This is a genomic window from Arthrobacter sp. NPDC057013 (assembly GCF_042674585.1).
In the GTDB taxonomy this organism is placed as follows: Bacteria; Actinomycetota; Actinomycetes; order Actinomycetales; family Micrococcaceae; genus Arthrobacter.
Genome location: NZ_JBHUSE010000017.1, coordinates 1 through 93755, shown reverse-complemented (window position 1 = coordinate 93755; position 93755 = coordinate 1). Strand labels below are relative to the sequence as shown.

Annotated in this window: 88 protein-coding genes, 1 tRNA gene and 1 pseudogene; 35 read left to right on the top strand and 55 right to left on the bottom strand. The window is 67.4% G+C overall.

What is annotated here, in order from left to right; genetic code table 11:
* Window positions 1-135: 135 nt before the first annotated feature.
* Window positions 136-1038: a carbohydrate kinase gene (locus tag ACFTSA_RS18695; RefSeq protein WP_377953186.1), complete on the top strand. Its 903-nt coding sequence runs from the start codon at window positions 136-138 to the stop codon at window positions 1036-1038.
* Window positions 1039-1181: 143 nt separating this feature from the next.
* A complete protein-coding gene (locus ACFTSA_RS18690; RefSeq protein WP_377953169.1) occupies window positions 1182-1568 on the top strand; it encodes a VOC family protein in 387 nt (128 codons plus the stop codon).
* On the opposite strand, the gene ACFTSA_RS18685 is transcribed toward ACFTSA_RS18690, so the two are convergent.
* Window positions 1565-3211 (bottom strand): amidohydrolase, encoded by a 1647-nt coding sequence (locus ACFTSA_RS18685; protein ID WP_377953168.1) that lies wholly within the window; start codon window positions 3209-3211, stop codon window positions 1565-1567. The genes ACFTSA_RS18690 and ACFTSA_RS18685 overlap by 4 nt on opposite strands.
* The gene (locus ACFTSA_RS18680) at window positions 3201-4658 is read right to left on the bottom strand and encodes an APC family permease (RefSeq protein ID WP_377953166.1); all 1458 of its coding nucleotides are present in this window, start codon (window positions 4656-4658) and stop codon (window positions 3201-3203) included. The genes ACFTSA_RS18685 and ACFTSA_RS18680 overlap by 11 nt, the downstream gene beginning before the upstream one ends.
* Window positions 4659-4816: 158 nt before the next feature.
* Between ACFTSA_RS18680 and ACFTSA_RS18675 the strand changes: the two genes are divergently transcribed.
* On the top strand, window positions 4817-5440 hold the full coding sequence (locus ACFTSA_RS18675; RefSeq protein WP_377953165.1) for a TetR/AcrR family transcriptional regulator: 624 nt from the start codon (window positions 4817-4819) through the stop codon (window positions 5438-5440).
* Here ACFTSA_RS18675 and ACFTSA_RS18670 read toward each other — a convergent pair.
* The 10 genes from ACFTSA_RS18670 to ACFTSA_RS18625 form a co-directional block, all read right to left on the bottom strand.
* The gene (locus ACFTSA_RS18670; RefSeq protein WP_377953164.1) at window positions 5437-6480 is read right to left on the bottom strand and encodes a HoxN/HupN/NixA family nickel/cobalt transporter; all 1044 of its coding nucleotides are present in this window, start codon (window positions 6478-6480) and stop codon (window positions 5437-5439) included. The genes ACFTSA_RS18675 and ACFTSA_RS18670 overlap by 4 nt on opposite strands.
* Entirely contained in the window at window positions 6480-7373 is an 894-nt protein-coding gene (locus tag ACFTSA_RS18665) for an urease accessory protein UreD (protein WP_377953184.1), read from the bottom strand. The genes ACFTSA_RS18670 and ACFTSA_RS18665 overlap by 1 nt, the downstream gene beginning before the upstream one ends.
* Window positions 7374-7378: 5 nt before the next feature.
* Window positions 7379-7996: an urease accessory protein UreG gene (ureG, locus tag ACFTSA_RS18660; protein WP_377953163.1), complete on the bottom strand. Its 618-nt coding sequence runs from the start codon at window positions 7994-7996 to the stop codon at window positions 7379-7381.
* Between the two features lie 29 nt (window positions 7997-8025).
* Window positions 8026-8709, bottom strand: a complete 684-nt coding sequence (locus ACFTSA_RS18655) for an urease accessory protein UreF (RefSeq protein ID WP_377953162.1) — start codon at window positions 8707-8709, stop codon at window positions 8026-8028.
* The gene (ureE, locus tag ACFTSA_RS18650; protein WP_377953161.1) at window positions 8690-9166 is read right to left on the bottom strand and encodes an urease accessory protein UreE; all 477 of its coding nucleotides are present in this window, start codon (window positions 9164-9166) and stop codon (window positions 8690-8692) included. The genes ACFTSA_RS18655 and ureE overlap by 20 nt, the downstream gene beginning before the upstream one ends.
* A 9-nt stretch (window positions 9167-9175) precedes the next feature.
* On the bottom strand, window positions 9176-10933 hold the full coding sequence (ureC, locus tag ACFTSA_RS18645; protein WP_377953160.1) for an urease subunit alpha: 1758 nt from the start codon (window positions 10931-10933) through the stop codon (window positions 9176-9178).
* Window positions 10930-11277, bottom strand: coding sequence for an urease subunit beta (locus tag ACFTSA_RS18640; RefSeq protein WP_377953159.1), 348 nt, complete (start codon window positions 11275-11277; stop codon window positions 10930-10932). The genes ureC and ACFTSA_RS18640 overlap by 4 nt, the downstream gene beginning before the upstream one ends.
* 7 nt (window positions 11278-11284) lie before the next feature.
* Entirely contained in the window at window positions 11285-11587 is a 303-nt protein-coding gene (locus ACFTSA_RS18635; protein WP_331575130.1) for an urease subunit gamma, read from the bottom strand.
* Window positions 11588-11665: 78 nt separating this feature from the next.
* A complete protein-coding gene (locus ACFTSA_RS18630) occupies window positions 11666-12247 on the bottom strand; it encodes a cysteine hydrolase family protein (RefSeq protein WP_377953158.1) in 582 nt (193 codons plus the stop codon).
* A gap of 27 nt (window positions 12248-12274) precedes the next feature.
* Entirely contained in the window at window positions 12275-13282 is a 1008-nt protein-coding gene (locus ACFTSA_RS18625) for a LacI family DNA-binding transcriptional regulator (protein WP_377953157.1), read from the bottom strand.
* Between the two features lie 369 nt (window positions 13283-13651).
* On the opposite strand from ACFTSA_RS18625, the gene ACFTSA_RS18620 reads away from it, so the two are divergent.
* Entirely contained in the window at window positions 13652-15097 is a 1446-nt protein-coding gene (locus ACFTSA_RS18620; protein ID WP_377953156.1) for a glutamyl-tRNA reductase, read from the top strand.
* A gap of 110 nt (window positions 15098-15207) precedes the next feature.
* On the opposite strand, the gene ACFTSA_RS18615 is transcribed toward ACFTSA_RS18620, so the two are convergent.
* A tRNA-Lys gene (locus ACFTSA_RS18615) sits at window positions 15208-15280 on the bottom strand.
* 233 nt (window positions 15281-15513) lie between these two features.
* Between ACFTSA_RS18615 and ACFTSA_RS18610 the strand changes: the two genes are divergently transcribed.
* The 3 genes from ACFTSA_RS18610 to ACFTSA_RS18600 all read left to right on the top strand — a co-directional run bounded on the left by ACFTSA_RS18610 (window position 15514) and on the right by ACFTSA_RS18600 (window position 18063).
* On the top strand, window positions 15514-16173 hold the full coding sequence (locus ACFTSA_RS18610) for a hypothetical protein (RefSeq protein WP_377953155.1): 660 nt from the start codon (window positions 15514-15516) through the stop codon (window positions 16171-16173).
* 254 nt (window positions 16174-16427) lie between these two features.
* The gene (locus ACFTSA_RS18605; RefSeq protein WP_377953153.1) at window positions 16428-17045 is read left to right on the top strand and encodes a DUF47 domain-containing protein; all 618 of its coding nucleotides are present in this window, start codon (window positions 16428-16430) and stop codon (window positions 17043-17045) included.
* A gap of 1 nt (window position 17046) precedes the next feature.
* Window positions 17047-18063, top strand: a complete 1017-nt coding sequence (locus ACFTSA_RS18600; RefSeq protein WP_377953151.1) for an anion permease — start codon at window positions 17047-17049, stop codon at window positions 18061-18063.
* Window positions 18064-18135: 72 nt separating this feature from the next.
* Here ACFTSA_RS18600 and pstB read toward each other — a convergent pair whose 3' ends face one another.
* The 4 genes from pstB to pstS all read right to left on the bottom strand — a co-directional run bounded on the left by pstB (window position 18136) and on the right by pstS (window position 22272).
* Window positions 18136-18915, bottom strand: coding sequence for a phosphate ABC transporter ATP-binding protein PstB (gene pstB, locus ACFTSA_RS18595; RefSeq protein WP_003799400.1), 780 nt, complete (start codon window positions 18913-18915; stop codon window positions 18136-18138).
* A gap of 71 nt (window positions 18916-18986) precedes the next feature.
* Complete coding sequence (pstA, locus tag ACFTSA_RS18590) at window positions 18987-20096, bottom strand: phosphate ABC transporter permease PstA (RefSeq protein ID WP_377953150.1); 1110 nt, start codon at window positions 20094-20096, stop codon at window positions 18987-18989.
* Entirely contained in the window at window positions 20097-21029 is a 933-nt protein-coding gene (gene pstC, locus ACFTSA_RS18585) for a phosphate ABC transporter permease subunit PstC (protein WP_377953148.1), read from the bottom strand.
* A gap of 121 nt (window positions 21030-21150) precedes the next feature.
* Window positions 21151-22272, bottom strand: coding sequence for a phosphate ABC transporter substrate-binding protein PstS (pstS, locus tag ACFTSA_RS18580; protein WP_377953145.1), 1122 nt, complete (start codon window positions 22270-22272; stop codon window positions 21151-21153).
* A 260-nt stretch (window positions 22273-22532) separates the two neighbouring features.
* Between pstS and ACFTSA_RS18575 the strand changes: the two genes are divergently transcribed.
* A complete protein-coding gene (locus ACFTSA_RS18575) occupies window positions 22533-23084 on the top strand; it encodes a flavin reductase family protein (RefSeq protein WP_377953143.1) in 552 nt (183 codons plus the stop codon).
* A gap of 127 nt (window positions 23085-23211) precedes the next feature.
* Here the strand turns inward: ACFTSA_RS18575 and ACFTSA_RS18570 are convergent, their stop codons facing one another.
* On the bottom strand, window positions 23212-23955 hold the full coding sequence (locus ACFTSA_RS18570; RefSeq protein ID WP_377953141.1) for a hypothetical protein: 744 nt from the start codon (window positions 23953-23955) through the stop codon (window positions 23212-23214).
* A 114-nt stretch (window positions 23956-24069) separates the two neighbouring features.
* A complete protein-coding gene (locus ACFTSA_RS18565) occupies window positions 24070-24804 on the bottom strand; it encodes a DUF5058 family protein (RefSeq protein ID WP_377953139.1) in 735 nt (244 codons plus the stop codon).
* 283 nt (window positions 24805-25087) lie between these two features.
* Here ACFTSA_RS18565 and ACFTSA_RS18560 point away from each other — a divergent pair, with 283 nt between their 5' ends.
* The gene (locus ACFTSA_RS18560; RefSeq protein WP_377953137.1) at window positions 25088-26569 is read left to right on the top strand and encodes an amidase; all 1482 of its coding nucleotides are present in this window, start codon (window positions 25088-25090) and stop codon (window positions 26567-26569) included.
* On the opposite strand, the gene ACFTSA_RS18555 is transcribed toward ACFTSA_RS18560, so the two are convergent.
* The 3 genes from ACFTSA_RS18555 to ACFTSA_RS18545 are packed head-to-tail and all read right to left on the bottom strand — an operon-like array spanning window position 26541 to window position 30086.
* Entirely contained in the window at window positions 26541-27506 is a 966-nt protein-coding gene (locus ACFTSA_RS18555) for an Lrp/AsnC family transcriptional regulator (protein ID WP_377953136.1), read from the bottom strand. The two genes, ACFTSA_RS18560 and ACFTSA_RS18555, sit on opposite strands and share 29 nt — an antisense overlap.
* 45 nt (window positions 27507-27551) lie before the next feature.
* Window positions 27552-28076 carry a hypothetical protein gene (locus ACFTSA_RS18550; protein ID WP_377953134.1) on the bottom strand — a complete coding sequence of 175 codons (525 nt, stop codon included), beginning with the start codon at window positions 28074-28076 and terminating at the stop codon, window positions 27552-27554.
* Between the two features lie 9 nt (window positions 28077-28085).
* Window positions 28086-30086: a primary-amine oxidase gene (locus ACFTSA_RS18545; protein ID WP_377953132.1), complete on the bottom strand. Its 2001-nt coding sequence runs from the start codon at window positions 30084-30086 to the stop codon at window positions 28086-28088.
* 121 nt (window positions 30087-30207) lie between these two features.
* On the opposite strand from ACFTSA_RS18545, the gene ACFTSA_RS18540 reads away from it, so the two are divergent.
* The 3 genes from ACFTSA_RS18540 to ACFTSA_RS18530 all read left to right on the top strand — a co-directional run bounded on the left by ACFTSA_RS18540 (window position 30208) and on the right by ACFTSA_RS18530 (window position 33041).
* Complete coding sequence (locus ACFTSA_RS18540; protein WP_377953130.1) at window positions 30208-30804, top strand: TetR/AcrR family transcriptional regulator; 597 nt, start codon at window positions 30208-30210, stop codon at window positions 30802-30804.
* Between the two features lie 26 nt (window positions 30805-30830).
* Window positions 30831-31928 (top strand): D-TA family PLP-dependent enzyme, encoded by a 1098-nt coding sequence (locus tag ACFTSA_RS18535; protein WP_377953128.1) that lies wholly within the window; start codon window positions 30831-30833, stop codon window positions 31926-31928.
* 153 nt (window positions 31929-32081) lie between these two features.
* Window positions 32082-33041, top strand: a complete 960-nt coding sequence (locus ACFTSA_RS18530) for a helix-turn-helix domain-containing protein (protein WP_377953127.1) — start codon at window positions 32082-32084, stop codon at window positions 33039-33041.
* Between the two features lie 27 nt (window positions 33042-33068).
* Here the strand turns inward: ACFTSA_RS18530 and gdhA are convergent, their stop codons facing one another.
* On the bottom strand, window positions 33069-34406 hold the full coding sequence (gene gdhA / locus ACFTSA_RS18525; RefSeq protein WP_377953126.1) for an NADP-specific glutamate dehydrogenase: 1338 nt from the start codon (window positions 34404-34406) through the stop codon (window positions 33069-33071).
* A gap of 193 nt (window positions 34407-34599) precedes the next feature.
* On the opposite strand from gdhA, the gene ACFTSA_RS18520 reads away from it, so the two are divergent.
* Window positions 34600-35361 carry an AmiS/UreI family transporter gene (locus tag ACFTSA_RS18520; protein WP_377953125.1) on the top strand — a complete coding sequence of 254 codons (762 nt, stop codon included), beginning with the start codon at window positions 34600-34602 and terminating at the stop codon, window positions 35359-35361.
* Here ACFTSA_RS18520 and ACFTSA_RS18515 read toward each other — a convergent pair.
* A complete protein-coding gene (locus ACFTSA_RS18515; protein WP_377953124.1) occupies window positions 35358-36854 on the bottom strand; it encodes an APC family permease in 1497 nt (498 codons plus the stop codon). The two genes, ACFTSA_RS18520 and ACFTSA_RS18515, sit on opposite strands and share 4 nt — an antisense overlap.
* A gap of 340 nt (window positions 36855-37194) precedes the next feature.
* Window positions 37195-39177, bottom strand: a complete 1983-nt coding sequence (locus ACFTSA_RS18510) for an FAD-binding monooxygenase (protein WP_377953123.1) — start codon at window positions 39175-39177, stop codon at window positions 37195-37197.
* A 224-nt stretch (window positions 39178-39401) separates the two neighbouring features.
* On the opposite strand from ACFTSA_RS18510, the gene ACFTSA_RS18505 reads away from it, so the two are divergent.
* The 11 genes and pseudogenes from ACFTSA_RS18505 (at window position 39402) to radA (ending at window position 52018) form a co-directional block, all read left to right on the top strand.
* Window positions 39402-40868, top strand: a complete 1467-nt coding sequence (locus ACFTSA_RS18505) for a fumarylacetoacetate hydrolase family protein (RefSeq protein WP_377953122.1) — start codon at window positions 39402-39404, stop codon at window positions 40866-40868.
* A complete protein-coding gene (locus ACFTSA_RS18500; RefSeq protein ID WP_377953121.1) occupies window positions 40861-41553 on the top strand; it encodes a GntR family transcriptional regulator in 693 nt (230 codons plus the stop codon). The genes ACFTSA_RS18505 and ACFTSA_RS18500 overlap by 8 nt, the downstream gene beginning before the upstream one ends.
* A 10-nt stretch (window positions 41554-41563) precedes the next feature.
* Entirely contained in the window at window positions 41564-43078 is a 1515-nt protein-coding gene (hpaE, locus tag ACFTSA_RS18495; protein WP_377953120.1) for a 5-carboxymethyl-2-hydroxymuconate semialdehyde dehydrogenase, read from the top strand.
* 61 nt (window positions 43079-43139) lie between these two features.
* A complete protein-coding gene (hpaD, locus tag ACFTSA_RS18490; RefSeq protein WP_377953118.1) occupies window positions 43140-44225 on the top strand; it encodes a 3,4-dihydroxyphenylacetate 2,3-dioxygenase in 1086 nt (361 codons plus the stop codon).
* Between the two features lie 3 nt (window positions 44226-44228).
* The gene (gene hpaH, locus ACFTSA_RS18485) at window positions 44229-45014 is read left to right on the top strand and encodes a 2-oxo-hept-4-ene-1,7-dioate hydratase (RefSeq protein WP_377953111.1); all 786 of its coding nucleotides are present in this window, start codon (window positions 44229-44231) and stop codon (window positions 45012-45014) included.
* The gene (locus ACFTSA_RS18480) at window positions 44999-45802 is read left to right on the top strand and encodes an HpcH/HpaI aldolase/citrate lyase family protein (RefSeq protein ID WP_377953110.1); all 804 of its coding nucleotides are present in this window, start codon (window positions 44999-45001) and stop codon (window positions 45800-45802) included. The genes hpaH and ACFTSA_RS18480 overlap by 16 nt, the downstream gene beginning before the upstream one ends.
* A 40-nt stretch (window positions 45803-45842) precedes the next feature.
* Window positions 45843-47347, top strand: a pseudogene (locus ACFTSA_RS18475) (NAD-dependent succinate-semialdehyde dehydrogenase).
* 124 nt (window positions 47348-47471) lie between these two features.
* Entirely contained in the window at window positions 47472-47993 is a 522-nt protein-coding gene (locus ACFTSA_RS18470; protein WP_377953108.1) for a hypothetical protein, read from the top strand.
* Window positions 47885-49267, top strand: coding sequence for an aldehyde dehydrogenase family protein (locus ACFTSA_RS18465; protein WP_377953182.1), 1383 nt, complete (start codon window positions 47885-47887; stop codon window positions 49265-49267). Before ACFTSA_RS18470 ends, ACFTSA_RS18465 begins: the two co-directional genes overlap by 109 nt.
* 158 nt (window positions 49268-49425) lie before the next feature.
* Entirely contained in the window at window positions 49426-50550 is a 1125-nt protein-coding gene (locus ACFTSA_RS18460) for an aromatic acid exporter family protein (RefSeq protein ID WP_377953107.1), read from the top strand.
* Between the two features lie 88 nt (window positions 50551-50638).
* Window positions 50639-52018: a DNA repair protein RadA gene (gene radA, locus ACFTSA_RS18455; protein WP_377953106.1), complete on the top strand. Its 1380-nt coding sequence runs from the start codon at window positions 50639-50641 to the stop codon at window positions 52016-52018.
* 83 nt (window positions 52019-52101) lie between these two features.
* Here radA and ACFTSA_RS18450 read toward each other — a convergent pair whose 3' ends face one another.
* Both ACFTSA_RS18450 and ACFTSA_RS18445 read right to left on the bottom strand, forming a co-directional pair.
* Window positions 52102-52896, bottom strand: coding sequence for a YcnI family protein (locus ACFTSA_RS18450; protein ID WP_377953104.1), 795 nt, complete (start codon window positions 52894-52896; stop codon window positions 52102-52104).
* A gap of 155 nt (window positions 52897-53051) precedes the next feature.
* The gene (locus tag ACFTSA_RS18445) at window positions 53052-53669 is read right to left on the bottom strand and encodes a hypothetical protein (protein ID WP_377953102.1); all 618 of its coding nucleotides are present in this window, start codon (window positions 53667-53669) and stop codon (window positions 53052-53054) included.
* Between the two features lie 213 nt (window positions 53670-53882).
* Here ACFTSA_RS18445 and ACFTSA_RS18440 point away from each other — a divergent pair, with 213 nt between their 5' ends.
* Together ACFTSA_RS18440 and ACFTSA_RS18435 are read left to right on the top strand one after the other, a co-directional pair.
* Complete coding sequence (locus ACFTSA_RS18440) at window positions 53883-54521, top strand: hypothetical protein (protein ID WP_377953100.1); 639 nt, start codon at window positions 53883-53885, stop codon at window positions 54519-54521.
* Between the two features lie 145 nt (window positions 54522-54666).
* The gene (locus ACFTSA_RS18435; protein ID WP_377953099.1) at window positions 54667-55488 is read left to right on the top strand and encodes a YcnI family protein; all 822 of its coding nucleotides are present in this window, start codon (window positions 54667-54669) and stop codon (window positions 55486-55488) included.
* Between the two features lie 2 nt (window positions 55489-55490).
* Here ACFTSA_RS18435 and ACFTSA_RS18430 read toward each other — a convergent pair whose 3' ends face one another.
* Together ACFTSA_RS18430 and ACFTSA_RS18425 are read right to left on the bottom strand one after the other, a co-directional pair.
* The gene (locus ACFTSA_RS18430) at window positions 55491-56747 is read right to left on the bottom strand and encodes a beta-ketoacyl-[acyl-carrier-protein] synthase family protein (RefSeq protein WP_377953098.1); all 1257 of its coding nucleotides are present in this window, start codon (window positions 56745-56747) and stop codon (window positions 55491-55493) included.
* A gap of 61 nt (window positions 56748-56808) precedes the next feature.
* Complete coding sequence (locus ACFTSA_RS18425; protein WP_377953096.1) at window positions 56809-58422, bottom strand: peptide chain release factor 3; 1614 nt, start codon at window positions 58420-58422, stop codon at window positions 56809-56811.
* 328 nt (window positions 58423-58750) lie between these two features.
* Here ACFTSA_RS18425 and disA point away from each other — a divergent pair, with 328 nt between their 5' ends.
* Window positions 58751-59827 carry a DNA integrity scanning diadenylate cyclase DisA gene (gene disA, locus ACFTSA_RS18420; protein ID WP_331572493.1) on the top strand — a complete coding sequence of 359 codons (1077 nt, stop codon included), beginning with the start codon at window positions 58751-58753 and terminating at the stop codon, window positions 59825-59827.
* Between the two features lie 79 nt (window positions 59828-59906).
* Here the strand turns inward: disA and ACFTSA_RS18415 are convergent, their stop codons facing one another.
* Window positions 59907-60632: a hypothetical protein gene (locus tag ACFTSA_RS18415; RefSeq protein WP_377953095.1), complete on the bottom strand. Its 726-nt coding sequence runs from the start codon at window positions 60630-60632 to the stop codon at window positions 59907-59909.
* Between the two features lie 173 nt (window positions 60633-60805).
* On the opposite strand from ACFTSA_RS18415, the gene ACFTSA_RS18410 reads away from it, so the two are divergent.
* Window positions 60806-61240: a hypothetical protein gene (locus tag ACFTSA_RS18410; protein ID WP_377953094.1), complete on the top strand. Its 435-nt coding sequence runs from the start codon at window positions 60806-60808 to the stop codon at window positions 61238-61240.
* 66 nt (window positions 61241-61306) lie between these two features.
* Here the strand turns inward: ACFTSA_RS18410 and ACFTSA_RS18405 are convergent, their stop codons facing one another.
* Entirely contained in the window at window positions 61307-61456 is a 150-nt protein-coding gene (locus ACFTSA_RS18405) for a hypothetical protein (protein WP_377953093.1), read from the bottom strand.
* On the opposite strand from ACFTSA_RS18405, the gene ACFTSA_RS18400 reads away from it, so the two are divergent.
* Both ACFTSA_RS18400 and ACFTSA_RS18395 read left to right on the top strand, forming a co-directional pair.
* A complete protein-coding gene (locus ACFTSA_RS18400; protein WP_377953092.1) occupies window positions 61455-62273 on the top strand; it encodes an A/G-specific adenine glycosylase in 819 nt (272 codons plus the stop codon). The two genes, ACFTSA_RS18405 and ACFTSA_RS18400, sit on opposite strands and share 2 nt — an antisense overlap.
* Before the next feature lie 132 nt (window positions 62274-62405).
* Entirely contained in the window at window positions 62406-62903 is a 498-nt protein-coding gene (locus ACFTSA_RS18395; protein ID WP_377953091.1) for a hypothetical protein, read from the top strand.
* Between the two features lie 30 nt (window positions 62904-62933).
* Here ACFTSA_RS18395 and dhaM read toward each other — a convergent pair whose 3' ends face one another.
* Genes dhaM through dhaK form a run of 3 tightly spaced genes read right to left on the bottom strand, consistent with a single transcriptional unit; the run spans window position 62934 to window position 65298 of the window.
* Window positions 62934-63671, bottom strand: a complete 738-nt coding sequence (gene dhaM, locus ACFTSA_RS18390) for a dihydroxyacetone kinase phosphoryl donor subunit DhaM (RefSeq protein WP_377953090.1) — start codon at window positions 63669-63671, stop codon at window positions 62934-62936.
* Window positions 63668-64294, bottom strand: coding sequence for a dihydroxyacetone kinase subunit DhaL (dhaL, locus tag ACFTSA_RS18385; protein ID WP_377953181.1), 627 nt, complete (start codon window positions 64292-64294; stop codon window positions 63668-63670). Before dhaL ends, dhaM begins: the two co-directional genes overlap by 4 nt.
* Before the next feature lie 2 nt (window positions 64295-64296).
* The gene (gene dhaK, locus ACFTSA_RS18380) at window positions 64297-65298 is read right to left on the bottom strand and encodes a dihydroxyacetone kinase subunit DhaK (protein ID WP_377953089.1); all 1002 of its coding nucleotides are present in this window, start codon (window positions 65296-65298) and stop codon (window positions 64297-64299) included.
* A 288-nt stretch (window positions 65299-65586) separates the two neighbouring features.
* On the opposite strand from dhaK, the gene ACFTSA_RS18375 reads away from it, so the two are divergent.
* Window positions 65587-67005, top strand: coding sequence for a glycosyltransferase (locus tag ACFTSA_RS18375; RefSeq protein ID WP_377953088.1), 1419 nt, complete (start codon window positions 65587-65589; stop codon window positions 67003-67005).
* Entirely contained in the window at window positions 67002-67286 is a 285-nt protein-coding gene (locus ACFTSA_RS18370) for a hypothetical protein (protein WP_377953087.1), read from the top strand. The genes ACFTSA_RS18375 and ACFTSA_RS18370 overlap by 4 nt, the downstream gene beginning before the upstream one ends.
* On the opposite strand, the gene ACFTSA_RS18365 is transcribed toward ACFTSA_RS18370, so the two are convergent.
* The 6 genes from ACFTSA_RS18365 to lysS all read right to left on the bottom strand — a co-directional run bounded on the left by ACFTSA_RS18365 (window position 67273) and on the right by lysS (window position 75257).
* Complete coding sequence (locus ACFTSA_RS18365; protein WP_377953085.1) at window positions 67273-67782, bottom strand: amino-acid N-acetyltransferase; 510 nt, start codon at window positions 67780-67782, stop codon at window positions 67273-67275. The two genes, ACFTSA_RS18370 and ACFTSA_RS18365, sit on opposite strands and share 14 nt — an antisense overlap.
* 58 nt (window positions 67783-67840) lie before the next feature.
* On the bottom strand, window positions 67841-69961 hold the full coding sequence (locus ACFTSA_RS18360) for a prolyl oligopeptidase family serine peptidase (RefSeq protein ID WP_377953084.1): 2121 nt from the start codon (window positions 69959-69961) through the stop codon (window positions 67841-67843).
* A gap of 200 nt (window positions 69962-70161) precedes the next feature.
* Entirely contained in the window at window positions 70162-72654 is a 2493-nt protein-coding gene (locus ACFTSA_RS18355) for an ATP-dependent Clp protease ATP-binding subunit (RefSeq protein WP_331570872.1), read from the bottom strand.
* Between the two features lie 412 nt (window positions 72655-73066).
* On the bottom strand, window positions 73067-73393 hold the full coding sequence (locus ACFTSA_RS18350; RefSeq protein WP_307099115.1) for an Lsr2 family protein: 327 nt from the start codon (window positions 73391-73393) through the stop codon (window positions 73067-73069).
* 137 nt (window positions 73394-73530) lie between these two features.
* Window positions 73531-73716 (bottom strand): hypothetical protein, encoded by a 186-nt coding sequence (locus tag ACFTSA_RS18345; protein WP_377953179.1) that lies wholly within the window; start codon window positions 73714-73716, stop codon window positions 73531-73533.
* A 2-nt stretch (window positions 73717-73718) separates the two neighbouring features.
* Window positions 73719-75257, bottom strand: coding sequence for a lysine--tRNA ligase (lysS, locus tag ACFTSA_RS18340; RefSeq protein ID WP_377953082.1), 1539 nt, complete (start codon window positions 75255-75257; stop codon window positions 73719-73721).
* A 148-nt stretch (window positions 75258-75405) separates the two neighbouring features.
* Here lysS and ACFTSA_RS18335 point away from each other — a divergent pair, with 148 nt between their 5' ends.
* Both ACFTSA_RS18335 and ACFTSA_RS18330 read left to right on the top strand, forming a co-directional pair.
* Entirely contained in the window at window positions 75406-76314 is a 909-nt protein-coding gene (locus ACFTSA_RS18335) for an alpha/beta fold hydrolase (protein ID WP_377953081.1), read from the top strand.
* A 43-nt stretch (window positions 76315-76357) separates the two neighbouring features.
* Complete coding sequence (locus ACFTSA_RS18330; RefSeq protein ID WP_377953079.1) at window positions 76358-77194, top strand: alpha/beta fold hydrolase; 837 nt, start codon at window positions 76358-76360, stop codon at window positions 77192-77194.
* 20 nt (window positions 77195-77214) lie between these two features.
* On the opposite strand, the gene ACFTSA_RS18325 is transcribed toward ACFTSA_RS18330, so the two are convergent.
* The 15 genes from ACFTSA_RS18325 to dacB form a co-directional block, all read right to left on the bottom strand.
* Entirely contained in the window at window positions 77215-78729 is a 1515-nt protein-coding gene (locus ACFTSA_RS18325) for an MDR family MFS transporter (RefSeq protein WP_377953078.1), read from the bottom strand.
* A 105-nt stretch (window positions 78730-78834) separates the two neighbouring features.
* Window positions 78835-79764: a 4-phosphopantoate--beta-alanine ligase gene (locus ACFTSA_RS18320; protein WP_377953076.1), complete on the bottom strand. Its 930-nt coding sequence runs from the start codon at window positions 79762-79764 to the stop codon at window positions 78835-78837.
* A gap of 35 nt (window positions 79765-79799) precedes the next feature.
* On the bottom strand, window positions 79800-80729 hold the full coding sequence (locus ACFTSA_RS18315) for a Rossmann-like and DUF2520 domain-containing protein (RefSeq protein WP_377953074.1): 930 nt from the start codon (window positions 80727-80729) through the stop codon (window positions 79800-79802).
* Window positions 80722-82272, bottom strand: a complete 1551-nt coding sequence (locus ACFTSA_RS18310) for a PH domain-containing protein (protein WP_377953072.1) — start codon at window positions 82270-82272, stop codon at window positions 80722-80724. The genes ACFTSA_RS18315 and ACFTSA_RS18310 overlap by 8 nt, the downstream gene beginning before the upstream one ends.
* Window positions 82269-82781 carry a PH domain-containing protein gene (locus tag ACFTSA_RS18305; protein WP_377953071.1) on the bottom strand — a complete coding sequence of 171 codons (513 nt, stop codon included), beginning with the start codon at window positions 82779-82781 and terminating at the stop codon, window positions 82269-82271. The genes ACFTSA_RS18310 and ACFTSA_RS18305 overlap by 4 nt, the downstream gene beginning before the upstream one ends.
* Window positions 82762-83289 carry a DUF3180 domain-containing protein gene (locus ACFTSA_RS18300; protein WP_377953070.1) on the bottom strand — a complete coding sequence of 176 codons (528 nt, stop codon included), beginning with the start codon at window positions 83287-83289 and terminating at the stop codon, window positions 82762-82764. Before ACFTSA_RS18300 ends, ACFTSA_RS18305 begins: the two co-directional genes overlap by 20 nt.
* The gene (folK, locus tag ACFTSA_RS18295; protein ID WP_377953069.1) at window positions 83286-83870 is read right to left on the bottom strand and encodes a 2-amino-4-hydroxy-6-hydroxymethyldihydropteridine diphosphokinase; all 585 of its coding nucleotides are present in this window, start codon (window positions 83868-83870) and stop codon (window positions 83286-83288) included. The genes ACFTSA_RS18300 and folK overlap by 4 nt, the downstream gene beginning before the upstream one ends.
* Window positions 83867-84226 (bottom strand): dihydroneopterin aldolase, encoded by a 360-nt coding sequence (folB, locus tag ACFTSA_RS18290; protein ID WP_377953067.1) that lies wholly within the window; start codon window positions 84224-84226, stop codon window positions 83867-83869. The genes folK and folB overlap by 4 nt, the downstream gene beginning before the upstream one ends.
* 24 nt (window positions 84227-84250) lie before the next feature.
* Window positions 84251-85171, bottom strand: a complete 921-nt coding sequence (gene folP / locus ACFTSA_RS18285; protein WP_377953065.1) for a dihydropteroate synthase — start codon at window positions 85169-85171, stop codon at window positions 84251-84253.
* Between the two features lie 10 nt (window positions 85172-85181).
* Window positions 85182-85820: a GTP cyclohydrolase I FolE gene (folE, locus tag ACFTSA_RS18280; protein ID WP_377953063.1), complete on the bottom strand. Its 639-nt coding sequence runs from the start codon at window positions 85818-85820 to the stop codon at window positions 85182-85184.
* 10 nt (window positions 85821-85830) lie between these two features.
* On the bottom strand, window positions 85831-87897 hold the full coding sequence (gene ftsH / locus ACFTSA_RS18275; protein ID WP_377953061.1) for an ATP-dependent zinc metalloprotease FtsH: 2067 nt from the start codon (window positions 87895-87897) through the stop codon (window positions 85831-85833).
* A gap of 588 nt (window positions 87898-88485) precedes the next feature.
* Window positions 88486-89037 carry a hypoxanthine phosphoribosyltransferase gene (hpt, locus tag ACFTSA_RS18270; RefSeq protein WP_377953060.1) on the bottom strand — a complete coding sequence of 184 codons (552 nt, stop codon included), beginning with the start codon at window positions 89035-89037 and terminating at the stop codon, window positions 88486-88488.
* Between the two features lie 29 nt (window positions 89038-89066).
* A complete protein-coding gene (tilS, locus tag ACFTSA_RS18265) occupies window positions 89067-90113 on the bottom strand; it encodes a tRNA lysidine(34) synthetase TilS (RefSeq protein WP_377953058.1) in 1047 nt (348 codons plus the stop codon).
* Between the two features lie 149 nt (window positions 90114-90262).
* Window positions 90263-91381: a zinc-dependent metalloprotease gene (locus ACFTSA_RS18260; protein ID WP_377953057.1), complete on the bottom strand. Its 1119-nt coding sequence runs from the start codon at window positions 91379-91381 to the stop codon at window positions 90263-90265.
* Between the two features lie 57 nt (window positions 91382-91438).
* Window positions 91439-92944, bottom strand: coding sequence for a D-alanyl-D-alanine carboxypeptidase/D-alanyl-D-alanine-endopeptidase (gene dacB / locus ACFTSA_RS18255; protein WP_377953056.1), 1506 nt, complete (start codon window positions 92942-92944; stop codon window positions 91439-91441).
* 154 nt (window positions 92945-93098) lie between these two features.
* Between dacB and ACFTSA_RS18250 the strand changes: the two genes are divergently transcribed.
* Window positions 93099-93587 (top strand): inorganic diphosphatase, encoded by a 489-nt coding sequence (locus tag ACFTSA_RS18250; protein WP_003799714.1) that lies wholly within the window; start codon window positions 93099-93101, stop codon window positions 93585-93587.
* The last annotated feature ends 168 nt before the right edge of the window (window positions 93588-93755 follow it).

Genomic DNA, 93755 nt, shown 5'->3' with positions numbered 1-93755 from the left:
TCGGCCGGGGGGCCGCCCGGGCCCGGCGCACGGCTCCATGAAAGGCCCACCGTGATCCCAACCTCCAACCCCGGAACCGCCACCGCGGGAACTGCCGACTCTGCGGCCCGCGCAGCAACGTCGGAAGTCGTCGTCATCGGTGAAGCGCTGGTGGACGTCGTCGCCTCCGCTGAAGGTGCCGTTGAGCACCCGGGCGGATCGCCGTCGAACGTTGCCTACGGGCTGGGCCTGCTCGGCATCCGAACCGCACTGCTCACCTCCATCGGCGACGACGACCGCGGGCGGGCCATTGAGGCGCACCTGCAGCGCGCGGGCGTCACGCTCCTGCCCGGCTCCAGGACACCGGGCAGGACGGCCAGCGCCACCGCGACGCTCGCCGCAGACGGCTCCGCAACCTATGACTTCGATATCCGCTGGGAATTGCCGCCGGTAGCCCCGCCGTCCCTTCCAAAGGTGCTTCACACCGGCTCGATTGCAACCTTCCTGGCTCCGGGCGCGGCAGCGGTGAGGACCCTGCTGGAGCAGTCGCACCGCGAATGCGTGGTCACCTACGATCCCAACATCCGCCCGGCACTCCTCGGCAGCCAGGCTGAGGCCCGGACCATCTTCGAGGAGCTGGTCCCGCTCACCGACGTGGTCAAGCTGAGCGACGAGGATGCCCGCTGGCTGTACCCCGACCTGCAACTCGAGGACACCGCGGCACGGATCCTGGGGCTTGGTGCTGGGCTGGCGGTCGTCACCCGCGGTTCCGAGGGGTCGCTGCTTGCCACTGCCGAACTGCAGCTGGTGGTGCCGGCCGTCCGGTCCACAGTGGCCGACACCATCGGCGCCGGCGACTCGTACATGTCCGCGCTGATCTACGGGCTGCTGGCGCGCGGGTCGGACGGCCTGGCACCGGCCGTCCTGGAAACGCTGGGTCGCACCGCCTCGAAGGCCGCCGCGATCACCGTGCGCCGCCCCGGAGCCAATCCGCCCACGGCGGCGGAGCTGCTGGCGGACCTGCCTGAAGACGCGTCGGAGCCCGCCGCAGTCGGCTAAGGAAGCCGTCGCCTAAGAAACCGGGCAGGCAGGTCAGTGCCTCCTGGAATGTCCTCGCCGCCGGGCTGCCCCAGTCCAGCACCGCCACACGCGGGTCCAGAAATTACCGCATCCGCGCCGGGCGTCTCCGTACACTGGGGTTCATGGCTTGCCGTATCAGCGAACTTGTCCTCAACTGCGCCGACCCGGAGCTGCTCGCGCGGTTCTGGAGTGAGGTCCTCGGCTACGTCGAGCTCGACCGGGAGGACGGTGCGATCGAAATCGGCCCGCCCGGCGCCGGGTTCGGCGGCCTGCAGCCCACCATCATCCTGAGCCCCAGCAGCGACCCGCGGACCGGAAAGCTGCCCCTGCACATCGACGTCAACCCCGTCGACCGGGACCAGGACGCCGAGCTGGCAAGGTTGCTGGCCCTGGGCGCCCGCCCCGCCGACGTCGGGCAGACCGGCGACGAGCAGTGGCACGTCCTGGCCGACCCGGAGGGTAACGAGTTCTGCCTCCTGCGCAGGCGGCTTGAGCCCGTCACAACCTAAGCCGGATGCCGCACTACGGAGTGCTGCACCTGCCCGTCAACGAAGGTCGCCAGGACCCGGGCCGCTGCAAGGTCATCCGGAGCAGCCGCCAGCGGATCCAGGTCGAACACCGTGAAGTCCGCGCGCTTGCCCACTGAGATGGAGCCGGAAACCTGCCACTCCCCCGCAGCCCGGGCCGCGTGCGAGGTGTACCCTTCGAGCGCCTGCCGGGCCGTGAGGGCCTGGCCGGGAGCAATCGGCTGTTCGCCCGGGCGGCCCGACCGCCGTCGTAATTGCGCGTCCGCCAGGATGGGCAGCGGTTCGAACGGGGCGATCGGCCAGTCGGAGCCAAGCCCCAGCGTGGCTCCCGCGGCACGGAGGTCCGCGCAGCGCCAGGCGTTGTTGGCCCGTTCGGTGCCGAGCCGGGTGGACCAGTTGTCCGTGTGGTCGGCGCGGGAGTAGTGCGTGCAGTGGGTGGGCTGCATGCTGGCGATGAGGCCGGACCGGGAAAACCTCCCGACCAGCTCGTCCGGTACGGTTTCGAGGTGTTCAATCCGGTGCACTCCCGGCAACGCCGGAGTATCCCCCGTGCCCGGAGGCAGGGACTCGAAGGCGTCCAGGACCGCGGCCACCCCGGCGTCGCCGATCGCGTGCGTGGCGGTGGGAATACCGCGCCCGGCGAAGTACCGCACAGCCTCGGCGTACTCCTCGGGCCGGGGCCAGAACGGGGCCGCCGACTCGCCATAGGCATCAGGTTCAAACAGCCAGGCAGTTCCGTTGTCCACCGTGCCGTCGACGAACAGCTTGATGCCGGCCACCTCCCAGCGCCGCCCGCCGGTGCCGATCTGCCCGGCCAGCGCGCGCCATTCCGGTTCACCGGTGCCGGGCATGCACCACGGCGAGATCCGCAGGCGCAGCGGCAGACCGCCGTCGGCCTCTTCCTCCAGCGCCCGGTAAAGCTCCAGCGAATCGTCGCTGCAGTCCATCACGTGCGCCCCCGTCAGCCCGGACCGTGAAAACTGGGTCAGCAGTTCAGCCAGCCGTGCCTTCCGCTCTCCGAAGGATTCGGCGGGCATCAGCCGGGCAACGAGTTCGACGGCGGCCGCCTCCAGCAGGAGCCCCGTCGGCCTGCCGCCTCCGTCGCAGACCACCTCGGCGGCCTGGTCGAAGGAACGCGGACCGGTGACCCCCGCGATCTCAAGGGCCCGGGAACTCGCGAGCGCGGAATGCCCGTCGAACAGGCGGATGAGGCACGGCCGTCCGGAGACGGCGTCCTCAATCAGCTCCCGGTGGGCGGCAGCGGATCCGAACACATTGGGGTCCAGCCCCCAGCCGCGCACCCACTCGTCCGGTGCTGTTGCGGCCGCCTCGGCACGCAGGAGCGCGCGCACCGCAGCCAGGTCCGCGGCACCGGACAGGTCGCACCCCCGGGTCAGTTCCACGCCAAGCACAGGATGCATGTGGCAGTCCACCAGGCCTGGGGTCAGCACGGCGTCACCGAAGTCGATGACCTCCGCGGCCTGCCAGCCGGCCGCCTCCGCACGGCTTCCGACGGCGGCGATCACGCCGTCCCGGACGGCAACGGCCTGCGGCGCTGCGCTGCCTGACGGCGGGCCGTCCATGGTGTGGACGGTACCGGCGAGGATGATCACATCAGGATTCATGGGTTTCGAAGCTTCCAATCTGGGCGTAGGTTTCCGGCCGGCGGCGGCGCACCCAGCGGGCGGCCAGGAGTCCGGCGATAAAGACGAGCGGGGTCACCAGGATGAGGATGGTGTTGGTCAGGGCGTCGGCGAAGGTGAGCAGTTCGATGTTGAACCCGATCAACAGCACCACCCCGAAGAGCAGGATGGCCGACGCCAAACTGAGCGGGACCATCAGCCGGTGCGTGACGGCGTCGGGATTCCGGCGCAGGTAGAGGAAGGCGGCCACCGACACCAGGCCCTGCAGTCCGACGATGCCGAAGATCCCGGGCGTGTTCACCCAGATCAGCAGCTGCTGGTACGGATCGGCGTTCAGGGCTGCGCACACGGTGATGACTGCAGCGGCGAGGAGCGTCTGCACCTGTCCTGCCCGGTGCGGCGACTTGAACTTGGGGTGGGTCTGCCCCAGGAAGGCCGGCAGCACGCCGTCGCGCGCCAGCATGTAGACGTAGCGGTTGATCGCGTTGTGGAAGGCCAGCTGTGAGGCGTAGACGCTGGTGACGATCAGCATGTACATCGCTACCTCGGCCCAGGGGCCCACATAGTGGTTGATCGTCTGGAAGAACATCCCGCCGGCGAGCTCCCCGGCGGCTTCCGCGGCATGGTCTTCGCCGTAGGCCTGCACAACTGCCCAAACGATGAAGGCATAGAACACGGACATGAAGCCGACGGCGATGTACGTGGCGCGCGGCACCGACCTGTCCGGGTCGCGGGCCTCCGAGCGGTACAGCACGGTGGATTCGAAGCCCATGAAGGCGGCGAAGCAGATGCCAAGGATGGCCAGGACGCCCGGCCCGAACGCGTTCTCGGGGCTGAAGGAGCCCGCGCTGATGCCGTGCGCGCCGCCGCTGCCGAGGATGCCCACCCCCATCAGGGCCAGGATGCCGGTCTCGGCAACGAGGAGCACGCCGAGCACCTTCGCGCCGACGTCGATGCCCCGGTAGCCGAGGAACCAGACGGCGGCCACCGCGGCCAGGGCAATGGCAGGCCACGGCACCTCGAGCCCGAAGAGCACCTTGATCATGTCGTGGGTCTGGACGGCAAAAAGGCCGTATACGCCGATCTGCAGGCAGTTGTAGGAGACGATCGCCAGGATGGCTGAGGCGAGTCCCGCCGTCTTGCCCATGGCCAGTGAAATGTAGGTGTAGAAGCCGCCGGCCGCCTTCACGTGCCGGGTCATTGCCATGAAGCCGACGGCGAAGAGCGTGAGCACGAGGCCTGCCAGCAGGTAACCGGCCGGGGCGCCGATGCCGCCGACGTTGATGGCCACCGGGGCAACGCCCGCCATGACGGTCAGCGGCGCTGCCGCCGAAATGACGAGGAAGGCAATGCCGCCCGTGCCCAGGGCATTGCGCTTGAGGGCGCCGTCCGCAGACGACGCCGGAGGTCTGGTTTGGATATCCGGCACTGGTCCGTCCTTTCTGGGAAGCCCGACTAAACGAAAGGCTTTCGTTTTAGTATGCGGATGTGTGGTGCGGAGCACAATACCTTTCGCAAAAGCTGCTCCGGCAGGAGGCGGAGACTAGGCTGGGTTCCGATGTTCCAGAGCTGCAGACAGGAGATTCCATGGGGCGCCCGCTCCTCCCGCTGATATCGGTGGAGGCCCTGACGACGGCCGCGCTGGAGCTGGTCGATGAAAGCGGCGACTTCAGCTTTCCGAAGCTGGCGAAAAAGATCGGCGTCAGCCAGTCCTCCATCTACAACCACGTCAGCGGCCGGGACGAGATCCTGGAACTGCTGCGGCACCGGATCATCACCGAGGAGCCGTACCCTCCGGTGGACCACAACGACTGGGAGGGCGCGCTGCGCGTCCTGATCCGCGCATACCGGGACGCCTTTGCCCGCCATCCACGGATGGCTCCGCTGTTGGTGCTGCAGTCCATCACGGATCCGGCAGTCATCGGCATGTACGAGGACCTGGCCCTGGCCCTGGAGAGCGCGGGCTTCCGCGGACGTGACGTGGTTGCCGGCATCTCCACGATCGACAGCTTTGCCCTCGGCGCGGCCCTGGACCTGGCGGCGCCGGAAGTGGTGTGGGACCCGCCGGCGGAGGGCTATCCCACGCTGAAGCGTGCGCTCGGAAATGCGGGACCGTCAGAGGAACGGGGCGGGCACGCCTTCGATTTCGGCCTGGACGTGGTCATCGGCGGGCTCCGGGCGAAGCTGGGCGGCCAGGCGACGCGCGCCTAGGAAACAGCCCTCCGGCGCGCCCTCAGGGTGGCCGCTCCCCACAGCGTCAGGAATGCAGCCACAAGCAGCAGCCCGGCGTCGCCCAGATCGAGGCCGGCCAGCCAGGCGGTGAGCGGGTCCGTCAGCGCGAAGGCCTCGCTGAAGAAGCCGCCAAGGGTTATCACGGCGACGAAAAGCGCGGATACCGCCGAGAGCCCGGTGATGACGGCGTTGAACCCCAGTTTGCGCACGGGATCGTGGATGGCTGACCTGTACATCCGCATCATGGCCACGCCGTTCGTCGTGTCGCACAGGGTCATGGCTGCGGTGAACGCGAGCGGCAGCGCCAGCAGCGCCGCGGGTGAAACGCCCGCCAGGGAAGCCGCCGTCGTCATCACCAGGAGCCCGATGGTGGTGGCGGTGTCAAAACCCAGCCCGAACAGGAACCCGATCACATACACGTTCCTGGGCCGCCGCACCCTGGACAGCGGCTTGGCCATAAGGCGGGCCACAAAGCCCTTCGCTTCCAGCTCGCCGGGCAGCACCGTTCCGCCGCCGCGGACCCTGCGGTAGGACCTGGCGGCGCCGAGGAACGCCGACCCGTTGAAGATCCCCATGGCCAGCAGGAACAGGCCGGAAACGCCGCTGCCGACCAGCCCCAGGACCAGGTTCCCGGTGCTGCCCTCCGTCATGAACCTGCCCACCAGCGAGACTCCGGAAACCACGAGCACCCCGGCCAGGATCACCACGGAACTGTGCCCCAGGCTGAAGGCGAACCCCACGCTCGTGGGGTCCTGACGCTGGGCCACGAACTTCCGGGTGGAGTTGTCGATGGCGGCGATATGGTCCCAGTCGTAGCTGTGCTTGATGCCGGCAAGATACGCCGTGAGCACCAGTCCGAACGCCAGCGGCTGACCCGACGCAGCGGTACCGGCAACCAGGAGCACGACGGCGGCAAGATGGAGGATGCCCACCGCACCAAAGGTGGCCAGCAGGCGCGTCCGGAGCGGCAACTGCTCACGCTCGCGGTACATGGTGGCGAACTGGGTCAAGGCAGTCATCAGTACTTCCTCAGATTCAGGGGCGCCTGGCCGTACCAGCGTTGGCGGAGAAGGCCGCTGCAGCCCCCTAATAGCCTATTGAGTTTTTCGGTGCTGCTGGACAGGGACCTGAGCACCAGTGCCGTGATGCCGTCCATTGTGGCACTGAGCGAGACGCCTGTGTAGGCGTCGAACTTTTCGGCCAGCCGGTGCAGTTCGTCGGCGAGCGCCTGGTCGACGCGGGCGTCCACCACCACCAGCGAGCCCAGGTGGCTGTGGCCCTCCATGAAGCCCGTGCCGGTGACGTCGTCGAGCGGCGGGCGGATCAGCAGATTGTCCAGGGCGAGCAGCCGGGTGCCGTCCTCGGTCTCCACGTGGATCTCGTTGCGGAGCCGCAGTTCCTCGTACCGGAAAGACGCCCCGTCCGGGGACCAGCCCGGCGTGATCACCTCCGCCATCACCAGGCTCGACGTCGGCCGGACCGTGATGTGGGTGTTCTGCCGGTAGCTGGCCTGCCGGTAGGCGATGACTTGGTCCGGCGCCAGCTCCAGCCGCGCCCCTTCCCCCAGCCGGACAGTCATCCGCTGCTCGGCAAACGATCCCGGGGTCCGGTAGATCTTCGTCGCAGACTGCGTGGTGAGCAGCAGGTCGGCCCCGTCCCCCACCTCCACATCCATGACGTAAAGATCGGCCCCCAAGTAAGCCCCGCCAGGGTTGACGACGACGTAGCAAACCTGCCCAGACTCATCGAGATAATGAGGCCGCAGCACACGAAGTGCCCCTTCGTGAAATTGCCGGGACGCAATGGAGCGGCCTCCACGTTCGCTGATGACGAGCTCAAGCACACCGTGCGGCGACCCCACAGCAGAGGCGGCGGAGCCGGGTGAAGCCGCCGGTGGCGTTCCCGCCGTCATCGTGCTCATTGGGACAGGTCGAGCATCAGGACGTCTCGCCGGATCCATTCGATGACGTGCTCGAGGCCTTCGTCCGTTTTTAGGTTGGTGAAGCAGAACGGCTTGGCGCCGCGGAATTCCTTGGAGTCGCGTTCCATGACGGCGAGGTCGGCTCCGACGTGCGGGGCCAGGTCTGTCTTGTTGATGATGAAGAGGTCGGATTTGATCATGCCCTGGCCGGCCTTGCGCGGGATCTTCTCGCCCTGCGCGACGTCGATGATGTAGATCGAGAAGTCCACCAGCTCGGGGCTGAAGGTGGCGGAGAGGTTGTCGCCGCCGGACTCCACGAAGATCACCTGCAGGTCCGGGTGCCGCTGCTTGAGCTCCTCGATCGCCGCGGTGTTCATGGACGTGTCCTCGCGGATGGCGGTGTGCGGGCAGCCGCCGGTTTCGACGCCGATGATGCGGTCCTCGGGCAGGATGCCGTTGGCGGCCAGGATCTTGGCGTCCTCGATGGTGTAGATGTCGTTGGTGATGGCGGCCATCGAGATCTCCGCGCTCATGTGCCGCGTCAGCCGCTCCACCAGCTGGGTCTTCCCGGCGCCGACGGGCCCGCCGACGCCGATCTTTATGGGTTCAGTCATGTTGTCCTCCTCAGTCAAAAAAAGCACAGTTAGCTCATGAACATGCGGGCACGCTGGCGTTCGTGCCTCATCTGCGAAATCTCCAGTCCGGGGCTGACCGCCCCGAAGTCGTCCGGCGTCAGGCGGGCGGCCCGCTCGGCGGCGGCAGCAACGGCGCCGTGCGCGTTCCGCAGCAGCCGCTGGCCTGCGGCCTGCCCGAGGGGGATGGCCCGGACGGCGTTTTGCGTCAGGGACGTGACGGCGGCGAAAAGGTACGCGGCAATCGCCTCCTCCTGCGGAACCCCCAGGGAACGGGCGACGACGGCGAACGCCAGCGGCTGATGGCCCGCAACCCGGCCCCCGCTCACCAGCGCCCGGTACTCGTCCAGTTCCTCGGACGGAAAGACCTCAGCACCAATCTCAATCAGCCGCCCACCCATCTTGACGCTCGCCTCCCGCACCTGCCGAGGCAAAAGCTGGGCAGTAAGCAACCCATCCAGTTCAAGGACGGAAACCCCCTCATACAAAAAACGAATGGCCAAAGCGTCCGAATAGGTCAGCTGCTGCGAGAGGAAAGCAGCCAGCCACACCCCGAAGGACCCCTCATCAAAAACGATCCCCCGCTCGATATAGGTCTCAAACCCCAACGAGTGCGCAAAAGCCCCAGTAGGAAGCGAAGAATCAGTAAGCTGCCGCAGGGCGATCTGGTAGGAATCAGTGCGTGTTGTCGGCATGGCGGAAAGGCACGGGCATCACGCGTTCCTGGCGGTCGTAGGGCACTCCGACGTGTTTGAGGTAGTCCTCGACGGTGTGGTCATAGGCGCACACCATGACCTCGGCGCCGTACTCGGAGGCAGCGTCGAAGAACTGTGCCTGCAGGTGCCGGTTGCCGAGGGAATGCGCCACGACGCCCATCTCGTGGATGGTCCGTGGTGCGATGACCAGGACATCGGTGGGCAGCACGGACACCACGATCAGGTTGGTTTCGGCCACGTGCAGGACATCGCCGTCGCGGAGGTCGGCAGAACCGGCAGGAAGCCTGATGCCGATCTCGTTGCCGTGGTCAGTGGTGACCCGCTGAATCCGCTTGACCAGCTGGGCGCTGGGCAGCACCACTTTCTCCCGGTGCAGGCCGAAGTAGGACTCCGCAGGCAAGTCGTGAACGTTGCCGAGGACTTTCTCGATGATCATCTAAAGCTCCTAGAAGAGGAAGTACCGCTGCGCCATGGGCAGTACGTCCGACGGTTCGCAGGTGACCTCTTCGCCGTCCACAGTCACCGAATACGTCTCCGGGTCCACCTCGATATCGGGCGTGGCGTCGTTGTACTTCAGGTCCGCCTTGGTCAGCGTCCGGATGCCGGAGACCGGCCGGATGACCTTCTCCAGTCCGAGTTCCGCCGGCACGCCGGCGTCGATGGCTGCCTGGGAAAGGAAGGTGATGGACGACTTCTGCAGGGCCTTGCCGTGCGTGCCGAACATCGGCCGCATGGTGCGCGGCTGGGGTGTCGGGATGGACGCGTTGGCGTCGCCCATCAGGGCGTAGGCAATCTGGCCGCCTTTGAGCACCAGCTCGGGCTTCACGCCGAAGAACGCCGGATCCCACAGCACCAGGTCGGCAAACTTGCCCTCCTCGACGGAGCCGATGGAATCAGCCATGCCCTGGGCGATGGCCGGGTTGATGGTGTACTTCGCCACATAGCGCTTGAGCCGGAAGTTGTCGCTCTCCGACCCCAAACCCGCAGCGGAACCGTGCGCCCCGCCGTCGGGATCCTTCAAAACGCCGCGCTGCTTCTTCATCTTGTCCGCCACCTGCCAGGTACGGGTGACCACCTCGCCCACGCGCCCCATGGCCTGGGAGTCCGACGACGTGATCGCGAAAATCCCCATGTCCTGGAGCACGTCCTCGGCGGCGATGGTTTCGGCACGGATGCGGGAATCGGCGAAGGCCACGTCCTCGGGGATGTCCGGGTTGAGGTGGTGGCACACCACGAGCATGTCCAGGTGCTCTTCGATGGTGTTGCGGGTGTAGGGCAGCGTGGGGTTCGTGGAGGCGGGAAGCACGTTCGGCAGGCCGGCGATTTTGATGATGTCCGGCGCGTGGCCGCCGCCGGCGCCTTCGGTGTGGAACGTGTGGATGACGCGCCCGTTGATGGCCCGGATGGTGTCCTCCACGAAGCCGCATTCGTTGAGCGTGTCCGTGTGGATGGCGACCTGGACGTCGTACTCGTCCGCCACCTTCAGCGAGGTGTCGATTGAGGACGTGGTGGAACCCCAGTCCTCGTGGACCTTCAGGCCCACCGCGCCGGCGCGGATCTGCTCCGCCAGCGGTTCGACGGCGGAAGCGTGCCCCTTGCCGAGCAGGCCGATGTTGACGGGAAGCCCTTCGGCGGCCTGCAGCATGCGCTGGATATGCCATTTGCCGGGGGTGACTGTGGTGGCCTTGGTGCCTTCGGCAGGTCCCGTGCCGCCGCCCACCATGGTGGTCACGCCGCTGCAGAGGGCGGTGGCCACCTGGTCCGCGGAAATGAAGTGGATGTGTGTGTCCACACCGCCGGCGGTGAGGATCTTGCGTTCCCCCGCGATGATCTCCGTGCTGGCTCCGATGACGATGTCCACGCCGTCGGCGATCTGCGGATTTCCCGCCTTACCGATCCGGAAGATGTGGCCGTCCCTCAGCGCAACGTCCGCCTTGTAGATGCCGGTGTAGTCCAGCACCACCACGTTCGTGATGACCGTATCCGGCACGTCGCCGTCAGGGCCTCCGTCCCGGGTGGACTGGCCGTTCTGGCCCATGCCGTCCCGGATGACCTTGCCGCCGCCGAACACCACTTCCTCGCCGTAGTTGGTGAGGTCCTTCTCGATCTCGAGGAACAGGCCGGTGTCCGCCAGGCGGATGGCGTCGCCCGTCGTCGGGCCGTAAAGGTCCGCATACTGCCTGCGGGACAGTTCAAAACTCATCGGCGTTCCCCTGTCTGCCCACTGCCATCCCGGCCGCCGTCGAGCCTGCCGTTCACCGCGTTGCTGAGGCCGAAGACCTCCCGGCTGCCGGCCAGCCGAATCAGGCGGACAGTCTTCCGGTCGCCGGGTTCGAACCGGGCGGCGGTGCCGGCGGGGATGTCCAGGCGCCGCCCATAGGCGACGCCGCGGTCGAACTCCAGCGCCGGGTTCGCCTCCGCGAAGTGGTAATGCGAGCCCACCTGCACGGGCCGGTCACCGGTGTTAAGGACGACGACGTCGATCGCCTCCCGGCCCGCGTTGATGACCAGCGGTTCAGGTCGCAGGACGTACTCTCCGGGAATCATGGCGCCCCTATCGGATGGGATTGTGGACGGTGACGAGCTTGGTGCCATCGGGGAAGGTGGCCTCGATCTGGACGTCGTGGATCATCTCCGGCACGCCCTCCATGACGTCCTCCCGGCTGAGCAGCGTGGTGCCGTAGCTCATGAGTTCGGCAACGGTGCGGCCATCCCGGGCACCCTCGATCAGCTCGTAGCTGATGATGGCCACGGCTTCCGGGTAGTTAAGTTTGAGTCCGCGCGCCTGGCGCCTGCGGGCGAGGTCGGCGGCGACCACGATCATGAGCTTTTCCTGCTCACGAGGCAGCAGATGCATGAGAATCCCTTCAACGGCCTGCGGGTCGGCGTGGGACCCAGACTAAGCCCCGTTCGTTTCAACCACGTTTCAGGAGTGTCAGGTCCGGCCCCCAGCGGGGCCGTTCCGCCCTCCGCTGAGCCGGGCGAGGATCTTATCGCTCGACTCGACCGGCTGGCGGTATGTGCTGGACAGGATGCGCAGCATGTCCGCAGCGTCCTGGCTGTCCTCCGACGCCATGGCGTCCTGCGCGTACGTGACCCGGATGTTGTGGGCGAAGGCGTCTGCTCCGGTCTGGGCGATGCAGTTGTGCGTAGAGACGCCGGCCAGCACCACTTCATCGGCGCCCCAGTTCCGCAGCCGGGACAGCAGGTTGGTGCCCACGAAGGCACTGTCCCGCGTTTTGGTCAGCTGTGGCAGGCCATCGGTGGCGAGTCCGGGCACAGCCTCCGCCTGCTCGCTGCCGCGGAAAATGAAGCCCTGGTCGTCGTCGAGCATGTTCAGCGTCCACGTGGATTTGTCCCGCTCGTGCTCGGTGCCAACCAGCAGCGCCTTGTGTCCGTTGGACGTGAATCCCTCCAGCAGCCTGTTGCAGGAAGCGACCAGCCGCTCCTGCTTGGCTGCCAGTTCCGGCGCTTCGAAGTACGCGTTCTGCATGTCGATGATGAGCAGGGCAATCATGGACGCACCTTTCGTGGGCTAACAAGTCTATGGGGCAGAGGCACGTATCTGCAGTCCGAATTCCGCTTTTACGTGCACGCCCCCGGCGGCCTCCTCAGTGCCCTCGATCCGGTCGATCAGCAGCTGCACGGACCGTTCAGCAATCTCGTCCATTCCAGGAGCAACAGTGGTCAGCGAGGGGGAGGAGAAGCGCGCCTCATCGATGTCGTCGAACCCGGCCACGGCTGCGTCCCCGGGCACCCTGACCCCGCGGAGCAGCAGTTCGTGCATCGCGCCCAGAGCCAGCGCATCATTCAATCCAAAGACGGCGTCGAAGGGCCGGCCACTGTCCAGGAGCCGTGCGACGGCCGTTGAACCGCCGTCACGGCGCCATTCCGCAGGCACAATCAGGGCCGGATCAAACTCCACTCCCGCCTCGGCCAACGCCTCCCGGTGTCCGGCCAGCCGCAGTCCGGGCGAACCGGCCCTGTCCCCCGGGGAGGCACCAATCACTGCAATACGACGCCGGCCTCCCGCCAGCAGGTGGGCCGTCATGGCTTTGGCCGCGCCCACATTCTTCATGGTGACGAGGTCGAACCGTGGGTCGTCGATGTGCTCGCCGAGCATGACAAGCGGTTTGGTTCCCCGCCGGGCGGCGGCCACGGCGTCCGCATCGAGCACCAGCGGAGTGAACAGGAGCCCGTCCGTCAACTGGCTCAGGGATCCCTGCAGGGCGGTAAGCTCGTTGGCCCGGGTTGCCGCAGACTGCTCCACCAGGACGCGGTAATTCCGGGCGGCTGCTGCCGTCATGAGCTTGGAGGCGAGCTCCGCGTAATACGGCACAGAGAGATCGGACACCACCAGCCCCAGCATGCGGGACTTTCCGGACCGCAGACTCCTGGCCGTCAGGTTGGCCTCGTACCCGAGTTCGGCGATGGCGTCCAGCACCTTCTGCCGGGTGGCCGGCCTGATGAACTCATAGTTGTTGAGCACATTCGACACGGTTTTCAGGGAGACGCCGGCCGCGCGGGCAACATCGTTCATTGTCACGGCCATGCAGGTTCCCTTTCGCGGCAAACGTACCTCTCAGGTACATCGTTGCAGAATGCAGGCCGCCCCGCCCGCCAAGAATTTTCCAAGGTGGTTCCCGCACCCTTTCTGCAAGGTCTCTTGGCTCTGGGGCCAGGCAACGGCGCCTGGTCCCAGCGACAACCGGCGGTGTCCTCATTAGCGGCGGCCACCGGCGGGACCGGTCCGGAAGCGGTGGCCTCTTGTGCGTTAAGCGGGCGGCCACTACCCGGGGCGGCCTCCAAGTGGCGCGGCAGGACAGGATGGGGAACGTTGCGGCGGAAGGGGGCCGAATTGTTGCAGGGTGCAGGGGAATCCATCGAGGGATTAGCCCCGTCAGAACGGCAGTTTGCTCTTGTGGTCTCCCATCATGCCCGCACACCGTACCGGGGAACAGCTCTCCGGTGTGGGGATGGGGACCCCGAACCGGTTGGCGGCGGGGAAGGCCGGGGTTCCGGCCTCGAGTTCCTCGCCCGGCTCGGTTCGGGACCCGTCCGGATCACGTCCGATGTTCTTGCGGACCTGGAGGGCGTGGCGGGAGCGGTGGTGCTCTCCACATGCAACCGGTTCGAGGTCTACTGCGACGTTGCTCCGGGCGCGGATCCGGACACTACCAGGAAGCACATTCTGGAGGTCATCAGCACATGCTCGGCTGTTTCCCCCGAGGAACTCGCCCTGGCACTTGACTGCCTGACCGGCACGGCAATGACCGAGCATCTCTTCGCCGTGGGTGCCGGCCTCGACTCTGCAGTGGTGGGCGAACGGGAAATCGCCGGGCAGCTCCGACGCTGCCTTGCCTCGGCCCAGGAGACCGGGTCTGCCAGCGGATCCCTGGTCCGGCTCTTCCAGGCAGCTTCCCGTGCCGCCCGCGACGTCGGGTCGCTGACTGCCCTGGGTGATGCCGGCCGCTCCATGGTGTCCGTCGCGCTGGACCTGGCCATGGCCAGACTGGGTCGCCGGGACCTGTCCGGCCTCTCCGTGGTGGTCATCGGCACCGGCGCCTACGCCGGATCCACCCTTGCGCTTCTGGCGGCAAGGGCATGCACGGCGGTGTCCGTGTTTTCCTGGTCCGGACGGGCCGAAGCATTTGCGTCGGCCCGCGGTGCCACCGGCCTGACCTCCGCGGAACTGCCCGCGGCCGTCCGCGGAGCGGATGTAGTGATCGGCTGCAGCGGTCGCGGCCCCAGGCTCAGCGCCGAGGAATTCCTGGCCTTCCGGCAGGGCGCTGCCGGGCCGCCCGTCGTCGTCGACCTCGCCCTCAGCCGGGACTTTGAACCGGAGCTGGGCGAACTGCCCGGCCTTGGCCTCATCACGCTGGAACATGTGCGGCTGGCCTCGCCGCGTGAACAGACCGACGTGGTGCGGCAGGCCGGCGACCTGGTCCGGCTGGCCGCCCTGAAGTTTGAGGAGGACCGGCAGGCGCGGCTGCTGGATCCGGCGATCGTGGCGCTGCGTGGACACATGCAGTCGGTACTGGCTGGTGAAGTGGCCAAGGTGAAGAGCCAGCACGGCTGCACGGCCACGGCGGAAGCGGTTGAATTCGCCCTGCGGCGGGTGGTGCGGCAGCTTCTGCATGTACCCACCTCGAGGGCGCGCGAGCTGGCGGCAGCCGGGCGGCAGGACGAGTACACCGCTGCCCTTGAAACGCTGTTCGGGCTGGACGTGACGGCGGGAGCGAAGGTGGAGCCCGGCCGGGAGAGGACCGGCCCGGCTGCCGAGGGGGATACCGGCCTTCCGGGCTGCCCGGCACGGGGGCGGCAAGGCTTTCAGGCTGCGGAGGACATCCTGCCCGCAGCGAGTTAAGCCCCTGAGCAGGACAAAGGCTGAGCCGGACACAGGCCAAGCCCGACATAAAAAATCCCCGGATTCCTGTTGCCAGGAAGCCGGGGACTTTCCACTCTTCGCTAAAAGAGTGGGCCCTGTGGGGATCGAACCCACGACCCACGGATTAAAAGTCCGATGCTCTACCAACTGAGCTAAAGGCCCAAACTGCCTGCTGGAATGCGGGCCTCAACAGCCTGCAATCGCGAAACAGTTCCAGTCCATTTCTGGACGTTTAATACTGTACCCCAGACCGTGGCGACTTCAGCACGGCGCCCCGCGGCCGTCGTCGAACGTGTCTTTGCCGGGACGCGGCAAGGGTTTCGGCCTGTGGGGGCGCTACCCGGGCACCGCAGCGGACGCTCGATTCCGCTTCCATGCAGGAGTAGCGTGGGACCATGAGCCAGAAAGCAGGAACCAGCGGCCCGGGCGGGGCGGAGCGGCACCACAAACCGAAGCCTTTTGCGCCCATTGATTTCGAACCTTTCGCAGGCGGCGCCGATCCGGCGCGTGTCTCGGAAGCCGCGCACCTGGCCGCGCAGGCCCTGGTGCGCCACGGCCGGGACAGCGATGATCCCGTCATCACCAAACGGCTGGTCAAGCTTGCCGACGAGCAGGGCCTCGAGGCGATAGCGGAAATGTGGGCCGAAAGCCCGGCCCGGTCGCTGCCCGGCGCGCTGTGGCGGCTGTATGCCCTCCGCGCGGCAACGGTGCAGGATCCGGAGCGCATCTCCGTTTATTTCAAGGCAGGCAAGGACACCGCCCAGGTCTCCAATGTGGTGGCCGGGGCTGCCGAACCACCTGGCGCCGATGAAATGAAGGTCATGGCGGACGCCATCCTGTCCGGAGCCTTCGACGGCGACTTCGACGTTGCGCTCGAGCGGTCCGCCGCGTTCTGCCGTGTGGTGGCGCTGGGCCAGGCCACGCTGGCGGACGGCGCGGAGCACTCAAACGAGAGCCATGCGCGCAAGCTGACGCGCAACTCCCACCTGCTCGTGAAGACTGCAGAGGACCTGGAACACGCCGCCAACGCCTGGCGGCTGGGCGAGCTCGACTGACCCATCAGGCCCGATCTGTCAATGTTGACTTGGCCCAGCCAAAGTAGAACACTGAAATAGGTGCCGAACCGCGAAACCCCCGGGCTTCAACATTTAGCCGCCTAGAGCGGCCTACCGCCGAGAGGCGTATCCGGTTCGGCACCATTTTCATGCCCCAACGCAGGTGCCGGTAAAGTACTGACTAGCTGCGGCTCGGAGGTCAAGTCAAACTCCCGCGGCGTCCCGCCCTGACAATCCTCCGGAGACCGGTACTCATGAAGCTGCGCCTTTTTCCCCAGGAGCCGGCAGGCCTGAACCTGCTTTCGCAGCTGGCCCGGCAGATCGTTTTTGCCAGCGCCACCATGGCGGAAATCCTGGGCGCGCCGGCCACCGAACACAACCGGCTGGTGGAGGACATGCACAACCACGAGGCAAAGTCGGCAGAGCTGCACTTTGCCCTCCTGACGCATATGCGCACCAGCTTCGTGAATCCCCTCCCCCGTGAGGATATGTATGCCCTGTCGCAGAGCCTGAATGAAGCCATTGAAAAGCTGGACGCCGCGGCCGAGCTGGTGGCGCTGTACAACCTGGACCGGCTCCCGAAGCGCGCAGCCGACCAGCTGGAGATCATCAGCCGGCAGGCCGAGCTGACCGCTGACGCCATGCGCCGGCTGAACAACCTGGACGACCTTGAGGACTACTGGATTGAGGTCCTGCGCCTGGCCAAGCGGGCCGAGCGCACGCACCGCGTCTGGGTCGCAGACATGCTCAAGGACATGAAGTCGGCCCAGTATGCCCGCAACCGGGACATCGCCAACCAGCTGGTGGACGTCACCAAGGACATGCGCCGGATCGCCACCCTGGTGGGCAGCATCATCGTCAAGGAATCCTGAGGTGACGCTGTTCATCTTCGCCCTGGTGGTGCTCCTCACTTCGACCTTTTCCTTTCTCAACGGTTTTCGGGACGTGTCCACGTCCGTGGCCCTGGCCGTGCGCACGCGCGCCCTGACACCCTCCGTAGCTGTGCTGCTGGCCGCCCTTTTCAACCTTGTCGGCGCTCTTTTCAGTGCCGGACTGGCGGTGGCCATCAGCCAGAACTGGGTTTTCCTGCCGCCGGGGAACAGCGGCCTGACCATCATTGCCGCCGGCCTTGCCAGCGCGTGTGGGTGGGGCATTTTCCTGTGGTGGCGCGGCGTTCCTTCCTCCTCGACACATGCCCTGGTGGGAGGACTTGCCGGGGCCGGAACCGCGAGCGCGGTGGTGGGCGGCACTTCCGTGGGCGGCGTGGACCAGTCGCTCCTGTTCCAGGTGGTCCTCCCCCTGGTTCTGTCGCCGGTCATAGCCTTCATCGCCGCTTATCTGCTGGTGTTCCCCGTCACCTGGGCCGCGCGCTATACCCAGCCGAGCGTGGTCAACAAGCGCTTCCGGGCCGCCCAATCCATTGCCGCCGGCGCCGTGGCCTTCGGCCACGGGCTGCAGGACGGCCAGCGGGTCAGTGCCGTACTCATCCTGGCGCTGCTGGCGGCAGGCTATTCCGACGGCGGTTCGCTTCCCATGTGGGTGGCGCTGCTGTCTGCGGCCACGATCACGGCGGGCACGATGTTTGGCGGCTGGCGCATCTCGCACACGATTGGCTACCGGCTCACCCGGATCGATCCGCTGCGCGGCGTGGTGGCCCAGGGCTTCAGTGCGCTCCTGCTGTTTGTTGGCGCCATCGGCCTGCACTGGCCCGTGTCCACCACCCACACGGTTACGTCGGCCGTGCTCGGGGCCGGGGAAAACCAGCAGTTTGCCACCGTCCACCGCAAGCTGGTGACCCGGATTCTGGCGCTCTGGGTCCTGACGCCCGCCACCACGGCCGCGGGCGCCTTCGTCCTCGAGCTGGCCCTCTCCCCGCTGATAGCCGCCTAGAATACGGTTGCTCCGTAACTGCCCTTATTCCGCGTGGAAGGGGCAGTTACGGAGCAATCGGTGGTGGTGGGCCTATCCGAAGCGGCCGGAGACGTAGTCCTCGGTGGCCTTCTGGCTCGGGTTGTTGAAGATGGTGCTGGTCTCGGCGAACTCGATGAGCTTGCCCGGCTTGCCCGTGCCCGCGATGTTGAAGAACGCCGTCTTGTCCGAGACGCGGGCGGCCTGCTGCATGTTGTGGGTCACGATCACCACGGTGTACTGGTCCTTGAGCTCGTTGATGAGGTCCTCAACGGCCAGGGTGGAGATCGGGTCCAGGGCGGAACAGGGCTCGTCCATGAGGATCACCTGCGGCTCCACGGCAATGGCGCGGGCGATGCAGAGGCGCTGCTGCTGGCCGCCGGACAGTCCCGAGCCAGGCTTCTCCAGGCGGTCCTTGACCTCGTTCCAGAGGTTGGCGCCGCGGAGCGAGCGCTCCACGAGGGCGTCGGCCTCGCCCTTGGAGATCTTCTGGTTGTTCAGCTTCACGCCGGCCAGGACGTTGTCCCGGATGGACATGGTGGGGAACGGGTTGGGCCGCTGGAACACCATGCCGATCTGGGAGCGCACCGTGACCGGGTCCACGCCGGGACCGTACAGGTTGTCCCCGTCGAGCAGCACTTCACCTTCGACCCGGGCGCCCGGCAGCACCTCGTGCATGCGGTTCAGCGTGCGGAGGAAGGTGGACTTGCCGCATCCGGAGGGGCCGATGAACGCAGTGACGGACTTGGCCTCGATGTTGATGCTGACGTCTTCCACGGCCAGGAAATTGCCGTAGTACACGTTCAGGTCTTTGACGTCGATGCGCTTGGACATGATGTTCCTTAACTTGCTCGGATGAAATGAAGTCTAAGTCCCGGCCGCAGGGGCCGGTAAGGGAAGCCGGCTTAGCGGCCCGTCTTGGGTGCGAAGACCCGGGCAATCAGGCGGGCACCGAGGTTGAGCAGCATCACCAGGATGATGAGGACCAGGGCCGCGCCCCATGCCCGCTGCGATGACGGGTCGGGGTTGGACGGCGAGGTGGGGTTCAGGATCTGCGTGTAGATGAACGTGGGCAGCGAAGCCATCCACCCGCCGAACACGTTGTTGTTGATGCTCGTTGCAAAACCCGCGGTCACCAGGATCGGGGCGGTCTCACCGATAACTCGGGCGATTGCCAGGGTGACGCCGGACGCAATGCCGGAGATCGCCGTCGGGATGACCACCTTGAGGATGGTCCGCCACTTGCGCACGCCCAGCGCGTAGGCGGCCTCGCGGAGCTCGTTGGGCACGATCTTCAGCATTTCCTCGCTGGAGCGGACCACCACCGGGATCATCAGCACGGACAGCGCGACGGCGGCGACGGCGCCGGTTTTGGTGCCCGGGCCAACCACCGCGAAGAAGAACGCGGCAGCGAAGAGGCCAGCCACGATGGACGGGATGCCGGTCATGACGTCCACGAAGAAGGTGATGGCGCGGGCCAGCGGGCGGTCGTTGCCGTACTCGACGAGGTAAATCGCCGTCAGCAGGCCCACCGGGACGGAGATGACCGTGGCCAGCAGGGTAATCTGCACCGTGCCGACCAGCGCGTGGTAGATGCCGCCGATGACTGGCCCGGTGCCATCTGCCGCCCGGTTGTCGAACACACCGGTGACGCCGTTCATCGAGGTACCCAGGAAGCCCGGGTTGAGGAGGCCCGGCACGCCGTTAACAACGACTGTCCAGATGACGGAGATCAGCGGGAGCAGTGCAACCAGGAAAGCGCCCACCACAAGGCAGGTGGCGAGCTTGTCCTTGGCCTTGCGCGACCCCTCAACGGCACCGCTCCACCCCACGAGACCGACAGCGAAAAGTACGGCGGAGACGATGCCCCAGCCGAAGGCGTTGAAGCCGATCAGGGCGAGGATGGCGGCCCCGAGGACCAGCGCGACGCCCAGGACCACGTAGGGGGCGTACTTGGGCAGCTGGCCCTTGGTCAGGGCGGACCGCTTGCGGACCGGGGTCAGGGTGGAGGTCATTTAATTGGCTCCCGAGAATTCTTTGTGCCGGCTGATGATCCACCGGGCGATCATGTTGACGGCAAGGGTGATCACGAACAGGACCAGGCCCGCGGCGATCAGCGTGCTCACCTTGAGGCCGCTGGCCTCGGGGAAGTTGAGTGCGATCTCGGCGGCGATGGTCTGGTTGCCGGACTGGATCAGGCTGGCGGTGAGAGCACCGGAGGACAGCACCAGGGCCACGGCCATGGTCTCGCCCAGGGCGCGGCCGAGGCCCAGCATAACGGCGCTGATGATGCCGGGGCGGGCGAAGGGCAGCACGGACATCTTGATCATTTCCCAGCGTGTGGCGCCCAGCGCGAGGGCTGCTTCCTCGTGCAGTTTGGGGGTCTGGAGGAAGATCTCGCGGGACAGCGAGGTGATGATGGGAATCACCATGACGGATAGCACGATGCCGGCGGTCAGGATGGTCTTGCCCGTGGCGGAGGCGGGGCCGTGGAAGATCGGCAGCCAGCCCATGTTCGCAGCCAGCCAGCCGTAGGCGGGCGAGATCTGGGGGGCCAAAAAGGCCGCGCCCCAGGCACCGTAGATAACGGAGGGGATCGCGGCGAGCAGGTCCACCACGTAGCCGAGGCCTGATGCGAGGCCGCGCGGGGCGAAGTGCGAGATGAAGAGGGCGACGCCGATGGATACCGGCGTGGCGATGGCCAGTGCGATGATGGCGGCGATGAGGGTGCCGACGACGATCGGCCAGATGTAGGCGAAGAAGCCCTCGCCGCCCTGGATGTCCGCGGCGGGTGCGGTGAAGGCGGGAACCGCCTGGATGACGAGGAAGAGCGCCACCCCGAAAAGTACTGCAAGGATCAGGCAGCCTGCCGCGAGGGCCGCTCCGGAGAAGACTTTGTCCCCGGTGCGGCCGGCGCCTCGGGAACTGGTCAGGGAGGTGGTGGTCATACCCGGCCCTTCGGTGTTGGTGATGCAGAGATACGGATCGTGCTGTGACCGCGCTTTACACGGCTAAGTTCCCCGCCCTGCCTGGCGGCTGGGCGGGGAACCTCGGCGTTCGGGTCAAACGTTACGACTTGACCTTGATGGTTTCGATCGACTTGACGGCTTTCGCGGCCAGGGTGGCGGAGATCGGAGCCGACTTGGCGGACTCGGCGGCAGCCTTCTGGCCTTCTTCGGAGACTACGTACTTCTCGAAGGCCTTGACCAGGTCAACGGTTTCCTGCTTGTCGTAGGTGGAGCAGACGATGTGGTAGGAAACCAGGACCACGGGGTAGGCGCCGGCCTCGGTGGTGGTGCGGTCAAGCTTGATGGCACCGTCGGTGTCAGCGCGGCCTTCAACAGCCTTGCCGAGGTCGACTGCCTTGGAGGCGGCTTCCGGGGAGATCTTGACGAACTCGGAACCGACCTTGATCTGGGCGACGCCCAGCTTGCCGCCAACGGCGGAGTCGTCAGCGTAGGTCACGGCACCGGGGGTGTCTGTGACGGTCTTGACGACGCCGGACGTGCCCTTGGCGTTCTCGCCCTTGAGGGATGCAGGCCAGATGCCGTCGGCCTTGTCCTTCCAGACATCGGGAGCGGCAGCGGAGAGGTACTCGGTGAAGTTCTTGGTGGTGCCGGAGTCGTCAGAGCGGCTCACCGGGGTGACGGCGAGGTCCGGAAGCTTGGCGTCCGGGTTCAGGGCGGCGATGGCGGGGTCGTTCCACTTGGCGATTTCGCCGCGGAAGATCTTGGCAGCGGTGGGCGCGTCCAGCTTCAGCTCGGTGATGTCCGGCAGGTTGAACGCGATCGCGATCGGCGAGATGTAGACGGGAATCTCGATGGCACCCTCGGGGCCGCACACCTTCTTGGCGGAAGCCAGTTCCTCGTCCTTCAGGTAGGCGTCGGAGCCGGCGAACTGTGCCGAACCGTCGAGGATGGCCTTGCGCCCGGCGCCGGAGCCGTCCGGGGAGTACTGTACAGTGGCGCCCTGGTTGGCGGAGGCGAAGTTGGTCTTCCAGACGTCCATGGCCGCGCCCTGCGCGGAGGAGCCGATGCCGGTCAGGGTGCCGGTGACCTTGGTGCCGGCGGCGGAGGCGCTGCCTGCCGGGGCGGTGTTCGTGGCGTTGTCTGAACCACAGGCGGTGAGCGCGAGTGCGCCAGCGGCGATAACAGCGATTGCCGCGTGGCGGCCGAAGCGGAGTGCCTTCACTGGGTGTACCCCTTCCAGGGTTTCTGATGCGGTGCGGACCGGAGACGTCCGAACGTGCGATGCGTACTTTTTGTACCTTTACTGAAGTTATGGGCCGCAGGTAACAAGTTTTGGGGTGGGAGATGAACGGAGGGTTAACGACGGCGGGCCATTGGCTTACAGATGCTGGGTCACCATTGCGTTAGATGCGCCACAGTCGTAGTGAGTTCATCACACTGTTCACAGCCCGACCAGCGGCCCCACATGGAACGATGGGGCTTATGGAAATGTCAGGGCCGCTGGACGCGCGCGTGTTGGGCGATGGACCGCCGTCGGACGCCGACGTGGACCTGTATCGCAGGCTGAGTTCGGACATCACCGCCGGCGTCGCCGTGGTTTCCACCCGGCTGCGGAACAGGGATTACGCGGCCACGGTGAGTGGCTTCCTCCCGGTTTCCTACGACCCGCCCACCATGCTGGTCAGCCTGTACGCGGAGTCCCGCATTGGCGAGGCCGTGGAGGAGGCGGGCACCTGGGCCCTGAGCGTGCTTTCCGGCAAGCACCAGGGCACGGCGACGTGGCTGGCCAGTCCGGGGACGCCGCTGCACGGGCTGCTGGCGCAGGTCCCGTTCCGGCGCGGACCGGCCACGGGAGCTGCGATCATCGACGGCTGCCTGGCCTACTTCGAACTGCGCACCGTGTCGCTCCATTCTGCCGCCACCCACCTCCTGGTCGTGGGCGAGGTGGTGGCCATGGGCAGCGGGGCGGAACCGTCAGAGGTTCCGGACCCGCTGCTGCATTTCGGCTCCGAGTTCCGCCGTCTGGCCCCGTAAACCCTGTTGGCACAGTAAGCAGTCGGGCACAGTAAAGCAGCCGGGCACAGCGATAAGGGTGCGTTCCGCCGCGAACTGCGGAACGCACCCTTCTTTGTAACGCACCCTTGTTTACGGGGTTGACCAGCTACTCGAGGTGGACCGGCTGCGCCGGCCGGTCCACCGCACCGGGCTGCCGGCCCCGAAGGAACCACGCCAACAGCACCGTCCCCAGGACGGCGATGGCGGTGGACACCATGGCCAGTCCGGGAACCACCGGGAGGACCAGAAAGACGACGGCGGCTGCCACGGCCAGGGCGATGACGGTGGTCCGGGGCTGCTTCATGGAGACGATGGCCTGGACCAGCACGGCGCCGAGGACCGCGGGCAGCACGTACAGCCGGGTCACGTTCATGATGGCGGGCGGGATAACGCTGATGAGCCAGCTTCCCAGCAGGCCCACGAAAATGGCGAGGGAAGCCAGGTGGACGGCGGCCGCACCGCAGATCGCCACGACGGAAGCCAGCTGGCCGCGGCGGGTCCCGGGCTTGGCGCCGATGTTGGTCTGCGCGATCAGGGCCGCGGGCAGGAGCTTGTTGGAGATGTTGCCGATCATGAAGGCCTGGTACATGGCGGCCGGCCCGAGGATGGGGTAATAGGTCAGCGGCTCCACAATCCAGATGATCCCGAATGTGGCAGCGACGGCGGCGAAGGCGATCCAGAGCTGCGCGGGCGGGATGTCCAGTCCTCCGGCGAAGACAAGATACAGGGGGCCGGCCACGGACACCAGCAGGCCCGCGATCATGGTGGCGCGTCCCCAGCGGGAGGTGGTGCGGTCAAACTCGGCCATGGCTTGGTCCGTGGCGGAGGGTGCGGTGCTGGTGGCTGTCATGGTTCCTGTCCTTAACGATGGGGCTAACTGGGTGGCTGGTCTGGGGTGGGCGGGTCTGGGTGACGGGTCTGGGTGACGGGTCTGGGTGGGCGGTCAGGGTTGCCTGATGCGGGGTCAGCCGACTGTCGTGACAAATGCCGCTCCAAGGGCGGCGACGATCGAGATGCCCAGGCCCCACTCCCGGAGCCAGCTCTTGCCGAGCGCCTTGGCGAGCAGCAGGGACAGCGCCATCACTGCGGCGGAAACGGCAAAGGTGACCATGTGGGTGCCGGACTTAGGCAGCTCTGTGAAGCCCAGGCACGCGAAGGCCCCGATGAGGGCCGCCGCGGGAACGATGGCCATGGCCGCCGGGTTGATCGCGCGTACCTTGGCGTCGCCGCGGCGGAGCAGCGGGGTCAGGATCAGCGTGGCGATCATCCACATGGCGCCGCCGATGCTCATGGCAAAGAAGGCCACCGCGAAAACGCTTTGGGTGTAGCTCGCGTCGCCGAGCTTGGCTCCCAGGGTGCCTGCCGCGATGCCGGCTGCCGAGACGTCGTAGGCGGCGGAGCCGATGAGTCCGATCCGGGACAGCACGGCGGGTGCGCCGAAGAGTGCCAGCAGCGCGATGGCCACGAGCGAGACGGCGAGTGAGGGGCCAATCGCGGAAACGGCACCGGACCGGAATGACGTCCTGATATCTCCTGGTGTCATCTGCACCGAGGGTGCTGCCCGCCGCACTGCCCGGAGAAAGGTCAGCGACTGGACCACGACGACGCCGAAGACGCCTGCCACGCAGAGCCAGAGGACGGGGGCGTTGGCGACTGCAAGGATGTCCGTTGAGCCGGTGGGGGCCAGGGGTGCGTGCATGGGAGCCTCCTGTTTAGGGCCGCAGTGGGCCGGTGATGCTGATGCCGCGGGCTGGACCGCCGTGCTGCGGAATCTGGACCTCCGACCGGATCGGCCAGCAGGTTAGGAATACTGTCCGGGACGCTGGCTCGGGACGGCAAGGGATGGCGGAATCGGCCAAAATTCTGGCCGGATCAGTCATGCCGCGGTTTCGAGGGCGGATGCCTTCCACTCCTGCTCCCGGTCCTCCACACTTCAGGGAAATACAACCGCGCACTCTTCAACCGCCGCCCGAAGGAGCACCATGTCTGACGCCATCAGCGAACTTTCCGCTGTCGAGCTCACCGCCGCCATCAGGAACAGGGAAATCTCTGCACGGGAGGCCCTTGACTGCCACCTTGAACGCATTGCCGAGGTGAATCCCCGGCTCAACGCGGTGGTGACCCTCGACGCCGAGGGCGCCGCGAAGCTGGCAGCCCGCGCCGACGAACTCACAGCCTCCGGCGCCGGGCTGCCGCCCCTGCACGGCCTGCCCCTGACCCACAAGGACACGAACAACACCGCCGGAATGCGCACCACCCAGGGCTCGGTGGTGCTGAAGGACTTCGTGCCGGCCAAGGACGACCTCATCATCGCCCGGCTCAAGGCCGCCGGCGTGGTCAGCACGGGAAAGACCAACGTTCCCGAGTTCGGGGCAGGGTCCCACACGTTCAACGACCTCTTCGGCACCACCACCAATCCGTACGCGCCGGCCCTCAGTGCGGGCGGAAGCAGCGGCGGGGTGGCCGCCGTCGTGGGTTCCCGTGTGCAGCCGATGGGTGACGGCAGCGACATGGGCGGCTCGCTTCGGATTCCCGCGTCCTTCTGCAACATCGTCGGGTTCCGGCCGTCCCAGGCCGTCATTCCCGTACCGTCCGATATCAACGCCTGGTCCTGGCTGGGGCGGACCGGGCCGATGGCGCGGACCGTGGAGGACATCGCACTGTTCATGTCGGTCACCGCCGGACGGGATCCGCGCGTGCCCCACCCGCAGGTGGTGGATCCGGCGGATTTCAGGTCCCGGCTTGAGACCGACATGCGCGGGGTGCGGATCGGCTGGTCACGGGACTTTGGCATCGGTGTTCCCGTGGAATCTGACGTCGCCGATCATCTGGAACGCCGGCTCGCGGTGTTCGAGGAACTGGGGGCAGTGGTGGAGGAGGCGTGCCCGAATTTCAGTGAGGCGGACCTTGTCTTCGGCAACACGCGTGCGCTGGATTTCGCGGCCGGCCTGGGCGGCCTGGTCGCCGAATCCGGCGAACTCATCAAACCGGAGGTGCGGTGGAACGTCGCCAAGGGGCAGGCCCTCACCGCCGAGGACATCATTGCCACCAATGCCGCCCGCACCCGGCTCGAATACAGCGTCCAGGACTTCTTCCGGCGCTACGACATCTTTGCGAGTCCGTGCGCGCAGGTGCTGCCGTTCGACGCGTCCCTGCGCTACCCCCAGGAGGTAGCCGGCGTCCCCTCCGAAACCTATCTGGACTGGATGCGGTCGGCGTGCCTGCTCTCGGCCACCGGCCTGCCGGTGCTGAGCCTGCCTGCCGGGTTCGGCAGCTCCGGGCTGCCCATCGGGCTGCAGCTGGCCTCCAACCACTACACCGATGTGCAGCTGCTGCGCTGGGCGGGGGCGTTCGAGCAGCAGACCCGGTACGCCGCGGTTGCCCCGGATTTGGGCGGGTCTGAGCTGGGCACGCCGGCCGCCGGACGCGGCGGACTCAGGCCGGTGTCCGGGCAGGGCGCATGATGTGCCCGCCGCGTTTGCGGGCATCCAGGAGTACGGACACGTCGACCGACGAGGCCTGTGCCGCCCAGCCGGAAGCCGTGATCAGGCGGTACAGGGCCGGCTGGTCGGGCACGGTCACGTCGGCCACGATCTGGTAGCCACCAGCAATCGCTGCCGCGTAGCGTACCGTGGGCAGCCCGGCCAGGCTCCTGCCGAGCTGCTCCACCTGGTGCGGTGCGGCCCTGATCCACAGCAGGGCCTCGACGGCGAGCCCCAGGGCGGCCGGTTCCACCACCACGCGAGGCTGGACCTGGTTGTTGGCGAGCAGCCATTCGCAGCGCCTGCGGGCGGTTGCCTCCGAGACCCCGACGCGCCGGGCCAGCGCTTCGAAACTCATGCGCCCATCCGCACAGAGTGCCTCCACAAGCTCGGTGTCCTGGCGGTTCAGGGGTTGCCGCACCGCATGTACGCCGGTGTCCGCAGCGACCGGCGAGCGCAGGGCGTCTGCCTGCTCCGCGGTAAGCATCTCCGGCCGCCAGCCCTGGATGGTCCGGAAGTACCGCAGCACCGGATAGCTCACGGAATGCCGCAGCCCGATGGTGGACGGCAGTTCGTCGGAGAGGATGTCCCCCATCCTGTCCGGGTCCGTGAGGATCTCGGCCACGCAGTCCCCATTGCCGGTGACCGTGTACACGAACGTGGTGTCGGAGCGCTGCGCCAGCGACTGCGCGGCAGCGCGGGCCGTTCCCGGGATGCAGCGCATTTCCACCAGCATCGACGCCGGATGCGGCCGGACCGCGGCGACGGTGACGGCGCCGGATTCCAGGAGCTGAGCACCGCGGCGGGCCACGGTGCGCTCCGGCTCGCCCAGGACGGCGGCCATCTTGCGCCACGGGCAGCGGGGATCCAGCTGCAAGGCAGCCACAATCTGTCGTTCCAGTGAATCGAGCAGGATCATCCGCACCCCATCATCCGCATACAGGCCTTCAGTTAGGGCTCCATTTCAGCATGGAACAGGGCCGCAGCCCGGGGGGACGGAGCGAAGGCGGGCCAGCAGCGTCGCGGCGAGGAACGCCGTCGTAATTTCCAGCACGACGACGGCCAGCAGGCCCCCTGCACCCGAGCTCAAAGTGCCCGACCCTGGGAAATCCGCGCCAACCGCTGCCCCGGCATGGGAGTGGCCGGAGGCACCTCCCCCGGAGAAGGCGGAACCGCCCAGCAGCAGGACGGCGTGCAGGGCCGTCATGGCCAGCGCGCAGCCCATCACCTGGCGCAGGGCCTTCTCCCTGCCGCCGCGCCACAGGTGCACGGCGCACGGCAGGCAGACCCCGACCATCGCGAGCATCACGGCACCCAGCCACGGTCCGTGGTGGTTTCCGGCGACCAGCCACAGGTGCAGCGCACAGGACGCGGCGGTCACCAGCGAGACGGCGCGGGAGTGCAGGACGCGGCGGCCGCCGGAAAAAGAGCTGTTGCCGGTGCCCTGGACGGGGCCGGCAGCGCGGCCCCATCCCGGCAGTGCGGTCACGGCGTGAGCCTAGCCGTGGCAGTGGGACTCGGCGGACTCCCCGGCGTCGCCGTGGCAGTGGCCCCCGGCCCGCACATTCGGGTTGGCGGGCACATCCAGGACCGGGCTGCGGTCGAAGAAGCCTTCGGGGCGGAGCTTGAAGCCGACGGTATCCACGGGCATGATGGGCCAGTCCTCCACCCGCGGGAAGTGGGTCAGTCCGAAGGTGTGCCACACGACGATGTCCTGGCCGTCGATGTCGCGGTCCTGGGCGATGTAGGAGGGCAGGCCTGCGCCGCCGGAGTGCTGGTTGACGAAGTCGCCGGTGGGATAGCGCTCGTCCTCGGCGTAGCGGGTGACCCACAGGTCCTTGGTGGCAAAGGCGGCCCGCCGGGCAATGGAGGATTCGGGGTCGGCCATCAGGGTGGGCTGGTTGTGCGCGTGCAGCTTGTAGCCCACCGGCTCGCCCAGGCGGTTGCGGGATTCGGGGTTGGAGATGATCCAGGTCCGGCCCGTGCGGGCGTCAGCCTCGCGGACGGCCTGGGACTCGCGGGCCAGGACGGTGCGCTTCCGGGAGAACGCGTTGCCGCGCTCATTGCCCGGGCCCATCGGCTGCCGGACCACGTCCTCTTCCTCCACCCTGTTGGTGAAGCCGTCGACCGCCATGTCCAGGCGGGCACTGAAGATGTGCTGGTGGAACGGGGCTCCGAGGCCCGGTGCGAGCTGGGAGATGTTGTCCGAACCGCCGTCCGGGAACGCGGAGGTGAAGACGATGCCGGTGGCCTTGGCTTCGAATTCGATCGTGCCGTCCAGGTAGAGGTACCAGTAGAAGCCGTAGTCGTAGTTGCCGATGGTGGTGAAGAAGGAGATCACCAGCCGGCGGTTCCGGCGGGTGTAGTTGATGCCTGACCAGAGGTCGCTGTGCTTGGCCAGGATGCCCGAGTCCTCCTCATGCATGCAGATGCCGTTGCGGATCCCGCGGGGATTGCCGAAGGCGTCGCTGATGACGGGGCTGAGGTAGGTGATGTCGCCGAGGCAGTCGCAGCCCAGTTCCAGGGAGTTGGCGTACTGGCCCACGAGGTACTCCCCCGTGTCGAAGTAGTTCTGCCAGGACCGGATCGGGGACGGATCCCCGTACGGGACCACCATCTCGGCGATCGACGCGCGGTTGATGATGGGCCGGAGCCGGCCCCCGTCCCGGAAGCCGATGTTGTGCAGCACCACGCCCTCGCGGACGTCAAAGCCGACATCCAGGCTCCACTTCTCCCACTCGATGTGGTTGCCGCCGGTCACCGTGAAGCTGGGGCCCTCGGGCTGGGTGATGCTGATGGGCTTCTGGCTGGTGCGGAGCGGTCCGGTGAGCCCCGGATCGGTGTAGTTGCCGTGCTCTGCCGGGACAGGGAAGACGCCGGTGTCGATCACCTGCGTGACTTCCTTGCTGACCACGTCCACGTAGGCGACGAGCCCGTCCACAGGGTGGGCCCAGGCGCTGTCCTCCGGGAAGTCCTGCACAAAGGCGAGCCCGCGCAGGATCCGGCGGCCCTTCTCCTCCGCGTACTCGAACACGCCGGCGGACAGCGGGGCAACGCGCACCTTGCTGACGTCCAGGTTCCGGGCGGCCAGGGCCGTCAGCCACCGCTCGTCCGTGGCCAGCAGCCGCTCCACCACCTCGAACTCCTCTTCCAGGACCGGCAGCTCCCCGGTGGCGGCGGTGTCGAGTTCGACGGCGGAGATCACGGTGCCGCTGGTGACCGAGACGGTGACATCCTGCGGCCGGGCACCGGAGACATCGTGGATGAAGATCCGGAAACGCCGGTCTTCGGTGCCGGAGCCGGTTCCGGCGGCAGTTCCGCGGGCGGCATTTGTTTCCCGGGCGGCTGTTTCCCGGGCAGGGTCCAGCAGGCCCAGGTAGGCAATGCGCTTCTCCGGACCAAGGAGGCCGCCGGAGCGAAGAATGCCCTGCACCTCGCTGATGTCCGCCGCGGATGCGAGGCGGAACGGGCTGGCTGTTTCTGTGATGGAGAGCGTCATGGCGGCCTTTGTCCGGGACCCTGGCGGGTCGGATTTTTATTTTCTATAGTTGTAGAGAATAAGCGAACGTAAGATGGCTCACAAGAGTCTGGGCGGAAAATATTTACCGGGGAGCGGCCGCGTGCCAAAGATTGTTGACCACGACGAGCGCCGCTTGGAACTCGTCGATGCGACCTGGCGGATCATCGCCAGGCTGGGTATCGAAAGCGCCACGATGCGGGAGATCGCCACCGAGGCCGGTTTCGCGAACGGCGCGCTCAAGCCGTACTTTCCCACCAAGGACACCCTGCTGACCTTCGCGTTCGGCCACGTCTTCAACCGGACCAACGAGCGCATCGCCGAAGTCACTTCGGGGCTTTCGGGGCTGGCGGCCCTCCGGGCCTTCTGCGTCGAAGTCCTCCCGCTGGATGAGGAACGGATCAATGAAGCCCGGATCGTCATCCCCTTCTGGCAGAAGGCCATCAACGATCCCGGCAAGGCGCAGATCCACCGGGAATCGATGCAGCAGTGGCTGGATACGATCCGGCGCCACCTCGCGGAGGCCAGGGACAGCGGGGACGTAAATACCGCCGTCGACGACGACAGCCTCGCCGGCCAGCTGCTCAACATGCTGCTGGGGGCCCAGATCGCGGCAGCGCTGCTCCCGGAGGGCCAGACGGAGCTCGGCCTGGACGGACAGCTTGAGGGATACCTCTCCCTGCTGACGGTGCAGCATTGATCAAGAACAACCAGGAGACGCCGGAAGTGACCATCCCAGAGGAAATCGATACGCCGGACATCATGATCGACGTCGACATCCTCGACCGGAACATCCGGAGGATGGCATCAGCCGTCCGGGCACGGGGCCTGGGACTGCGGCCGCATGCCAAAACCCACAAGGTTCCCGAAATCGCAGCCCGCCAGATCGCGGCCGGAGCCTCCGGACTGACAGTGGCAACCATCGGCGAGGCTGAAGTGTTCGCCGCCGCCGGCGTCGACAACCTCTTCATCGCCTACCCGCTCTGGATCTCGCCGCAGAAAGCCGAGCGGCTTAAACACCTGTCGCAAACTGCGCAGATCACGGTCGGCGTGGACTCCGTAGAGGGCGCAACTAATCTGGGATCCGGCCTCGGCAGCGCCGCTGGGAGCATCAGTGTCCTCGTGGAACTGGACAGCGGCCACCATCGCAGCGGCGTCCACCCGGAATCCGTCGCGCCGGTGGCCGAAGCCGCGGCGCGCGCCGGGCTGAAAGTCGCGGGAGTCTTCACCTTTCCGGGACACAGCTACGCACCGGGCATGCCGGTCGAGGCGGCCGGGCAGGAGCAGCAGGCCCTGAACCAGGCGTCCGAGGTACTGAAGGCGGCAGGATTCGAGGTCACCTGCCGCAGCGGCGGCTCCACCCCGACGGCGATGCTGACGGGAAACTCAGCCGCCACCGAGGTGCGCCCGGGCGTCTACGTCTTTGGTGACGCCCAGCAACTGGAGCTGGAGCGGTGCGCCGTCGATGACATCGCGCTGACAGTGGCGGCCACCGTGGTCAGCCACCACGCAACCCCGGCGGACGGTCCTGCACGCTTCATCATCGATTCCGGCAGCAAGGTCCTCGGCAGCGACCGGCCCGCGTGGGCAAGCGGCTTCGGACGCCTGATGGACCATCCCGACGCCCGGATAACCGCACTGTCGGAGCACCACGCGACCGTTGAGTGGCCCGGGCCCGATACGATGCCCGCCATCGGGCACCGGCTGCGGGTCATCCCCAACCACGTGTGCCTCGCGATGAACCTCGTGGACGACGTTGCGGTTATCCGCGGAGGCGAGCTTGTGGACCGCTGGGCGGTGGCGGCCCGGGGCAAAAACAGGTAAGCGGCGCAACGGCCGGCGTTCAGGGAATCTTTTTTCGCCATACGTTGAAAAAAGATGACAGCGCAGAATTTCGCCGCTAACCTGAAATGACTGTGTTCCACGACACAGTATTGGGGACCCGCAACAGACAGCCAACCGGCGTCAGGAATGTTCATGCCAGCAACCACAATCCGCTCCGCGGACCAGGCCCTCACCTCCAGCGTGGCCACCTCCTTTAACCACTGGAGGCACCTCGTCGCACAGTCCTTCGTGCCACTGGCCGCCGAAACGGACCGGCCTGAGCAGTTCCGTGGCCGCATGCGCTCCAGGGTGCTGGACCGCACGTGCATCGTGGAAGTTTCGGCTTCAAGCCACAGCGTCCACCGCACACCGGCCCTCCTGGCACAGTCCGACCAGCGCTATTTCAAGCTCAACCTCCAACTGGAAGGCACGGGGCTCCTCATCCAGGACAACCGCGAGGCCGTGCTCCGCCCCGGCGACCTGGCGATCTATGACACCAACCGCCCGTACACGCTGGCGTTCGAGAATGCGGCGCGCATGATGGTGGTCATGTTCCCGCACGACTCCCTGTCGCTGCCGCCGGAGTATGTGGGACAGCTGTCGGCCGTCCGCATGGCCGTGGAATCCGGACTGGCAGGCATTGTGGGACCGTTCATTACGCAGCTCGCCGGCAATCTAGAGGCACTCAGCGGGCCGAGCGGCTCCCGGCTCGCTGCCAACACGCTGGACCTCGTCTCCACCATGCTCCGTGCGGAACTGGATCTGGCCGCGGACAGCATGAAGCCCCAGGCGCTGCTGGCCGCATCGGTCCGTGACTACATCGAGGCGAACCTCGCCGATCCGCAGCTGTCGCCGGCCAGCATTGCGGCGGCGCATTTCATTTCGACCCGCCACCTGCACAACGTCTTCCACGAGTCCGGCAGCACAGTTGCCAGCTGGATCCGGAGCCGCCGGCTGGAACGCGTCCGCCGTGATCTCAGGGATCCGCTGCACTCCGGCACCTCCGTGGGTGCCGTGGCGGCGCGCTGGGGATTCCTGGACGCGGCGCACTTCAGCCGCACCTTCCGGGAGGCCTTCGGCGAGTCACCCACCGACTGGCGGCGCGGCGCCTAGGCAGCCGGCACCCGGATCATCCGGCGGCTAGATCAGACCCTGTGCCAGCATCGCATCCGCCACCTTGACGAAGCCGCCGATGTTCGCGCCCAGCACGTAGTTTCCAGGCTCACCGTACTCATCCGCGGTGGAGGCGCAGCTGTTATGGATTCCCACCATGATGTCCGTGAGCCGCTGTTCCGTGTGCTCGAAGGACCAGGAGTCGCGGCTCGCGTTCTGCTGCATCTCGAGCGCCGAAGTCGCCACACCGCCTGCGTTGGCGGCCTTGCCCGGCCCGAACAGCACACCGGCCTCCTGGAATACTGCCACCGCATCCCGGGTGGAGGGCATGTTGGCACCCTCGCCGACGGCAACCAGGCCGTTCCGCACCAGCCGGGCGGCAGCACCGCCGTCGAGCTCGTTCTGCGTGGCGCACGGCAGCGCGACAGTGGCGTCGACGTCCCAGACGGAGCCGGCCTCCACGTAGGAAACGCCGGAACGGCGCAGAACGTAGTCCTTGAGGCGTCCGCGTTCCACTTCCTTGACCTGGCGGAGCAGCCCGACCTCGACCCCGGCCTCGTCCACGATGTATCCCGAGGAGTCGGAGCAGGCCACCACGTGGGCGCCGAGCGACTGGGCCTTCGCGATGGCGTTGATGGCAACATTGCCGGAGCCGGACACCACCACGCGCTGCCCGTCGAAGGATGAGCCCCGCGTCCTGAGCATCTCTTCGGTGAAGATGACGGTGCCGAAGCCGGTGGCCTCGGGCCGGACCAGCGAACCTCCCCAGGAGATGCCCTTGCCCGTCAGGACACCGGACTCATAGCGGTTGGTGATGCGCTTGTACTGGCCGAACAGATAACCGATTTCACGGCCGCCCACGCCGATGTCACCGGCCGGCACGTCGGTGTACTCGCCGATGTGCCGGTAGAGCTCAGTCATGAACGACTGGCAGAACCGCATGACTTCGGCATCACTGCGGCCGCGGGGGTCGAAGTCGGAACCGCCCTTGCCGCCGCCGATCGGCATGCCGGTGAGCGCGTTCTTGAAGATCTGCTCGAAACCGAGGAATTTCACGATCCCGAGGTAAACGGAGGGATGGAACCGGAGGCCGCCCTTATATGGGCCGAGCGCCGAATTGAACTCCACCCGGAAGCCGCGGTTGATCTGCACCCGGCCGGAGTCATCCGTCCATGGCACCCGGAAGATGATCTGGCGTTCGGGCTCGCAGAGCCGCTCCAGGATGGCGGCCTCAAGGAACTCGGGGTGCCGGTCATGGACAGGGCCCAGGCTTTCAAACACCTCAATCACCGCCTGGTGGAACTCGGCTTCGCCCGGATTCCGCGCCAGCACCGTGTCCCTGACAGCCTCCAGCCGTGCATCCATGAATAGTCCTATCTTCGGCATCCGGCGGCGGGGTATGTGCAGCGCGGCGCCCTATAGTTGAGCTTTCAACCTAACCGATTAAGACCGCGACCGGCTAGGCGGCTGAGATTGGATGCCCTATTGTCCGTATTGTGACAGCTGAATTCCCCATTATGAGAGACGGGTCTTTGACCCCTTTGAGGAGGGCCGGCTGATGGCATACGTCTGCCTCCTCCTCTCGGGCGCCGCGCTGCTGGTCAACGGGCTCGCCACCCTGGGAGCCCTCCCCCGCCGGGACGCAGCCGTCCTGAGCCTGGTCATCGGCAGCCTTCAGCTGCTCTTGGGCGTCACGTATCTGGGCGCCATGTGTCTGGGCGTCACGGCTGCGGGCGCTGCGGCTCAGGAGTCCGACGGCGGCGTGCAGCTGCTGCTTTCAGCGTCAGGCATGTTCCTGTTCGGCATGACCTACGTTTACGTCGGGCTGGATTTCCTGCTGGGGCTGGGTTCCCGGGGCCTTGGCTGGTTCTGCGGAATGGTGGCCGGGTGCGGCCTCCTGCTCGCCGCGGCCTGGTTCCCCCGGGACCCGCTGCTGGCGGTGCTCTGGCTCTGCTGGTCCTACCTGTGGATGCTGTTCTTCTTCTCGCTCGCGCCCGGCCAGAGCCGGCTGTCGCCGCTGATCGGCTGGTCCCTGGTCCTGGGCAGCCAGGCGACAGCAACGGTGCCGGCCCTGCTCGGGATCACCGGGCATTGGCCCGGTGATCCCGCCGCTGCCGGTGGAGCCGCAACGTGCATCGCCGCGCTGCTCCTGCTCGCCGCCGGCCTCGCCAGACGGGATTGCCGCAGGGACGCCCGGCGGGAGGGCGGGACGGACGCCCAGCGGGACGGCGGGCCCGACGGCCAGCGGGACGGCGGGCCGGACGCCCAGCCCGCCGCCGTCGTCGTCCCTGCCGAACTGTTCGGGACGACGGGCCGTTAGTTGCCGCCGGCAGCAGCCTCGTCGGCGAACGGGAGCCCCGAGGTGCCGGCGCGTTTCTCCACTGCGATTTCCGCCACCACTCCGGCTACAAACATGACGGGGACGGCTATCAGCAGCCCGACGGCCGTTTCGGCGCTGCCGCCGATCAGGGAGGTGAAGTTGCTGACCACCAGGTACAGGACCCACACCAGCAGCAGCGAAGCAAGGACCGGTGCAATGAGGGTCTGCCAGAGCTGCCCGGGCACCCGTTCACGGCGGAAAAATGTGACGACGGCGAGGGAGCACAGCATGTAGAGCACCAGCAGTGCGGCCACGGCGAGTCCGCTGAACCAGGAGAAGAGCGTCAGCACAGGATCCATTCCCAGGACGGCGAACGGGCCCACGAGCAGCCCGGCGACGGCTGTCTGGACCCAGGCCGCGGATGCGGGGGCGCGGTGCTTGTTGGTCCGCGCCAGGACAGCGGGCAGGGATCCGCGCAGGGCCAGCGAGTGGAGGTAGCGGTTGATGCCGTTGTGGAAGGCGATGATGCCTGCCAGGAGGGAGGTCACCAGAAGGATTCCGGCGGTCACACCGGCCCACGGCCCAAACAGTTCAACAAGCGGGCCGATGACGAAGGAGGTCGCGTCTCCGGACTCCAGGGCGGCACCGGCGGCGTCGATGACGTGCGAGGGCCCGTAGAAGCTCACCAGCATCCAGGTGATGAAGGCGAAGAACACGGCGATGATGCACACGGACAGGTAGGTTGCCCGCGCCACCGTCCGGTGGGGATCCTTGGCCTCGGCGGAGTAGATGGCCGTTGACTCGAAGCCGAACATGGAGGCAACGGCGAACATGATGGCAACACCGGGGGCGCCGCTTGCGATCGCTTCCGGGGAGAAGGAGGCGGCCATGTTGAGGCCTTCGGGGCCCCCGCCCTTCAGCAGGACAGTGAATCCGAACAGCAACAGGATCGCGACCTCCAGGCCGACGAGGAATGCCAGGACGCGGGCGCCGAGTTCGATGTTCTTTGATCCAAGCACCTGCACGCCTGCCATGGTGGCAATGGCCAGCAGCCACCAGGGAACGGCCACGCCGGCGGAACCCAGCAGGCCGGAGAAGGCCGCACCGTAGAGCCCGTACATGGCGGCCTGCACCGTGCTGTATGCGAGCAGCGCCAGCCAGGCAGCTCCCGTGCCCGTCTTTCGGCCGAAGGCGGCGGAGACGTAGGCATAGAAGGCACCGCTGGCCTGCACCTTCCGGCTCATGGCCACGAAGCCGACGGCGAAAATGACAATGACGATGCCCACGACGAGGTATGCGCCCGGCGCCCCGGCGCCATTGCCGAGGGCAGCGGCCAGGGGCGCTGCACCGACGATGCCGGTCAACGGGGCCTGGGCCGAAAGAACGAAAAAGAGAATGCCCAGGACGCCGATGCTGCCCGCGCGGAGGGCGGTGGACTGCTCCTTGTGCGGATTTGCTTCTGCAGTCCGGAACTCGGAATTTGAAATACTCATTGGATCCTTCTTAACGGTCATGAGCGTTGGAGAGGGGTGCAGGCAATGGCCTCGCACCGCTAAATCCAGCGTGGCAGTCCCGGTCGGATAGGGCTTGTCTGGCAGCGATCAGTTGTTGTGCCTCAGCGCACTCGTAGAGCATCGCAGCCTTTATTCAGAGGGTCCCGCGGCGGCAGTGCGCGGTCAAGACGGGACCTGCTGCGGCCAGGTAGGCTCACGGGCGATGCGCAGCCGGAACAACAGAGTCCGGATCCTTTGTCGCAAAGGGATCCGGACTCTGTTGTTCCGACTGAGTTATGGGTCTGCCGGGGAGGCCCTGGCCTCCCCGACAGACGGGCCTCTACACCAGGTTGGCCACCAGCCCCGAGCCGGCGGACTGCAGCGTTTCGGGCTGACGCGCTTCGGCCGGAACCGGCTCAGCCTGAACCGGCTCAGCCCGGCGGCCCGGGAGGAGGGGCGCAAAGAACTCCCCGAGCTCCGCCGTCGCGGTCAGCGGCAGGACGTTCGCCACGTACTGGTCCGGGCGGACCACCACCACGACGCCGCCGCGGTCCAGGCCGCGCAGGTCGAAGATGTCGGCCTTCGGGTCGGTCCCGTAGACCTTCTCGAGGTTGGTGAGCTTGAACGGCCCGACCTCCGGTTTGAACACGGCAGGGACGGCGTTGATGTCGATGTCCCGGTGGTCTTGCTGGTAGATGACCTTCACGTCGAACCAGGCATCGGCGTCGACGCCCTCGGGCGTGGCTGCCAGCGGGGACTCCGGGGAGTTCTCCAGCCAGTGCGCGAGGTCGGTGGCCGGCGACGGGGCGCCGGCTTCGGCGGCGTCGGCGAAAACGTAGATGCGCCAGCGCCCGTCGGCCTTTGCCTGGTGTCCCAGCTGCAGCGGGTTGGTGTCGCAGACGCGCTGCACGGGGGCGGACTTGAAGCGCTTGCCGGTCGGGAATCCCGTGGCCAGGCCGGCGTGCTTGGCCTCGGCGACGATCATTGACGGCGCGTACTCGGTCATGAAGCCGGCCGGGAATTCGGCGGTGCGCACGTAGAAGTCCTCGAGTTCCGAGGGGTCGTTGAACTCCTCGGGCTTCTTGGCCATGAGGGTGGACCACTCCTTGTCGAAGTCGATGAGGTTCTTCGCCACGACCTGGCGTTCCGCGGAGTAGGTGGCGAGCAGGGACTCCGGGCTGCGGCCTTCGAGTACGTGGCCGAGCTTCCAGCCGATGTTGAAGCCGTCCTGCATGGAAACGTTCATGCCCTGGCCGGCCTTGGCGCTGTGGGTGTGGCAGGCGTCGCCGGTGATGAACACGCGCGGCGTGCGGGTGTCCCGGTCGGCGGGCAGGACGTCGTCGAACCTGTCGGTGAGGCGGTGGCCCACCTCGTACACGCTGTGCCAGGCGACGTTGCGGACGTCGAGGGTGTAGGGGGTGAGGATCTGGTTCGCGTGGGCGATGATCTGTTCGATGGTGGTCTTGCGGATGGCGCCGTTGTCGTTCTCCGGCACGACGCCGAGGTCGACGTACATGCGGAAGAGGTGGCCGCCCTCGCGCGGGATCAGGAGGATGCTGCCGCCGTCGTGGGACTGGATGGCGCACTTGGTGCGGATGTCCGGGAAGTCTGTGGAGGCGAGGACATCCATGACGCCCCAGGCGTGGTTGGCCTGGTCTCCGGCGAGGGTGCAGCCGATCGATTCGCGGACCTTGCTGCGGGCACCGTCGGCACCCACCACATACTTGGCCTGCACAACGCGCTCCTGGCCTGCCAGCTCGCCCGCGGTGTGGAGCAGGGTCACGGTCACGGGGTACTCCCCCGAATCCGCGACGTCGAGGCTGCGGAACTCGTAGCCGTAGTCGGGGGTCATTCGGGTGGGGGAAAAGGCCATGACCCGGGCGAAGTAGTCCAGCACGCGGGCCTGGTTAACGATCAGATGCGGGAATTCGCTGATGCCCATTTCGTCGTCGACCGCGCGGGCGGCGCGGACAATGTGCTGTGGGTTCTCCGGGCTCGGCTTCCAGAACGCCATCTCGGTGATCCGGTAGGCCTCCGCGGTGATCTCCTCGGCGAAGCCGAACGCCTGGAACGTCTCGACGCTGCGGGCCTGGATGCCATCGGCCTGGCCGATGGCGAGGCGTCCGCCGCGGCGCTCCACGATGCGTGTGGTGATGTCCGGGAACTGCGAGAGCTGGGCTGCTGCCAGCATGCCGGCGGGACCGGAGCCCACGATGAGCACGTCGATCTGGTCGGGCAGCTCTTCGGGGCGGTTGATGCCGACGCCGGCGGCCGGCTGGATGCGCGGATCACCGGAAACGTAACCGTGGTGGTGGAACTGCACGGGCTTTCCTCACTTCACTGTGTGGCTGGCTTTCGCCAAATCATGTGTTCTATATCGGAACAGATGGTTCGATAATAGAAATTGTGGTTATGCTTCAGTACTGTACGTCACACATGACCCGGGTTACAAGCGGCGCACTTCCCCGAAATACCAGGGGTTGACGGATAGTCGGAAGCGGTCCAGTATGTTTCGTATACGATTTCGTACCTGATGAGGAGAACGCTTTGGAGCAGGTCAACGACGACACCTTTGCAGCAGCACGCAAGGTGATCGCGGTGCACATCAACTACCCCAGCCGGGCAGCCCAGCGCGGCCGGACCCCGGCGCAGCCCTCCTACTTCCTGAAGCCGTCGTCCTCGCTGTCCCTGACCGGAACCGCCGTCGAACGCCCGGCCGGCTGCGAACTCCTTGGCTACGAGGGCGAGATCGCCATCATCATCGGCAAGGCGGCCCGCCGCGTCGACGTCGGGGACGCGTGGAGCCACGTCGCCGCGGTCACCGCCAGCAACGACCTTGGCGTGTACGACCTCCGCTACGCGGACAAGGGCTCCAACCTCCGGTCCAAGGGCGGCGACGGGTTCACCCCCGTGGGCCCGGCACTGATTCCGGCAGACGCCGTCGACCCCGCCAAACTGCGCATCCGCACGTGGCACAACGGCGACCTGGTCCAGGACGACACCACAGAAGACCTGCTCTTCCCGTTCGCCCGGCTCGTGGCGGACCTTTCCCAGCTGCTCACCCTCGAGGAGGGGGACATCATCCTCACCGGCACACCGGCCGGCGCGTCCGTCGCCGTCCCCGGTGATGTGCTGGAGGTGGAAGTCAGTACCGCCGACGGCGGGCTGAGCACCGGCCGCCTCACCACCACCGTTAAGGAAGGTACGACGGCGTTCGCCGACTTTGGTGCCCGGCCCAAGTCCGATGACCTGCAGCGGGAGGAAGCCTACGGCTCCCGGGAAGCAGCGGGCTTGCCAGCCGCCGGCTCTGCCCTGAGCGCGAAGCTGAAAGCCAAGCTGGAGAGCGTCTGCACCGCCACGCTGTCCTCCCAGCTGCGCAAGCGCGGCCTGAACAACGTCAGCATCGACGGCCTCACCGCCACCCGCCCGGATCGCAAGGTGGTGGGCCTGGCGCGGACCCTGCGCTACGTGCCCAACCGCGAGGACCTCTTCAAGACGCACGGCGGCGGCTTCAACGCCCAAAAACGCGCCATCGATTCCGTCAACGAGGGCGAAATCCTGGTCATGGAGGCCCGCGGCGAGAAGGGCACCGGCACCATCGGCGACATCCTGGCCCTGCGCGCCCAGGTCCGCGGCGCCGCCGCCATCATCACCGACGGCGGCGTCCGCGACTTCTCCGCCGTGGCCGCCATGGAGCTGCCCACCTACTACTCCAACCCGCACCCCGCCGTGCTGGGCCGCCGCCACATCCCGTGGGACACGGACATCACCATCGCCTGCGGCGGCACCACGGTGCAGCCCGGCGACATCATCGTGGCCGACTCCGACGGCATCCTGGTGATCCCGCCGGCCATCGCCGAGGAAGTCGCCGACGACTCCATCGCCCAGGAACGCGAAGAGGTCTTCATCGCCGAAATGGTGGAGCAGGGCCACAGCGTGGACGGGCTCTACCCGCTCAACGCGCAATGGCGCACGAAGTATGAGGAGTGGGAAGCGAGCAAGGCAAATGACTGAGACGGTTACAGCGGACACGATCACCGGCACCGCCGGCAGCAAGTCCGAGCAGGCCTACCAGGCCATCAAGGCGCGGATCGTGGAAGGCACCTACACGCCGGGCTACCGGCTGGTCCTGGCCGCCATCGCCAAGGACCTCGGCTTCAGCGTGGTCCCGGTCCGCGAAGCCATACGCCGCCTCGAGGCCGAAGGCCTGGTGAAGTTCGAACGCAACGTCGGGGCTACCGTGGCGGGCATCGACCCCACCGAGTACCTCTACACGATGCAGACCCTGAGCATTGTGGAGGGTGCGGCCACGGCCTTGTCTGCCCCGCTGGTTGGCGAGGCGGACATTGCCCGGGCCCGCGCCGTGAACGCCGAGATGCGCGATTGTCTGCAGCACTTCGACCCGGTCCGTTTCACCCGGCTCAACCAGGACTTCCACAGCGTCCTGTTCGAGCACTGCCCCAACCCGCACATCCTGGACCTGGTCCACCGCGGCTGGAACCGGCTGGCATCACTGCGGTCCTCAACCTTCCGCTTTGTTCCCGGCCGGGCCCACGAATCCGTGGACGAACACGAGGCCCTGCTCCGGCTCATTGAAACCGGCGCTGACGCCGACACCATCGAAAAAGCAGCACGGCTCCACCGCAGCGCCACCCTTGACGCCTACCTCGCCCAAGCAACCTCCAAAGACCACAGTTAGGACCTCAACGATGACGACCCCTGTAGAAACAGCAGCAAAGCACTACGTTCCCGAGAACCTGCCCACCCACATCCAGCACTTCATCAACGGCAAGTTCGTTGACTCCGTGGGCGGGAAGACCTTCGATGTCCTGGATCCGGTCTCCAACCAGAACTACGCCACCGCCGCGGCCGGCCAGAAGGAAGACATCGACCTCGCCGTCGCCGCCGCCCGCGAAGCGTTCACCAGCGGCCCGTGGCCCAAGATGAAGCCCCGCGAACGCGCCAAGGTCCTGAACCGGATCGCCGACGCCGTCGAGGCACAGGAAAGCCGCCTCGCCGAGCTGGAAACCTTTGACACCGGCCTGCCCATCACCCAGGCCAAGGGCCAGGCGCTGCGCGCGGCGGAGAACTTCCGCTTCTTCGCGGACCTGATCGTGGCCCAGTTCGACGACGCCATGAAGGTCCCCGGCTCGCAGATCAACTACGTCAACCGCAAGCCGATCGGCGTCGCCGGGCTCATCACCCCGTGGAACACCCCGTTCATGCTCGAGTCCTGGAAGCTCGCCCCGGCCCTGGCCACCGGCAACACCGTGGTCCTCAAGCCGGCCGAGTTCACCCCGCTGTCCGCATCCCTATGGGCCACCATCTTCAAGGAAGCCGGCCTGCCGGACGGCGTCTTCAACCTGGTCAACGGCCTGGGCGAGGAGGCCGGCGACGCGCTGGTCAAGCACCCGGACGTCCCGCTGATCTCCTTCACCGGCGAGACCACCACGGGGCAGACCATCTTCCGCAACGCCGCCGCCAACCTCAAGGGCCTGTCCATGGAGCTCGGCGGCAAGTCCCCGTGCGTGGTGTTCGCCGACGCCGACCTGGACGCCGCGATCGACTCCGCCCTGTTCGGCGTCTTCTCCCTCAACGGCGAGCGCTGCACCGCCGGCTCCCGGATCCTGGTGGAACGCGCCATCTACGACGAGTTCTGCGACAAGTACGCCGCCCGCGCCAAGAACATCGTGGTCGGCGATCCCCACGATCCCAAGACGCAAGTGGGTGCCCTGGTCCACCCGGAGCACTACGAGAAGGTCGCTTCCTACGTGGAGATCGGCAAGTCCGAAGGCCGGCTGCTGGCCGGCGGCGGACGGCCGGAAGGCCTGCCGGAGGGTAACTACATCGCCCCCACCGTCTTCGCGGATGTCTCCCCCGACGCCCGGATCTTCCAGGAGGAGATCTTCGGTCCCGTCGTCGCCATTACCCCGTTCGAGAACGACGACGAAGCCCTCGCCCTCGCGAACAACACGAAGTACGGCCTGGCGGCCTACATCTGGACCCAGAACCTGACCCGGGCCCACAACTTCTCGCAGAACGTGGAAGCCGGCATGGTGTGGCTGAACAGCCACAACGTCCGCGACCTGCGCACCCCGTTCGGCGGGGTCAAGGCCTCCGGCCTGGGCCATGAGGGCGGCTACCGCTCCATCGATTTCTACACCGACCAGCAGGCCGTGCACATCACGCTCGGCTCCGTCCACACCCCCAAATTCGGCGCGTAACCGGTAAAACCGGCCGCCCGCCGTCGTACTTCCAGACCCCTTTCAAAGAAGAGAGAACATCATGACCAACTTCGTTCCCACCCCCACTGTCCCGGCACCGGACATCGTCCGCTGCGCCTACATGGAAATCGTGGTCACGGACCTCGCCAAGTCGCGCGAGTTCTACGTCGACGTCCTGGGCCTGCACGTCACCGAAGAGAATGAAAACACCATCTACCTCCGCTCCCTGGAGGAGTTCATCCACCACAACCTGGTGCTCCGCCAGGGCCCCATCGCCGCGGTGGCAGCGTTCGCGTACCGGGTGAAGTCCCCCGCCGAGGTGGACGCCGCCGAGGCCTACTACCGCGAACTCGGCTGCCGGGTAGAGCGCCGCAAGGAAGGCTTCACCAAGGGCATCGGCGACTCCGTCCGCGTCGAGGACCCGCTGGGCTTCCCGTACGAGTTCTTCTACGAGACCGAGCACGTCGAGCGCCTCACCCAGCGCTATGACCTCTACTCCGCCGGTGAACTGGTCCGCCTGGACCACTTCAACCAGGTCACCCCGGACGTGCCCCGCGGCCGCGCCTACCTGGAGGACCTCGGCTTCCGCGTGTCCGAGGACATCAAGGACTCCGACGGCGTCACCTACGCCGCGTGGATGCACCGCAAGCAGACCGTGCACGACACCGCCCTGACCGGCGGCAACGGCCCGCGCATGCACCACGTCGCCTTCGCCACGCACGAGAAGCACAACATCATCCAGATCTGCGACAAGATGGGCGCCCTGCGCATCAGCGACAGGATCGAACGCGGCCCCGGCCGGCACGGCGTCTCCAACGCTTTCTACCTCTACATCCTGGACCCGGACGGCCACCGCATCGAGATCTACACCCAGGACTACTACACCGGCGACCCGGACAACCCCACCATCACCTGGGACGTCCACGACAACCAGCGCCGCGACTGGTGGGGCAACCCCGTCGTCCCGTCCTGGTACACTGAGGCCTCCCTGGTCCTGGACCTGGACGGCAACCCGCAGCCGGTCATCGAGCGCGAGGAAAAGAGCGAAATGGCCGTCACCGTCGGCGCCGACGGCTTCTCCTACACCCGCAAGGAAGGGTCCTCCGAAGACGACCGGACGGGCTTCAAGCTGGGAGCCCAGGTCTAAGCCATGCTGGACGCGAAGACGATCGAGGCCATCGCGGACGAGCTGGTGGAAGCCGGCCGGACCCGCACCCCTGTGCCCCGCCTGACTGCCCGCTACCCGGACATGACGGTGGAGGACTCCTACGCGGTGCAGCAGCTGTGGCGGCGCCGCAACGAGGACGCCGGCCGGACCCTGGTGGGGCGCAAGATCGGCCTCACGTCCAAAGCCATGCAGGCCGCCACCGGCATCACGGAACCGGACTACGGTGCCATTTTCGATGACATGGTGCTGGAAACCGGCTGCTCCGTTTCATGGGACAGGTACACCCACCCCCGAGTAGAGGTGGAGCTGGCATTCGTCCTGAAGGACGGGCTCAAAGGCCCCGGCTGCACCATCTTCGACGTCCTCAACGCCACCGACTACGTGGTTCCGGCCCTGGAAATCCTCGATTCGAGGATCGAGATGGAGGGCCGGACCATCGTGGACACCATCTCCGACAACGCCGCCATGGGCGCCATGGTGGTGGGCGGCCGGCCGGTGAAGCCGGACGCCGTCGACCTCCGCTGGGTCTCCGCGATCCTCTACAAGAACCAGACCGTGGAGGAAACCGGCGTCGCCGCGGGCGTCCTGGACCACCCGGCCAACGGCGTGCACTGGCTGGCCAATAAGATCGCCGCCCACGGCGATTCGATGAAGGCCGGCGACATCATCCTGGCCGGTTCCTTCACCCGCCCGCTCTGGGTGTACAAGGGCGACACCGTCCACGCCGACTACGGACCCCTCGGGAGCGTCACATGCCGCTTCGAATAGAAGATACCTTCCGGTCCGCCCTGGAAAGCGCGGACCGGCCGCTGGCCGGCATGTGGGTCTGCTCCGGCAGCCCGCTCATCGCCGAGCTCTGCGCCGGGTCCGGCCTGGACTGGCTGCTGGTGGATGCCGAACACAGCCCCAACGGGCTCGAGTCCATCCTGGCCCAGCTCCAGGCCATCCACGGCTACCCGGTCCACACCCTGGTCCGGCCGCCGGTGAACGACACTGTGCTGATCAAGCAGTATCTTGACCTGGGCGTGCAGAACCTGCTGGTCCCGATGGTCAATTCCGTGGCCGAAGCGGAGGCCGCGGTGGCGGCCACGCGCTACCCGCCGCACGGCGTCCGCGGCGTCGGTTCCGCGCTTGCCCGCGCCGCCCGCTGGAACCGGGTCCCGGACTATCTGGCCCGGGCATCGGAGACCGTCAGTGTCACCATGCAGATCGAATCCACGGCTGCGGTTGAGGCGGTAGAGGACATCCTGAAGGTCGACGGCGTGGACGCCATCTTCGTCGGGCCCTCCGACCTCGCGGCCTCCATGGGGCTGCTGGGCCAGCAGGAACACCCCGAGGTGCGCGCCGCCGTCGAACACTGCCTCGCCGCCGCAAAGGCGGCCGGCAAACCCGCCGGCGTCAACGCCTTCGCCCCCGCCACCGCCCGTGCCTACCTCGACGCCGGTGCCTCCTTCATCCTGGTCGGCGCCGACGTCGCCCTCCTCGCACGCGGCTCCGAAGCCCTCGCCGCCGAGTACGTCCAGCCGTCCGACGGCGACAGCCCGGCCAGCTACTAGACCGCACCCAAATCCTTCCCTTTCCCGAGGAGACTCCCGCATGACCACTTCGCCCGTACTATCCCCTGCCATCTCACCGGAACGCGAGGCCTCATTGCTCGCGTCTGTGCCCACCGGTCTGCTGATCAACGGCCAGTGGCGGGATGCGTCCGACGGCGGCACGTTCGACGTCCATGACCCCGCCACCGGGGAGGTGCTCGCCACCCTCGCCTCCGCCACCAGCGAAGATGCTGTTGCCGCGCTCGACGCAGCCGACGCGGCCCAGGCGTCCTGGGCGCAGACCGCACCCCGGGTGCGGGCCGAGATCCTGCGCCGCGCCTTCGACCTGGTCACCGAACGCGCCGAGGACTTCGCCCTGCTGATGACCCTGGAAATGGGCAAGCCGCTGGCCGAAGCCCGCGGCGAAGTCACCTACGGCGCCGAGTTCCTGCGCTGGTTCTCCGAAGAGGCAGTCCGCGACTACGGCCGCTACCTCACCACTCCCGAGGGCAAAAACAAGATCCTGGTCCAGCACAAACCGGTGGGCCCGTGCCTGCTGATCACCCCGTGGAACTTCCCGCTCGCCATGGCAACCCGCAAGGTCGCACCGGCCGTCGCGGCCGGCTGCACCATGGTCCTCAAGCCGGCCAAACTCACACCGCTGACCGCGCAGTACTTCGCGCAGACCATGCTCGAGGCCGGCCTGCCCGCCGGAGTCCTCAACGTCGTCGCCTCTTCCAGTGCTGCCGGCATATCCGGGCCGCTGCTGAAGGACTCAAGGTTGCGCAAGGTCTCCTTCACCGGTTCCACCCCGGTGGGCAAGCGCCTCATGGCCGACGCCGCGCAGAACGTCCTGCGGACCTCCATGGAGCTAGGCGGGAACGCCCCGTTCATCGTGTTCGAGGACGCCGACCTGGATGCCGCCGTCGAAGGGGCCATGGCCGCCAAAATGCGGAACATGGGCGAGGCCTGCACGGCCGCCAACCGCTTCCTCGTCCACGAATCCGTCGCCCAGGAATTCACCGGCAAATTCGCCGCCGCCATGGGCGCCCTGACCACCGGCCGCGGAACCGACTCCGCCACGAAAGTGGGCCCGCTGATCGACGCCGGCGCCCGGGACGACGTGCACGCCCTGGTGAGTGCCGCCGTCGACGCCGGAGCCACCGCCATCACCGGCGGCGCACCTCTGGACGGGCCCGGCTACTTTTACCAACCCACCGTGCTCGGCGGCGTGCCAACAACGCCGAGATCCTCCGCCAGGAAATCTTCGGACCTGTCGCCCCCGTGACCACCTTCAGCTCGGAAGAGGACGCCATCAAGCTGGCGAACGCCAGCGAGTACGGCCTCGCGTCCTACCTCTACAGCCGCGACTTCAACAGGATCCTGCGCGTGGCCGAACAGATCGAATTCGGCATGGTCGGCTTCAACGCCGGCGTCATCTCCAACGCCGCAGCCCCCTTCGGCGGCGTCAAACAATCCGGACTCGGCCGCGAAGGCGGTTCAGAAGGCATCGCCGAGTACACCACCACCCAATACATCGGCATCGCCGACCCCTATGCGAACTGACACAGCGACTGTCCACACAGCAAGGAAAACCCTTGAGTACTGTCCCGCACGGGCAACGCGGCTCGGCAAGGGATAACCGCCGCGTAGCGTTCGCCACCATCATCGGCACGCGCTGTTCTGGCTGGTGAACACCGGGAACTACGCGCTCGGTGCGATCATCGGCGGCGCCTTCGCCCCGATGATCGCCACGGCCCTGGTCCAGGCCACCGGGACAACGGCCTCGGTGTCCGTCTACCTGCTCATCGTCGCCCTCGTTTCGACGGCCGCTCTCCTGGTGATCCGCGAACGCAGGGGCATCGACCTGGGCATCAACAACCAGGCCGAGCAGGAGGTCGGTGCCACCGTCTTCGACCGGCGCCAGGCGGACTCGGCCGACGCTGCAGTTCGCCCCAAGTCAAGGGTTCTGCACCCAAAGACAAGCCACCGGCCACCCGTGCGGACAACACTTGGGTATGCCCGCCTCGCCGCCCGGCTGAGCGCACTTTCCTACTCGAAGTGGAGTACCTCTTGGAAACCTACGATGCCCTCCTCGCATCCATCACCGCAGGCCCCGGCCAGGAGACCCGGACCATTTTCGATCCCGCCACCGGCGGCGTCGTCGGCCAGGCCCCGGTCCACACCGTCCAGGACCTCGAGACCGCGGTAGCCGCGGCCACCGCCGCGCAGCCTTCCTGGGCCGCACTGGGCCACGACGCCAGGTCCGCCGCGCTGCTCAAGGCCGCCGACGCCGTCGAACGCTCCGCCGAGGAACTCGCCCAACTGCTCTCCCGCGAACAGGGCAAACCCCTCAACGGCCCCAACGCCCGCTTCGAGGTCGGCGCCTGCGCCGCCTGGCTCCGCGCCGCCGCCGCCACCGAACTCAAACCCGAAGTCATCGTCGACGACGGCGAAACCTACGCCGAACTCCACTACAAACCCATCGGCGTCGTCGGCGCCATCGGCCCCTGGAACTGGCCCATGATGATCACCATCTGGCAGATCGCCCCCGCCCTCAGAATGGGCAACACCGCCGTCGTCAAACCCTCCAAAATGACACCCCTCTCCGTCCTGGCCCTGATCAAGGTCCTCAACGAAGAACTCCCCGACGGCGTACTGCACGTCATCCCCGGCGACCGCGAAGTCGGCGCCCGCCTCGCCGAACACCCCGCCATCGGCAAAATCATGTTCACCGGCTCCACCGCCGCCGGCCGCGCCATCATTCGCTCGTCAGCCGATACGGTCAAACGCCTCACCCTGGAACTGGGCGGCAACGACGCCGGCATCGTCCTGCCCGACGCCGACCCCACAACCATCGCCCAGGACCTCTTCTGGGGCGCCTTCATCAACACCGGCCAGACCTGCGCCGCCCTCAAACGCCTCTACGTCCACGACACCATCTACGAGGCCGTCTGCGACGAACTCACCACCGTCGCCGCCGCGATGCCCATGGGCGTGGGCACCGACGAAAACAACGTCCTCGGCCCGCTCCAAAACAAAGCCCAGTACGACATCGTCGCCACCCTCGTCCAAGCCGCCAAAGACAGCGGCGCGAAGATCCTGCTCGGCGGCAACCCCGACCCGGCCCAGCCCGGCTACTTCTACCCCACCACCCTCGTGGCCGACATCGACAACACCAACCCCCTCGTCACCGAAGAACAGTTCGGCCCCGCCCTGCCCATCATCCGCTACACCACCGTCGACGAAGCAGTGGAGATGGCCAACGCCCTCGACGTCGGACTCGGCGCCTCCGTCTGGTCCCCCAACCTCACCGCAGCCCGCGAAGTCGCCGCCCGCATCCAAGCCGGCACCGTCTGGATCAACAAACACGGCGCCGTCGACCCCCGCATCCCCTTCGGCGGCGCCAAACAATCCGGCTACGGCCTCGAATTCGGCGTCGAAGGCCTCAAACACCTCGGCGTCCCCCAAATCATCAACGGCTAACCGGAACACCGAAACCCAACAGCAGGACAAAAGGGCCGCCGTCGCAACAACGCGACGGCGGCCCCTGCCGTTCTTCGGCTCCCGGGGTTTGCTTCCGCCGGCCGTCACCTGGGCGTCGGTTTCCCGGTCCACGGCGGCTCCGGCCATAGACTGAAGCCATGCCCCAGACCGGACTCGCCGCCAGCAAACGCTTCCTTCGCGGCCGGATCAGGACAGGGATGGTCCGGAGCCGGAATTCGCTGGTTCCTGCGATCCAGATGACCGTCGGCGCAGTGGCTGCGTATGGGTTTGCGGAGTTCGTCCTGGGGCACACCGGGCCGCTGTTCGCGGCCACGTCCGCCCTGATTGCCCTGGGTTTCTCCCGCGACCTGCGTTTGCGGAGGGTGATGGAGGTGGGGCTGGGATGCACCCTCGGCATTGCCGTGGGTGACTTGCTGGTCCACTGGCTCGGGGCGGGGATCTGGCAGGCCGCCGTGGTGCTTTTGACGTCAATCCTGCTGGCCCGTTTCCTGGACAGCGGCAATATCTTCACCACGCAGCTGGCGCTGCAGTCCGTGCTGGTGGTGCTGCTGCCGGCGCCTGCCGGCGGGCCATTCACGCGCAGCATCGATGCCGTGGTGGGCGGCGTGGTTGCCCTGCTGATCACCATCCTGGTGCCGAAAGACCCCCGCCGGGAACCGCGCAGGGACGTGCAGAAGCTGCTCCATGAACTGGCAGAAGTACTGCGGGAATGCGCGGCGGCACTGCTGGAGAGTGACTCCACCCGGGCGTGGCATGCCCTGGTCCGCGGACGGAACAGCCAGCCCCTGGTGGATGCCATGCGGCATTCGCTCCGCGCATCCGGTGAGGTGGCCACGCTGGCGCCCGCCTACCGGCGGCACCGGGACGAACTGGACCGGCTGGAGCAATCGCTGGAGTTCATTGACCTTGCCCTCCGCAACAGCCGCGTCTTTGCCCGCCGGCTCACCAGTTCCATCAACCACGCCGCGCTGTCCGACGAGGCCACCGAGAATATCGCAGAGGTTCTGCAGGAGACGGCGGCGGCGGTGGACGAGCTCTCGCTCGGCCTCGCCGAAGTGCAGGAGGGGGCCCGCCATGCCCACCTGCGCAGCGCACGGCAGGACCTGGGTGATATCGCCGGGCGACTGCATCCCAGGATGCTGAAAGTGCAGAAGCTGGAGGGCGAAACGGTGGTGATGCTGTTCCGGCCGCTCATGGTGGACCTGTTGGAAGCCGCCGGCATCGATTCCCACGAGGCCCGCGACCTCCTGCCCCCGCTTTAGAGGGCCCACGGCCGCAGGGTTCCCTGGCCGAGCTTGCGAGGTGAGGGTGCGGCCGGGGATTGTCGGACCCGACGGATACTGTGGAGCAATGGCTACAAAGACTTCCCGGGTTTCCAAGGCACCGGGCTATAAGTGCGCCGAATGCGGCTGGACTACGGTCAAGTGGGTGGGCAGGTGCGGTGAGTGCCAGGCATGGGGCACCGTTGAGGAAACCGGCGCCGCGGTAGCGCGTACGACGGCGGCCACCACGGTTCTGGTGCCCGCCCGCCCCATTGCCGAGGTTGACGCGACCACCGCCGCATACCTGCCTACCGGCGTGGATGAACTCGACCGCGTGCTCGGCGGCGGCGTGGTGCCCGGCGCCGTCATCCTGCTCGCGGGCGAGCCCGGTGTGGGCAAGTCGACGCTGCTGCTGGACGTTGCCGCCAAGTTCGCCCGGACCGGGCAGAGCGTCCTGTATGTGACCGGCGAGGAATCCGCCGCCCAGGTGAAGCTGAGGGCGGAGCGGATCAGCGCCATCGCGGACACCCTCTACCTGTCCGCGGAGACCGACCTCGGCCAGGCGCTCGGCCAGGTGGAGAAGGTGGAGCCGAAGCTGCTGGTGGTGGACTCCGTGCAGACGCTTAGCAGTGCGGACGTCGAGGGCAGCGCCGGCGGAGTTTCCCAGGTCCGCGAGGTGGCTGCCTCGATCATTTCCACGGCCAAGCGCCGGAACATGACCACGCTGCTGGTTGGGCACGTGACCAAGGACGGCTCCATCGCAGGTCCCCGCATGCTGGAGCACCTCGTGGACGTGGTGTGCCAGTTCGAGGGTGAGCGCCACTCCCGCCTTCGGCTGCTGCGGGCGGTCAAGAACCGCTACGGGCCCACCGATGACGTGGGCTGCTTCGACCTCACCGAGGACGGCATCCTGGGCCTTGCCGATCCGAGCGGGCTGTTCGTCACCCGCACCAAAGAGCCCGTATCCGGTACCTGCATCACCGTCACCATGGAGGGCCGCCGGCCGCTGCTGGCTGAGGTGCAGTCCCTGCTTGCGGAGACCCAGAACTCACAGCCGCGCCGGGCAACCAGCGGCCTGGACAGTTCGCGCGTGTCCATGCTCCTGGCTGTGCTGCAGCAGCGTGCCGGACGCCAGCTGCACAAAGACGATTCCTATGTTGCCACGGTGGGCGGCGTGAAGCTCAGCGAGCCTGCCACCGACCTCGCGATCGCGCTGGCCGTGGCGTCCGCGAAGGAGAAGAAACCCCTGCCGCAGCGCCTCATAGCGTTTGGGGAAGTGGGCCTGGCTGGCGAAGTGCGTCCCGTGCCGGGAATCAACCAGCGCATCCAGGAGGCTCACCGGCTCGGCTTCACGCACGCCGTCGTTCCCGCGAGCCCCACCGGTCCAGGCCCGGTCCCCGCCGGCTTTAGCGTCAGGGAGGTCGGCCACCTGACCGAGGTCCTGGAACTGCTCATCGGCAAACCCTGAGCAGCCATTCAAAAGCACCCCGCACCTCCACTGGCCTTCCAGGGGAGGTGCGGGCCGCTGCCTTTATGGACGGAGTGTTTGGGCTACTTCTTGACCGCCCGCGTGCGGGCCAGGGCAGTGGCGCCCGCGGCGAGGCCAAGCAGACCCGCCACCAGCCCGATCCAGCCGACGACCTGGCCGTCGTTGGAGTCGGTGCCTTCCGATGCCGAGCCGGCCGGTGCTGCATCGGGCGTCGCGCTTGCGGACCCTTCAGCGGACTCCGCCGCAGTGACCACGAACGACGGCGCCGGGTGGTGTTCCTCCGCCTCGGCCGGTGCTGAGGCGGCGGAGGAAGCCGCCGAGGGGCTTGCGGAGGAGGTGGCGGACGCGTGGTCGTGCCCGCCCTCGGCCGCGTCCGCCCAGTTAACGGTGGTTCCGTCGGTGTAGCCCTGGGCGGCGGGCAGCATCATGGTGGTGCCGGCGGCCGGAAGCCGGCCCACGGACAGCGTGAAGGTCTGGAATTCGTTCTGCCCGATCTGGTGGGCGGCATCCGCGGTCCAGATCACGCTGGTGGGCGCCTTGGTGACTGTTGCGCCTGCAATCTCCACAGGCCTGGGCAGGGTAGTGGTGACCACCTGCGCCTTCCAGCCGTCCATCGGCTTCACGGAGACCGAGGTCAGTGGGGTGTCAGTGGGGAGCTTGACTTCCAGCCGGTTGGTCTTGGCCGTCCCGGACTCGTTCGGAACGCTGAAGGTCAGCTTGGTGAAGCCGCCCTCGGCGGTTGCGGAGGGGTCAACCGTGACGTGCGCGGAGGCTGCGGCGGCACCGGCGGCGAGAAGGCCGGCTGTGAGGGAGGCGGCTGCTGCGGTCTTGAGGGTACGGCGGATGGAGGTGTTCATGGGGGTGGTGCCTTTCAGGAAATCAGACGGGGCCCATGCGCCGTCAAAGCGACAAAGCTTTGGCGTCACGGGCAGGTAGCTGCGCGCCGCCGTCGGACCTGCCTGAAAAACGGAACCGTCCGGAATGGAAAGGCCCGTTCTGCAAGGAAACCTGTTTAGGCGGCGAAAGGCACCGGCGGCCCGCGCCGGGTTGGCAGGTGCACGCCGGCCCTCGTCCGTGGGAGGACGGCCGGCACCGGCAAGGGCATGGGGACCCGCCCGGGAAGGATGACGGCCGGTTCGGGCCAGCGGAAAAGCGGCTGCAGCCACGAGGCAAGTGCTGCCAGAACGCGTTCCCCGCGGGCCAGCAGGGCTGCGGTGCAGACGGTGGCAATGGCGTGCGCAACGAACATGACGCCGTCGGATGCAGCGATGTGGACGCTTTCGGCCGTGGCGCCTGCGAATGCCGGCTCCACGGCTGCACCCGTATGGCCGGCATGGCCCGGCAGCAGGGCAGCTGACCCCGGCGCGGCAGTATCCGCGCCGGCCAGGGCCTCGAAGGCCCAGTGCAGCCAGAGCTGGCCGGCGCCCAGAAGACCGACCAGGGACGGCCAGGAAAGCCGGAACCGGGTCAGGGCGGCGACGGGAACCAGAGTCACGGCGGTCAGCGCTGCCAGGATGGCCGCGGCGGGAAGCTGGCCGCCGCCAGCGAGGTGCCCGCCGGCGGCAAACCCGACAACGAGGGAGCCGATCAGCCCGGTGCGGAAAAGCCGGAACGAGGCACGGGGCATCATCAGCGGTCCTTTCCACAAGATCGACGGGCAGAGCGGGCGTCACAGCAATTCTAAGGGCCGCCGGAACCACGGCCCTTTGCCCATCCTCCCCGGACCACCATTCCGGGCGGCCCAGAGCTGCAAAAAACGGGGCAATGTCCAAGGTTTTCCCACGCTGTGGTGTTTACGGTCGGGGTGTCACAGCAGTTGCGGGCCTGGTGGAGGGAGGCACCGATGGATCTCCGAGGTCCCCTGCGCCTCTTCCGCGCAGCCCTGGTCACTTCCCTGGCGTTCTCCCTGGCTGTGGGCGGCCACGTCCTGGGTGGCGGACAGCTTCCGGGCGCCGCGGCACTTGCCGGATCTGCCGCAGTCCTGCTGGCCCCGGCCGCCTGGCTCGCCCGGCGGCAGCTGTCGTTCGCCACCCTGTTCGGTGTGCTCAGCGCCGGCCAAGTCATGCTGCACACCGCCTTCACGGACCTCGCCCCCGGCGCTTCCTGCCTGCCCCAACTGCCGCTTTCCCAGTTGCCGCTGGCCGGCACTTTGGCGCACAGCGGGCACGCGGGCCTGAGCTGCTCGGCCGCAATGGAAAACATGTCCATGGGTACCGGCGGCAATTCACCCGCCATGCTGGCAGGCCACGCCCTCGCCACGCTTGCCACCGTCTGGCTGCTGTGGAGCGGCGAGGCCGCACTGTGGCAGCTCCTGGCCTGGCTCCGCCCGCTGGTACGGCTCCCCCGCCCCGCCGGGTTCACGCCCGCCATGCACCGCCCCGGGGCATGGCCCACAGTTTTTGTCGCATCCCACCGCCGCAAGCTGCGGCACGACACCCTTCGCGGCCCGCCCTTCACGGCCCTCCCGCGCACCATTCAGTAACTTCCTCCGCATGGCTGTTCAGCCTGCGGAGGGGTGCCGGGACGCTGCCTGACCATCCATCACCCCACGCTGCCCCTCGGCACGCCCCACGGCGCGAGCACGTCACCCGGCGCGAACGCGCGGCAGCACCGCGAAAGGCTTTGTCATGACTGCTTCAACAACCCGTGCCCTGAAGTTCCGGACCACGAAAACTTCTGCACCGAAAACTTCTGTACTAAAAACTTCTGCACTGAAGTCCGTCACCGTCACAGCGGCAGCGGCCGGCCTTATGGTCCTGGGCGTTGGTTCGGCTTCCGCCCACGTCCACGTGGACCCGGCGTCCACCTCTGCCGGCGGCTTCTCGCAGCTGACCTTCCGGGTTCCCAACGAGTCCGAAACGGCCAAGACCACCAAGGTCACCGTCACACTGCCCACGGCCACGCCGTTCACGTCCGTTTCGGTCAAGCCCATGGATGGCTGGACGGCGAAGATCACCGAGGCTGCCCTGCCCGCTCCGGTCACCGTGGAAGGAGCCAAGATCACCAAGGCCGCCGCCACGGTCACGTGGACTGCCGATGCAGCCCACCAGCTCGGGCAGCATGAATACCAGACGTTCTCCATCTCGGTGGGACGCCTGCCCGATGCCGGGACCACCGTGTCGCTGCCGGCCGCACAAACCTACTCCGACGGAACGGTGGTGAACTGGAACCAGCCGGAGACCGCCGGCAAGCCCGAACCCGAGCACCCGGTTCCCTCCTTCGTCACCACCGTGGCAGCGGACGAGCACTCCCATGCGGCACCGGCTCCCGCCGCAGAGACGGCAGCTGCGGACACGGCATCTACCGACACCGCAGACACCTCGGCGGCGTCGTCAACCACCCAGGTCACGGCTGCTCCGGACAACACGTTCGGCATCGCGGGCCTCGGGGCGGGCCTGCTGGGCCTGGCAGCGGGGACCGCGGCCCTGGTGCGGACCAGGAAGCGTTAACGTCAGGCGCTGGTGACCACGAGCGCCGCGCTGTGCCCGCCGAACCCGAAGGCATTGACGAGTCCCGCCGTCGCGGTGCTGCCGCTGACGGCACCGGTGATGACGTTGAGGTCCACGTCGGGATCAAGGGAAGCCACGTTGTAGGTGCCGGGCAGGTCTCCGGTGCGGAGTGCCTGCAACGTGGCGATGGCGGCCAGCGCACCCGCTCCGCCGAGCAGGTGACCGGTGAGGGACTTCGTGGACGTCACCGGCACCTGGTCGCCCGCAATGGCCTTGATGGCCTGCGCCTCCAGCCGGTCTCCCACGGGCGTGGAGGTGGCGTGCGCGTGCACGAACCCGATGTCCGTGCCACGGAGGCCGGCGGAGGCCAGGGCCTTCTCCATGACCCGCACCTGCATGTCCGGATCGGCCGCAACGATGTCGTTCGCGTCCGAGGTCACGGCCGCCCCGGCAATGCCGCCCAGGACCTCGGCGCCGCGGGCACGCGCGTGGTTCTCGCTTTCCAGCACCACGATCCCCGCTCCCTCGGACAGCACGAACCCGTCGCGGTCCCGGTCGAACGGCCGCGAAGCCCGCTCCGGCTCGTCATTGCGCGTGGAGAGCGCCCGGATCTGGGAAAAACCGGCGATGATCAGCTCATTGACGGAGGCGTCCACGCCGCCGGCAATTACGACGTCGGCCGCGCCGGACCTGATCATTTCGGCACCCTGGGCAATCGCCTCGGCCCCGGACGCACAGGCGCTGACAGGTGTGCGTGCCCCGCCCTTCGCGCCCAGGTCGATTGAAACCCACGCGGACGGCCCGTTCACCATGAGCCGGGTCAGGGTGTGCGGGGAAACCTTGCGCGGGCCGCCGTTGTCCAGCTCCCTGACCTGGGCCAGCACGGTGTCCATGCCGCCATACGCCGAGCCGATCACGACGGCGAGCCGCTCCGGTTCGACGGCGGGTTTCCCCGCCTGCTCCCACGCTTCGCGCGAGGCTACGAGCGCCAGCTGGCCGCAGCGGTCCATCCGCTTCAGCTCGCGGGTGCTGAGGAAAGCGCCAAGGTCTGCGGTGACCCGCCCGGCGATGCGCACCGGCAGAGCCTCGGCCCAGCCGTCCTCCAGTGCCGCGATGCCCGACCGGCCGGTCAGCATCGCCTGCCAGGTCTCGGCCACTGTGTCCCCGAGCGGGTTCATGGATCCCATGCCGGTTACGACGACCCTGGTTGCTCCTGAAACGCTGGCTGACGTTGCGGCGGACGGCTGGTTTGTGGACACGGCGATACCTTGCTTCGTTGGTTGGGAGACCGTTCGGGAGCTGTGGCCCCGGTTGGTGCAGCTACTTCGCGGGGTTGTGCGTCCCGATAGGTACCAGCGTCAGGTCCGGGTGGTTCTTCTCGATGCGGCGCAGGGCCCAGACGTCGTTGAAAAGGGCCAGGTATTCGCCGTCGGACCGCAGCAGCACCTCGGCGCCCGGCACGTTGGCCAGGGCAGGCATGGCATCCGCCGTCGAGATCCTGGCCATGGAGTATGGAAGTCGTTCCAGGCGCATGGGCGCGCTGAAGTCGTGCGCCATGCGGTCCTCCACCACTTCGAACTGCATGGGTCCGACCGCGGCAAGCACGGGCGCCTGGTCACCGCGGACGTCGGAACGCAGCACCTGGATGACGCCCTCGTGCTCGAGCTGCTCGATGCCGCGGCGGAACTGCTTGAAGCGGCTGGGGTCCTTGGACCGGGCAACCTGGAAATGCTCGGGGGCGAACAGCGGGATGGCCGGGAACTCCACGGCTTCCTCAAGGAAAAGGCTGTCCCCGACGCGCAGCGAGGACGCGTTGACCAGGCCCACGACGTCGCCCGGGTAGGCCTCGTCGATGACCTCGCGTTCGCGGCCGAAGACCTGCTGCGCGTACTTCGTGGCGAAGGACTTGCCGGTCCGGGTCTGGGTGACCACCATGCCGCGCTCGAACACCCCGGAGCAGACACGGATGAACGCAACGTGGTCGCGGTGGGCCTTGTTCATGCCGGCCTGGACCTTGAAGACGAAGCCGGAGAACGGCGATTCGACGGCACGCGGGGTGCCCTCGATGTCCGGCCGGGGCGCGGCGGGCGGGGCGAAGTCCACCAGCGCATCCAGGAGTTCCTTGACGCCGAAGTTCAGCGCCGCGGAGCTGAACAGGATGGGCGTGGCCTTGCCGGCGTGGAAGCTCTCGACGTCGAAGGCGAGGTTGGACTCGATGACCAGGCCCGCCTCGTCGACGGCGTCCGTCCAGTTATCGCCCTGGCTTTCGGCAGCTTCTTCGGGGGTGAAGTATTCGGTGAGGGCGATACTGGCGCCGGCGTTGTTCCGCTGGAAACGCGCGAACCTGTCATTGCGCAGGTCCCAGACACCCCGGAAATCACCGGAGATGCCCACGGCCCAGGTCAGCGGCATGGGCTGCAGCCCGGTGCGCTCGGTGATCTCATCCATGAGGGCCAGCGCATCAAGGCCGGGGCGGTCCCACTTGTTGATGACCGTGATGATGGGGAGGTTCCGCTGCTTGCAGACCTCGAACAGCTTCATGGTCTGGGTCTCGAGGCCCTTCGCCGCGTCGACCAGCATCACGGCGCAGTCGACGGCGGCGAGCACGCGGTAGGTGTCCTCGGAGAAGTCGGCGTGGCCGGGGGTGTCCAGCAGGTTGATGACGGTGTCCCGGTAGGAGAACTGCAGTGCGGCCGAGCTGATGGAAATACCGCGGTCCTTCTCCATCTGCATCCAGTCCGAGACCGTCTCCTTGCGGTTGGCCTTGCCGCTGGACGCGCCCGCGGTGCCGATCACCTTGGCATGCAGGGCGAGCGCCTCGGTAAGCGTGGACTTGCCGGCGTCGGGGTGGGAGATGACGGCGAACGTCCGGCGCCGGGAGGCCTGCTTATGGATCTCGTGCACTCGGGCGGGGCTCTGCACTTCTTGGGACACGGTGCTACTTTCACTGCGATCCGCGGGGGATCAATGTTGGAAAAGGTGGCGGCGGAACCTGCCGGCCAAGGCTTCAAGTTTATCGCAGCGGCGGAATCCGCACCGAAGACGGCCCAAAAGTGCCCCTCAACCGGCCGCCGTCGAGCGCACTCCGAAGGCCTCTCCTGCAGGCCTCCGCCGGGCCACTTTAAGGCTTGCCCGTGCGGTTGCTGGGGTAATCTACCTCTAGGATGGTGCATGCGGGAAACCGAGTACTTTTGATCCTGCCGGCGGACCAGTCCAAACCGGCAAACCTGCAGGCCCGCCTGCACCTTTGAAGGGAATATCTATGGCTCGCAGCCCTGAAGAATCGCTCAAGGCGACTTTGGGGAGGGTGGCCCCGGGGACCGCACTGCGGGACGGCCTGGAACGCATTCTCCGCGGACGCACCGGCGCGCTGATCGTGCTGGGTTCGGACCGGACCATTGATTCCATCTGTTCCGGCGGCTTCGACATCGGCATCGACTTCTCACCCACCCGGCTCCGCGAACTGGCCAAGATGGACGGCGCCATCATCTGCGACAGGGACGCCGGCAACATCCTCCGGGCGGCCGTGCAGCTCGTGCCGGACCCCAGCATCGAAACCCAGGAATCCGGCACCCGGCACCGCACCGCCGAACGCGTCGCCATCCAGACCGGCGTTCCCGTGATCTCGGTGAGCCAGTCCATGCAGATCATCGCCCTGTACGTCAACGGCCTGCGGCACGTGCTCGAGGGCTCCGAAAAGGTCCTGGCCCGCGCCAACCAAGCCCTCGCCACGCTGGAACGCTACCGCTCCCGCCTCGACCAGGTGACTAGCTCGCTCTCCGCCCTGGAGATCGAGGCGATGGTGACCGTGCGCGATGTAGCAGTGACCCTGCAGCGCCAGGAGATGGTGCGCCGGATCTCCGAGGAGATCTCGCAGTACGTGCTGGAGCTGGGCGAGGACGGCCGGCTCCTGTCCCTCCAGCTCGACGAGCTCACCGTGGGCCGCGGCCCGGGCAGCGACATCATCATCCGCGACTACGCCGGTCCGAACGCGTCACCGGAGGAGATCGACGGTGCTGTGAGCGCCCTCCTCAACCTCGGCCCCACCGAGCTGATCGACCTCAGCAAGATCGCCGGGATCATCGGGTTCGCCGGCGGCGTGGACACCCTCGACGCGGTGGTGCAGCCGCGCGGCTACCGGCTCCTCTCCGGGCTCAAGGCTGTACCCAAGGCCGTCGCGGACAGGCTGGTGGACCACTTCGGCGGCCTGCAGCACCTCATGGCCGCAACGATCGACGACCTGATGACCGTGGACGGCATCGGCGACCAGCGCGCCCGCACGGTCCGCGAGGGCCTCAGCCGGATGGCCGAAGCCAGCCTGCTGGACAGGTTCCTCTAGATCCCATCGGTTGCTCCACAGGTGCCCTTTTGGGCGCCCAGAAGGGCAGTTACGGAGCAACCGACGGATCTAACCCGCGTCAGCTGAGCTGGAAGACCGTCGGCGGGCTGACCTTGGCGCCAAGCTTGGCGATGAACACGTAGTATCCGCCGCCAACCGCGCCGTCGGCCACCTTCTCGCAGCCCTGTACGGAACGGTTGCGCGGCCACGGGAAGTTCGCGGTTTCGCTCTTGCCGGGTGCAATGGTTTTGACCAGGTCAGTGCTGTCCGCCTGACAGTCGCCGGATGAGAAGACACGGTCCGAGCCGCTGGTGACCAGGAAGTCCATCTGCGACGTGCCGATGTTCACCTTGCACGGAAGCTTTCCGCCGTTGGTGACCGTGAGGCTCAGCACCGGCTTTTCATCCGCGGCGTAGGACGTCTTGTTCGTCGTGGCCTTGACCGTCACCAGCTTCTGGTCACACGTGGGCGACGCGGACGGGGCTGCCGACGGGCTGGCCGACGGCGTTGCGCCGGGCTGCGCCGCATCGGCGCCTTGCGTGGACGCACCCTGGGCGGCGTCCTGGGCGGACGAGGCCTGCTGGGCGCCGCCGAGGAGGCTGGTCAGTGTTGCCACGCCGCCGGCGATGAGGCAGAGGACCAGCAGCAACGCCACTCCGGCGAAGAGCCGGCGGCGGCGGTACACCGCGGGGCTCGGCTTGCGCCCTGCGCGGGGTGCCGATTTCCCGGGTGCTGTTCTCTGTGCCGCCGTTTTTGCTGACCCGTTCCGGCCCGCGCCGGAATTCGGGGTGTCTTGCCTGCCCATCCTCCTAGGCTAAGGAACGCCCCGGTTTCTGCTGCACCACCACGCCGCCCCCGCCCCACCATGTCCAATTCGTGACGTAAATTCGGGTGACAACTGTCAGCACGCTTACTAAAATTGAATCCCGGTTACCACTTACCGGGCCGAGTTGGAGAGGACCAGCGATGGTAGATCACGTGTCTGGCGGTCACCTCGAGCGCGTCCTTCTGCCGCTGACGTTTGGCAAACATCAGAGCCAGGGGACTGAGTTCACGGTGCTTGCGGTTGAGATCTGGGACACCGGAATCGTGGTGAACCTGCATCTCGCCTCCGTCAACGAAGACGAGCCGCAAACCCCCGAAATCGTCATCCATGACCACTTTGGCACAGAGTACAAGCTGGATGAGGTGGCCACCGTCGGCTCCCGCCAGCTGCAGTTCTTTGCGCCATCCATACCGGAAGGAACGCGCAGCCTGACCATCCGCTCGGTGGATCCGAACAGTGCCAGCTTTGTGGTGGCCCTTGCTGTTCCGGCGGCCAATGGCCGCGGCGGTGAAACCCTGCATGGCCACGTACGGCGGCTGCCGGGCCGGCGGGAGGGACTGCCTCCCGTGGAGCAGGAGGCCAGCTGACGGTACCCGGCTGCGGACCGTCGCCGGGGTTTTCAACTAGAGTGTTGGCATCAAAACCACAACCGCTTATGCCGCCACGCCCAACCCCGCGCCCACGGCAGCCGACCTGACCGGCGTCCACTCGACGCTGGACTGCTGGTTCGACGCCGAGGCCCGGGATTTGCCGTGGCGTGCGGCCGACCGCACGCCCTGGGGCGTGCTGGTCAGTGAGATCATGCTGCAGCAGACTCCTGTAGTGCGCGTCCTGCCGGTCTGGGAAGAGTGGATGCGCAGATGGCCGGGGCCCGCAGCACTGGCCCGGGAACCTGCGGGTGAAGCGGTCCGCGCCTGGGGCCGGCTGGGTTATCCGCGGCGCGCGCTCAGGCTTCATGGGGCCGCCGTTGCGATCGAACGCGACCATGGCGGCGAGATCCCGTCGGACTACGCCGAGCTGCTCGGCCTGCCGGGCGTGGGCAGCTACACGGCGGCCGCCGTCGCCGCCTTTGCTTTTGGGCGCCGCGAGACGGTGGTGGATACCAACATCCGGCGCGTCCACGCGCGGCTCTTTTCCGGTGCCGCCCTGCCCGCCCCTGCCCTGACGGCGGCGGAGATGCGGCTTGCCGCAGAACTGCTGCCGTCCGACGCCGGCACGTCCGTCCGCTGGAACGCCTCGGTCATGGAGCTGGGGGCGCTGGTGTGCACGGCGCGTTCACCCAAGTGCCCGGCGTGCCCGGTACGCGACAGGTGCGCCTGGCTCGCGGCCGGCGAGCCGCCGCCGACGTACACACCCAAGGGTCAGGCGTGGCACGGCACCGACCGCCAGGTCCGGGGTGGCGTGATGGCCGTCCTCCGGCTGGCGGATGCGCCGGTGCCGGCGGAAATGTTCCAACGGGCCCCGGCCGACCTCGGATTCGAAGCCGCCGGCATCGGCGTTCCCCTGGCCGCACTGCACCGGCTCAACTGCGCGCCGGAGCAGCTGGAACGCGCACTGGCGGGCCTCCTGGCGGACGGCCTCGCCGAACTGCACCAGGGCGGGTACCGGCTGCCCGCCTGACCTCCCGGGCCCGGGTCCGCGGAGCGGCTTTGGTCTCAATTAGGCACCCACAGCCGGGACCTGGATAACGATGAGGGCGCGAGTTTTGCGCCCGCCGGTTCCACCGCCGAAGCGCGGATCTACCCTGAGAACATGGGCAAGACAGGGGTACTTTTGGCCACAATCACGACGACGGCACTCCTCTCGGGCTGCCATGCTTTCGAGGCGGTGTGTCCGGCAATAGGCCAGGTGCCCGGGGTCGCCGTCACTGTGGCGGCAGGCTACTCGCCCCAAGTTAAGACGCTTCGCCTGTTGGCCTGCCAGGACGGCCAGTGCAAGGAGGACACCCTCCACCTCATGCCCGGCTCCGTCACAGTCGACCAGGGCTGCACCGACGGTTCGAGGCCCGACGGCGTGTGCTCCGCGACGGCCAAACCGGACGGCACCCGGCACGGGCTGCTTCAACTGGAAACCCTGTCCGAGTCCCCCATCGATGTCACGGCGAGCGGGCGGTACGCGAACGGCAAGCAGATGCCCACGCGCACGCTGCGCTTCGAGCCCAGGACCAGCTACCCGTTTGGCGAGCAGTGCGCTCGGGTTGTCTCCGCCTCCGTGGTGCTGGATGCGGCAGGCCTCCGGCAGGACAGGTAGCCGGGCTGTGCCCGGCCTGGCCTGTACCCCTCAGGGTTCGCCGAAACCGTCGTTAACCAGCCCCGCCACGTACGCGACAGCACGCTCGGCGTCGGGGCCGTACGCTTCCACGTGCAGCACCGATCCCTGGCCGGCCCCGAGCGTCATTAGCCCTGTCATGGAGGCGCCGTCCACTCCGTTGACCGTCACCTCGGCATCCAGCGCCGACAGGCCGCCGGCTATTTTGGCAGCCGGCCGGGCATGCATGCCCGCGAGGTTGACGAGTTTGAAATCGCCGCTGGCATCCGGGGTGGCCGGGGGCGCCGGCTCATCCGCTGCCGGGCCGTAGTCAGCCCCGCCTCCGCCTTGGACGCCTGCGGGCTGGTGGTCCTCAGCCTTGGGTCGGGACGCAGGGTAACCGTGCGTCGCTTCGGCGGCGCGCCGGACCGCATGAACGCTGGCGCCGCCCTGGGCCGCCACGGCTGCCGCCACGAGGCCCTCGACTATCGGGGCGTCGGCGAGAAGCACCGGGGTGCTGCCATCGCTGAACTCCATGGCCGACTCCGCCGTCATCACGGCCGACCCAAGATCGGTCAGCACCACCACGCCGTCGCCCCCGGCAGCGGTTTCCAGTGCCGCCATCACCTTTTCCATGCTGGTGCCGATCCGGCCGTCAGACGTCCCGCCGGCCGGGACCATCATCACGTCCGGCGCCATTTGGGCCGCGAGTTCCACGGCGCCGTCGGCAATCTTGTCACTGTGCGAAACCACCACGATCCGCACCGTCATGCGGCGGCTCCCGCGGCGGCGCGGAGAATGAGGGCACTCGAGGCCGCCCCGGGGTCCCGGTGGCCGGCGCTTCGCTCGCCGAGGTAGCTGGCCCTGCCCTTGCGCGCCACCAGCGGGTCCGTCGCCACGGCCCCCGCTTCGGCAGCCTCCGCAGCGGCGATGAGCACTGCCAGCGTGTCGCCGTCGGCCGCTGCTGCTGCAGCTGCGTCAACGGCCGGGGTCCAGGCATCCACCATCGTCTTGTCGCCCGCCTCGGCCTTGCCCCGGGCCACGATGCCGTCCCGCGCCGCCGTCAGGGCTGCGGCGAGGGCCTCGGCGTCCACGTTCACTGCATCCCCCAGGGTGGTTGCGGCCCGCAGGAACGCCGTGCCGTAGAGCGGCCCGGCCGCCCCGCCAACCTTGGACATCAGTGCCATGGCCGTCAGCTTGAGCGCTGCGCCGGGGGTTTCCGGAGGACTTTCGGCGAGCTTGTCGAGCACCGCCTGAAAACCGCGGTCCATGTTTTCGCCGTGGTCAGAGTCGCCGATGGCCCTGTCCAGCTCGATGAGTTCCACCCTGTGCTCCGCCATCGCCTGCGCTGACAGCGTCAGCCACTTGACGGCCCAGGTCACGTCCAGCCCCACCGCTACACGCCCCACCGCAGGGCCGGAGTGTGCACGGGCGCATCCCAGAGGGCCGTCATCTCGTCGTCAAGCCGGAGCACGGAGATGGAACAGCCCTGCATCTCGAGCGACGTGATGTAGTTCCCCACAAGGGAACGCTCCACCGTGAGGCCCCGCTCCGCGAGGATCTGGGCGGCGCGCCGGTAGACGATGTACAGCTCGCTCAGCGGTGTTCCGCCCATGCCGTTGACGAACAGGAGCACCTTCTCGCCCGACGCCGTTGCGAGGTCACTGAGAATCGGTTCCAGCAGGCGGCCGGTGATGCCGTCCGCGTTTTCCATGGCGATCTTGTGCCGGCCCGGCTCCCCGTGGATGCCGATGCCGATTTCTATCTCATGATCCCCGAGATCAAAGCTCGGGGATCCGGCATGCGGCACAGTGCAGGCCGTGAGCGCCACGCCCATGGTCCGCACGTTTTGGTTGACGCGGTCGCCGATGGCCGCCACCGCGTCGAGATCGTCGCCGCGTTCTGCCGCTGCGCCGGCGATCTTCTCCACCAGGACCGTGCCACCCACTCCCCTGCGGCCTGCGGTGTACAGCGAATCCTCCACCGCGACGTCGTCGTTGACGAGCACGGTGCGGACTTCCACTCCCTCGGCCTGGGCCATCTCGGCCGCCGTCTCGAAGTTCAGGACGTCACCGGTGTAGTTCTTGACGATATGGACCACGCCGGCACCGGAGTTCACGGCGAGCGTGGCCGGAATGATCTGGTCGGGGGTTGGTGAGGTGAAGACGGCGCCCGGCACGGCGGCGTCGAGCATGCCGCGCCCCACAAAGCCGGCGTGCAGCGGTTCGTGCCCGCTGCCGCCGCCGGACACCAGGCCGACCTTGCCGGCAACGGGGGCATCCTTACGGGTGACGTACTTGGGATCGGGGCTGACGGTCACAAGGTCTGCATGGGCAAGACCGAATCCTTCCACGGATTCATCCACAACAGCGCGGGGATCATTGATGAGCTTTTTCACGGCCGGCTCCTGGGCTCTCGGTGCTTCATTGACATCGGTCAGGATGTGCTTTGACCCTACTACCGGCACCGGCTCCGCGGTAGTTCGAAAACGGCGGAAGGGACAACCCCCAATGCTGTCCCTTCCGGCTCCGACAGTTTATCCAGCAAATTTATAAAATAGAAGCAGTATTACGCCGCAACTTTGAGCGGAACTTGATCAGTTCCCGCGGCAAAACCGAGCCGGCGCTGCAACCATCTCTTCGACCAGGTCACCGACCACATCAATCCGTACCGCATGGAGTAAGCCATGAAACCCCAACGCAAGCTGCAGAAAACCGCCGGGGCGCTGATCGCCCTGGCGGCGGCAGGCGCGGCCGCGCTGCTCTGGTTCGCCGTGACCTACACCGTGCCGACGCCGGCAGCCGCCCCCAGCAGGGCCATGCTGCTGGGGATGTGGGGCGTACTTTACGTCGCCGATGCGCCGGCGCCGTGGATACTTTCGACGGCGATCGCCGTCGCCTTCCTGCTCATTGCCGGAATCGCCCTGGCGGACCGGCGTATCTCCCTCAAGTCGCGGCGTTCAGCCAACCCGACGCAGCCGCTGGCCCCGCGCATCGTAATGGCGAGGACCAGGGGCGTTTACGCCGGACCTGTCACTCTTACCGTCCTCATCCCGGCCCACAACGAAGCCGCGTCCCTTCCCCTGACACTGGCGTCGCTCCTCGCCCAGTCGCAGCCGCCGGAGCGGATCATCGTCGTTGCGGACAACTGCACCGACGCCACCGCCGGCGTCGCCCGGGCGGCCGGCGTCGAAGTCCTCGAGACGGAGCGCAACAGCCAAAAGAAGGCCGGCGCACTGAACCAGGCGCTGAAGCGGCTGCTCCCCGGGCAGGGCGACAACGATCTGGTCATGGTGATGGACGCCGATACCCTGCTCGACGACGGGTTCCTGGCCAGCGCCGTCGAATACTTCACGCGCGACAGGGCCCTCATGGCCGTCGGCGGCCTCTTCTACGGCGAACCGGGCCACGGGCTGCTCGGCCAGTTCCAGCGCAACGAATACATCCGGTACGCCCGGGACATGAGGCGCCGGCGGGGCCGGGTCTTTGTGCTCACGGGAACCGCCTCGGTGTTCCGCCCCGCCGCACTGCGGACCGTGGCCGAGAACCGCGGCACAGCTCTGCCCGGAGTGGCAGGCGACGTCTACGACACCTGGGCGCTCACCGAAGACAACGAGCTGACCATTGCCCTGAAGTCGCTTGGCGGCCTGATGGTCTCGCCGCCGGAGTGCGCGGTGGTCACCGAGCTCATGCCGACGTGGCGCACGCTCTGGGCCCAGCGGCTGCGGTGGCAGCGCGGCGCCCTGGAAAACCTCGGCGCGTACGGCCTGACCCCGCCGACCGCCCGGTACTGGGCGCAGCAGTTCGGTCTTGGCTACGGCGTCATCGCCCTGAGTTCCTACCTGCTGCTGATTCTCCTGACCGTGCTCGCGCTGGACACGTGGATCTGGTTCCCCTTCTGGCTGGGGCTGGGCGCGCTCTTCTCCTTCGAGCGGATGGTCACCGTCTGGCACGGAGGCTGGCGGGCCCGCCTGCTGGCCCTGACAGTCGTCCCGGAGCTGCTGTTCGACATGTTCCTCAACGTGGTCTACGTGAAGGGCATCATCGACATGTCGGTGGGCCGGGAGGCCAGCTGGAAGCACCTGGCAAAGGCAGGCCGAGCATGATCGCAGCAGCAGTACGGGCTGGGGTGGTGCTGCCCGAAGCCTTGCTCTTTACGGGCTGGTTCCGCATCATGGCGGCCTTCGTGGCGGTGAACACGGTGATGTATGCCGCGCTGGCCGTGGCCAAGGTCCTGCCAAAGGTGCAGCCGCCGGACCTGGGGCGCGGCCAGCGGTCCGAAACCCGCGGCATCTGCCCCGAAGGGCACGAGGGACCTGGGCACGCGGGACCTGGGCACGCGGAAGAATCCCGCGAGCAGGTCGGGGCCGGCTCTAGAGAGCCTTGATCATCCTCGTGTTGCCGAGCGTGTTCGGCTTCACCCGCGCAAGGTCCAGGAACTCGGCCACGCCTTCGTCATGCGAGCGCAGCAGTTCGGAGTACACCTGCGGGTCCACTGCCGACTGGTCAGCCATCACCTCGAAGCCGTGCCGCTTGAAGAAGTCCACCTCGAAGGTCAGGCAGAACACCCGCGAGACGCCCAGCGCCTCAGCCTGCTTCAGGAGGCTCTCCACCAGCACGTGCCCCACACCCTTACCGCGCCAGGCGTCCGAGGCCGCCAAGGTGCGCACCTCGGCAAGGTCCTCCCACATGACGTGCAGGGCGCCGCAGCCGATGACCTCGCCGGCGGCCGACTCGGCGATCAGGAACTCCTGCAGGCTCTCGTAATAGGCCACCGTCTCCTTGGCCATCAGTATTCGCTCTTCCGCCAGCGGCGCCACCAGCTTCTTGATGGCAGCCACATCGCTGGTCCGGGCAGGGCGAACAGTGAAGGAGTCAGTCACAGCCCCATCTTACGGGGGGCGCTGACCCCGGCTTGGGGACTGCCGCATTTACCGCGCGCTAGAGACCGAGGTCCGCCGGGAGCTCGATGTCCTTGCCGAGGACGTTCCTGGCCAGGAAGTGTTCAACCACGCCGTACCAGACCTTCGCGTGCTGCGGCTGCAGGATCCAGTGGTTCTCGTCGGGGTAGAAGAGGAACCGGTGGCTGGTCTGCCCGTTTTCGTCTGAGGCGAGCTGGGACTTGGACAGCAGCTCGTACCAGAGCCGCAGGCCTTCCCCGATGGGCACCCGGTAGTCCTTGTCGCCGTGGATGACCAGCATGGGCGTCCGGATCTTCTCGACATGCAGGTGCGGCGAGTTCTCCAGCGCCATTTCCGCCGTCATTTCCTTGAGCCAGTACTGCGACGCGTCCGTGGTGGGCCCGAACTGGTCCAGCGCCCACAAGCTGGCATGGGTCACGATCGCCTTGAACCGGTCCGTCTGACCGGCCACCCAGTTGGCCATGTAGCCGCCGAAGGAGCCGCCCATCGCAGCCGTCCGGCTTTCGTCGATGTCCGGCCGCTGCACCACGGCATCCGTGATCGCCATCAGATCGGTAAAGGGTGCCTTGCCCCAGCCGCCCCAGCCCCGCTGGATGTAGTCCTGGCCGTAGCCGGTGGACAGGGCGGGGTCCGGCAGCAGGACGGCATAGCCCCGGGCCGTGAGCAGCCGCGGGTTCCAGCGCCAGGTCCAGGCATTCCAGGATCCCAGCGGGCCGCCGTGGATCCACAGCAGCAGCGGCGCGGGGTTCCCGGCGGAAGCCCCCGCGGGCAGGGCCAGGTACGCGGGCACACGGGAGCCGTCGGCCGCCGTCGTCTCCACCCGCTCCAGCGAGCCCTCGGTTTGCGGCCGCTCGGCCGGGGACGGCAGCCGCGTCACATCCCGGCTGGCCAGGTCGATCCGGACAGGCTCGGCAGGGAACTCGTAGGAGCTCCGCAGCGCGTAAGCATTGCGTCCGTCGGGTGAAACGACGACGTCGGTATAGGCTGCCGCGTCCGGCGTCACCCGGGTGACACTCCCCCGGGCGGCACCCGCCGCAACGCTTACACTGAAAACCGGCGACGCGCCGTCGTCGTCCGCCGTGACCAGGAGGGCTGAACCGTCCGGGAGCCACGCCTCCGGGTGGGGCCAGCGGTCCCACCCGTGGGCCAGCGGCTCCAGGTCCTCCCGGCCGGCTTCGCCGGAAACGTCGAGAAGGTGCAGCTTGACCTGCGGGGCCTGCTGGGGCGTCGTGTCGCTTTCACTGACCACGGCGAGCGTGCCGCCGTCCGGGCTGACCGGGCCCGGAAAGTAGTTCATGCCCTCCTCATCGAGGAGGATTCTCAGAGAGCCCGTGGCAACGTCGACGGCGGCCAGGACCGAGCGCAGGTCCGCCCTCGGCAGCGGCCTGGCCAGGCTCGTGTAGAGGGTTTTGCCGTCCGGGCTGACCACCGAGACGGCCTCGCGGAGGCGGGACCCTGCCTGCGACGTGAGGTTGCGCAGCGCGAGGGGGGCGGCGCTGTCCACGGTGGAGGGCTTGCCGGGATCCTGCTCGGGCCCAGGCTCCGCCGCGAAGAGCCGCGGCTGGGCCGGGCCGAGGTCCGCGTCCCAGTAGCGCACCGGATACTCGCTGTGCAGGATGGCCGCCACCTTGTTGTCCTTCCGGCTCTTGCGGCGCTCGGCGTCGTCCTCTTCGTCGCGGGACCCGGCAAGCACGGACGCGGTGACGAAGGCCGCGTTTGCGTCCCTGGCCGCCATGACCTTGTCCACCCCGCCCGCGCGCGACAGCACCACGCGGGCCTCGCCGCCGTCAGCGGGGAGCGCCCAGAGCGCACTGACGGGATCGCCGTCGGCCTCCTTGTCCGGATCCGGCCGCGCGGACGTGAAGTAAATGTCGCCGTTGGCCGCAAACACGGCGCCAGCCTCGCCCTTGGCACTGCGGGTGATCCTGCGGGCCTGCTTCTGGCCTGCCGGGTCCAGCTCCCACAGCGCCGTTCCATATTCGGTGCCCTTGCTGTTGAGCGTGGCGACCGTGGTCACCAACCGCCGGCCGTCGGGGCTGAGGGCCAGGCCACTGACCCGCGGGATCGCCAGGTAGTGGTCGAGGTCGTGGAAGGGGGTCGCCGGTTGGTCACGCAGGATCGCTGCATCTTCAGTTGACATGTGCTGATTCAACACCTCAAGTGCCCTGGATCACAGGAGGTTCACTATTAGTGAAACAGTACTTTCAGACTTGTCCTGCTGCCGCGCCAACGCAGGAGGCCCCGCCTGCCCCCTTTCGGGGGCGGGCGGGGCCTCTTGGTGCTCGAGTGCGGCTAGGAGTCCGGCACTCAGGGCCAGGCGGCTGCCTCAGGCGGCTGCCGTTATGCGCTCGGGGCGATTTCCGGGATGCGCGGCTTGGCGTTGCCGGCGAAGGTGAACTTCGCGTCGTCGCCTTCGCCGTCCACATCCACCACCACGATGTCGCCGGGGTGCAGTTCGCCGAAGAGGATCTTCTCGGAGAGCTGGTCCTCGATCTCGCGCTGGATGGTGCGGCGCAGCGGCCGGGCACCCATGGCGGGGTCGTAGCCGCGGGTGGCCAGAAGCACCTTGGCTGCCTTGGTCAGCTCGATGCCCATGTCCTTGTCCTTGAGCCGCTTCTCCAGGCGGGTCACGAACAGGTCCACGATCTCGATGATCTCGTCCTGCGTCAGCTGCGGGAACACCACGACGTCATCAACACGGTTGAGGAACTCGGGGCGGAAGTGCTGCTTGAGCTCCTCCGTGACCCGGGCGCGCATCCGGTTGTAGCCGGTCTGGGTGTCCGTGCCGGACTGGAAGCCGGTGGCCACGCTCTTGGAGATGTCCCGGGTGCCGAGGTTCGTGGTCATGATGATCACGGTGTTCTTGAAGTCCACCACGCGGCCCTGGGAGTCGGTCAGGCGGCCGTCTTCCAGGATCTGCAGCAGCGAGTTGAAGAGGTCCGCGTGGGCCTTTTCCACTTCGTCGAACAGGACCACGGAGAACGGACGGCGGCGGACCTTCTCCGTCAGCTGCCCGCCTTCTTCGTAACCGACGTAGCCCGGAGGGGCACCGAAGAGACGCGACACCGTGTGCTTCTCGGAGTACTCGGACATGTCCAGCGTGATGAGGGCGTCCTCTTCACCGAACAGGAACTCCGCGAGGGCCTTGGCGAGCTCGGTCTTGCCGACGCCGGTGGGGCCGGCGAAGATGAACGAGCCGCCCGGACGCTTGGGGTCCTTCAGGCCGGCACGGGTGCGGCGGATGGCCTGGGACAGGGCCTTGATGGCCTCGTCCTGGCCGACCACGCGCTTGTGCAGTTCGTCTTCCATCTTCAGCAGTCGCGAGGATTCTTCCTCGGTCAGCTTGAAGACCGGAATGCCGGTGGAGTTCGCGAGGACTTCGGCAATCAGGTCCTCGTCCACCTCGGAGATGTCGTCCATGCCGCCGGTCTTCCAGTGGCGTTCCTTCTCGGAGCGCTCCGTGATGAGCTTCTGCTCCTTGTCGCGCAGCGCGGCAGCACCCTCGAAGTCCTGCGCGTCAATCGCGGACTCCTTCTCCATCTTCAGCTCGGAGATGCGCTCGTCCATCTCCTTGAGCTCCGGCGGAGCGGTCATGCGGCGGATGCGGAGCCGGGCACCGGCTTCGTCGATGAGGTCGATCGCCTTGTCCGGCAGGAACCGGTCCGAGATGTAGCGTTCGGAGAGGTTCGCGGCCGAGGCGAGGGCGCCGTCGGTGATGGTGACGCGGTGGTGCGCCTCGTAGCGGTCCCGCAGGCCCTTGAGGATTTCGATCGCATGCGCAACCGACGGCTCCTTGACCTGGATGGGCTGGAAGCGGCGCTCGAGGGCGGCATCCTTCTCGATGTGCTTGCGGTACTCGTCCAGCGTGGTGGCACCGATGGTCTGCAGCTCCCCGCGGGCCAGCATGGGCTTCAGGATCGAGGCTGCGTCGATGGCACCTTCGGCCGCACCGGCACCCACGAGGGTGTGGATCTCGTCGATGAAGAGGATGATGTCGCCGCGGGTGCGGATTTCCTTGAGGACCTTCTTCAGGCGCTCTTCGAAGTCACCGCGGTAGCGGGAACCGGCCACCAGGGAGCCAAGGTCCAGCGTGTAGAGCTGCTTGTCCTTGATGGTTTCCGGCACGTCGCCGCGCACGATCGCCTGGGCAAGGCCCTCGACGACGGCGGTCTTGCCGACGCCGGGCTCACCGATCAGCACGGGGTTGTTCTTGGTGCGGCGGGAAAGGACCTGCATGACGCGTTCCATTTCCTGCTCGCGTCCGATCACAGGGTCCAGCTTGTTCTCCCGGGCAGCCTGTGTCAGGTTCCGGCCGAACTGGTCCAGCACAACGGAGCCGGCGGGAGTACCCTCCGCCTGGCTCTGGCCGACGCCGGCGCCGGTGGTCTCCTTGCCCTGGTAGCCGGAGAGCAGCTGGATGACCTGCTGGCGGACCCGGTTCAGGTCGGCACCGAGCTTCACCAGCACCTGCGCTGCCACACCCTCACCCTCACGGATGAGTCCCAGCAGGATGTGCTCCGTGCCGATGTAGTTGTGGCCGAGCTGCAGGGCCTCGCGCAGCGAAAGCTCCAGCACCTTCTTTGCACGCGGCGTGAAGGGGATGTGTCCGGAGGGCGCCTGTTGGCCCTGGCCGATGATCTCCTGCACCTGCTCGCGGACGCCGTCGAGCGAAATGCTCAAGGACTCAAGAGCTTTGGCGGCCACGCCCTCACCCTCGTGGATCAGACCCAAGAGGATGTGTTCGGTACCAATGTAATTGTGGTTCAGCATGCGTGCCTCTTCTTGGGCAAGCACAACTACGCGACGGGCACGGTCCGTAAATCGCTCAAACATTTCGCCACACTCCTAGCTACGACGTACTTTGATGCTACGTGGGGCAACCCTGACTTGGGGAGCTTGTTCGCCACAGGGGAAACCGGAGGGCTTGCACACGTGCGCGCAGCTGCCGTACCGGAGTTGCCGTCGCAATGCCGGAGAAGGCTTTGAATAGCATCCGGATGCCAACCGGCGGAGAATTAGCCCTCTCCGGGAGCGGGTGTTGGAAATCACCCGGTGCGGAATGTTCCATGGGCCGGGGATTAGCCCAGAGAATCGATTACCCCCTGGCCGGCAGTCCTGATTTAAGGGCCGTTCTGTTTAATGCTGACGGCAACCGCCGGTTAAAAGCGCAGCGCCCCCGCCAGCCGGGGGCGCCGCACATATGCCCAGATCATTTAGTGCCCTAACGGATTGTCAGGGCTCCGAGCTAGGAATTGGCCTTTTGGTAGGCTTCCTGGATTTCTGCCTGAATACGGCCGCGCGCGTTTACGGTGTAACCGTGGTCCCGCGCCCACTGGCGTATCTGGGCAGAGTCCTGGCTGCGTCCACCCGGTGCCTTGGCACGGGTAGGGCGGCCGCCGGAGGTTTTACGGCCGGCCGAAACAAAGCGTTCCAGTGACGACCGCAGTTCTGAAGCATTGGCCGAGGACAGGTCAATTTCATAACCGACGCCGTCGAGGCCGAAGCGAACGGTTTCGTCCGCAGATCCCCCATCCAGATCATCCACCAGGACGATATTGACTTTCTGTGCCATCAAAAATCTCTCTTTTGGAAAGGACGTGTAATCAGAAAAGCAGGATGTTTCCAACTGAAGTATCTCCCCCAATAAGGCAACGCGTCAAAACGCGCAAGAGTTCCTTGGGGATAACCGCGGATTATAAAAGTGGCCTGCTATTTGTCTGATTTACCCGGCGGTTCGGAGGAATCGTCCCCACCCGCCGTCTGCGCATCGGCTTCGGCCTGCGCGCGTGCCTCGGCCTGGCGTTCTGCCTTGTCCGCGTTAAAGATCGATTTCATGGCAAACCAAAAGAGCAGGCCTACTACCAGCGAGGGCAGCAGTACAGCGACGTAGTCCATCATCAGTGGCCTTCGGGCTTGAGGAGGGGGAAAAGAATGGTTTCGCGGATGCCCGCGCCGGTGAAGAGCATGACCAGGCGGTCGATGCCCAGGCCGATGCCGCCCATGGGAGGTGCACCGTACTCCAGCGCGCGGAGGAAGTCCTCGTCCAGCTGCATGGCCTCGACGTCGCCGGCAGCGGCGTGCATGGACTGCTCGGTGAGGCGTTCGCGCTGGATGACCGGGTCAATGAGCTCGGAGAAGGCGGTGCCGCGTTCCATGCCGCCGATGATCAGGTCCCAGGCCTCGATCAGGCGGCCGTCCTCGCGGTGCGGGCGGGCCAGCGGCTGGGCCGACGGCGGGTAGTCGTAGACAAACGTGGGGTTCAACAGCGTCGGTTCCACGATCTCGCCGAAAAGTTCCACGGCCAGCTTCTCGGCGTCCCACTTGGGGTCGACCTTGACATCGTGCTTCTCAGCCACGGCGCGCAGCTCCTCGAGCGTGGTGTCCGGGGTGATCTCCTGGCCCACCGCCTCGGAAAGGCCGGGGTAAACAGCAACCCAGGCCCAGTCGCCGTCGAGGTTGATCTCCCCGGCTTCAGTCTGCAGCGTGCGTCCGGCCCCCACGGCGTCCGCGGCGTCCAGGATGATCTCCTTGATGCGCTCGGCCATGACGAACTGGTCCGCCCAGGCCTCGTAGCACTCCAGCGTCGTGAACTCCGGGCTGTGGGTGGAGTCCACGCCCTCGTTGCGGAAGACCCGGCCCATGTCGTAGACACGGTCGATGCCGCCCACCACGGCACGCTTGAGGTACAGCTCGGTGGCAATGCGCAGGGTCATCTTCTGGTCGAACGCGTTCATGTGTGTTTCGAACGGCCGGGCCAGGGCGCCGCCGTGGACCAGCTGCAGGATGGGCGTTTCCACCTCGACGTAACTGTGGCGGAACAGGGTCTCGCGGATGGAGCGGGTGATGGCGGCGCGGGTGTAGACCATCTCGCGGGCCTCATCGCGGACCATCAGGTCAACGTAGCGCTGACGGACGCGGGTTTCCTCGTTGAGCTCGGCGTGCAGCACCGGCAGCGGGCGCAGCGCCTTGGAGGCCATGGACCAGGACTCGGCCATGACGGACAGTTCACCGCGGCGGGACGAGATGACTTCGCCCCTGATGAAGACGTGGTCGCCCAGGTCAACAAGGGCCTTCCAGTCGGCGAGGGCCTCTTCGCCCACGTTCGCGAGGCTGAGCATGGCCTGCAGCCGGGTGCCCTTGCCGTCGGTGCCGCCTTCCTGCAGCGTGGCGAAGCACAACTTGCCGGTGTTCCGGACAAACACGACGCGCCCGGTGACGCCCACGACGTCGCCGGTGGTCTCGTCGGCCTGCAGGTGGGCGTACTTTTCGCGGATCTCACTGAGCGAGTGCGTGCGCTCAACACCCACCGGGTACGCCTCCTGCCCGCGTTCGATCAGCTTGGCGCGCTTCTCCATGCGGATGCGCATCTGTTCGCTGGCGTCGAGCGGTTCTGGGGCGTTCTTGGGGGCGGGGGTGTTTTGGGAAGTCACAGTCATCAAGTTTACCGGGTTTGCCGGGACTTCCCGCTTTGGATTTCAGCACCCCCCACGCCGGAGTTTTTGTCCAGATGTTCGGACTTCCGGGGGCATTTGGAGCCATTATCTGGACAAAAACTCCGGCGGGGGTGGGGCATAGACTCGGCTTGTGGAGACGTGGACAGTTGAGACGGACGACGACGGCAGCCGGCTTGAGGTGCACTCCTTCAGGCCCGCCCACAGCACCTCCGCGAAAGGTGACCCTGTCCCGGTCACGGCGCCCGGCGTCGTCGTAATCCACGGGACGCTGGTGACCGACGCGCTGTACCGGCCCTTCGCCCGCAACCTCAGCCTCCTGCTGAGCCGGCCGGTGCACTGCTACAACCGCCGCGGCCGCGCCGGGTCGGCGCCGCAGCCTGACAGCTATTCGGTGGCGACGGAGATCCGGGACCTGGCCGCCGTGATGAGGGCGACGGGCTCGGAGGACGTGGTGGCGCACAGCTTCGGCGGCTTCGTGGCTCTCCAGGCGGCGCGCGACATGCCACTGGGAAGGCTGGTCACGTATGACGCCGCGGTGTCCCTTTCCGGCAACCTGAACCACCGCTGGCGGCCGGAGCTGGAGCAGGCGGTGACGGAGGGGCAGCTCGACCATGCCTGGGCGCATCTGGTGCAGGGGCTGGCCACGGCGGGCCCGCTGTCCTACCTGCCGCTCGGCGCGCTGCGGATGCTGAGCATCATGTCGGCCCGGACCAATGTCGGCGCGGAGATGCGGGAACTGCTGCCGACGGCGGTCAAGGAGATGCGGGCAGTGCTGGACGCCGACGCGGAGCTTGCGGATTTCAAGGAAGTGACCAACCCCACGCTGATGCTCAGCGGCGGCTGGAGCCCCGGATACTTTGCCGACACGGGCCGGCAGCTGGCGTCGGCCGTGCCGGCGATCGATTTTGCCGTGGTTCCGGGCCAGCTGCACGAGGGTCCGATCCGGCCGGGCAAGCGCCTGGCCCTCCGGATAGCGCGCTTCCTCAACGGCACGGACGGAAGCGTCCGGCCACTGAGCCGGAAGCGCCGGCGCAAGTAGGTTCTGGCTGTCAGCACGGGCCGGCCTCCGATAGGCTCGGAGCATGACTCGCGAGATCATCAGCACACCCGACGGCGGCAAGCTCGAGCTGTTCAGCACGGGCGAGGAACTGGCCTCGGCCGGCTCCGGCGTGGTTGTGGTCACGGCCTCCATGGTGACGGCGGCGGATTACACCCGCTTCGCGCAGAAACTCAGCGCGTCCCTCGGACGGCCGGTGCACACGTTCAACCGCCGCGGCCGCGGCGCGTCCTCCGAACAGGCCGGGGACTACACCCTGGACGTCGACATCCGCGACCTCGATACCGTCATGAAGCACACGGACAGCACCGACGTCTTCGGCCACAGCTTCGGCGGCGCCGTGGCCATCCACGCGGCGAGGACCCTCCCGGTGGAGCGCCTCGCCGTGTACGACCCCGCTGTCTCCGTCAACCACAGCGTCACGGCGGACTGGACCACCGAATACGAGCGGGCGACGGCGGCCGGCGACGATGACCGCGCCCTCGCCGTCCTGCTCCGCGGGCTGGAGGCCGAGCGGCCTTTCTCCTCCCGCATGCCGCTGTCCATGATGACCCTCGCCAACAAGCTCACGGCGGGAACGACGGTGGGCAAGCAGATGCGCGAAATGATGCGCACCGGCGTCCGGGAGATCAAGGCGATCATCGCCGCGGACATGCCGGCCGAACCGTTCCTGGCCCTGCCGCTGGAGACGCTCATCATCGTGGGCGAGAAGAGTCCGGCCTACTTCGGCGTGGCCTGCGGCCAGATCCACGACGTCCTCTCCGGCTCCAGCTACACCATCCTGCCGGGCTTCGGGCACGACGGCGTCAACCGCGCCCCGGACCGGCTCATCACCGAACTCAGCGAATTCTTCGCCGGCTAAAAAGCAACGCCAGTTCGCGCTTAGTGGGCCGGGGCGGGGGCGCCTTCGGCGCCGGCCGTCTTCCGCATCATGGTGGAGAGAACGACGGCGGCAACGGCTATGACGGTTGCCGTCAGGAATGCGGCGTTCATGCCCGCAACGAGGCCGGAGCCTGCGGACACGAAGGCGAAGATGGACACGAGCAGCGCCGTGCCCGCCGCGCCGGCCACCTGCTGCAGGGTGCTCATGATGGCCGAGCCGTGCGAGTAAAGATGCGGTGGCAGCGGGTTAAGGCCGGTGGTGAACGCCGGGGTGAAGAGCAGCGCCAGCCCGAAGCTGAGCCCGACGTGCAGGGTGACGATCCACCAGACGGGAGTGCCGGCGTCGAGCATTGAAAACTGCCAGAGCGTCAGGACCATGAGCGAGGATCCGGTGACCGTGAGCGGCAGCGGCCCGACCTTGTCGAACAGGCGGCCGATCACCGGGCCGAGCAGGCCCATGGCGAGGCCGCCCGGCAGCAGGGCCAGGCCGGTCTCCAGGGACTGCAGGCCGCGGATTTCCTGCAGGTACAGCGGCAGCAGGATCACGGCGCCGAACAGGGCCACCATGGACACCACCATCAGCAGCACCGAGACAGTGAACATCCGGAAGTTGAAGGCCCGCAGGTCCAGCAGTGGAGACTCGGACCTATGCAGCCGGAGCTGCCGGAACGTGAACGCGGCAAGGCCTGCCACGCCAACAACCAGCGCAACCACGGCCAGTGTGCTCGGGCCGCTGCTGCCGCCATGGCCGCCGCCGATCTGGCTGAGGCCGTAGACCAGGCCGCCGAAGGCGGGAACAGTCAGCACCACGGAAAGGAAGTCGAGCCTGGACTTCTCGGTCTCGCCGACGTTGGTCAGGAACCTGGCACCGATGGCCAGCGCCGCCAGCGCGATGGGCAGGACGAAGATGAACATGAAGCGCCACGAGAATTGCTGCAGGATGAACCCGGAGACGGTGGGTCCCATGGCCGGGGCAACGGAAATGGCGATGCTGACGTTGCCCATCACTGCGCCGCGGCGGGCCAGCGGCACCAGCGTGAGGATGGTGGTCATCAGCAGCGGCAGCATGATGGCGGTGCCGCCGGCCTGGATGATCCGTGCCAGCAGGAGGATCTCAAAGCCGGGCGACGCTGCGGCGAGCGCCGTGCCGCCGGTGAACAGGCCCATCGCCAGGAGGAATGATGCGCGCGTGGAAAGCCGCTGGAGGATGAACCCGGTAGTGGGAATCACCACGGCCATGGTCAGCATGAACCCGGTGGAGAGCCACTGGACAGTGGGCGCATCCACGCGCAGGTCCACCATGAGCCGCTGCAGGGCCACGTTCATGATGGTTTCGTTCAGGATCACCACGAAGGTGGCCACCAGCAGGGTGACGATGACCGTCACGGATTCACGGGACATCCTGTCCGACGCCGGTGCTGCCGCCGGGGATGGTGCTGCGTTCGGGGCTGCAACGGGAGCGGCCGGCTCCTGGACGGGTTCGCCGTGCGAATCGGACGTGATGTTGGTAGACATGGCGAGGCCCTCAGGAGAGTTGGATGTGGTGGCTGGCGGTCAGCGCCGCTGCAGACTCCAACAGTGTAGTGGCCCGACCCATTCCCCGCACAGGGGCTTTATTCGTCAGGAGTTGAGCGGCACGTTGTCGATCAGCCGCACGGCGCCCACCTTCGCCGCAACCAGAGCCAGCCCCTCACCGCGGAAGGGTGTCTCGCGGCAGTTCTCCGCGAGCGGCTCCAGCGTGACGGGATCCACGACGTCGAGGTAGTCGAGCTGGACCAGGGGCTGGGACTCGATCAGGGCCCTGGCGGACTCGACATCGAGGGCCTCGTTCGCGTTGGCCCGCTCCTCAATAAGGCGCAGCGCGCGGGACAGGACCAGGGCGGCCTCGCGCTCCTCGTCCGAGAGGAAGCGGTTCCGGCTGGACAGTGCCAGTCCGTCGGCGGCCCGGGCCGTGGGCACTGCAACGATCTCCACGGGGAAGTTCAGATCGGCCACCATCCGGCGCACCAGGGCCAGCTGCTGGGCGTCCTTCTGCCCGAAGTAGGCGCGGTACGCCGGCAGCCCGCCGCCGGAGCCGGCCACGAAGGCGCTGCCGCCGGGAAGGCCGGTGCCCGGGATGCCCAGGTGCAGCAGTTTGGCCACCACGGTGAGCGCGCCGTCGAAGTGCCCGGGCCGGGACGCGCCCTCCCACTTCTCCCCCAGCGGACCGGAGGTGATCCTGACCATCGGCTGCCCGCCCGGGTACATCTCCTCGACCGAGGGCGCGAAGACAAGGTCCACTCCCTGTTCCTCGAGCAGCGCCATGTCCGCCTCGAGGGTCCGCGGGTAGCGGTCCAGGTCCTGCGCCTCGCCGAACTGCAGCGGGTTCACAAAGATGGAGGCCACCGCCACGTCGTTCTGTTCGACGGCGGCCCGCGCCAGTTGCCCGTGGCCGGCATGCAGCGCGCCCATGGTGGGCACGAGCCCCAGGGAGGAACCGTTCTTCTGCGTCAGCAGCAGCCGGCTTTGTGCGCGGAGGGAGTCCGCCGTCGTTACGAGTCGGATTACCATGTCAGTGTCCTCCCTTGGCCCTGCGGCCGTTTCCATCAGCGGCCGTCATCGGTGCCATCCCCGTGCGGGCCATCGTCGCCCGTGCGCTCTAGTGCGATACGAATATTGTCCGCCTGATCCGGCTTCAGCAGGCCCCGCCCTTCAGCCCGCGTGGCCGTGGCCCGTGCCATGGCGAGGTACGCGGCGAGGACGTCGCCGCCGGCTCCGGCGTCGTGCTCCCGGAGAGCGCGGGCGTGCGCCTCCACGGTTCCGGCATCCCCACGCGCCACCGGGCCCGTCAGTGCCGACTCACCGGAGGCAAGCGCGTTCTCCAAAGTTGCACGCAGCAGCGGCCCGAGCATGCGGTCCGGAAACTCCACGCCCACCTCGGTCAGCAGCTGGGACGCCTGCGCCACGAGCGTGACCAAATGGTTCGAACCGTGGGCAAGGGCGGCGTGGTAGATGGTGCGGTCGCCCTCGGCGATCACCACCGGTTCGGCCCCCATTTCGACGACGAGCGCCTGGGCGATGGGAAGCATGGCGGCGTCCGCCGTGACCCCGAACGTGCAGTCCAGCAACCGGGTCAGGTCCAGGCTCATGCCGGTGAAGGTCATGGCCGGGTGCAGCGCCAGCGGCACGGCACCGGCCGCCCGGACGGGATGCAGCACCCCGACGCCGAACCTGCCCGACGTGTGCGCCACGAGCTGGCCGGGCTGCCACGCACCGAGCTTGGCGAGCCCCTCCACGAGCCCGCCGAGGGCGTCATCCGGAACGGCCAGCAGCACCAGCTCAGAGCGTTCCACGATGTCCTGGATCTCCAGGACGGGGACGCCGGGCAGCAGCGTTTCGGCGCGTTCCCGGCTCGCGTCGGAAACGGCGGAAACCCCGACGACGGCGTGCTCGGCCGCGCGCAGCGCCGCACCGAGGACGGCACCCACCTTGCCGGCGCCGATGATTCCGACGCCGAGGCGTCCTGGCTTAGCCACGTTGCTGGCCTTCCTGTTGGGGTGCTGGGGTTGGATGCGGGACCGGCTCAACCACCGGTGCCGGCTCAACCACCGGTGCCCGCTTAACCGCCGGGGTCATGGCCGGGGCCACCTGGGCCAGCCACTGCTCGCTAGTCTGCCGCCGGCGCGCGGCGCGGGCGCGGGCCGCCTGGGCGTCGAAGAGCGCCTGCGCCTCCCGGATGTCGGCCTGGATCACCCGCGGTGCCACCGGCCCCGCGGTGGTGTGCAGCACGAGGTCGGCCAGGCCGAAGCGGCGGGCGAGGGGCCCCTGCTGCATTGCGATCGACTGGGTCCGCTCGTGCGGGACCACCACCAGCTGCCGCCACCAGCGCCCTGACCGCATGAGCAGTGCAGTGTCCGTGGCCGCGAAAGCGTTGCGGCGCCAGCCCAGCGGCGCCAGCAGCCGGGCCCGGCGCGGAGTGGTGACGAATCCGGCGTCGGAATCCAGTCCGTTCACACCCTGGTGGAAGACCCGCAGCGGATCGGCCGTTCCAGGGTCGGGCAGAACGAGGGCCAGCATGTTCAGGACGTCGTCCATCTTCCCCACCGGCAGCAGCGTGGTGCGGGCACCGGCCTCGCCGTTGTTCGCCCCGGCGGCCCCGTAACCGGCGGCGTTGACCTGCATCCGGTACCAGCCGAAGAGGCGCCACAGCGGCGGCTGGGCCACCTTGAGCGCCTGGATCCGGCCGGGCGGCAGGGTCTGTGCCTGTGTGTCGAGCAGCCCGTAGCGGAGCCGGATCCCGTCCGGCGAGATGGCCGCCGTGAAGTTGTAGCCCTTGGTGAACGAATTCCAGTACGCGGCGATGAGGCCGAGCGCCGCGGGAATCAGGTACAGGAAAAAGGCCCTGTTCTCGGTGAGCGCGGACAGCATCACCGAGGCCGCGGCGCCCAGGACCACAAAGACGCTCTGCTCGCTGAGCAGGAGCGAACCGACCAGGCGCGACGGCGGGACCTGCAGCACCTGCTGCTCCGGCGCCTCGGGAGCGGCTGCTTCGGGGTGCTCGGGATCCAGTCGGACTCCCGACGCGCGGGCCAGGATGGTGGCGCGCAGCTGGCGCGCGTCTTCGATGCGCAGGTACGCGAGCCGGACGGCGGACTCGCCGGCGTCGGCGACCTCGAACTTGAGCTCCGCCAGGCCGAAGATCCTGGCGAGCAGGGGCTGGACGATGTCGATGGCCTGGACGCGGTCCAGCCGCGCCTGCCGCTGCTGCTTGAACAGGAAGCCGGTGTTGATCCGGACGTAGCCCTCCGCCACCTGGTAGCGGGTGAAGTACCAGGACAGGATGAAGCCGAGGACCGCCAGCACCAGCATCAGTGCGCCGCCGCCCACGAGCCACGGGGCGCGGCCGGCGATGCGGTCATCTATAAGGGGCTGGCCCTGCAGCAGCCGTTCGAAACTGTCCCGACCGAAGAAGTAACCGATGGCGGCAAGGGCTACCCAGCCCCGCACGAAAGGTGTGGCCGGGTGCACGCGCAGCCACGCGCCGTCGGGCTTTCCGGAAGCGGGCCCGCCGCCGCTCACAGCCCGGCCAGCCTGGCTTCGCCGCGTGCCGAGAGCTGTTCCCTGAGCCGGGCGCCTTCCTCTGCGGGAAGGCCGGGAATCCCTGCGTTGGTGCCGGCGGATGCCGTGTGCAGCTTCAGGGTGCACAGCCCCAGCCCGCGTTCCACCGGGCCCGCGCTGATGTCCACGTACTGCATGCGGCCGTACGGCACCACCATGACGCGCTGGAAGAAGATTCCGCCGCGGATGAGGAGGTCGTCGTCTCGCTCGGCGTAGCCGATGGCACGCACCTGCCGCGGGATCAGGGCCAGGCGCCACAGCGCCAGCAGCAGCATGAAGGCGGGAATGCCGATGGCCAGCCACAGCGGCGGCCACCGCCACCAGCCGAGCCGGACGAACACCAGCGGCAGGCTCAGCACGGCCACCATGACCAGGTTGCCGACGGCCCACTCGACGAGCCGGACCGTAACGTATTTCGGGGACACGCGCAGCCAGGTGATCCCGGGGGGATCAATCGCCGCGGTAGGCATACTCGCCTTCCCCTTTGGCCTTGCCCCGGCCGCGGCCCGGCAGGCCTTCGCCGGCGTCCGTCTCGCCGTCCTCCGGCGGGATCTTGCAGAAGCGTTCGACGACGAGCCCCACCACGATCATGACCAGCCCGCCGCCGGCCATTCCGAGGGCGAGCCAGGTGACGTCCAGCCCGCTGCGGATGCTCCAGAACCTCAGCTGGTCCAGGAAGATCCCCGCGTGCCAGCCCAGCAGCATCGCACCGGTGTACGCGCAGGCCTGGGCGAGCACCAGCGTCCACGCCGCCAGGATGGGGTTCAGCATTTTCTTCTTCTTGCCGTTCCGCCAGCGGAGCACCCGGATGCCCAGCACCAGGGTCAGTGCCACGATGATGCCCATGGTGACCAGTGCCGTGGCCGGCAGGACCGGGGTGGCCATGCCGTAACGGACGGTCAGGACGGCGGCGGACCAGCCTGCGATGGCCAGGGCAACGCCCACGACTGCGAGCAGCAGCGGGCTCACGGGCTTCACGGCTGTCCCACCGTCCCGCCGTCGGGCACGCCGTCGAAGTCCCCGAAACCGTCGAAAGGCTTCAGATCCGGGAAATCGGCGGCCCTGGCGGCCAGCTCGGCCACCGGCTGCCCGTTCAGGGTGGCCGCGGGTTCCATCTGGGCCCAGGGGAAGAGCACGAAGGCCCGCACTGCTGCGAACGGGTGGGGCAGGGTGAGCACCGGATCGTCGCTCTGGAGGTCGCCGTAGACGATGACGTCGACGTCGAGCGTGCGCGGGCCCCAGTGCACCTCACGCACCCGGTGGTGCTTGTTCTCCACCGACTGGCAGTGCTTCAGAAGCTCGAGAGGTTCCAGCGACGTTTCCACGGAAATCACCATGTTGAGGAAGTCCGGCTGCCCGGAGGGACCGCCGACAGCCTTGGTCTGCACGATCGGCGATACGGCCAGGAGCCGCACCTCCGGGCGGTCCACGAGGTCCGCCACAGCCTCGGACAGCGTCTCGTTCCTCGCGCCGAGGTTGCTGCCCAGCGCCAGCACGGCACGCGTGTAGCCTGTCTTCGCGGCTGCCGGCTTTTCATGCAGTGCAGGTGCCGGGGTCATGACCGCTCCCGGTAGACACTGACGGCGACGTCGCCGAAGGGAACCTCGATGGGCGCCTTCGGCTTGTGCACCGTGATCTCCACGGCCTGGATCTTGAATTCCTTGAGCAGGCCCTCGGCCATCCGCACCGCCAGTCCTTCGATCAGGTTCAGCGGCTCACCGGTGATCCAGTCGGTGATCCGTCCGGCCACCTCACCGTAGTGCGTGGTGTCGCGGACGTCGTCCGACTCCGCCGCCTGGCTGAAATCCAGGTGCAGCACCGCGTCCACCACAAACGGCTGGCCTTCGCGGCGCTCAAAATCGAACACCCCGTGGTAGCCGGTGGCGGTGACACCGGTCAGCGAGATCCTGTCCATGGCTGTTCTGCTAGGCCTTCCTGGTCACTGGCCGTGGTCCGGGGCCGCCATGCGGGCGGCCACCTTGACGGCGTCAAGGCTGGGTCCGACGTCGTGCACGCGCACGGCCCACGCGCCGCGGGCGGCGCTGATGGCGGTGATGGCGGCGGTGGCGGCGTCGCGCTCCTCCGGGAGCGCCGCCTTGCCGGAGACCGTCAGGAGTGTGCCGAGAAAACGCTTGCGGGACGCGCCCACCAGCACCTTGTGGCCCATGGCGTCGAGCCGGTCCAGGTTCCGCAGCAGTTCCCAGTTCTGCACGTCAGTCTTGGAGAACCCGATGCCCGGGTCCACGATGATCTGCTCGGGCCGGACACCGGCCGCGTACAGCTTGTCGCGGACGCCGTTGAGTTCGGAGACGACGTCGTTCGCCACGTCGTCGTACTCCGTCAGGGAGGTCATGGTCTTGGCGTCGCCGCGGCGGTGGGTCAGAACATAGGGCACCTTGGTCTTCGCCACGAGCTCGGCCATGCCGGGTTCGATGCTGAGGCCGGAGATGTCATTGATGATCGCCGCCCCGGCGTTCAGCGCGGCCTCGGCGGTGGAGACGTGGGTGGTGTCGATGCTGACCAGGGCGCCCGCCTTCACGAGGGCTTCGATGACAGGCACCACCCGGCGCTGCTCCTCCGCCGGGCTGACCTCCTCGGCGCCGGGGCGGGTTGATTCGCCGCCGACATCGATGATGTCGGCTCCCGCGTAGAACATCCGGAGGCCGGCGGCGATGGCGGAATCCGCCGTCGCGTGCTTGCCGCCGTCGCTGAACGAATCCGGGGTGACGTTGAGGATGCCCATGACGAGCGTGCGGTCTGTGGGCAGGGCTTCGAACTTGGCTGCCGGCCGCGGTTTGCGCAGGATGGGCAGGGGTGAGGTTGCGGGGCCGGTTCCAGGTGCTGCAGCTAGGGAATCCATAGTCTGTTTTTTACCTTCCGAGTATGAGGCTCATGGCTTCGGCACGGGTGGCCGGGTCATGAAGTTGCCCGCGAACCGCGCTTGTGACGGTTTTGGCTCCGGGCTTGCGGATGCCGCGCATGGACATGCACATGTGTTCGCATTCCACCACCACGATGGCTCCGCGCGGCTTGAGGAATGTGACCAGCGCTTCGACGATCTGCGTGGTGAGGCGCTCCTGCACCTGCGGGCGGCGGGCATAGATATCCACCAGCCGTGCCAGCTTGCTCAGGCCCGTCACCCGGCCGTCGTGCGAGGGGATGTACCCCACGTGCGCGACGCCGTGGAACGGCACCAGGTGGTGCTCGCAGGTGGAGTAGAACGGGATGTCCTTCACCAGCACGAGCTCCTCGTGGTCGAGGTCGAAGGTGGTGCCGAGCACGCTGCCCGGATCCTGGTGCAGCCCGGCAAAAACCTCAGCATAGGCCTTGGCCACGCGCTTGGGCGTGTCCTGCAGCCCGCCGCGGTCCGGGTCCTCCCCTATGGCCAGCAGGATTTCCCGCACGGCTGCTTCAATCCGGGGCCTGTCCACCTTGTGGTGGCGGCTTGAGCCGTCCACCGCCAAATGGTCGGCGGTGGCGGTGAGGTCGTCGTCGTCGAAGTGAGTCACACCAAAGAGCTTAGCCGTGGTGACCGTCTGGACCGGCTTCCGTTACTCCGCTCTGGAAGGAGGCGTCCTCCGGAACACCCTGCGGGTGCGGCGGAATGGCGTCCAGTGGTTCCTCGAGCCGGGCTTCCTTTGCTTCTTCCTGCGCTTCGCGTTCCGCCCGCTCCTGCCGCGACTCAACCGGGCCGGCGTTGGAGACCGGGCGGGTCTCCTTGGACAGCCAGACCTCGCGGAAGTCGCGCTTGCGGATGTCGCGGAAGACGTCGGCGATCTCAGCCTGGTTCAGGGTTTCGCGTTCCAGGAGCTCCAGGGCCAGCCGGTCCAGGACATCCCGGTTTTCAGTGAGGATGGCGTAGGCCTCGTCGTGGGCCTGGTCTATCAGGCGTCGGACCTCTTCATCCACGATGTAGGCGATCTGGTCGGAGTAGTTCCGCTCATGGCTGGCGTCGCGGCCCAGGAACGGCTCGCCTCCGCCCTGGCCCAGGCGCACGGCACCGACGCGTTCGCTCATGCCGTACTGCGTGACCATCTGGCGGGCCGTGGACGTAGCCTTCTCGATGTCGTTCGAGGCGCCCGTGGACGGATCGTGGAAGACGATCTCCTCGGCGACGCGGCCGCCCATGGCGTAGGCCATCTGGTCCAGCAACTCGTTGCGGGTGACGGAGTACTTGTCGTTCTCCGGGACCACCATGGTGTAGCCCAGGGCGCGTCCGCGGGGCAGGATGGTGATCTTGGTGACCGGAGCGGAGTTCCGGAGGGCGGCTGCCACCAGGGCGTGGCCCCCTTCGTGGTACGCGGTGATCTTGCGCTCGTGTTCCTTCATGACGCGGCTGCGCTTCTGCGGGCCGGCCATGACGCGGTCGATGGCTTCATCGAGTGCGCGGTCGTCGATGAGGTTGGCGTTGGAGCGTGCGGTCAGCAGCGCGGCCTCGTTGAGCACGTTGGCCAGGTCGGCGCCCGTGTAGCCGGGGGTCTTCTTGGCCACGGCCTTGAGGTCCACGTTGGACGCCATGGGCTTGCCCTTGGCGTGGACCTGGAGGATCTGGTCGCGGCCGACGAGGTCCGGCGCTTCCACAGAGACCTGCCGGTCGAAGCGGCCGGGGCGGAGCAGCGCCGGGTCCAGGACGTCTGGCCGGTTGGTGGCGGCGATCAGGATGACGTTGGTCTTGACGTCGAAGCCGTCCATTTCGACGAGCAGCTGGTTGAGGGTCTGCTCACGTTCGTCGTTACCGCCCCCGACGCCGGCACCGCGGTGGCGGCCGACGGCATCGATTTCATCCACAAAGATGATGGCGGGCGCGTTGGACTTGGCCTGCTCGAACAGGTCACGGACGCGGGAGGCACCAACACCGACGAACATTTCAACGAAGTCCGAGCCCGAGATGGAGAAGAACGGCACGCCCGCCTCACCCGCGACAGCACGGGCCAACAGGGTCTTGCCTGTACCCGGAGGGCCATAGAGCAGCACACCCTTGGGGATCTTGGCGCCTACGGCCTGGAACTTGGCAGGCTCCGCAAGGAATTCCTTGATTTCCTGGAGCTCCTCGACGGCCTCGTCGGCGCCGGCGACGTCAGCGAAGGTCACCTGGGGCATGTCCTTGCTGACCATCTTGGCCTTGGACTTGCCGAACTGCATCACCTTGGAGCCGCCGCCCTGCATGCGGGACAGCAGGAACCAGAACAGGACACCCAGCAGCAGCACCGGCACCAGCAGCGAGAAGAGTCCCGAGAGCCAGTTGCTCTCCACCGGCTGGTCCGTGTAGCCCTTGGAGGGGTTGGCAGCGGTCACGGCCTTGACGACGTCCGGGCCGCGGTCGTTGACGAAGAAGAACTGGACGTTCTTGCCCTTGTCCTGGCCGTCGATGACGAGGTTGTCTTTCAGCACCAGGTCGACGCGGTTTTCGCCGTCGAAGATCTTGGCCTGTTCCACCTTGCCCGGCTGGGAGAGGAGCTCGAGGCCTGGCTGCGTGTCGATGCGCGTCGAGCCGCCCGGAGCCAACGTTGCAAAGGCCAGCAGGAGCATGCCGACCACAACAATGATCCAAATGCCCGGGCCCTTGAAGAAACTCTTAGCTTTCATCTGTTCGGGGGCTGGCCCCGTCCCTCCTGGTAGTGCTGCACGGCGCGAGGACTGCGCGCGTGTGGTGCTGCGTCGTTTCTAGCTATACACCGTCAGGAGTAATTCACGCACGGTGTAATACAAAAGTTCCCTCAGGGCGTAGTGGCTGGTCGGGCTGGGAATGCGTCTGTGGATGCGGCCAAGTCGGGCGGCGGCGGGCATTTCTGCACCGCTTTCACGGCTGCCCGGAAACCCGTCCCCGGCGTTGCTGGCCCGAGCACATCGACGTGCCGCTAAAGTGGTGCAGAAATGCGGGGCCGGCTGGTGGCCACAGCGTCTCCGCGGGCTCAGTTGTCCACATACGCGGGCCTCTGCCTGCCGGAATGCACCGCCGCGGGGCCACGCTGGACCACATGCAGCCCACGGACTTCCTCGCACGGCACGGAGGCGTGGCCAGGCCGGCGCACCTGAGGCGGGCGGGATTCACCCGAGGGCAGATACGCACCGCTTTAAGCAGCTCGCGCCGCCGCCGGACCCGTGTTGTCAGGGCTCGACGGCGGCGCGGTCACCGAAAGCGGTGCAAAATGCGGGGCCGGCTGTCGGAGGTGTCTACTCGTAGACGTGCGGGGCCAGGGTGCCCACGAAGTCCAGGTTGCGGTACTTCTCGGCGTAGTCCAGGCCGTAGCCCACCACGAACTCGTTGGGGATGTCGTAGCCAACGTATTTGACGTCGATCTCCACCTTGGCGGCGGTGGGCTTGCGGAACGCGGTGCAGATTTCCACCGACGCGGTGCCGCGGGATTCGAGGTTGGTCTTCAGCCAGGACAGGGTGAGGCCTGAGTCGATGATGTCCTCGACGATGAGTACGTCCTTGCCCATGAGGTCCGTGTCGAGGTCCTTGAGGATTCGCACCACACCGGAGGACTGCGTGCCGGAGCCGTAGGAGGAGACTGCCATCCAGTCCATGGAAATGTGCGAGTGCAGGGCCCGGGCCAGGTCGGCCATGACCATGACGGCTCCCTTGAGCACGCCCACGATCAGGATCTCGCGGCCTTCGTAGTCCTTGTCGATCTGGGCCGCGAGCTCGCCGATGCGCTGCTGGATCTGTTCCTTGGTGTAGAGAACGTGCTTGAGGTCTGCCTGGACGTCGGATGAATCCACCAATTGCTCCTGTGTAGATGCGGGGGCGACTATTTGCGGGACGGTTTATGAAGCCGGAATACAAGCTTCCCACAGCGGGCGGCCTCGCGGGGAACGCCTTCCGCCCCGCCCGGCCCCTGGGCACGCTCCCGGTCCTGCTCGGCCAGCGAAAGACGGTACACGCTGACCCCGCCGGGCAGCTCCACCGGACCGGCCGAGCCCTTCCGCCGCAGCAGTGCCTCCGCCGCCAAAAGGCGCTGGTAGCTGGGCTGTTGACCGCCGACGGCGGCAGCCGCCTTTGCGATCACCCGGAACCTGATGGCCGGGGCCAGGCCGGCTAGGGCAGCCTCCGCGAGGCTGGTGTCCGGGCCGTCATGCTCGACGAGCGACTCGTAGGTGCTGTTGGCCACGTCCTCCAGATAATCCGCATCCAGCTGCAGGATGGCGGCGGTGCGTGCCAGCGATTCGGCCACGCCCGGACCGAGCTTTTCCTCCAGCACCGGCATGACCTCCACACGCGTCCTCGAACGGGCAAAGGCAGGATCCGTGTTGCTGGGGTCGTGCCAGGGCTCGAGCTCCTCCGCGCGGCAGATCTCCAGGGTGTCTTCCCGGCGCAGGCCAAGGAACGGCCGGAGCAGCTTTCCGCGGGCAGGTCGCATCCCTGCCAGGGAGCGCGTGCCGGAACCACGGGCCAGGCCCAGCAGCACCTGCTCCGCCTGGTCATCGAGCGTATGTCCCAAAAGGACGGCGCCCGCTTCCCACTCCCCTGCCGCCGCCTCAAGTGCGGCATGGCGGGCATCCCGGGCTGCGGCTTCCGGCCCGAAACCGGTGGCGGCAACATCCACCGTACGGATCTGCACCGGGTCCAGGCCGAGTTCCCGGAGGATCTCAGCGGTTCCCGCGGCGACCTCGGCGGAACCTGGCTGCAACTGGTGGTCCACCACCACCGCGCCGACGGTGACCGGCCGGCCGTCCACGTGGCCGCGCCGGGCGAAGTAGGCGGCCACAGCCGCCAGGGCCAGGGAATCGGGTCCGCCACTGCAGGCCACCAGGACGCGTTCGGGGTAGCCGGCGCCGGCCAGTGCCTCCTGCAGCATTTTCCGTGCCGTGCCCAGGACCGGCGCAAGCCGGCCCGGCCGCCGCCGCCCGCTGGGAACGGACCCGCTGGGAACAGACCCGCTGGGGACGGGGCCGCTGCGAACAGGAGAAGAGCCGCCGGCAGTGCTGGGGAGGTGCTGCACGGAACCTAGAAACCCATCCTGTCGAGCCAGATCCTGGCGTTGTGGATTTCCTCTTCCGTGGGCAGGTTCGCCGGAGCTTCCCAGACCCGGTTGAAGCCTTCCATCCCGGCCACATCCACCACGGCACGGACAAATTTGGCGCCGTCGCTGTACTGCTTCATCTTGGCGTCGAGGCCCAGCAGGCTGCGGATGAACTTCTCAATGACACCCCGGTCCTTGCCGCGGGCGTTGAACCGCTGCCGGATGGTCTTCACGGACGGGACGATGCTGGCATCCACGGCGTCCATCACCACGTTCGCGTGGCCCTCGAGCAGGCTCATGACCGCCGTCAGGTGTGACAGCGAGGCCTTCTCCTCGGGGTCCTGCAGGAGGTCGAGGATGGCGCCGCGGCCCGGAGCGGAACCGGAGGCGGCCCGGTCCTTGAGCGAGCGGGCGGCTGCCGAAGCGCGTTCCATCAGGGAGTCGACGTTGCCCAGCAGGTGCCCGCTGAGGTTGTCGATCTCGTTCAGCATGTGGTGCCGGAGCCAGGGCGCCGCGGCGAACTGCACCCGGTGCGTCTGCTCGTGCAGGCACACCCAGAGCCGGAAATCCGTGGGGGTAACGTTGAGCTCGCGCTCGACGGCGATGATGTTTGGTGCAACGAGCAGCAGGCGGCCGCCGGACGGCGCCTGCGATCCTTCGGCGAGGGCGGCAAACGGATCGTACTGGCCCAGGACCTTGCTGGAGAGGAAGGCGAGCACGGCGCCGAGCTGGCTGCCGGTGATGGCGCCGCTCACGGAAGCAGCGCCCGGGCTGATGGTGCCGCGGCGGTTCTCCAGCATCTTTTCGATGGCGGGCTTCAGCATCACCGCAAAACTCTGCGTGTTGGCCTTCGCCCAGGAGGCACGCTCCACGACCAGAACCGATGAGTCACGCAGATCGCGTGCCGCCTCCAGCCCGGTGATCTGGTGGACGTGCGGAACGGAGGCGTCCGCCAGCTCGCGCAGCTGGGAGACGGCGTCGCCGATCTCGGCAGCAGTCAAGGACGGGCCGGGCGGAGCCAGCCGTGCTGCTGCGGACGCGGCGAGGTCCCAGTTAATGAGAGCCTGGGCAGGGGCGGATGACTGGCTTGCAGTTGACTCCATAGGCTCCATCAGAACATACGTGCCTTGCCGCGCGCCTTAAGTTCGCTGACTGGCGAACTAACTGCAGCCGCAGCCGGCCAAAGCCGTGGCCGCCGTATCCAGCGCCGGCTTGTTGCCCTCCGCTCCCGGCGTCAGGCCGTTGCCGATGAAGGAGAACACCAGGAGCCGGCCGTCGGCGTCCACCACGTACCCGCTCAGTGCAATGACGGCGTTCAGGGTTCCTGTTTTGGCGCGCACCAGGCCGGCACCCTCGGCCGTGGACTCGTCGATGTATCTGTCGCCCAGCGTGCCCGTCAGCCCGGCCACCGGAAACCCCGCCAGCGCGGCCCTGAGCCGGGTGTCCTTGCCGTTGGTGATGGCCCGAACCACCTCCGAGAACTGGCGGGCGGACACCTGGTTGGCCAGGGCCAGGCCGGACACATCCGCGGCGGACATCCCCTCCGTGGGGACTCCGAGCCCGGCGAGCTGCCCCAGAACGGCTGCCTTGGCGGACTCATACGTCGCCGGCTGGCCGGCAGCCACCGCGGTCATGCGGCCCAAGGTTTCGGCGAGGTAGTTGTCCGAGGTCTGGAGCATGAGGTCCACCTGCTGGCTGACTGTCGCGGACTGAACTTGAGCGAGGACTTTGGCGTCCGCGGTCTGCCTTCCGTCAAGGCGTACGACGGCGGGTGCCACAGTCATGCCCGCGGCGGCACCTGCCGCTTTGAGGCCCGCAGCGAACGCCTCCCCCGCGGCGATGGCGGAGTCCTGGGGCCGGGATGCCGCGGTGTCCGCGGGATCAAACCGTGCCGAGTTCAGGGCGAGTGGAAACAGCGGGGCAGTCTCGCCGGCGGCAACGTCATCAGGGTTCCAGGCCGGGTTCAGCGCCGGGCCAGTGAAAAGGGAATCATCCACGAGCACCTGAAGCTGCCCCTTGAAGCCGGCCTTGCGCAGTGAGTCCACAGTCTGTTTGGCCAGCGTTCCGAGCCCGGCATGGCCCAGGACCTTGGACTCGGCGGAGTCGCCGGCGCCGAGCAGGACGTCGCCGCCGCCCACCAGCACGACGGACCTCGTCGCTCCCCCAGTTGCCCCCGGGGATGGCGCGGCCGGACCGGCGACAACCTTGGTGTTGAACCGTTCCTCGGGGCCGATCCCCCGCAGCGCGGCCACGGCGGTGAGGAGCTTCATGTTGGAGGCCGGGATCCGGTTTGTGGCACCGCCCCGGTCATAGAGGACCTTGCCGGTGGCGGCGTCCTGGACCACGGCTGTGAACGTTCCGCCGCCGTCGGTCTTGAGGACAGGGTCCAGCCGGGCCGCCACATTGGCGGGAACGGGCACCGGCGCGGCGGTGCTGAGCGGGTCGATGCCCTGCGGGACGGACAGGTGCTGCGGGACCAACTGCCAGGCGGGGGTTTGCACGGATTCGGCTGTGGACCGGGCCGGACCGGTCAGGGCGGGCGCAATGAGCACCCCTGCGGGAACGGCCAGCGCCAGGAGGAGCACTGTGACCAGGACGGTCGGCCAACTCCGGACCACTGTGGAAAGCCTGCCGCGGCCGCTCGCCGTGCCCCTGGTGCCGCTCATACTGCTGGTCCTCAAAGTCCTGAAATTACCCCATTAGTTCCTGAAACCTGGGCCTCTCGCTATATCCTCAATAGTAGTCGGCGGCACCGACAGTCCATTTTTGGTTGATCATCGCGTGTGCCGCGAACACCAAGCAATCGTCGAGGAGCATTCCATGAAGCATGACGTGACCATCGAGATCCCCAAGGGATCGCGCGTCAAGTACGAAGTCGACCACGAGACCGGCCGAGTCCGCCTGGACCGCGTCCTCTTTACTTCCATGCAGTACCCCACCCACTACGGCTTCTTCGAGAACACCCTCGGCGAAGACGGCGACCCGCTGGACGCGCTGGTGCTCCTGCAGGACTTCGATCTGCACCCGGGCGTCATCGTCGAAGCCCGCCCGATCGGCGTCTTCAACATGACCGACGACGGCGGCGGAGATGCCAAGGTCCTCTGCGTTCCGGCGGACCCGCGGTTCGATCACATCCAGGAAGTCAGCGACGTCAACGAATTCCTGATCAAGGAAATCGAGCACTTCTTCACCCGCTACAAGGACCTCGAGCCCGGCAAGTGGGTCAAGGCCGAAGGCTGGGCCGACCGCGCGGCTGCCGAAGCCGAACTCGAAGCTTCCATCAAGCGCTACGTGCCCGCGGCACACTGACGCTTAGCGATTAACTTCGACTGGGCCCACTCCGCCAGGTTCCCTATCCGAGCGAAGCGAGGTTAGGGAGGCGGGGGGGGGGGGGGGGGGAGGAACCCCGCCCCCCCCCCCCGGGGGGGAGAGTGAGGGGAGTCTGCGGGGTTCCGCGGAAAAGAAAAAGTATGTGTG

Coding starts and splice junctions, on each gene's coding strand:
- ACFTSA_RS18690 (WP_377953169.1), top strand. CDS start 1,182: ATGGCTTGCCGTATCAGCGAACTTGTCCTCAACTGCGCCGACCCGGAG.
- ACFTSA_RS18685 (WP_377953168.1), bottom strand. CDS start 3,211: ATGAATCCTGATGTGATCATCCTCGCCGGTACCGTCCACACCATGGAC.
- ACFTSA_RS18675 (WP_377953165.1), top strand. CDS start 4,817: ATGGGGCGCCCGCTCCTCCCGCTGATATCGGTGGAGGCCCTGACGACG.
- ACFTSA_RS18670 (WP_377953164.1), bottom strand. CDS start 6,480: ATGACTGCCTTGACCCAGTTCGCCACCATGTACCGCGAGCGTGAGCAG.
- ACFTSA_RS18665 (WP_377953184.1), bottom strand. CDS start 7,373: ATGACGGCGGGAACGCCACCGGCGGCTTCACCCGGCTCCGCCGCCTCT.
- ureG (WP_377953163.1), bottom strand. CDS start 7,996: ATGACTGAACCCATAAAGATCGGCGTCGGCGGGCCCGTCGGCGCCGGG.
- ACFTSA_RS18655 (WP_377953162.1), bottom strand. CDS start 8,709: ATGCCGACAACACGCACTGATTCCTACCAGATCGCCCTGCGGCAGCTT.
- ureE (WP_377953161.1), bottom strand. CDS start 9,166: ATGATCATCGAGAAAGTCCTCGGCAACGTTCACGACTTGCCTGCGGAG.
- ureC (WP_377953160.1), bottom strand. CDS start 10,933: ATGAGTTTTGAACTGTCCCGCAGGCAGTATGCGGACCTTTACGGCCCG.
- ACFTSA_RS18640 (WP_377953159.1), bottom strand. CDS start 11,277: ATGATTCCCGGAGAGTACGTCCTGCGACCTGAACCGCTGGTCATCAAC.
- ACFTSA_RS18635 (WP_331575130.1), bottom strand. CDS start 11,587: ATGCATCTGCTGCCTCGTGAGCAGGAAAAGCTCATGATCGTGGTCGCC.
- ACFTSA_RS18630 (WP_377953158.1), bottom strand. CDS start 12,247: ATGATTGCCCTGCTCATCATCGACATGCAGAACGCGTACTTCGAAGCG.
- ACFTSA_RS18625 (WP_377953157.1), bottom strand. CDS start 13,282: ATGGCCGTGACAATGAACGATGTTGCCCGCGCGGCCGGCGTCTCCCTG.
- ACFTSA_RS18610 (WP_377953155.1), top strand. CDS start 15,514: ATGAGCCAGAAAGCAGGAACCAGCGGCCCGGGCGGGGCGGAGCGGCAC.
- ACFTSA_RS18605 (WP_377953153.1), top strand. CDS start 16,428: ATGAAGCTGCGCCTTTTTCCCCAGGAGCCGGCAGGCCTGAACCTGCTT.
- pstB (WP_003799400.1), bottom strand. CDS start 18,915: ATGTCCAAGCGCATCGACGTCAAAGACCTGAACGTGTACTACGGCAAT.
- pstA (WP_377953150.1), bottom strand. CDS start 20,096: ATGACCTCCACCCTGACCCCGGTCCGCAAGCGGTCCGCCCTGACCAAG.
- pstC (WP_377953148.1), bottom strand. CDS start 21,029: ATGACCACCACCTCCCTGACCAGTTCCCGAGGCGCCGGCCGCACCGGG.
- ACFTSA_RS18575 (WP_377953143.1), top strand. CDS start 22,533: ATGGAAATGTCAGGGCCGCTGGACGCGCGCGTGTTGGGCGATGGACCG.
- ACFTSA_RS18570 (WP_377953141.1), bottom strand. CDS start 23,955: ATGACAGCCACCAGCACCGCACCCTCCGCCACGGACCAAGCCATGGCC.
- ACFTSA_RS18565 (WP_377953139.1), bottom strand. CDS start 24,804: ATGCACGCACCCCTGGCCCCCACCGGCTCAACGGACATCCTTGCAGTC.
- ACFTSA_RS18560 (WP_377953137.1), top strand. CDS start 25,088: ATGTCTGACGCCATCAGCGAACTTTCCGCTGTCGAGCTCACCGCCGCC.
- ACFTSA_RS18555 (WP_377953136.1), bottom strand. CDS start 27,506: ATGATCCTGCTCGATTCACTGGAACGACAGATTGTGGCTGCCTTGCAG.
- ACFTSA_RS18545 (WP_377953132.1), bottom strand. CDS start 30,086: ATGACGCTCTCCATCACAGAAACAGCCAGCCCGTTCCGCCTCGCATCC.
- ACFTSA_RS18530 (WP_377953127.1), top strand. CDS start 32,082: ATGCCAGCAACCACAATCCGCTCCGCGGACCAGGCCCTCACCTCCAGC.
- gdhA (WP_377953126.1), bottom strand. CDS start 34,406: ATGGATGCACGGCTGGAGGCTGTCAGGGACACGGTGCTGGCGCGGAAT.
- ACFTSA_RS18520 (WP_377953125.1), top strand. CDS start 34,600: ATGGCATACGTCTGCCTCCTCCTCTCGGGCGCCGCGCTGCTGGTCAAC.
- ACFTSA_RS18515 (WP_377953124.1), bottom strand. CDS start 36,854: ATGAGTATTTCAAATTCCGAGTTCCGGACTGCAGAAGCAAATCCGCAC.
- ACFTSA_RS18500 (WP_377953121.1), top strand. CDS start 40,861: ATGACTGAGACGGTTACAGCGGACACGATCACCGGCACCGCCGGCAGC.
- hpaE (WP_377953120.1), top strand. CDS start 41,564: ATGACGACCCCTGTAGAAACAGCAGCAAAGCACTACGTTCCCGAGAAC.
- hpaD (WP_377953118.1), top strand. CDS start 43,140: ATGACCAACTTCGTTCCCACCCCCACTGTCCCGGCACCGGACATCGTC.
- hpaH (WP_377953111.1), top strand. CDS start 44,229: ATGCTGGACGCGAAGACGATCGAGGCCATCGCGGACGAGCTGGTGGAA.
- ACFTSA_RS18480 (WP_377953110.1), top strand. CDS start 44,999: ATGCCGCTTCGAATAGAAGATACCTTCCGGTCCGCCCTGGAAAGCGCG.
- ACFTSA_RS18460 (WP_377953107.1), top strand. CDS start 49,426: ATGCCCCAGACCGGACTCGCCGCCAGCAAACGCTTCCTTCGCGGCCGG.
- radA (WP_377953106.1), top strand. CDS start 50,639: ATGGCTACAAAGACTTCCCGGGTTTCCAAGGCACCGGGCTATAAGTGC.
- ACFTSA_RS18450 (WP_377953104.1), bottom strand. CDS start 52,896: ATGAACACCTCCATCCGCCGTACCCTCAAGACCGCAGCAGCCGCCTCC.
- ACFTSA_RS18445 (WP_377953102.1), bottom strand. CDS start 53,669: ATGATGCCCCGTGCCTCGTTCCGGCTTTTCCGCACCGGGCTGATCGGC.
- ACFTSA_RS18440 (WP_377953100.1), top strand. CDS start 53,883: ATGGATCTCCGAGGTCCCCTGCGCCTCTTCCGCGCAGCCCTGGTCACT.
- ACFTSA_RS18435 (WP_377953099.1), top strand. CDS start 54,667: ATGACTGCTTCAACAACCCGTGCCCTGAAGTTCCGGACCACGAAAACT.
- disA (WP_331572493.1), top strand. CDS start 58,751: ATGGCTCGCAGCCCTGAAGAATCGCTCAAGGCGACTTTGGGGAGGGTG.
- ACFTSA_RS18415 (WP_377953095.1), bottom strand. CDS start 60,632: ATGGGCAGGCAAGACACCCCGAATTCCGGCGCGGGCCGGAACGGGTCA.
- ACFTSA_RS18400 (WP_377953092.1), top strand. CDS start 61,455: ATGCTGCAGCAGACTCCTGTAGTGCGCGTCCTGCCGGTCTGGGAAGAG.
- ACFTSA_RS18405 (WP_377953093.1), bottom strand. CDS start 61,456: ATGATCTCACTGACCAGCACGCCCCAGGGCGTGCGGTCGGCCGCACGC.
- ACFTSA_RS18395 (WP_377953091.1), top strand. CDS start 62,406: ATGGGCAAGACAGGGGTACTTTTGGCCACAATCACGACGACGGCACTC.
- dhaM (WP_377953090.1), bottom strand. CDS start 63,671: ATGACGGTGCGGATCGTGGTGGTTTCGCACAGTGACAAGATTGCCGAC.
- ACFTSA_RS18375 (WP_377953088.1), top strand. CDS start 65,587: ATGAAACCCCAACGCAAGCTGCAGAAAACCGCCGGGGCGCTGATCGCC.
- ACFTSA_RS18370 (WP_377953087.1), top strand. CDS start 67,002: ATGATCGCAGCAGCAGTACGGGCTGGGGTGGTGCTGCCCGAAGCCTTG.
- ACFTSA_RS18360 (WP_377953084.1), bottom strand. CDS start 69,961: ATGTCAACTGAAGATGCAGCGATCCTGCGTGACCAACCGGCGACCCCC.
- ACFTSA_RS18355 (WP_331570872.1), bottom strand. CDS start 72,654: ATGTTTGAGCGATTTACGGACCGTGCCCGTCGCGTAGTTGTGCTTGCC.
- ACFTSA_RS18350 (WP_307099115.1), bottom strand. CDS start 73,393: ATGGCACAGAAAGTCAATATCGTCCTGGTGGATGATCTGGATGGGGGA.
- ACFTSA_RS18345 (WP_377953179.1), bottom strand. CDS start 73,716: ATGGACTACGTCGCTGTACTGCTGCCCTCGCTGGTAGTAGGCCTGCTC.
- lysS (WP_377953082.1), bottom strand. CDS start 75,257: ATGACTGTGACTTCCCAAAACACCCCCGCCCCCAAGAACGCCCCAGAA.
- ACFTSA_RS18330 (WP_377953079.1), top strand. CDS start 76,358: ATGACTCGCGAGATCATCAGCACACCCGACGGCGGCAAGCTCGAGCTG.
- ACFTSA_RS18325 (WP_377953078.1), bottom strand. CDS start 78,729: ATGTCTACCAACATCACGTCCGATTCGCACGGCGAACCCGTCCAGGAG.
- ACFTSA_RS18320 (WP_377953076.1), bottom strand. CDS start 79,764: ATGGTAATCCGACTCGTAACGACGGCGGACTCCCTCCGCGCACAAAGC.
- ACFTSA_RS18305 (WP_377953071.1), bottom strand. CDS start 82,781: ATGCCTACCGCGGCGATTGATCCCCCCGGGATCACCTGGCTGCGCGTG.
- folK (WP_377953069.1), bottom strand. CDS start 83,870: ATGACCCCGGCACCTGCACTGCATGAAAAGCCGGCAGCCGCGAAGACA.
- folB (WP_377953067.1), bottom strand. CDS start 84,226: ATGGACAGGATCTCGCTGACCGGTGTCACCGCCACCGGCTACCACGGG.
- folP (WP_377953065.1), bottom strand. CDS start 85,171: ATGGATTCCCTAGCTGCAGCACCTGGAACCGGCCCCGCAACCTCACCC.
- ftsH (WP_377953061.1), bottom strand. CDS start 87,897: ATGAAAGCTAAGAGTTTCTTCAAGGGCCCGGGCATTTGGATCATTGTT.
- tilS (WP_377953058.1), bottom strand. CDS start 90,113: ATGCTGCAGGAGGCACTGGCCGGCGCCGGCTACCCCGAACGCGTCCTG.
- ACFTSA_RS18260 (WP_377953057.1), bottom strand. CDS start 91,381: ATGGAGTCAACTGCAAGCCAGTCATCCGCCCCTGCCCAGGCTCTCATT.
- dacB (WP_377953056.1), bottom strand. CDS start 92,944: ATGAGCGGCACCAGGGGCACGGCGAGCGGCCGCGGCAGGCTTTCCACA.
- ACFTSA_RS18250 (WP_003799714.1), top strand. CDS start 93,099: ATGAAGCATGACGTGACCATCGAGATCCCCAAGGGATCGCGCGTCAAG.